The sequence below is a fragment of the Microbacterium sp. KSW4-4 genome (genome assembly GCF_023091185.1).
Classification (GTDB): Bacteria; Actinomycetota; Actinomycetes; order Actinomycetales; family Microbacteriaceae; genus Microbacterium; species Microbacterium paraoxydans.
This window is the reverse complement of sequence record NZ_JAHWXJ010000001.1, coordinates 448,811-558,557: the sequence shown is the minus strand read 5'-3', so window position 1 is coordinate 558,557 and position 109,747 is coordinate 448,811. Positions and strand designations below refer to the sequence as shown.

Annotated in this window: 113 protein-coding genes, 5 tRNA genes, 1 other RNA gene and 1 pseudogene (2 of these 120 cut by a window edge); 57 read left to right on the top strand and 63 right to left on the bottom strand. The window is 69.0% G+C overall.

The features are described 5' to 3' along the window. Positions 1 to 34, top strand: the end of a protein-coding gene (locus tag KZC57_RS02820) for a type B 50S ribosomal protein L31 (RefSeq protein WP_025103626.1). The gene continues 224 nt to the left of window position 1, outside the view; the window shows 34 of its 258 coding nt (coding positions 225-258); the start codon falls outside the window, past its left edge; its stop codon occupies positions 32 to 34. Between the two features lie 69 nt (positions 35 to 103). On the opposite strand, the gene KZC57_RS02815 is transcribed toward KZC57_RS02820, so the two are convergent. From KZC57_RS02815 to KZC57_RS02805, 3 genes are read right to left on the bottom strand one after another with little or no spacing between them, the layout of a single operon-like run. Further along, positions 104 to 388: a hypothetical protein gene (locus KZC57_RS02815; protein ID WP_126893090.1), complete on the bottom strand. Its 285-nt coding sequence runs from the start codon at positions 386 to 388 to the stop codon at positions 104 to 106. Positions 389 to 441: 53 nt separating this feature from the next. Continuing rightward, positions 442 to 1,698 (bottom strand): alpha/beta fold hydrolase, encoded by a 1,257-nt coding sequence (locus KZC57_RS02810; protein ID WP_199787643.1) that lies wholly within the window; start codon positions 1,696 to 1,698, stop codon positions 442 to 444. Then, positions 1,695 to 3,698, bottom strand: coding sequence for a DUF262 domain-containing protein (locus KZC57_RS02805; protein WP_105949926.1), 2,004 nt, complete (start codon positions 3,696 to 3,698; stop codon positions 1,695 to 1,697). Before KZC57_RS02805 ends, KZC57_RS02810 begins: the two co-directional genes overlap by 4 nt. Positions 3,699 to 3,874: 176 nt before the next feature. On the opposite strand from KZC57_RS02805, the gene KZC57_RS02800 reads away from it, so the two are divergent. Beyond that, positions 3,875 to 4,648 (top strand): hypothetical protein, encoded by a 774-nt coding sequence (locus KZC57_RS02800; RefSeq protein ID WP_025103622.1) that lies wholly within the window; start codon positions 3,875 to 3,877, stop codon positions 4,646 to 4,648. 284 nt (positions 4,649 to 4,932) lie between these two features. Beyond that, the gene (locus KZC57_RS02795) at positions 4,933 to 5,436 is read left to right on the top strand and encodes a DUF3145 domain-containing protein (protein ID WP_025103621.1); all 504 of its coding nucleotides are present in this window, start codon (positions 4,933 to 4,935) and stop codon (positions 5,434 to 5,436) included. Positions 5,437 to 5,575: 139 nt separating this feature from the next. On the opposite strand, the gene KZC57_RS02790 is transcribed toward KZC57_RS02795, so the two are convergent. After that, on the bottom strand, positions 5,576 to 6,979 hold the full coding sequence (locus tag KZC57_RS02790) for a PLP-dependent aminotransferase family protein (RefSeq protein ID WP_247640996.1): 1,404 nt from the start codon (positions 6,977 to 6,979) through the stop codon (positions 5,576 to 5,578). A 95-nt stretch (positions 6,980 to 7,074) separates the two neighbouring features. Here KZC57_RS02790 and KZC57_RS02785 point away from each other — a divergent pair, with 95 nt between their 5' ends. Then, positions 7,075 to 7,752: a YitT family protein gene (locus KZC57_RS02785; protein WP_247640995.1), complete on the top strand. Its 678-nt coding sequence runs from the start codon at positions 7,075 to 7,077 to the stop codon at positions 7,750 to 7,752. 86 nt (positions 7,753 to 7,838) lie between these two features. Here the strand turns inward: KZC57_RS02785 and KZC57_RS02780 are convergent, their stop codons facing one another. The 6 genes from KZC57_RS02780 to aceE all read right to left on the bottom strand — a co-directional run bounded on the left by KZC57_RS02780 (position 7,839) and on the right by aceE (position 15,463). After that, positions 7,839 to 9,077, bottom strand: a complete 1,239-nt coding sequence (locus KZC57_RS02780) for a beta-ketoacyl synthase (RefSeq protein ID WP_060921840.1) — start codon at positions 9,075 to 9,077, stop codon at positions 7,839 to 7,841. A gap of 97 nt (positions 9,078 to 9,174) precedes the next feature. Beyond that, positions 9,175 to 9,423: an acyl carrier protein gene (locus KZC57_RS02775; protein ID WP_017202249.1), complete on the bottom strand. Its 249-nt coding sequence runs from the start codon at positions 9,421 to 9,423 to the stop codon at positions 9,175 to 9,177. A gap of 69 nt (positions 9,424 to 9,492) precedes the next feature. Beyond that, entirely contained in the window at positions 9,493 to 10,494 is a 1,002-nt protein-coding gene (locus tag KZC57_RS02770) for a beta-ketoacyl-ACP synthase III (RefSeq protein WP_085607669.1), read from the bottom strand. Beyond that, the gene (locus KZC57_RS02765; RefSeq protein WP_247640994.1) at positions 10,491 to 11,411 is read right to left on the bottom strand and encodes an ACP S-malonyltransferase; all 921 of its coding nucleotides are present in this window, start codon (positions 11,409 to 11,411) and stop codon (positions 10,491 to 10,493) included. The genes KZC57_RS02770 and KZC57_RS02765 overlap by 4 nt, the downstream gene beginning before the upstream one ends. A gap of 97 nt (positions 11,412 to 11,508) precedes the next feature. Next, positions 11,509 to 12,705 (bottom strand): CdaR family transcriptional regulator, encoded by a 1,197-nt coding sequence (locus tag KZC57_RS02760; protein WP_025103615.1) that lies wholly within the window; start codon positions 12,703 to 12,705, stop codon positions 11,509 to 11,511. A 31-nt stretch (positions 12,706 to 12,736) separates the two neighbouring features. Further along, positions 12,737 to 15,463, bottom strand: coding sequence for a pyruvate dehydrogenase (acetyl-transferring), homodimeric type (gene aceE, locus KZC57_RS02755; RefSeq protein WP_247640993.1), 2,727 nt, complete (start codon positions 15,461 to 15,463; stop codon positions 12,737 to 12,739). A 153-nt stretch (positions 15,464 to 15,616) separates the two neighbouring features. Here aceE and KZC57_RS02750 point away from each other — a divergent pair. The 3 genes from KZC57_RS02750 (at position 15,617) to KZC57_RS02740 (ending at position 17,622) form a co-directional block, all read left to right on the top strand. After that, positions 15,617 to 15,689, top strand: a tRNA-Val gene (locus KZC57_RS02750). A gap of 27 nt (positions 15,690 to 15,716) precedes the next feature. After that, complete coding sequence (locus KZC57_RS02745; RefSeq protein WP_060921836.1) at positions 15,717 to 16,604, top strand: TIGR01777 family oxidoreductase; 888 nt, start codon at positions 15,717 to 15,719, stop codon at positions 16,602 to 16,604. Positions 16,605 to 16,668: 64 nt separating this feature from the next. Beyond that, a complete protein-coding gene (locus KZC57_RS02740; protein ID WP_105949920.1) occupies positions 16,669 to 17,622 on the top strand; it encodes an L-lactate dehydrogenase in 954 nt (317 codons plus the stop codon). A 33-nt stretch (positions 17,623 to 17,655) separates the two neighbouring features. On the opposite strand, the gene KZC57_RS02735 is transcribed toward KZC57_RS02740, so the two are convergent. Continuing rightward, positions 17,656 to 18,420 carry an SDR family oxidoreductase gene (locus KZC57_RS02735; RefSeq protein WP_144881180.1) on the bottom strand — a complete coding sequence of 255 codons (765 nt, stop codon included), beginning with the start codon at positions 18,418 to 18,420 and terminating at the stop codon, positions 17,656 to 17,658. Positions 18,421 to 18,520: 100 nt separating this feature from the next. On the opposite strand from KZC57_RS02735, the gene KZC57_RS02730 reads away from it, so the two are divergent. Then, a complete protein-coding gene (locus KZC57_RS02730) occupies positions 18,521 to 19,357 on the top strand; it encodes a helix-turn-helix transcriptional regulator (protein WP_060921833.1) in 837 nt (278 codons plus the stop codon). Between the two features lie 11 nt (positions 19,358 to 19,368). Here the strand turns inward: KZC57_RS02730 and KZC57_RS02725 are convergent, their stop codons facing one another. Further along, positions 19,369 to 20,208, bottom strand: coding sequence for an aldo/keto reductase (locus KZC57_RS02725; RefSeq protein ID WP_060921832.1), 840 nt, complete (start codon positions 20,206 to 20,208; stop codon positions 19,369 to 19,371). Positions 20,209 to 20,308: 100 nt separating this feature from the next. On the opposite strand from KZC57_RS02725, the gene KZC57_RS02720 reads away from it, so the two are divergent. The 4 genes from KZC57_RS02720 (at position 20,309) to rnpB (ending at position 23,571) form a co-directional block, all read left to right on the top strand. Continuing rightward, positions 20,309 to 20,692, top strand: a complete 384-nt coding sequence (locus KZC57_RS02720; RefSeq protein ID WP_060921831.1) for a YchJ family protein — start codon at positions 20,309 to 20,311, stop codon at positions 20,690 to 20,692. 37 nt (positions 20,693 to 20,729) lie between these two features. Further along, on the top strand, positions 20,730 to 21,467 hold the full coding sequence (locus KZC57_RS02715; protein WP_060921830.1) for a zinc ribbon domain-containing protein: 738 nt from the start codon (positions 20,730 to 20,732) through the stop codon (positions 21,465 to 21,467). Positions 21,468 to 21,489: 22 nt separating this feature from the next. Then, entirely contained in the window at positions 21,490 to 23,190 is a 1,701-nt protein-coding gene (locus KZC57_RS02710) for a bifunctional 3'-5' exonuclease/DNA polymerase (RefSeq protein WP_247640992.1), read from the top strand. Positions 23,191 to 23,214: 24 nt separating this feature from the next. Next, an RNA gene (gene rnpB, locus KZC57_RS02705) (RNase P RNA component class A) lies at positions 23,215 to 23,571 on the top strand. Between the two features lie 133 nt (positions 23,572 to 23,704). Here the strand turns inward: rnpB and ppgK are convergent. Next, positions 23,705 to 24,451 carry a polyphosphate--glucose phosphotransferase gene (gene ppgK / locus KZC57_RS02700; RefSeq protein ID WP_025103605.1) on the bottom strand — a complete coding sequence of 249 codons (747 nt, stop codon included), beginning with the start codon at positions 24,449 to 24,451 and terminating at the stop codon, positions 23,705 to 23,707. Between the two features lie 81 nt (positions 24,452 to 24,532). On the opposite strand from ppgK, the gene KZC57_RS02695 reads away from it, so the two are divergent. From KZC57_RS02695 to KZC57_RS02680, 4 genes are read left to right on the top strand one after another with little or no spacing between them, the layout of a single operon-like run. Further along, a complete protein-coding gene (locus tag KZC57_RS02695) occupies positions 24,533 to 24,772 on the top strand; it encodes a hypothetical protein (protein WP_025103604.1) in 240 nt (79 codons plus the stop codon). A gap of 2 nt (positions 24,773 to 24,774) precedes the next feature. Then, positions 24,775 to 26,112, top strand: coding sequence for a type I glutamate--ammonia ligase (gene glnA, locus KZC57_RS02690; RefSeq protein WP_025103603.1), 1,338 nt, complete (start codon positions 24,775 to 24,777; stop codon positions 26,110 to 26,112). 7 nt (positions 26,113 to 26,119) lie between these two features. After that, a complete protein-coding gene (locus KZC57_RS02685) occupies positions 26,120 to 29,095 on the top strand; it encodes a bifunctional [glutamine synthetase] adenylyltransferase/[glutamine synthetase]-adenylyl-L-tyrosine phosphorylase (RefSeq protein ID WP_247640991.1) in 2,976 nt (991 codons plus the stop codon). A 48-nt stretch (positions 29,096 to 29,143) separates the two neighbouring features. Then, entirely contained in the window at positions 29,144 to 30,064 is a 921-nt protein-coding gene (locus KZC57_RS02680; protein ID WP_060923238.1) for a diacylglycerol kinase family protein, read from the top strand. Here KZC57_RS02680 and KZC57_RS02675 read toward each other — a convergent pair whose 3' ends face one another. Both KZC57_RS02675 and KZC57_RS02670 read right to left on the bottom strand, forming a co-directional pair. Further along, positions 30,065 to 31,168 (bottom strand): AI-2E family transporter, encoded by a 1,104-nt coding sequence (locus KZC57_RS02675; RefSeq protein WP_374206595.1) that lies wholly within the window; start codon positions 31,166 to 31,168, stop codon positions 30,065 to 30,067. It lies immediately after the preceding gene. A 148-nt stretch (positions 31,169 to 31,316) separates the two neighbouring features. Beyond that, entirely contained in the window at positions 31,317 to 32,672 is a 1,356-nt protein-coding gene (locus tag KZC57_RS02670) for a serine/threonine-protein kinase (protein ID WP_247640990.1), read from the bottom strand. Positions 32,673 to 32,808: 136 nt separating this feature from the next. Between KZC57_RS02670 and KZC57_RS02665 the strand changes: the two genes are divergently transcribed. Beyond that, on the top strand, positions 32,809 to 33,201 hold the full coding sequence (locus KZC57_RS02665; protein WP_105949912.1) for a VOC family protein: 393 nt from the start codon (positions 32,809 to 32,811) through the stop codon (positions 33,199 to 33,201). A gap of 67 nt (positions 33,202 to 33,268) precedes the next feature. Here the strand turns inward: KZC57_RS02665 and KZC57_RS02660 are convergent, their stop codons facing one another. From KZC57_RS02660 to glnA (KZC57_RS02645), 4 genes are all read right to left on the bottom strand, one after another. After that, positions 33,269 to 33,751 carry a hypothetical protein gene (locus KZC57_RS02660; protein ID WP_247640989.1) on the bottom strand — a complete coding sequence of 161 codons (483 nt, stop codon included), beginning with the start codon at positions 33,749 to 33,751 and terminating at the stop codon, positions 33,269 to 33,271. Then, the gene (locus KZC57_RS02655; protein WP_105949909.1) at positions 33,748 to 35,034 is read right to left on the bottom strand and encodes a putative T7SS-secreted protein; all 1,287 of its coding nucleotides are present in this window, start codon (positions 35,032 to 35,034) and stop codon (positions 33,748 to 33,750) included. Before KZC57_RS02655 ends, KZC57_RS02660 begins: the two co-directional genes overlap by 4 nt. After that, positions 35,034 to 35,324 carry a hypothetical protein gene (locus tag KZC57_RS02650; protein ID WP_105949908.1) on the bottom strand — a complete coding sequence of 97 codons (291 nt, stop codon included), beginning with the start codon at positions 35,322 to 35,324 and terminating at the stop codon, positions 35,034 to 35,036. Before KZC57_RS02650 ends, KZC57_RS02655 begins: the two co-directional genes overlap by 1 nt. Positions 35,325 to 35,528: 204 nt before the next feature. Continuing rightward, positions 35,529 to 36,953, bottom strand: a complete 1,425-nt coding sequence (glnA, locus tag KZC57_RS02645) for a type I glutamate--ammonia ligase (protein WP_025103592.1) — start codon at positions 36,951 to 36,953, stop codon at positions 35,529 to 35,531. A gap of 147 nt (positions 36,954 to 37,100) precedes the next feature. Here glnA (KZC57_RS02645) and KZC57_RS02640 point away from each other — a divergent pair, with 147 nt between their 5' ends. Then, complete coding sequence (locus tag KZC57_RS02640) at positions 37,101 to 37,496, top strand: RDD family protein (RefSeq protein WP_025103591.1); 396 nt, start codon at positions 37,101 to 37,103, stop codon at positions 37,494 to 37,496. 3 nt (positions 37,497 to 37,499) lie between these two features. Here KZC57_RS02640 and KZC57_RS02635 read toward each other — a convergent pair whose 3' ends face one another. Then, a complete protein-coding gene (locus tag KZC57_RS02635; RefSeq protein WP_036292426.1) occupies positions 37,500 to 37,988 on the bottom strand; it encodes an ATP-dependent zinc protease in 489 nt (162 codons plus the stop codon). An 18-nt stretch (positions 37,989 to 38,006) separates the two neighbouring features. Between KZC57_RS02635 and KZC57_RS02630 the strand changes: the two genes are divergently transcribed. After that, positions 38,007 to 39,194 (top strand): RimK family alpha-L-glutamate ligase, encoded by a 1,188-nt coding sequence (locus KZC57_RS02630; RefSeq protein ID WP_060923121.1) that lies wholly within the window; start codon positions 38,007 to 38,009, stop codon positions 39,192 to 39,194. A gap of 57 nt (positions 39,195 to 39,251) precedes the next feature. On the opposite strand, the gene KZC57_RS02625 is transcribed toward KZC57_RS02630, so the two are convergent. Then, positions 39,252 to 39,962 carry a DUF4191 family protein gene (locus KZC57_RS02625; RefSeq protein ID WP_025103588.1) on the bottom strand — a complete coding sequence of 237 codons (711 nt, stop codon included), beginning with the start codon at positions 39,960 to 39,962 and terminating at the stop codon, positions 39,252 to 39,254. Between the two features lie 162 nt (positions 39,963 to 40,124). On the opposite strand from KZC57_RS02625, the gene KZC57_RS02620 reads away from it, so the two are divergent. Continuing rightward, the gene (locus KZC57_RS02620) at positions 40,125 to 41,540 is read left to right on the top strand and encodes a hypothetical protein (RefSeq protein WP_247640988.1); all 1,416 of its coding nucleotides are present in this window, start codon (positions 40,125 to 40,127) and stop codon (positions 41,538 to 41,540) included. Between the two features lie 15 nt (positions 41,541 to 41,555). On the opposite strand, the gene sucB is transcribed toward KZC57_RS02620, so the two are convergent. The 3 genes from sucB to KZC57_RS02605 form a co-directional block, all read right to left on the bottom strand. Next, the gene (gene sucB, locus KZC57_RS02615) at positions 41,556 to 43,325 is read right to left on the bottom strand and encodes a 2-oxoglutarate dehydrogenase, E2 component, dihydrolipoamide succinyltransferase (protein WP_247640987.1); all 1,770 of its coding nucleotides are present in this window, start codon (positions 43,323 to 43,325) and stop codon (positions 41,556 to 41,558) included. Between the two features lie 66 nt (positions 43,326 to 43,391). Beyond that, positions 43,392 to 44,765, bottom strand: a complete 1,374-nt coding sequence (gene lpdA / locus KZC57_RS02610) for a dihydrolipoyl dehydrogenase (RefSeq protein WP_247640986.1) — start codon at positions 44,763 to 44,765, stop codon at positions 43,392 to 43,394. A gap of 5 nt (positions 44,766 to 44,770) precedes the next feature. Beyond that, positions 44,771 to 46,249 carry a leucyl aminopeptidase gene (locus KZC57_RS02605; RefSeq protein ID WP_247640985.1) on the bottom strand — a complete coding sequence of 493 codons (1,479 nt, stop codon included), beginning with the start codon at positions 46,247 to 46,249 and terminating at the stop codon, positions 44,771 to 44,773. A 114-nt stretch (positions 46,250 to 46,363) separates the two neighbouring features. Here KZC57_RS02605 and KZC57_RS02600 point away from each other — a divergent pair, with 114 nt between their 5' ends. The 3 genes from KZC57_RS02600 (at position 46,364) to KZC57_RS02590 (ending at position 49,406) form a co-directional block, all read left to right on the top strand. Further along, complete coding sequence (locus KZC57_RS02600; protein ID WP_060921805.1) at positions 46,364 to 47,305, top strand: proteasome assembly chaperone family protein; 942 nt, start codon at positions 46,364 to 46,366, stop codon at positions 47,303 to 47,305. 215 nt (positions 47,306 to 47,520) lie between these two features. Then, a complete protein-coding gene (locus KZC57_RS02595) occupies positions 47,521 to 48,714 on the top strand; it encodes an RNA polymerase sigma factor (protein WP_370670652.1) in 1,194 nt (397 codons plus the stop codon). Further along, complete coding sequence (locus tag KZC57_RS02590) at positions 48,714 to 49,406, top strand: coenzyme F420-0:L-glutamate ligase (RefSeq protein WP_060921806.1); 693 nt, start codon at positions 48,714 to 48,716, stop codon at positions 49,404 to 49,406. Before KZC57_RS02595 ends, KZC57_RS02590 begins: the two co-directional genes overlap by 1 nt. A 98-nt stretch (positions 49,407 to 49,504) precedes the next feature. On the opposite strand, the gene KZC57_RS02585 is transcribed toward KZC57_RS02590, so the two are convergent. Beyond that, on the bottom strand, positions 49,505 to 50,521 hold the full coding sequence (locus tag KZC57_RS02585; protein WP_060921807.1) for a sugar-transfer associated ATP-grasp domain-containing protein: 1,017 nt from the start codon (positions 50,519 to 50,521) through the stop codon (positions 49,505 to 49,507). An 84-nt stretch (positions 50,522 to 50,605) separates the two neighbouring features. Between KZC57_RS02585 and KZC57_RS02580 the strand changes: the two genes are divergently transcribed. Beyond that, positions 50,606 to 51,310 (top strand): alanine racemase, encoded by a 705-nt coding sequence (locus KZC57_RS02580; RefSeq protein ID WP_231919622.1) that lies wholly within the window; start codon positions 50,606 to 50,608, stop codon positions 51,308 to 51,310. Positions 51,311 to 51,321: 11 nt separating this feature from the next. Then, complete coding sequence (locus KZC57_RS02575; RefSeq protein WP_247640984.1) at positions 51,322 to 52,359, top strand: alanine racemase; 1,038 nt, start codon at positions 51,322 to 51,324, stop codon at positions 52,357 to 52,359. A gap of 26 nt (positions 52,360 to 52,385) precedes the next feature. Here the strand turns inward: KZC57_RS02575 and KZC57_RS02570 are convergent, their stop codons facing one another. Beyond that, positions 52,386 to 52,604: a hypothetical protein gene (locus KZC57_RS02570; RefSeq protein WP_025103577.1), complete on the bottom strand. Its 219-nt coding sequence runs from the start codon at positions 52,602 to 52,604 to the stop codon at positions 52,386 to 52,388. A gap of 181 nt (positions 52,605 to 52,785) precedes the next feature. On the opposite strand from KZC57_RS02570, the gene KZC57_RS02565 reads away from it, so the two are divergent. After that, a complete protein-coding gene (locus KZC57_RS02565) occupies positions 52,786 to 54,897 on the top strand; it encodes a type IIA DNA topoisomerase subunit B (protein WP_374206594.1) in 2,112 nt (703 codons plus the stop codon). Between the two features lie 60 nt (positions 54,898 to 54,957). On the opposite strand, the gene KZC57_RS02560 is transcribed toward KZC57_RS02565, so the two are convergent. Then, a complete protein-coding gene (locus tag KZC57_RS02560) occupies positions 54,958 to 57,399 on the bottom strand; it encodes a DNA topoisomerase (ATP-hydrolyzing) subunit A (protein ID WP_144881160.1) in 2,442 nt (813 codons plus the stop codon). A 44-nt stretch (positions 57,400 to 57,443) separates the two neighbouring features. Here KZC57_RS02560 and KZC57_RS02555 point away from each other — a divergent pair, with 44 nt between their 5' ends. Next, positions 57,444 to 58,565, top strand: coding sequence for an alkaline phosphatase family protein (locus tag KZC57_RS02555; RefSeq protein ID WP_247640983.1), 1,122 nt, complete (start codon positions 57,444 to 57,446; stop codon positions 58,563 to 58,565). Positions 58,566 to 58,583: 18 nt separating this feature from the next. Here KZC57_RS02555 and sepH read toward each other — a convergent pair whose 3' ends face one another. After that, entirely contained in the window at positions 58,584 to 59,630 is a 1,047-nt protein-coding gene (sepH, locus tag KZC57_RS02550; RefSeq protein ID WP_060921809.1) for a septation protein SepH, read from the bottom strand. A 199-nt stretch (positions 59,631 to 59,829) separates the two neighbouring features. Between sepH and KZC57_RS02545 the strand changes: the two genes are divergently transcribed. Next, complete coding sequence (locus KZC57_RS02545) at positions 59,830 to 60,123, top strand: DUF4193 domain-containing protein (protein WP_060921810.1); 294 nt, start codon at positions 59,830 to 59,832, stop codon at positions 60,121 to 60,123. A gap of 75 nt (positions 60,124 to 60,198) precedes the next feature. On the opposite strand, the gene KZC57_RS02540 is transcribed toward KZC57_RS02545, so the two are convergent. After that, positions 60,199 to 60,663, bottom strand: coding sequence for a DUF3093 domain-containing protein (locus KZC57_RS02540; RefSeq protein ID WP_247640982.1), 465 nt, complete (start codon positions 60,661 to 60,663; stop codon positions 60,199 to 60,201). A 12-nt stretch (positions 60,664 to 60,675) separates the two neighbouring features. Between KZC57_RS02540 and dut the strand changes: the two genes are divergently transcribed. The 5 genes from dut (at position 60,676) to dxs (ending at position 67,545) form a co-directional block, all read left to right on the top strand. After that, a complete protein-coding gene (gene dut / locus KZC57_RS02535) occupies positions 60,676 to 61,146 on the top strand; it encodes a dUTP diphosphatase (RefSeq protein ID WP_247640981.1) in 471 nt (156 codons plus the stop codon). Beyond that, a complete protein-coding gene (locus KZC57_RS02530) occupies positions 61,143 to 61,730 on the top strand; it encodes a DUF3710 domain-containing protein (protein ID WP_060921813.1) in 588 nt (195 codons plus the stop codon). The genes dut and KZC57_RS02530 overlap by 4 nt, the downstream gene beginning before the upstream one ends. Beyond that, positions 61,727 to 62,461 (top strand): DUF3159 domain-containing protein, encoded by a 735-nt coding sequence (locus KZC57_RS02525; RefSeq protein ID WP_247640980.1) that lies wholly within the window; start codon positions 61,727 to 61,729, stop codon positions 62,459 to 62,461. The genes KZC57_RS02530 and KZC57_RS02525 overlap by 4 nt, the downstream gene beginning before the upstream one ends. Before the next feature lie 108 nt (positions 62,462 to 62,569). After that, a complete protein-coding gene (locus KZC57_RS02520) occupies positions 62,570 to 65,449 on the top strand; it encodes an aconitate hydratase (protein ID WP_247640979.1) in 2,880 nt (959 codons plus the stop codon). Between the two features lie 155 nt (positions 65,450 to 65,604). Further along, positions 65,605 to 67,545, top strand: coding sequence for a 1-deoxy-D-xylulose-5-phosphate synthase (dxs, locus tag KZC57_RS02515; protein WP_060921816.1), 1,941 nt, complete (start codon positions 65,605 to 65,607; stop codon positions 67,543 to 67,545). 29 nt (positions 67,546 to 67,574) lie between these two features. Here dxs and KZC57_RS02510 read toward each other — a convergent pair whose 3' ends face one another. Further along, positions 67,575 to 69,032 carry a glycerol-3-phosphate dehydrogenase/oxidase gene (locus KZC57_RS02510; RefSeq protein ID WP_247640978.1) on the bottom strand — a complete coding sequence of 486 codons (1,458 nt, stop codon included), beginning with the start codon at positions 69,030 to 69,032 and terminating at the stop codon, positions 67,575 to 67,577. Beyond that, positions 69,029 to 69,637 (bottom strand): TetR/AcrR family transcriptional regulator, encoded by a 609-nt coding sequence (locus tag KZC57_RS02505; protein WP_144881154.1) that lies wholly within the window; start codon positions 69,635 to 69,637, stop codon positions 69,029 to 69,031. The genes KZC57_RS02510 and KZC57_RS02505 overlap by 4 nt, the downstream gene beginning before the upstream one ends. 20 nt (positions 69,638 to 69,657) lie before the next feature. On the opposite strand from KZC57_RS02505, the gene KZC57_RS02500 reads away from it, so the two are divergent. Genes KZC57_RS02500 through KZC57_RS02490 form a run of 3 tightly spaced genes read left to right on the top strand, consistent with a single transcriptional unit; the run spans position 69,658 to position 73,859 of the window. After that, positions 69,658 to 71,289, top strand: a complete 1,632-nt coding sequence (locus KZC57_RS02500) for an FAD-binding oxidoreductase (RefSeq protein WP_247640977.1) — start codon at positions 69,658 to 69,660, stop codon at positions 71,287 to 71,289. 1 nt (position 71,290) lies between these two features. Next, positions 71,291 to 72,205 (top strand): YegS/Rv2252/BmrU family lipid kinase, encoded by a 915-nt coding sequence (locus KZC57_RS02495; RefSeq protein WP_247640976.1) that lies wholly within the window; start codon positions 71,291 to 71,293, stop codon positions 72,203 to 72,205. Beyond that, complete coding sequence (locus KZC57_RS02490) at positions 72,195 to 73,859, top strand: GMC oxidoreductase (protein WP_247640975.1); 1,665 nt, start codon at positions 72,195 to 72,197, stop codon at positions 73,857 to 73,859. The genes KZC57_RS02495 and KZC57_RS02490 overlap by 11 nt, the downstream gene beginning before the upstream one ends. Here KZC57_RS02490 and KZC57_RS02485 read toward each other — a convergent pair whose 3' ends face one another. The 4 genes from KZC57_RS02485 to KZC57_RS02470 all read right to left on the bottom strand — a co-directional run bounded on the left by KZC57_RS02485 (position 73,860) and on the right by KZC57_RS02470 (position 79,044). Next, entirely contained in the window at positions 73,860 to 76,001 is a 2,142-nt protein-coding gene (locus KZC57_RS02485) for a 3-hydroxyacyl-CoA dehydrogenase NAD-binding domain-containing protein (protein WP_247640974.1), read from the bottom strand. Beyond that, complete coding sequence (locus tag KZC57_RS02480) at positions 75,998 to 77,203, bottom strand: thiolase family protein (protein ID WP_060921823.1); 1,206 nt, start codon at positions 77,201 to 77,203, stop codon at positions 75,998 to 76,000. Before KZC57_RS02480 ends, KZC57_RS02485 begins: the two co-directional genes overlap by 4 nt. Positions 77,204 to 77,276: 73 nt before the next feature. Then, on the bottom strand, positions 77,277 to 78,470 hold the full coding sequence (locus KZC57_RS02475) for an HRDC domain-containing protein (RefSeq protein WP_247640973.1): 1,194 nt from the start codon (positions 78,468 to 78,470) through the stop codon (positions 77,277 to 77,279). Continuing rightward, the gene (locus tag KZC57_RS02470; protein WP_247640972.1) at positions 78,463 to 79,044 is read right to left on the bottom strand and encodes a DUF3000 domain-containing protein; all 582 of its coding nucleotides are present in this window, start codon (positions 79,042 to 79,044) and stop codon (positions 78,463 to 78,465) included. The genes KZC57_RS02475 and KZC57_RS02470 overlap by 8 nt, the downstream gene beginning before the upstream one ends. 25 nt (positions 79,045 to 79,069) lie before the next feature. On the opposite strand from KZC57_RS02470, the gene KZC57_RS02465 reads away from it, so the two are divergent. After that, the gene (locus tag KZC57_RS02465) at positions 79,070 to 80,227 is read left to right on the top strand and encodes a S9 family peptidase (RefSeq protein ID WP_247640971.1); all 1,158 of its coding nucleotides are present in this window, start codon (positions 79,070 to 79,072) and stop codon (positions 80,225 to 80,227) included. Here the strand turns inward: KZC57_RS02465 and KZC57_RS02460 are convergent. Next, entirely contained in the window at positions 80,211 to 80,642 is a 432-nt protein-coding gene (locus KZC57_RS02460; protein ID WP_060922077.1) for a SufE family protein, read from the bottom strand. The genes KZC57_RS02465 and KZC57_RS02460 overlap by 17 nt on opposite strands. 18 nt (positions 80,643 to 80,660) lie before the next feature. After that, complete coding sequence (locus KZC57_RS02455) at positions 80,661 to 81,554, bottom strand: sulfurtransferase (protein WP_060922078.1); 894 nt, start codon at positions 81,552 to 81,554, stop codon at positions 80,661 to 80,663. 144 nt (positions 81,555 to 81,698) lie between these two features. Between KZC57_RS02455 and zapE the strand changes: the two genes are divergently transcribed. From zapE to KZC57_RS02435, 4 genes are all read left to right on the top strand, one after another. Continuing rightward, on the top strand, positions 81,699 to 82,736 hold the full coding sequence (gene zapE / locus KZC57_RS02450; protein WP_060922079.1) for a cell division protein ZapE: 1,038 nt from the start codon (positions 81,699 to 81,701) through the stop codon (positions 82,734 to 82,736). Positions 82,737 to 82,870: 134 nt separating this feature from the next. After that, positions 82,871 to 84,109: an ammonium transporter gene (locus tag KZC57_RS02445; RefSeq protein ID WP_025103552.1), complete on the top strand. Its 1,239-nt coding sequence runs from the start codon at positions 82,871 to 82,873 to the stop codon at positions 84,107 to 84,109. A 19-nt stretch (positions 84,110 to 84,128) separates the two neighbouring features. After that, positions 84,129 to 84,728 carry a type II toxin-antitoxin system PemK/MazF family toxin gene (locus KZC57_RS02440; RefSeq protein WP_247640970.1) on the top strand — a complete coding sequence of 200 codons (600 nt, stop codon included), beginning with the start codon at positions 84,129 to 84,131 and terminating at the stop codon, positions 84,726 to 84,728. An 83-nt stretch (positions 84,729 to 84,811) separates the two neighbouring features. Next, positions 84,812 to 85,198, top strand: a complete 387-nt coding sequence (locus KZC57_RS02435) for an SPW repeat protein (RefSeq protein WP_126893133.1) — start codon at positions 84,812 to 84,814, stop codon at positions 85,196 to 85,198. A gap of 60 nt (positions 85,199 to 85,258) precedes the next feature. On the opposite strand, the gene KZC57_RS02430 is transcribed toward KZC57_RS02435, so the two are convergent. Both KZC57_RS02430 and KZC57_RS02425 read right to left on the bottom strand, forming a co-directional pair. After that, positions 85,259 to 85,432, bottom strand: a complete 174-nt coding sequence (locus KZC57_RS02430; RefSeq protein ID WP_153244978.1) for a hypothetical protein — start codon at positions 85,430 to 85,432, stop codon at positions 85,259 to 85,261. A gap of 111 nt (positions 85,433 to 85,543) precedes the next feature. After that, positions 85,544 to 85,969 (bottom strand): GIY-YIG nuclease family protein, encoded by a 426-nt coding sequence (locus tag KZC57_RS02425; protein WP_126893134.1) that lies wholly within the window; start codon positions 85,967 to 85,969, stop codon positions 85,544 to 85,546. Between the two features lie 103 nt (positions 85,970 to 86,072). Here KZC57_RS02425 and KZC57_RS02420 point away from each other — a divergent pair, with 103 nt between their 5' ends. After that, positions 86,073 to 87,038 (top strand): TIGR03885 family FMN-dependent LLM class oxidoreductase, encoded by a 966-nt coding sequence (locus tag KZC57_RS02420; protein ID WP_247640969.1) that lies wholly within the window; start codon positions 86,073 to 86,075, stop codon positions 87,036 to 87,038. Then, a complete protein-coding gene (locus KZC57_RS02415; RefSeq protein ID WP_247640968.1) occupies positions 87,035 to 88,699 on the top strand; it encodes an alpha-amylase family protein in 1,665 nt (554 codons plus the stop codon). Before KZC57_RS02420 ends, KZC57_RS02415 begins: the two co-directional genes overlap by 4 nt. A 53-nt stretch (positions 88,700 to 88,752) precedes the next feature. On the opposite strand, the gene KZC57_RS02410 is transcribed toward KZC57_RS02415, so the two are convergent. Then, positions 88,753 to 88,825 (bottom strand) — tRNA-Val (locus KZC57_RS02410). A 151-nt stretch (positions 88,826 to 88,976) separates the two neighbouring features. On the opposite strand from KZC57_RS02410, the gene KZC57_RS02405 reads away from it, so the two are divergent. From KZC57_RS02405 to KZC57_RS02380, 6 genes are all read left to right on the top strand, one after another. After that, a tRNA-Gly gene (locus KZC57_RS02405) sits at positions 88,977 to 89,049 on the top strand. 52 nt (positions 89,050 to 89,101) lie between these two features. After that, a tRNA-Cys gene (locus tag KZC57_RS02400) sits at positions 89,102 to 89,172 on the top strand. 27 nt (positions 89,173 to 89,199) lie between these two features. Then, a tRNA-Val gene (locus KZC57_RS02395) sits at positions 89,200 to 89,274 on the top strand. Between the two features lie 158 nt (positions 89,275 to 89,432). Continuing rightward, the gene (locus KZC57_RS02390; RefSeq protein ID WP_247640967.1) at positions 89,433 to 90,305 is read left to right on the top strand and encodes a hypothetical protein; all 873 of its coding nucleotides are present in this window, start codon (positions 89,433 to 89,435) and stop codon (positions 90,303 to 90,305) included. 130 nt (positions 90,306 to 90,435) lie between these two features. Next, positions 90,436 to 90,648: a hypothetical protein gene (locus tag KZC57_RS02385; protein ID WP_247640966.1), complete on the top strand. Its 213-nt coding sequence runs from the start codon at positions 90,436 to 90,438 to the stop codon at positions 90,646 to 90,648. 131 nt (positions 90,649 to 90,779) lie between these two features. Continuing rightward, positions 90,780 to 91,034, top strand: coding sequence for a hypothetical protein (locus tag KZC57_RS02380; RefSeq protein WP_247640965.1), 255 nt, complete (start codon positions 90,780 to 90,782; stop codon positions 91,032 to 91,034). Between the two features lie 163 nt (positions 91,035 to 91,197). Here KZC57_RS02380 and KZC57_RS02375 read toward each other — a convergent pair whose 3' ends face one another. Continuing rightward, positions 91,198 to 92,298, bottom strand: coding sequence for an acyl-CoA desaturase (locus tag KZC57_RS02375; RefSeq protein ID WP_247640964.1), 1,101 nt, complete (start codon positions 92,296 to 92,298; stop codon positions 91,198 to 91,200). Positions 92,299 to 92,322: 24 nt separating this feature from the next. Next, positions 92,323 to 92,916 carry a hypothetical protein gene (locus KZC57_RS02370; RefSeq protein WP_247640963.1) on the bottom strand — a complete coding sequence of 198 codons (594 nt, stop codon included), beginning with the start codon at positions 92,914 to 92,916 and terminating at the stop codon, positions 92,323 to 92,325. Positions 92,917 to 93,016: 100 nt separating this feature from the next. Here KZC57_RS02370 and KZC57_RS02365 point away from each other — a divergent pair, with 100 nt between their 5' ends. Together KZC57_RS02365 and KZC57_RS02360 are read left to right on the top strand one after the other, a co-directional pair. Then, positions 93,017 to 93,196 (top strand): hypothetical protein, encoded by a 180-nt coding sequence (locus tag KZC57_RS02365; protein ID WP_136036339.1) that lies wholly within the window; start codon positions 93,017 to 93,019, stop codon positions 93,194 to 93,196. Between the two features lie 88 nt (positions 93,197 to 93,284). Then, positions 93,285 to 93,608, top strand: coding sequence for a hypothetical protein (locus KZC57_RS02360; RefSeq protein WP_247640962.1), 324 nt, complete (start codon positions 93,285 to 93,287; stop codon positions 93,606 to 93,608). A 7-nt stretch (positions 93,609 to 93,615) separates the two neighbouring features. On the opposite strand, the gene KZC57_RS02355 is transcribed toward KZC57_RS02360, so the two are convergent. After that, a complete protein-coding gene (locus tag KZC57_RS02355; RefSeq protein WP_247640961.1) occupies positions 93,616 to 93,948 on the bottom strand; it encodes a hypothetical protein in 333 nt (110 codons plus the stop codon). A 156-nt stretch (positions 93,949 to 94,104) separates the two neighbouring features. On the opposite strand from KZC57_RS02355, the gene KZC57_RS02350 reads away from it, so the two are divergent. Together KZC57_RS02350 and KZC57_RS02345 are read left to right on the top strand one after the other, a co-directional pair. After that, the gene (locus KZC57_RS02350) at positions 94,105 to 94,380 is read left to right on the top strand and encodes a hypothetical protein (protein WP_247640960.1); all 276 of its coding nucleotides are present in this window, start codon (positions 94,105 to 94,107) and stop codon (positions 94,378 to 94,380) included. Positions 94,381 to 94,490: 110 nt separating this feature from the next. After that, positions 94,491 to 94,793: pseudogene (locus tag KZC57_RS02345) on the top strand (ATP-dependent DNA ligase); the annotation flags it as partial. Between the two features lie 236 nt (positions 94,794 to 95,029). On the opposite strand, the gene KZC57_RS02340 reads toward KZC57_RS02345, so the two are convergent. The 17 genes from KZC57_RS02340 to KZC57_RS02265 form a co-directional block, all read right to left on the bottom strand. Then, positions 95,030 to 95,185, bottom strand: a complete 156-nt coding sequence (locus tag KZC57_RS02340; RefSeq protein ID WP_247640959.1) for a hypothetical protein — start codon at positions 95,183 to 95,185, stop codon at positions 95,030 to 95,032. Beyond that, the gene (locus KZC57_RS02335) at positions 95,186 to 97,402 is read right to left on the bottom strand and encodes a tape measure protein (protein WP_247640958.1); all 2,217 of its coding nucleotides are present in this window, start codon (positions 97,400 to 97,402) and stop codon (positions 95,186 to 95,188) included. It abuts the gene before it with no gap. A 118-nt stretch (positions 97,403 to 97,520) separates the two neighbouring features. Further along, on the bottom strand, positions 97,521 to 97,754 hold the full coding sequence (locus KZC57_RS02330) for a hypothetical protein (RefSeq protein WP_247640957.1): 234 nt from the start codon (positions 97,752 to 97,754) through the stop codon (positions 97,521 to 97,523). Continuing rightward, positions 97,747 to 97,908: a hypothetical protein gene (locus tag KZC57_RS02325; RefSeq protein WP_187662274.1), complete on the bottom strand. Its 162-nt coding sequence runs from the start codon at positions 97,906 to 97,908 to the stop codon at positions 97,747 to 97,749. The genes KZC57_RS02330 and KZC57_RS02325 overlap by 8 nt, the downstream gene beginning before the upstream one ends. A gap of 442 nt (positions 97,909 to 98,350) precedes the next feature. Then, positions 98,351 to 98,611 carry a hypothetical protein gene (locus tag KZC57_RS02320; RefSeq protein ID WP_247640956.1) on the bottom strand — a complete coding sequence of 87 codons (261 nt, stop codon included), beginning with the start codon at positions 98,609 to 98,611 and terminating at the stop codon, positions 98,351 to 98,353. Then, positions 98,611 to 99,174, bottom strand: a complete 564-nt coding sequence (locus KZC57_RS02315) for a DUF4407 domain-containing protein (RefSeq protein ID WP_247640955.1) — start codon at positions 99,172 to 99,174, stop codon at positions 98,611 to 98,613. The genes KZC57_RS02320 and KZC57_RS02315 overlap by 1 nt, the downstream gene beginning before the upstream one ends. A gap of 11 nt (positions 99,175 to 99,185) precedes the next feature. Then, positions 99,186 to 99,407 carry a hypothetical protein gene (locus KZC57_RS02310; protein ID WP_247640954.1) on the bottom strand — a complete coding sequence of 74 codons (222 nt, stop codon included), beginning with the start codon at positions 99,405 to 99,407 and terminating at the stop codon, positions 99,186 to 99,188. Continuing rightward, the gene (locus tag KZC57_RS02305) at positions 99,404 to 99,709 is read right to left on the bottom strand and encodes a hypothetical protein (protein ID WP_247640953.1); all 306 of its coding nucleotides are present in this window, start codon (positions 99,707 to 99,709) and stop codon (positions 99,404 to 99,406) included. Before KZC57_RS02305 ends, KZC57_RS02310 begins: the two co-directional genes overlap by 4 nt. Before the next feature lie 115 nt (positions 99,710 to 99,824). Next, a complete protein-coding gene (locus tag KZC57_RS02300; RefSeq protein WP_247640952.1) occupies positions 99,825 to 100,868 on the bottom strand; it encodes an AAA family ATPase in 1,044 nt (347 codons plus the stop codon). Further along, positions 100,852 to 101,289 carry a hypothetical protein gene (locus KZC57_RS02295; protein ID WP_247640951.1) on the bottom strand — a complete coding sequence of 146 codons (438 nt, stop codon included), beginning with the start codon at positions 101,287 to 101,289 and terminating at the stop codon, positions 100,852 to 100,854. The genes KZC57_RS02300 and KZC57_RS02295 overlap by 17 nt, the downstream gene beginning before the upstream one ends. A gap of 41 nt (positions 101,290 to 101,330) precedes the next feature. After that, the gene (locus tag KZC57_RS02290) at positions 101,331 to 101,636 is read right to left on the bottom strand and encodes a hypothetical protein (RefSeq protein ID WP_247640950.1); all 306 of its coding nucleotides are present in this window, start codon (positions 101,634 to 101,636) and stop codon (positions 101,331 to 101,333) included. After that, complete coding sequence (locus tag KZC57_RS02285) at positions 101,633 to 101,839, bottom strand: helix-turn-helix domain-containing protein (protein ID WP_060922097.1); 207 nt, start codon at positions 101,837 to 101,839, stop codon at positions 101,633 to 101,635. Before KZC57_RS02285 ends, KZC57_RS02290 begins: the two co-directional genes overlap by 4 nt. 135 nt (positions 101,840 to 101,974) lie before the next feature. Beyond that, entirely contained in the window at positions 101,975 to 102,400 is a 426-nt protein-coding gene (locus KZC57_RS02280) for a hypothetical protein (protein WP_247640949.1), read from the bottom strand. Positions 102,401 to 102,464: 64 nt separating this feature from the next. Continuing rightward, positions 102,465 to 102,923, bottom strand: a complete 459-nt coding sequence (locus KZC57_RS02275) for a helix-turn-helix transcriptional regulator (protein ID WP_157546962.1) — start codon at positions 102,921 to 102,923, stop codon at positions 102,465 to 102,467. A 67-nt stretch (positions 102,924 to 102,990) separates the two neighbouring features. Beyond that, on the bottom strand, positions 102,991 to 103,227 hold the full coding sequence (locus tag KZC57_RS16565; protein WP_374206593.1) for a helix-turn-helix domain-containing protein: 237 nt from the start codon (positions 103,225 to 103,227) through the stop codon (positions 102,991 to 102,993). After that, positions 103,227 to 103,553: a hypothetical protein gene (locus tag KZC57_RS02270; protein WP_247640948.1), complete on the bottom strand. Its 327-nt coding sequence runs from the start codon at positions 103,551 to 103,553 to the stop codon at positions 103,227 to 103,229. The genes KZC57_RS16565 and KZC57_RS02270 overlap by 1 nt, the downstream gene beginning before the upstream one ends. A gap of 131 nt (positions 103,554 to 103,684) precedes the next feature. After that, a complete protein-coding gene (locus tag KZC57_RS02265; RefSeq protein ID WP_247640947.1) occupies positions 103,685 to 104,848 on the bottom strand; it encodes a site-specific integrase in 1,164 nt (387 codons plus the stop codon). Positions 104,849 to 105,213: 365 nt separating this feature from the next. Between KZC57_RS02265 and KZC57_RS02260 the strand changes: the two genes are divergently transcribed. Further along, positions 105,214 to 105,534, top strand: a complete 321-nt coding sequence (locus KZC57_RS02260) for a hypothetical protein (protein ID WP_231919620.1) — start codon at positions 105,214 to 105,216, stop codon at positions 105,532 to 105,534. A gap of 172 nt (positions 105,535 to 105,706) precedes the next feature. Continuing rightward, positions 105,707 to 106,036 carry an ATP-dependent DNA ligase gene (locus KZC57_RS02255; protein WP_247640946.1) on the top strand — a complete coding sequence of 110 codons (330 nt, stop codon included), beginning with the start codon at positions 105,707 to 105,709 and terminating at the stop codon, positions 106,034 to 106,036. A gap of 77 nt (positions 106,037 to 106,113) precedes the next feature. Here KZC57_RS02255 and KZC57_RS02250 read toward each other — a convergent pair whose 3' ends face one another. After that, a complete protein-coding gene (locus KZC57_RS02250) occupies positions 106,114 to 106,587 on the bottom strand; it encodes a DUF4383 domain-containing protein (protein WP_105949880.1) in 474 nt (157 codons plus the stop codon). A 187-nt stretch (positions 106,588 to 106,774) separates the two neighbouring features. On the opposite strand from KZC57_RS02250, the gene KZC57_RS02245 reads away from it, so the two are divergent. Both KZC57_RS02245 and KZC57_RS02240 read left to right on the top strand, forming a co-directional pair. Further along, positions 106,775 to 107,275 carry a DUF6098 family protein gene (locus KZC57_RS02245; RefSeq protein ID WP_247640945.1) on the top strand — a complete coding sequence of 167 codons (501 nt, stop codon included), beginning with the start codon at positions 106,775 to 106,777 and terminating at the stop codon, positions 107,273 to 107,275. Next, positions 107,272 to 108,024 (top strand): MBL fold metallo-hydrolase, encoded by a 753-nt coding sequence (locus tag KZC57_RS02240; RefSeq protein WP_247640944.1) that lies wholly within the window; start codon positions 107,272 to 107,274, stop codon positions 108,022 to 108,024. The genes KZC57_RS02245 and KZC57_RS02240 overlap by 4 nt, the downstream gene beginning before the upstream one ends. A 10-nt stretch (positions 108,025 to 108,034) precedes the next feature. Here KZC57_RS02240 and KZC57_RS02235 read toward each other — a convergent pair whose 3' ends face one another. Together KZC57_RS02235 and KZC57_RS02230 are read right to left on the bottom strand one after the other, a co-directional pair. Continuing rightward, positions 108,035 to 109,261: a Dyp-type peroxidase gene (locus KZC57_RS02235; protein WP_247640943.1), complete on the bottom strand. Its 1,227-nt coding sequence runs from the start codon at positions 109,259 to 109,261 to the stop codon at positions 108,035 to 108,037. Then, positions 109,261 to 109,747 carry the 3' portion of a copper chaperone PCu(A)C gene (locus KZC57_RS02230; RefSeq protein WP_247640942.1) on the bottom strand. Its footprint extends 47 nt past the window's final position, so the window shows 487 of its 534 coding nt (coding positions 48-534); the start codon falls outside the window, past its right edge; its stop codon occupies positions 109,261 to 109,263. Before KZC57_RS02230 ends, KZC57_RS02235 begins: the two co-directional genes overlap by 1 nt.

Sequence of the window (109,747 nt, the reverse complement as noted above, 5' to 3'; positions counted from 1 at the left end):
GCGCTTCAAGGGCTTCGGCGGCTCCTCCAAGTAAGACCGCCCACGAAGGCCCCGTACTCCTCGGAGTGCGGGGCCTTCGTCATGCGCGGGGTGGGCGAGTCGCTCAGACGTCGATGACGATGCGTCCGCGCTCGATGCGGCCCGGCGGATCTCCGGGGGTCGGCGCCGGGGCCGTGCGCCGGGTCTGCCGGTCTCGCTCCTGGCCGGCCTCGTGCGCGGTGGGGGACCACACCGCGTCGAAGACGCCGACCAGCCCTCCGGACCCGGCCTGCTCGTACTTCTCCTCGACGGGACGACGGGAGAGGGAATGCCGGATGCCCACGAAGAACAGCACCGGCCCCGTGCCGAGCACGAGGACGATCGTGGTCCACCCGAGCAGATGCTCCATGGCCCCAGGATAGATCGCGGAGCGCGGCGGTGACATCCGTCGCGCGGCGGAGGTCAGCGGAGGCGGCGTCCGTGGGCGAGGTCGATCAACCGCTCCAGCACGGGCCCCGTCCGCAGGCCGTTGTGCTCATGCTCGCTCGTCACCCACGGGGTCACACCGGGGAGGAGGCGGGCGGTCTCCAACGAGAACTCCAGGGGCACATACACGTCGTTCACGTACACGGCGGCGGCGCCCGTCGCCCCGGAGGCGGCGAGGGCGGCGGTGTCGTAGATCCGCGGCCAGGGGTGCTCCGCCAGGATGGACGTCACCTCGCGCCAGGGCTGCAGCGCCGGGACGGTGTCGGCCCACTCGCGGCGGATGTGCTCGCCCGTGAAGAGGGTCGGATCGTCGCGGAAGTCCGTCGGCTCGACGCGCTCGGCGGACCACCGCGTGGTGTGCCCGTTCGCATAGCTCGACTCATGGAACGCGTAGTACAGCGGGTTGCGGCCGCCGAAGGGCATGGCGTGCTGGAGGTCGTGCCGGAAGGCGTTGGACGCGGGATCCCGCTCCAGCAAGGACCAGACCGTCTGCCAGCCGTCGTCGGTGCCGAGCGCGGAGCCGACGGAGCGCAGGCGCGAAGGCGACACGACCTCGCCGTCGGGAAGGACGAGCTCACCGGCGTCCGCGAGATCGACCAGGCGTCGCATGACGTCGCGGTGCTCCGGGAAGCGCCGGTAGTACCGCTCGGAGGCCGTGCGCATCTTGTCGAAGCAGAGCGCGTACACCTCGTCCGGATCGCGCTCGACCGTGCTGAGACCGCCGGTGATGAAGACGTCGTCGAGGGAATCCGCGTGGGTGGACAGGTAGGCCAGCGTCGTGAAGCCGCCGAACGACTGACCGAGGACGCTCCAGGTCGATGCCCCCAGATGCTCCCGCAGTGCCTCGCAGTCGCGCACGATGGCATCCGCACGCAGGTGCGTCAGGTGCTCGGCGACGGCTTCGGCGCCCTGCGCGAGGTCGCCGTCGCCGACGGGGGAGGAGAGGCCGGTGCCGCGCTGGTCCAGGAGCACGAGCCGATAGTGCGCGAGGGCCTGATCCAGCCACGCCGGTGCCGTGGAGGCGTGGAAGGGGCGCGGCGCCTCGTGGCCCGGCCCGCCCTGCAGGAAGACCAGATAGGGGAGGGCCTCGCCGCCCTCGCGTGCCACCACGCGGGCGAACACGTCGATCGTGCGCGTATCTGCCGGGTCGTCCCACACGAGGGGGACCGTGAGCGTGTGGTCCTCGAGCACAAGGTCGAGCAGGCGGCGGCGGATGACAGTGGTCATGGTCACATCACATTCCCGATGTAGGAGTACTTCACGAAGACCTCGGCGGCGATGCCGGACTCGTCGAGGACTCCCTGGACGGCCGTCATCATGTAGTTCGAGTCCCAACCCATGTAAAGGAAGTGCGTGTCGTCGAGGTCGTCCCACTGCCCCTTCCACGCCTTGTCGCGGTAGATCGGTCCGCCGTGGGTCGCGCAGTAGGCCAGAGCGGCCTCGGTCGTGTCGGTCCAAGCCCGACGGAACACGCGATTGAACAGGTGCTTGACGTCGTACACCTCCCACCGCTCGCCGCGGTATTCCACGTAGTCGAACTCGCGCTCCCACCCCGCGGGCCAGCCGCGGCGGCGGACGGCGTCGAGGATCGGGGTGAGGCCGTCGTCGTCGATCTCGGGCAGTGCGGGTCGTGCCCACACGCGGACGAGGTCGGCCGTCAGCGCCACCGTGCGTGCGGTGATGGCCGCCGTGCCCCAGGATTCCTGTGCGGCGAGGGCGCGGGTTGCCGGCACCGCGCTGCGGGCGTAGGCCTCATCGCGTTTGGCGGGGAAGGAAGCGCCGAACACCCGCTCCGTCAGCCCCTGCTCCAGGAGCGTGAGGTTGCCGAGGGTGGGTGCGAGGGCACGGTGGCTGTTCTGCTCGTCCTCGGAGTACTCGCTCCAGGGACGCACGCCGTCGCCGGACCAGGCGTCGCCGGGCACGGCGGGCACGATGTGCTCGACGTCGAAGCCGTCCACGTCGTCGACGCCCTCGAGCCGGCCGAGCACGTAGGCCGGATACGGCAGCTCGCTGTATTTGAGCACGGCGCTGACCCGCTCGTCGGAGGGGGTGATCCGCGCGATGGCACGGGCGAGGGCGTCGTGTCCGTCGCGACGGGCACGACAGAGCCGGGCGATGAGTCGCTCGGCAGGGAGATTCACGAGCGCGCGGCGCAGGAACATCGCCTGCAGCCACTCGAGCGTCTCGATGAGCTGGGCTCGGTCGATCAGCCCGCGCGCGTGATCGCTGTAGGCGCTCATGATCAGCGGGTACGAGGAGCGTCCGAACGTGTTCACGTACCCCAGCTGCCGCGCGATCTCCGGGTCCTGCTCCTTCGTCGGATCGAGGAGGATGCCGTAGATCTCCGCATAGTGCCGCCACGTTTCGGCGTCGGCCTGGAGGTGGGCGACGTCGACGCGCGGGAACGACTGGCGGAAGGCGCTGTACACGCCGTGCTCTCCGTTCGCCGCCACCTCCCGCCCCGTCACGAGTACGAGATAGTGGCGCCAGAACGCGCCGATCGCCTCGCCCGTGTGCTGCTCGATCGGCAGCCAGAACCGGGCTTCCACGTCCAGCTGCTCGGCATGGTTCAGGCCCATGAGGATGTAGTTGTGGATCAGCTCGTGATCCCGCAGCGGCTCGCCGGTGGAGTTCAGGCTCTCGAAGATCTGCTGCGCGTTGGCCTGGGCGCCGAGCGTGATCGAGACGTGCTCCAGTCGCTGCAGCCCCTGCCAGATGAACGGCACCTCGTCGGCATGGATCTGGCTGCGGAAGAATGCGTAGTTGTCGTCGAAGCGCGACTCCCGGTCGAGGTCGTCGCGGCGATCGAGCACGACCGACTCGTAGAGATCGGCCCAGGCGTCGTGCGGACGGAGCTTCGTGCGCTCGGGATCGTCGGGGCGGACCAGCACGCGGGCCAGGTCGGCGGCGAGCTCCGGATCGCGGTCGCGCACCGAGTGATGCAGCGCGGCGACGAGGAGCATGAGCGTGGTGAGGCGCTGCTGCCCGTCGATGAGGATGAGGTCGGCGTCCGGACCGGAGCCGTCCTCGGCGGAGAGGATCGATCCGATGAAGTGGCGATGCGCGTCGTCTTCGGCGGCCACCGCCCTGACGTCGGAGAGGAGCCGCTCGCAGCCGCCGATGTCCCAGCGGTACTGCCGCTGGTAGACGGGGACGACGATCGTCGTGCGTCCCGCCGCGAGCCATTCGATCGTGTTGACTGCCGTCGCCTCGACGTTGGTCGCGGTGCTCATGCTGGTGTCTCGTCCTCCCGTAGCGACAGGCGCCACGGACGCGCCGGGTGCCCCGCCCAGTCTATTCGCTTATCCACGGCGACCCTCCGGGGGAGGGCCAGGTCCCGCTGTTAGCCTTGCCTTATCAGGGCCTGTTAAAACGTGCTGGCCCCCGATGAAAGGAACATGACTCGATCATGGGATACATCAAGTCCGCAGCGCTGGAGGAGAAGGGCTTCGTCGTCCTCGACAGCTACGACCAGGAGGCCGACCCCAAGGAGTGGCTCGACATCGAGTACGTCGACTGGAAGTCCTCGGGCGACACCCGGTTCGCGCCCCTCGCCAGCGCCTTCGGCGACATCGAGTGCAACGGCTTCTGGAACCACAAGCCGCCGCGCACCGACAAGGACGGCGTCTGGATCGACGAGCAGACCGCCAAGGCCCCGAACCTCACGCGCCGTGCGCAGGAGCCCGGCGCGAACGTCGGCCGCTGCCGCGTCATCGAGCTGCAGCCGACACCGTACGGCGACTGCCTCTACAACCTCCACCAGGACGACAACAACCGCCTGAACCCGGACGGCACCGGCTGGGTCGTGCGCGGGTTCTTCAACCTGACGGACGACAAGGACAGCTACTTCGTCCTGCGTGAGAACCGCACGGACCCCAGCATCGAGTACCGCATCGCCCTCCCGGCCGGTGCGCAGCTCATCGTCGACACCCAGCGTCTGTGGCACGCGGCCACCCACAACGGCACCGACCCGCGCTACTGCCTCATCACCTCGTGGACCTCCGGTCCCGAGCTCGACGCCTACATCGAGAAGTACCACGGCACCGACGACGTCCCGAACGTCGAGGTCCCGCAGGACGTGCTCGAGTTCGGCTACGCCGAGCAGGCCCGCAAGGACGCCGCTCGCGCGGCCTACTACGCGGCGAAGGGCCAGCAGGTCAAGCAGGCCATGAGCGAGGCCTGAGCCTCCCCATACCGGGTCGCTGAGCGTTCCCGTACTGGGTCGCTGAGCGTTCCCGTACTGGGTCGCTGAGCGTTCCCGTACTGGGTCGCTGAGCGTTCCCGTACTGGGTCGCTGAGCTCGTCGAAGCGCCCGAAGGCCCCGGTCCGCGGACCGGGGCCTTCGTCGTCGAATCACATGCTTGTGATTTCGCGGGAACTCGGCGAGAATGGGCGCACAACCGCATACTTTCGCCACTTCGTGGTTCAGGTCGTAGGGGAAGACGCACCTGATGAAACGGAGAGATCATGGCGACGGCTTACGCACGCGGAGTGGTTTTCATCCACTCGGCGCCTCGCGCGCTCTGCCCGCACCTGGAATGGGCGGTGGGTCGCGCTATCGGGCGTGCGGTGAACTTCGACTGGACCGAGCAGCCCGTGCTGACCGGCGCGCGCCGCGCCGAGTTCTATTGGGACGGTCCCGTCGGTACCGGTGCTGCCCTCGCGACCGCGATCCGGGGCTGGGAGCACCTCCGGTTCGAGGTGACCGAGGATCCCACGCCGCGCAGTGACGGCGGTCGGTGGCTGCACACGCCCGACCTCGGCATCCACTACGCCCAGACCGATGCCGCCGGCAACATCGTCATCGGCGAGGACCGCATCCGCTACGCGATGGAGATCGCCGCGGGCAACGCCGTCGAGCTGCAGCGCGAGCTCGACATCGCCCTGGGCTCCGCCTGGGACGAGGAGCTGGAGCCCTTCCGCCACGCCAGCGACGACGCGCGCGTCGTCTGGCTCCACAAGGTCGGCTGACCGACCGGCGATACCGGGAGCGCGGAGGCGTGAGTATCGGATGCCGGTGAGTGATCCCGGAGGCTGAGAAGACGAATCCCCGCTCCGCTCGACGAAGACCCCGCCCCGGCAGACTGGGCGGGGTCTTCGTCTGCGCAGATCAGATCACGGCCGCGTGCGCGAGGTCGTCGACGGTGTTCACACCACCGCCGCGCACGTCCGCCCAGGCCTGCGCCAGGCGCGTCATCGCCTCCGCCGCGCGCTCGGGCGGGAGCGTGATCGGGACCCGGAGTCGCCGCTCCAACACCCCGCCGGTCGTGAAGCGCGGCCCGGGTGGCAGGATGAGTCCCCGTTCGCGTGCGGCGAGCGAGAGGGTCGTCGACAGGGGAGCGCCGAGATCGATCCAGGCGGAGAGCCCGCCGGGTGTCTCCGGCATCCGCATCCCCGGGATCCCGGCGATTCCCGTGGCCACGGCTTCCCGCCCGGCAGTGAGACGTCGCCGGACGTGCTGGCTCAGTGCCGAGACGTCGTCGAGCAACTCCACGGCGATGCACTGCTCGAGGAGGGCGGTGCCGAGCTCGAACGAGGGACGGACGGCCAGGAGCCGGGCGATGACCGAGCGCTCGGCGCGGATCCAGCCGATGCGCATGCCTCCCCACGCGATCTTCGACATCGATCCCACCGTGATCACGTTCGGGCCATCGGCCGCCATCGGCGCCGGTGCCCATCCTCGGTCGATGTCGAGCTCTGCCGTCGTCTCGTCGACGATCAGGTGCGTGCCGGTGTTGCGGGCCGTCGTCGCGATCCGAGACCGCTCCTCCTGCGGCAGCGTCGCTCCGGTGGGGTTGTGGAAGTCGGGGATGAGGTACGCGACGTGCGGGCGTGCCGTCAGCAGGGTGTCGGTGAGGTGCCGGGTGTCCCAGCCGTCGGTGTCGACCGGCGTCGGGAGCAGCCGGTAGCCGTGCCGGTGCAGAGCCTCGAGCGCGTGCGGGAAGGTCGGCTGCTCCACGAGGGCGCGTTCGCCCCGGCGGCCGATCGCCGTGAGGATGAGGTTGACGGCGTTGAGGGCGCCGGAGGTGATCATGATCTCGTCGGCCGAGGTCGCCGCGCCACGTTCGGTGAACCGGCGGGCCACGGCTTCTCGGAGCTCGGGAAGGCCCTGCAGCGAGTAGCCGCTCGTGCCCCGCAGCGCCGCCAGCCGGGGGAGGGACCGCACGGTCGCGTCGTACAGGCCCGGTGTGGAATCCATCGAGGCGATCGAGAGGTCGATCGCCTCGTCGTCCCGGTCGGGCGCGGGCGCGGACGGGCCATGCGGCAGAGCCACTCTGGTGCTTCCGCCGTGTCGCCGGTTCACGTAGCCCCCGGCTTCGAGAACGCCGTAGGCGCGGGTGATGGTCGAGCGTGACCGCCGCAGCTCGAGCGCGAGGGCGCGCTCGCTCGGCAACCGCTCGCCGACGGTGAGGCGTCCATCGAGGATGAGGGCCCTGATGCGGTCGGCCAGGCCCGACGCCGAGGCGTCGTCGATGTCCTGCGTACCGAGCTGGGTGACGAGACGGGAGGCCATGCCTCCAGCCTGCCGCAAAGTGGCCTTCCATGTGCAGACCACTTTTCGCTCAGTGGTCGGCCTCGTGACGCCTTCGCACGGGCCACGATGGAGAGATGCTCTTCCGTGCCGTCTTCCTGCCGTTCACCGCGACCAGCCGTCGAGACCTGGTCGAGCGGCTGGTGCAGCTCGTGGGCGGGCTCTTCCTCTACGGCGTCGCCCTAGGCTTCATGGTGCGAGGCGGCATCGGCGTCGCGCCCTGGGACGTGCTCTCGTTGGGTGTCGCGCGCTGGACGGGACTCGGGTACGGAGTCGTCACGGTGCTGATCTCGATCGTCGTCCTGCTGCTGTGGATCCCGCTCCGTCAACGGGTGGGCCTCGGCACCCTGCTCAACGCGCTGCTCATCGGCCCATTCGCCGATCTCACGCTCCTCGTGCTGCCGGCACCGGGGTCAGTCTGGCTGGGGGCGCCCATGTTCGCCTTCGGTCTCGTGCTGCTGGCGTTCGCCACCGGTCTCTACATCGCGGCGGACTTCGGCCCCGGACCGCGCGACGGACTCATGACGGGGCTCGTCCGGGTGACCCGATGGCCGGTCTGGCTGGCGCGGACGGTCATCGAGGGGTCCGTGCTGCTCGTCGGCTTCCTCCTCGGCGGTCCGGTGGGCGTCGGCACCGTGCTGTTCGCGTTCGGCGTCGGCCCGTTGATCGGATGGTTCCTCCCGCGGATCGAGCGCCGCCGTCGGGAGCGTTCGCAGCGCCTTGCCGTCCGGGCGAGCGCGCCCCTGGGTCCCTGAGCCTGTCGAAGGGCCAGAGCGGACCGCGTACGACGAAGGCCCCCGGGATCGGATCCCGGGGGCCTTCGTCGTGAATGCGGAGGCGGTCAGTCGACGCCGCCGAGCACGAGCACCGCGTTGTGTCCGCCGAAGCCGAACGAGTTGCTGATGGCGATCTGCGGGCCGTCGCCGAGCGGAGCCGCCTCTCCGGACAGACGGAACGGCACCTCCGGGTCGGGTTCGGTCATGTTGATCGTCGGCGGGGCTACGCGGTCCCGCAGCGCGAGGAGGGAGAAGATCGCCTCCAGCGCGCCGGTCCCGCCCAGGAGGTGTCCGGTCGACGCCTTGGTCGCCGAAACCGGGATCTCGTCGATCCGGTCGCCGAAGACGTTCTTCAGCGCGACGTACTCGTTGGGGTCGCCGACCGGCGTCGAGGTCGCGTGGGCATTGATGTGCGTCACCTGATCGGGGGTGATGCCGGCCTCCTCGAGTGCCTGGACGACGGCGCGGGCCGCACCCTTGCCCTCGGGGTCGTTGCCGGTGATGTGGTACGCGTCGGCGGTCACTCCACCGCCGAGGACGTAGCCGTAGATCTTCGCGCCGCGGGCCTTGGCGTGCTCCTCGGTCTCGAGGATGAGGGCCGCGGCACCCTCGCCCATCACGAAGCCGTCGCGGTCGATCGCGCCGGGTCGGGAGGCGTGGGCAGGGTCGTCGTTGCGGCGCGACAGCGCCTGCGCGGACGCGAACGCGGCCATCGTGATCGGGTGGATCGCCGACTCGGTGCCGCCGGCGATGACGACGTCGGCCAGCCCCTCCTGCAGGTGGTGGAAGGCGTGGATGATCGACTCGGTGCTGGAGGCGCACGCGCTGACGACGGTCTGTGCGTAGGCGCGGGCCTCGAACTGCAGCGACAGGTTGCCGGCGGCCGCGTTCGGCATCAGCATCGGCACGGTCAGCGGCATGACCCGGCGGGGGCCCTTCTCGCGCAGCGTGTCCCAGGCGTCGAGCAGCGTCCAGAGGCCGCCGATCCCCGTCGCGAAGTCGACGCCGAGGCGCTCGGGAGCGACCTCGGGCGAGCCCGCGTCCGCCCAGGCTTCGCGAGCCGCGATGAGGGCGAACTGCGAAGAGGGGTCGAGACGCTTCGCCTCGTGGCGGGGCAGCACCTCTTCCGGGCGGACGCTCGCGGAGGCGGCGAACGTGACGGGCAGGTCGTACTCCTGCACCCAGTCGTGCTCGATCGTGCGGGCGCCGGAGGCACCGGCGAGAAGGTTGTCCCAGTTCTCCGGGGCCGTCCCGCCGATGGCGGAGGTGGCGCCGATGCCGGTGACGACGATGCGCTTGGTCATGAGGTGTGGTTCCTTGTCGAAACGAGTTCGTGCGGGGGATGGGCAGGGCGGGAGGATGCCACGCCCCGCCAGGGGCGAGGGTGGCATCCTGCCGGGATTACTCCTGGCCCGCGACGATGAAGTTGACGGCGTCGCCGACGGTCTTCAGGTTCTTGACCTCGTCGTCGGGGATGGTGACGCCGAACTTCTCCTCGGCGTTGACGACGATCGTCATCATCGAGATCGAGTCGATGTCGAGGTCGTCCGTGAACGACTTCTCCAGGGCGACCTCGCTGGCGTTGATGCCGGTCTCGTCGGTGATCAGCTCTGCGAGGCCGGCGAGGACCTCATCGTTGGTGAAAGCCATGGTGGTCTTCCTCTTTCTTACGGGTTGTATTCGGAACCGTGGAACAGTCTAGGGAAGGTCGACGCGTCTTCAGGGGAGGACGACGACCTGGGCCGCGAACACGAGGCCGGCGCCGAAGCCGATCTGCAGGGCGAGGCCGCCGGAGAGTTCCGGGTGCTCGGCCATGAGGCGGTGGCTGGCGAGCGGGATCGAGGCGGCAGACGTGTTACCGGTGGTCTCGATGTCGCGGGCGATGACGGTGGTCTCCGGCAGACCGAGCTGCTTGGCGAACTCGTCGATGATGCGCATGTTGGCCTGATGCGGGATGAAGGCGGCGAGGTCGGAGGCCTCGATCCCGGCCTTGTCCAGTGCCTCGCGGGCGACCTTGGCCATCTCCCACACGGCCCAGCGGAAGACCGTCGGGCCCTCCTGACGGAGTGTCGGCCACGGCACCACGCCGTCGCGGAAGTCCGTGAGGGTGCCGTTCATGCCGACGGCGTCGGCCTTGGAACCGTCGCTGCCCCAGACCGCGGGGGCGATGCCCGGCGTGTCGCTCGGGCCGATGAGAGCGGCGCCGGCGCCGTCGCCGAGGAGGAACGAGATGCTGCGGTCGGTCGGGTCGACGACGTCGGAGAGCTTCTCCGTGCCGATCACGAGGGCGTGGCGCGCGGCCCCGGCCTTGATGAGGGCGTCGGCCTGCGCCACGGCGTAGGCGTAGCCCGCGCAGGCCGCGTTGATGTCGTAGGCCGCGGCCGGGTTGGCCCCGACGCGGTCCGCGACGATCGCGGAGACGGACGGCGTCTGCTTCGGGTTGCTGATGGTCGCGACGATCACGAGGTCGACCTGGTCGGCGGGAACCCCCGACTTCTCGATGGCCTCGGCTGCCGCCGCGGTCGCGAGGTCGATGGCGTCCGTCCCCTTGTCGGCCCGGGCGCGCGTGACGATGCCGGTGCGCTGACGGATCCACTCGTCGCTGGAGTCGATCGGCCCGATGAGGTCTTCGTTGGGCACCGCGTTCTCGCCGCGAGCCGCGCCGAACGCGTAGATGCGGGTGTAGGCGGGTCCGGCGATCTGGGCGAGGGAGGCGGTCATGCGGCTTCTCCGTTCAGCAGCGCGACGGCGGCTTCGAGGTCTTCGGGGGTCTTCACGGCGACCGTCGGCACGCCGCGCAGGCCGCGCTTGGCGAGACCGATGAGGGCGCCCGCGGGGGCGAGCTCGATGACGCCGGTCACCCCGGCGTCGGCGAAGGAGGTCATGCAGAGGTCCCACCGGACGGGGGAGGAGACCTGATCGACGAGGTAGTCGAGCGCCGTCGCTCCGTCGGTCACGACCGAGCCGTCGCGGTTGGTCCAGAGCGTGATCTCGGGGTCGGACGGCTGCACGTCGGCGACCGCGTCGCGGAGCGCCGAGACGGCGGTGGCCATGTAGTCGGTGTGGAACGCTCCGGCGACCTGGAGCGGCACCACGCGGGTGCCCTTGACCGGCTCCTCGGCGAGAGCTGCCAGGGCCGGGAGAGGACCGGCGACGACGATCTGCCCGCCGCCGTTGAAGTTCGCCGGCGCGAGGCCGAGCTCGGCGAGGCGGGCGAGGAGCGTCTCCTCATCGCCGCCGAGGACCGCGCTCATCCCCGTCGGGGTCTGGGCGGCGGCATCGGCCATCGCCCGCCCCCGGATGCCGACGAGGCGCATGCCCGTCGCGGCGTCCAGCACGCCGCTGCCGACGAGCGCCGCGATCTCCCCGACGGAGTGCCCGGCGATGCCGTCGGCGCGGCGACCGGCAGCGGCCACGAGGGCGTCACCGGCGACGAGGGAGGCGGCCACGATCAGCGGCTGGGCGACCCGGGTGTCGCGGATGGTGTCCGCGTCCGACTCGGTGCCGTGCGTGCGGAGATCGACCTGCGCGGCCTCGGAGTAGGCGGCGAGACGCTCCTCCACTCCGTCGAGCTCGAGCCAGGGGGCGAGGAATCCGGGGGTCTGCGAGCCCTGTCCAGGGCAGACGACGACAATCACCCACCCAGTCTGCCAACGATCGCGGCAGAACGGTGGATGATCCATCACAAGATTGCGCGGAACCCTTGTGTGTGGCGCACAGAATGCACCGGGTGGGTCAGCGCGGAGGGCGGCGCAGCGGCGGACGGCGGCGTACCTGCTCCGCGGCCCCGATGGAGCCGAGGATGAGCGCCGTCTGCAGGATGAGCGCCTCGCGGGGCCCGGTCGCGTCCCACCCGATGACCTCGCTCACCCGCTTCAGGCGGTAGCGGACGGTGTTCGGATGCACGAAGAGCTCGCGGGCCGTCGCTTCGAGGGAACGGCCGTTGTCGAGATAGCTCCAGAGCGTCGTGACGAGGTCGGTCGAGTGTGCCTGCAGCGGGCGGTAGATGCGCTCGATGAGGGTCTGCTTCGCGAGAGGGTCGCCGGCGAGGGCGCGCTCTGGGAGCAGGTCGTCGGCTTCGACGGGCCGCGGTGCGCTCCGCCAGGCGCGGGCCACCGCGAATCCGGCCAGCGCCGCACGCGCGCTCTGGCTGGCGTCGACGAGGGCAGCGACAGCCGGCCCCAGCACGACGAACCCCGGGCCGAACGACGGCTCCAGACGGGCCGCGATCTCCTGGAACCCGAGCTCCTCGTCCTCGCCCTCCTGACCCTCGACGCGCGCGCGTCCGAGCACGAGCACGAGGCGCGAGCCCTGCACGCCGATCAGGACGTCGACCGCGAGCTTCCGCGCCGTGCGACGCACGAGGTCGACGTCGAACTGCGGAGGCGTGGTGCCCACGAGGACCGCGACCTCTCCGTGGCCGTGCCACCCGAGAGCGGCGATCCGGCTGGGAAGCTCCTCGTCGGCCTCGCCCGTGAGGATCGAGTCGACGACGAGCGCCTCGAGCCGCGCGTCCCAGAGGCCGCGGGCCTCGGCGGCGCGCGCGTAGACGTCGGCGGCGGCGAAGGCCACGTCCCGCGAGTAGAGCAGGATGGCCTCGCGAAGGTGCTCGCCCTTGCCCGCCACCCGTTCCTCGGTCACCTCGACCGTGACGCGGATGAGCTGGAGGGTCTGCTGCAGACTCACGCTCCGCAGCAGCTCACGGGGAGCGGCGGCGAAGATGTCCGCGGCGATCCACGGGGTGGACGTCGGGTCGTCGTACCACTGGATGAACGAGGTGATGCCCGCCTGCGCCACCAGCCCGACCGCGGAGCGGCGGGCCGGTGGCATGTCGGCGTACCAGGGGAGGGTGTCCTCCAGCCGCTTGATCGTCACCGTGGCGATGTCGCCGGAGATCCGGCGCAGCCAGGTGAGCGTGGCGGCCTTGTCCATGCCGGCGGCGGAGGCAGCTGTCACCGAGGGCTCAGCTTTCGCCGCCTGCGTTGCCGCTCGTGCCGGCGTTCACGTCGTGCAGGCGGTACTTCTCGATGGCCTGGGCGGAGAGGCCGCGCTCGACCTTGCCCTCCTCGGCCAGCGCCTGCAGCGTGCGCACGACGATCGACGGTCCGTCGATCTTGAAGAAGCGGCGGGCCGCGGCACGGGTGTCCGAGAAGCCGAAGCCGTCGGCGCCGAGCGTGGCGAAGCGGTTCGGGACCCACGGGCGGATCTGGTCCTGCACGGCGTGCATGAAGTCACTGACCGCGACGACGGGACCCTCGGCGCCCTGGAGCTTCTGCGTGAGGTACGCGGTGCGCGGCTCCTGGTCCGGGTGGAGGAAGTTGTGCTCGTCGGCGGCGAGGCCGTCGCGGCGCAGCTCGGTCCACGAGGTGACCGACCACACGTCGGCGACGACACCCCAGTCCTTCTTCAGCAGCTCCTGGGCCTCGAGCGCCCACGGCAGGCCGACGCCGGAGGCGAAGAGCTGGGCGCGGGGGCCGTCGCCCTCGCCGACGGAGACGCGGTGGATGCCGCGGACGATGCCGTCCACATCCACGTCGGCCGGCTCCGCGGGCTGGACCATCGGCTCGTTGTACACCGTGAGGTAGTACATGACGTTCGGGTCTTCGTGCTGCCCGCCGTACATGCGCTCGAGACCGGAGCGCATGATGTGCGCGATCTCATAGCCGTACGCCGGGTCGTAGGAGACCGTCGCCGGGTTGGTCGAGGAGAGCAGGTGCGAGTGCCCGTCGGCGTGCTGGAGGCCCTCACCCGTGAGGGTGGTGCGCCCGGCGGTGGCGCCGATGATGAAGCCGCGGGCCATCTGGTCGCCGGCGGCCCACTGGGCGTCGCCGGTGCGCTGGAAGCCGAACATCGAGTAGAAGATGTAGATCGGGATGAGCGGCTCGCCGTGCGTCGCGTACGACGTGCCCGCGGCGGTGAATGCCGCGAGAGCACCGGCCTCGTTGATGCCGACGTGGACGATCTGTCCCTGCGGGCTCTCCTTGTAGGCGAGCAGCAGCTCCCGGTCGACCGACGTGTAGTGCTGGCCGTTGGGGTTGTAGATCTTCGCGGTCGGGAAGTACGCGTCCATGCCGAACGTGCGCGCCTCGTCGGGGATGATCGGCACGATGCGGTGGCCGAACTCCTTCGAGCGCAGCAGGTCCTTCAACAGGCGGACGAACGCCATGGTCGTGGCGATCTCCTGCGTGCCGGAGCCCTTCTTCGGCAGCGCGTAGGCGTTCTCCTCGGGAAGGGAGAGGCCGACGTGCGTCGAGCGGCGCTCCGGGAGGAAGCCGCCGAGGGCCTTGCGGCGCTCGAGCATGTACTGGATCGTCTCTTCCTGCGGTCCCGGGTTGTAGTACGGGGGCAGGTACGGGTTCTCCTCGAGCTGCGCGTCCGTGATCGGGATGTGCATCGCGTCGCGGAACGTCTTGAGGTTGTCCAGCGTCATCTTCTTCATCTGGTGGGTCGCGTTGCGGCCCTCGAACTGCGGGCCGAGCCCGTAGCCCTTGACGGTCTTCGCGAGGATGACGGTCGGCTTGCCCTTGTGCTCGGTCGCGGCCTTGAACGCGGCGTACACCTTGCGGTAGTCGTGGCCACCCCGCTTGAGGTTCCAGATGTCGTCGTCGGAGTAGTCCTTGACGAGCGCGGCGGCGCGCTCGTCGCGGCCGAAGAAGTGCTCGCGGATGTAGGCCCCGGACTCGGCCTTGTACGTCTGGTAGTCGCCGTCGGGCGTGACGTTCATGAGGTTGAGCAGTGCACCCTCGGTGTCGCGGGCGAGCAGGTCGTCCCACTCACGGCCCCAGACCACCTTGATGACGTTCCAGCCCGCGCCGCGGAAGAACGACTCGAGCTCCTGGACGATCTTGCCGTTGCCGCGCACCGGGCCGTCGAGACGCTGCAGGTTGCAGTTGACGACGAAGGTGAGGTTGTCGAGGCCCTCGTTCGCGGCGACCTGGAGCTGGCCGCGGCTCTCGACCTCGTCCATCTCGCCGTCGCCGAGGAACGCCCAGACGTGCGACTGCGAGGTGTCCTTGATCCCGCGGTTCTCGAGGTACTTGTTCGACATCGCCTGGTAGATGGCGTTGATCGGGCCGAGACCCATGGACACCGTCGGGAACTGCCAGTACTCCGGCATCAGGCGCGGGTGCGGGTACGACGGGATGCCGTTCGGCGCGTGCGACTTCTCCTGGCGGAAGCCGTCGAGCTGGTCCTCGGTGAGGCGACCCTCGAGGAAGGAGCGGGCGTAGGTGCCGGGGGAGGCGTGGCCCTGGATGAAGATCTGGTCGGCGCCACCGGGGTGGTCCGCGCCCTTGAAGAAGTGGTTGAAGCCCACCTCGTACAGCGCCGCGGAGGACGCGTAGGTGGAGATGTGACCGCCGACGCCGATCCCGGGGCGCTGGGCGCGGTGCACCGTGATGGCGGCGTTCCAACGGATCCAGGCGCGGTAACGCCGCTCGATCTCCTCGTCGCCGGGGAACTCGGGCTCGTTCTCCGGGGCGATGGTGTTGATGTAGTCGGTGGTCGGAACCATCGGCACGTTCAGGTGCAGTTCCTTGGAGCGCTTGAGCAGGCTGAGCATGATCTCGCGCCCGCGGCCGTGGCCCTTGGCGTCCACCAGCTCGTCGAGCGACTGCTGCCACTCACCGGTCTCTTCCGGATCGCTGTCGAGGGGGCCCTGAGAGTACGGATCCTGGTCGTGGACGGTCACGGGGGAACCTTTCGTCAAGCTGGCAGGTCATGCCAAGGAAACGGGAAGCGACACGGGCAGCCTTGTCGGCCGTGCACAACGCGCGCCGACCTCAGCCTATCCCTCTTCCACGACACGGGTGCGCATCCGCACCCGGATAGACTGAGCGCACCAGGGCCTTTAGCTCAGCTGGTAGAGCGCCACGTTTACACCGTGGATGTCGTCGGTTCGATCCCGGCAGGGCCCACCCGTAACGTTTGCAGCGGGGAGCGCAATGACGCGACGCATCGTCATCAGCGGGGCATCAGGCCTCATCGGTTCTGCTCTCGCCGCCTCCCTGCGGGCGGACGGCATCGAGGTGAGCACCCTCGTGCGACGTCCCCCGCAGGCGGAGGGCGAGATCGAGTGGGCTCCGGGGGAGGCGTCCCTGGATCCCGACGTACTCGCCGGGGCGGAGGCCGTCGTCGCCCTCGGGGGTGCGAGCGTCGGCCGGCTGCCGTGGACGCGTGGGTACCGTCGCCAGCTCGTCGAATCGCGGCTCGACGCGACGAACACGCTCACCACCGCTCTGCGCGCCCTGCGCACCGACGCGCCCGCCTTCCTCTCCGCCTCCGCCGTGGGCTACTACGGGTCGGCGCCCGGCGAGGTGCTCACCGAGCACTCCGGCCCCGGGAGCACCTTCCTCGCCGACCTCACGGTGCGCTGGGAGACCGCGGCGCGGCGGGCCGAGGACCACACGCGGGTCGCCCTGCTGCGGACGGCACCCGTCATCCACCGCCGGGGTGTGCTCCGGCCGATGATCACGCTGACGAAGCTCGGCGTCGCCGGCCCGCTGGGGCCGGGTACGCAGATCTGGCCGTGGATCTCCTTGGACGACGAGGTGCGCGGTATCCGCCATGTCCTCGATGAGAAGCTCGCGGGGCCGGTCAACCTCACCGGGCCCACCCGGGCGTCCGCGAACGACATCGGTCGCGCGCTCGCGCAGCGGATGCACCGGCCGTTCTGGGTGCCCGCCCCCCGGTGGGCCCTGCGCCTCGCTCTCGGCGACGCCGCCGAATCCTTGCTGCTCCCGGATGCCGATGTGCGGCCCGAGGCGCTGCAGCAGTCCGGCTTCCGGTTCACCCATCGCACAGCAGCCGAAGCGGTCGCCGCCGCGATCTGACGAGCCCGCGATTCTCCCGGCGACACCCCTGCCGTCGCGGCGCTCGCGCTGTCAGGATGGGCGCATGGAGATCATCGAGAACTCGAAGCTCACCGTCGTCGGCGCCGGAAGCGTCGGATCGAGCGTCGCCTACGCGGCTCTGATCCGCGGCTCGGCCCGCCACGTCGCCCTCTACGACATCGCGACCGAGAAGGTCGAGGCGGAGGTGCTGGACCTCGCGCACGGGACGCAGTTCACGGGCAGCAGCGACATCATCGGGGGCAGCGACATCTCGGTGGCGGCCGGTTCCCATGTCGTGGTCATCACGGCGGGAGCGAAGCAGAACCCGGGACAGACGCGCACCGAGCTCGCGGGCGTGAACGCCGGCATCATCCGGCGCATGATGCCGGAGCTGCTGTCCGTCGCGCCGAACGCGGTCTACGTCATCGTCACGAACCCGTGCGATGTGCTCACCGTCATCGCTCAGCAGGAGACGGGCCTGCCCTCGGAGCGCATCTTCGCCTCCGGAACGGTCCTCGACACCTCCCGGCTGCGCTGGAAGCTGGGGGAGCGGGCGGGAGTGTCCACGGCGAGTGTGCACGCCCATATCATCGGGGAGCACGGCGACACCGAGTTCCCGCTCTGGTCGCGGGCGACGATCGGCACGGTCCCGATCCTCGACTGGGAGACGCCGGAGCACCCGCGCTTCACACTTGAGGAGCTGGACGAGATCGCCGTCGACGTCCGGGACGCCGCCTACAAGGTGATCCAGGGGAAGGGCGCCACGAACTACGCGATCGGGCTCTCCAGCGCGCGCATCGTGGAGGCGATCCTCCGGGACGAGCATGCGGTGATGCCCGTGAGCACGGTTCTCCGCGACTTCCACGGGATCGACGGCGTCGCCCTGTCCGTGCCGTCGATCGTCAGCGCCGCCGGGGCCGTGCCGATCCGCACGACGGCGTTCTCGGATCGGGAGCTCGACCTGCTGCGGCAGTCCGCCGACGCGCTCACCGCGGTCGCCGCATCCCTGCAGGAGTGACGCCGGTGGGGCGGCGGTCCGCCCCACCGGGGTTCACCGGCCGTGCGGATCCGTGCGGTTGAGGACCGTGACGACCTCGTCGTAGTCGCCCCGCGCCTCGCCGTAGCGGAGGAACTTCACCCGCTCGACCTGGATCTCGGTCGCGTCGGGCTGGGTCTCGATGAGCGTCATGACCTCGTCGACGAACGCGTCGAGCGGCAGAGCGGCCTCGTTCTCCGCATGCCCGGGCATGAGGTCCGTGCGCACGGCGGGCGGCTCGAGCTCCTGCACCGCGACGGTCGTGCCCGCGAGCTGCAGCCGCAGCGACTCGCTGAGCATGTGGATCGCCGCCTTGCTCGCGTTGTACGTGGGCGTGACCTTCAGGGGCGCGAAGGCGAGACCGGAGGAGACGGTCATGATGGTCGCCGACGGCTGGGCCCGCAGGTGCTCGATGAAGGCGGCGATGAGACGGATCGGGCCGAGGATGTTCGTCGTGACGGTCTCCTCCGCGGTGGACAGGAAGCCGGCCGGCGTGGTCCAGTCCTCCGTGCGCATGATGCCTGCCATCGTGATCAGCACGTTCAGCGTCGGATGTGCGGCGAGGACCGCGGCCGCGGCCTCGTCGATGCTCGCCGGGTCCGCGGTGTCGATGCGGACGGTGTGGAGCCCGGGATGCGCGGCAGCGATCGCTGTCAGCCGGTCCTCGCGGCGTCCCCCGACGATCACGGTGTTGCCGCGCTCCTGCAGTCGTAGCGCCAGTGCCAGACCGATCCCGCTCGTCGCGCCGGGGATGAAGATGGTGTTTCCGGTGATGTCCATGACCTCAGCCTCGGCGCTGTACCGGCCCCGTTCCAGAGACGGCTGATCGGGGGATCGGCGGTCCCTGGATCCCGTCCCGCGTCCGGGGGATACTGCACGGATGGATCGCGATGCCCTGGCCGACTTCCTCCTGCGCCGTCGGGAGGCGCTCCGCCCCGCCGATGTGGGTCTGCCTGAGGGGCCGCGTCGCCGGACGGCCGGGCTGCGCCGGGAGGAGGTCGCGCAGCTGGCGACCATGTCGACGGACTACTACACGCGGCTGGAGCAGCGCCGGGGCCCGCAGCCGAGCCCCCAGATCCTCGCCGCCCTCGCCCGCGCGCTGCGGCTGTCCTCGGACGAGCGTGACTACCTCTACCGGCTCAGCGGGCTCAGCGCTCCCGATCGGGCGGTGATCACCGACTACGTCCGTCCCGGAATCCTCCGGGTGCTCGACCGTCTGCACGACACCCCGGCGTTCGTGGTCTCGGCACTCGACGAGGTGCTGGTGCAGAACGACGCCTCGCGCGCGCTGATCGGAGACGCGAGCGGGCTGACCGGGCTCGACCGGAGCGGCATCCACCGCTGGTTCGCGCGCCCGGGGGAGGAACGGCGGCGATACCGGGAAGTCGATCACCCCCGGCAGTCACGGGCGCTGGTGGCGGCGTTGCGCGCGGCGTACGGGACGATGGGCGCGCGGTCGCGGGCGGGGGAGATCGTGGCGGATCTGTCGGAACGGAGCCCCGAGTTCGTGCAGCTCTGGGCGGCTCACGAGGTCGCCCGTCGCTTCGAGCAGCACAAGGTGATCGTTCATCCGGAGCTGGGGGAGATCGAGGTGGACTGTCAGGCGCTGTTCACGGAGGACGAGTCGCAGGCGCTCATCGTCCTCACGGCGCAGCCCGGGAGCGAGGCGGCTGAAAAGCTGGAGTTCCTGCGCGTACTCGGCACGCAGAGCGTCTGAGCCTTCGCGGCTCAGGACTCCTCGTGCACGGCGGGATCGCCGTCGAACAGGCGCCCGTCCGCGCGTCCGAGTGCGGTGATCGCGGCGACCTCCGCGTCGTCGAGCACGACCGCGGCGGCGGCGAGGTTCGCGGCCTGGTGCTCTGCGGACGACGCCTTCGGGATCGCGACCGTCTCCCTGGCCACGTGCCAGGCGAGGACGGTCTGCGCGGGCGTGATGTCGTGAGCGGTGGCCACCTCGCGGACGACATCCTCGTCGAGGAGGGCCTGCGCACGCCCCAGCGGGCTCCAGGCCTCGGTGAGGATGCCGCGCTCCCGGTGATAGGCCAGCTGCTCCTCCTGCGGGAAGTACGGGTGCACCTCGATCTGGTTCACGACCGGCCGGACCCCGGTCTCCCGTTCGATGCGCTCGAGATGCTCGGGGAGGAAGTTCGAGACGCCGATCTGGCGGACGACGCCGCGCGACTGGGCGTCCACGAGAGCCGCCCATGCCTCGACGTACTCGTCCTGGCTCGGGTTCGGCCAGTGGATGAGGTGCAGGTCGGTCGCGTCGAGGCCGAGGCGGGATCGGCTCTCCTCGATGCTGGCGGTCGCCGTCGCGCGGGCATGGTGCCGTCCGGGGAGCTTCGTCGTCACGATGACCTCGGAGCGGGGGACGCCGGAGGCCGCGACGCCGCGCCCGACGGAGCCCTCGTTCTCATAGTTGAACGCCGAGTCCACGAGTCGGTAACCCGCACGGAGCGCCTGGGCGACCGCCTCCGCCCCGGCGTCACCGTTCAGCCGATACGTGCCAAGACCGAGGGCCGGCAGGGCGAAGCCGTTGTGGGCGCGGAAGGTGGGGACAGTGGTCATCGATGCTCCTGGCGTTGGCGTGCCTCCAGCGTAGGGCGAGTTGGCGCATCACGGCCCTCCGCGCGATGCTGGCAGGCATGACCCTGATCGTCGCGCTCCCATGACGGCGTCCTTCCGCTGCCCCTGCGCCTCGGGGGATACGTTCGCCGCCTGCTGCGGACCGCTCCTCGACGGGGCATCCGCGCCGACCGCCGAGCGACTGATGCGCTCGCGCTACACGGCTTTCGTGCGGGAGGACGGGGCGTACCTGCTCCGTACCTGGCACCCGGAGACGCGACCGGAGACGATCGCCTTCGAGGACGACCTCGAGTGGCGTCGGCTGGTGATCGTGGATCGCGTGGCCGGCGGCCCGTTCGACACGGAGGGCGTGGTCGAGTTCGAGGCCTTCTGGCGGCAGGGCGGCACGCGTGGATCGTTGCACGAGCGCAGCCGCTTCGTCCGCGAGAACCGGACGTGGCTCTACGTGGACGGCGACATCCGATGATGCGGCGCTCGGCCCGGCAGCGACTAGATTTGAGAGCGTGAACGCCACCCCGGAGAACCAGCGCACCCTGCTCGACATCGCGGACCTCGACCGGCGCATCGCGCAGGCGGAGCGTGCCCGCACGCAGCCGAGTCAGGCGGGCCGGATCGCCGAGCTCGTCGCCATCCGTCAGGAGCAGCTCCGCGAGCTCACGGTCCTGACCGGCGCCAGGGACGACGCCCGCACCGAGCTCTCGCGGCTGGAATCGGATGTCGCGCTGGCGGAGCAGCGGCGCGACCGCGACGCCCAGCGCCTCGCGGCGGCCACCAACCCGAAGGAGGCGCAGGCCCTGGAGCACGAGCTCGCCAGCCTCGCCAAGCGTCTGAGTGACCTGGAGGACGCGGAACTCGACGTCATGGGCCGGGTCGAGGAAGCCGACGCCGCCGTGGCCGCGCAGCAGGCGCTGCTGGATGCGACGACCGCGGAGGGCAGCGCGCTCACCGCCCAGGGCAAGGCCGATGTCGCTGCGGCGGCCGAGCTCGGCGCCCAGCTCGCCCGGGACCGGGAGGCCGTCGCCGCCACCGTTCCCGCTCCTCTGCTCGCGGAGTACGATCGTCGCGCCGCGAACAGCGCCGGAGCTGCGCTCCTCACCCGCGGAACCTGTGAAGGCTGCCGCATGATGCTCCCCGGCACCGATCTCAACGAGATCCGTCGCGCGCCCGAGGACGAGGTCGTCTCGTGCCCCGAGTGCGGCTGCATCCTCGTGCGCACCGAGGAGTCGGGACTCTCTTCATGAGCGCATCCGGCCTGCACCGCCCGTGACGGCGCCGGCGTCGGGCCCGGAGCGACGCCTCGCGCTGGTCGGCCTCGGTGCGGGGGAGTACGCCGCGATCGAGCTCGACGAACACGACGAGGAGCAGCAGCGCACGCTCCTGCCCGCGGCGGAACTCGCCGGATGGGTGGCCGCGGTCGAAGCCGCCGACGCCCCGCGGTGGATCATCCGCAGCGCGGCCGAGATCTACGCGCTGCTCCTGAGCGAAGGCGTCAGGATCACGCGCAGCCATGATCTCGTGCTCTGCCACGCGATCCTGCGCGACACGGCCATGGCGTCCACGCCGCTGGCACCCGCGGCGGCGTGGGAACGCCGCGACCCGGTCGACACCACCCCCTCCCTGTTCGACGTCCTCGACGAGGAGTCCGGCGAGGACGCGATCGCCGCGGCACTCGAGCAGTACCGCGCACAGCGGACCGTGATGGCGGAGGCGGCCGACGGGCGCCTGACGCTGCTGTGCGCCGCGGAGTCGGCCGGCGGGCTGATCGCGGAGGAGATGCGCGTCGCGGGGCTCCCGTGGGACGCCGGGGTGCACGACGCGATCCTCACCGAGACCCTGGGCGCTCGTCCGGCCGCGGGCGGGCTGCCCCGACGGATGGTGGAGCGCGGCGATGAGGTGCGGGCCCTGCTCGACGACCCCACGCTGCACCTGGACAGCCAGCCGAAGCTGCTGCGGGCGCTGCACCGCGTGGGCGTGTCGGTGGAGTCCACGAGCAAGTGGGAGCTGTCCGCCCACGAGCACCCGGTGATCGAACCCCTCCTCGCCTACAAGAAGCTGTCGCGACTGCTCAGCGCGAACGGCTGGAGCTGGCTGTCGGAGTGGGTGCAGGATGGCCGTTTCCGTCCGGTGTACATCCCCGGAGGCGTCGTGACCGGACGGTGGGCGTCGGCCGGCGGCGGTGCCCTCCAACTGCCACGCAACCTCCGCCCCGCGGTGCGTGCGGATCCGGGCTGGGCCCTCGTCGTCGCGGACGTCGCCCAGCTGGAGCCGCGGATGCTCGCGGCCATGGCGTCCGATGAGGCGATGGCGGCCGCGGCGCGCGGCGGCGACCTCTACGCGGGGGTCGTCGCGTCGGGTGCCGTCGCGACCCGCGAGGAGGCGAAGTACGCGGTGCTTGGTGCGATGTACGGCGCCACCAGCGGCGACAGCGGGCGACTCGTTCCCCGGCTGCGGAAGGTGTACCCGCGTGCGATGGCGCTCGTCGACGACGCGGCGCGTGTCGGGGAGGATGGCGGCATCGTCTCGACCTGGCTCGGTCGCTCCTCGCCGCGTCCGTCCACGGAGTGGATGCGGCTGCAGGCCGATGCCACGGGCGCCGACGCCGATCCCGCCGTGGTCTCCCACGCACGCCGCCGCGCACGGGAGTGGGGGCGCTTCACCCGGAACTTCGTCGTCCAGGGCACCGCGGCGGAGTGGTCGCTCATCTGGCTCGCCGAGATCCGTCACCGCCTGGCACAGCTCCCCGAGGTCTTCGGCGCGGCCGAGGCATCGGGGCCGTTCGCCCGGGAACCGCACCTGGCGTTCTTCCTGCACGACGAGGTGATCCTGCACACTCCGCAGGAGCACGCGGAGGCCGCGGCCGACGCCGTCCGCGAGGCCGCTGCCGTCGCCACCACCCGCCTGTTCGGCACCTTCCCGATCGATGTTCCGCTCGACCTGCGCATCGCGGACTCCGCAGAGAAGTGAGGCCCCGTAGACTGGAGGGGCGAATGGGTCGACTGGACGGTCGCGTGGCGGGCAACCGCACCGAGGAACGTCCGGGCTCCACAGGGCAGGGCGGTGGGTAACACCCACCCGGAGTGATCCGCGAGACAGTGCCACAGAGAGCAGACCGCCCCGCGAGGGGTAAGGGTGAAAGGGTGGTGTAAGAGACCACCGGGGGTCGTGGTGACACGGCCCGCCAGGTAAACCTCGCCCGGAGCAAGGTCAGACAGAGGATGATGACGCGGCCCGCCGAGTCCTCGGGTAGACCGCTGGAGCGGCACGGCAACGTGTCGCCGAGAGAGATGGCCGTCGAAGGGGCGAAGAACCCCGGAACAGAACCCGGCGTACAGGTCGGCCCATTCGCCTCGAACGCCGAAGGCCCCGATGACTCCCGTCATCGGGGCCTTCTCTCGTTTGGGTCCCTGAGCCTGTCGAAGGGCCCTGAGCGTCCCGTTGGTCCCTGAGCCTGTCGAAGGTCCCTGAGCTTGTCGAAGGGTCAGTCGCCGGCGAGCGAGGCCGCGCCGATGATGCCGGAGTTGTTGCGGTGGATCGCCGGGACGATCGGCGTCTTCAGGTCGAGCAGGGGCAGGAAGTCGCCCGCGTTCTTCGACACGCCGCCGCCGACCACGAAGAGGTCGGGGCTGAACAGGAACTCGATGTGGGAGTAGAACGCCTGCAGGCGCTCGGCCCACTCCTCCCAGCTCAGGCCCTCGCGCTCGCGCGCCGAGGTGGCCGCGTAGGTCTCGACGGACTCGTACTCGCGGAAGTTCAGGTGGCCGAGCTCCGTGTTCGGGAGCAGCACGCCGTCGTACAGGAACGCGGAGCCGATCCCGGTGCCGAGTGTGGTCAGGAGCGTGAAGCCGAGCACATCGCGGGCGGCTCCGTGGCGAGCCTCCGCGACGCCCGCGGCGTCGGCGTCGTTCACGAAGACGATGTTGCGGCCGAGGCCGTCGCGGAAGAAGCGCTCGGCGTCGAAGTCGATCCACTCCTTCGAGACGTTCGCCGCGGAGAGGGTCTTGCCGCGCTTGACGATCGCGGGGAACGCCACGCCGAGCGGCAGGGTCGACTCGTGCACGTCGAGCGTCTTCAGGACCGTCTGCACCGCGACGAGGACGTCTTCCGGTGCCGCGCCGGCCGGAGTGGGCACGCGCACCCGATCCGAGGCCATGGTGCCGTGTTCGAGGTCGACGATTCCCGCTTTGATGCCCGTGCCGCCGATGTCGACGCCGATCGCTTTTGCCATGGCCGATAGCTTAGCGACCACGGTGCACGCCAGTAGGATCGATGACATCACCCCAACCGCTCGCGGGAAGAAGGAGCAGCCATGACCGACGGCGATCACAAGTACTGGTACAACTCCGTCACGGGCGAGGTCGAGTTCGGCATGCTGTCGCCGTCCATCGACCGCATCGGTCCGTTCGACACCGAGGCCGAGGCGCGCCGCGCCCCCGAGGTGCTCAAGGAGCGGTCGCGCGCCTGGGCCGAGGAAGAGGCCGCGGAGCAGGGCTGGGACGCGAAGCCGTCCAGTGGCTTCGGCGCAGAGAAGGGCCAGGGCGCAGAGTAGCCATGGACAAGCAGAGGGACTTCGTCCTCCGGACGATCGAGGAGCGCGGCGTCAAGTTCGTGCGCCTGTGGTTCACCGACGTGATCGGCACGCTCAAGTCCGTCGCCATCGCGCCGGCCGAGGTCGAGGGCGCCTTCGCCGAGGGCATCGGGTTCGACGGCTCCGCGATCGAGGGGCTGACCCGCACGTACGAGTCCGATCTGCTCGCCCAGCCCGACCCGACGACCTTCCAGACGCTGCCGTGGCGCGGGGAGATCGACCCGACCGCGCGCATGTTCTGCGACCTCACCACGCCCGACGGACAGCCCGCGGTGGCCGATCCCCGTCACGTGCTGAAGCGGACGCTCGCGAAGGCCGCCGATGCGGGTTTCACGTTCTACACGCACCCGGAGATCGAGTTCTACCTGCTCAAGTCGTCGTCGTTCGGTCCTGAGGGGCCCGTCCCCGTCGACTCCGCCGGCTACTTCGACAACGTCCCCGGGGGTACGGCGCACGACTTCCGTCGCCGTTCGGTCCGCATGCTGGAAGACCTCGGCATCTCCGTGGAGTTCAGCCACCACGAGGGCGGCCCCGGCCAGAACGAGATCGATCTGCGCTACGCCGACGCCCTCACCACCGCGGACAACGTGATGACCTTCCGCACGGTCATCAAGGAGGTCGCGATCGAGCAGGGCGTGTACGCCACGTTCATGCCGAAGCCGCTCAGCGGCCAGCCCGGCAGCGGCATGCACACGCACATGTCGCTGTTCGAGGGCGATCAGAACGCGTTCTACGAGGAGGGTGCGAAGTACCAGCTCTCCAAGACCGGACGCCACTTCATCGCGGGCCTGCTCAAGCACGCCAACGAGATCTCCGCCGTGACGAACCAGTTCGTCAACTCGTACAAGAGGCTCTGGGGCGGCGACGAGGCGCCGAGCTTCATCACGTGGGGCCACAACAACCGGTCCGCGCTGGTCCGCGTCCCGATGTACAAGCCGAACAAGGGGCAGTCGTCGCGCGTCGAGTACCGCGCGCTCGATTCCGCGGCGAACCCCTACCTCGCGTACGCGCTCATGCTCGCCGCCGGTCTCAAGGGCATCGAGGAGGAATACGAGCTTCCGCCGGAGGCGGAGGACAACGTCTGGGCGCTGAGCGACGCCGAGCGCCGGGCGCTGGGCTACTCCGCCCTGCCCGCCAGCCTCGACCACGCCCTGGAGTACATGGAGGCCTCCGAGCTCGTCGCGGAGACGCTGGGGGAGCAGGTGTTCAACTACGTGCTGCTCAACAAGCGCAAGGAGTGGGAGGCGTACCGCGGCCAGGTCACGCCGCTGGAGCTGAAGAACAACCTCGAGCTCCTCTGAGCGCGGCATGGCTCGCCCCGACGCCTCCGTCTCGCTCTCGGCCCTCGCCCGGCTCGGGTTCGCTGAGCTGAGCGAGGCTGCGGCGTCGCTGGCGGAGCTCGAGAGCCTGCTCGGCGTGCCGCGCGCGATGCTGCTCGAGGCGGCCGTCGCGGCGGACCCGGATGCGGCCGTTCGCGGGATGCTGCGGGTCGCTCGACGAGACCCTGCCCCGTTGCGGGTGCTCGCGGACGAGGAGGAGACGCGCCGGCGCGTCTGGCGCGTCTTCGGTGCCTCCGTAGGACTGGCGGAGTTCTTCCTGCGGCATCCCGACGAGCTGGACGTGCTGGCGGCACCGATCGACGTGCTCCCCGCGGCGGACGTGTGGCGCGATCGCCTCCTCGCTGCCGTCGGGGCGGAGGACGGGTTCGCGGACTCGGCGGACGACGGGACGGTCGTGGCGCTCCGCGTCGCGTATCGGCGGAACCTCGCGGAGATCGCCGCCTTCGATCTCGGCCACTCGCGCCCCGAAGAGGTCGTCGCCGCGGTGGCCGCTTCCCTCGCGGATCTCGCCGGCGCCGCCCTTGAGGCCTCGCTCGCGATCGCCCGCACCCGCCAGGCGCCGTCCGCCGGTCGCGATGTCGTCGCTGCCACTCAGCTGGCCGTGATCGGCATGGGGAAGGCCGGCGCGAGGGAGCTCAACTACGTCAGCGACGTCGACGTCATCTTCGTCGGCGGCACCACGGATGAGGAGGTGCTGTCCGAGCCGCAGGCGATCGATATCGCCACGCGTCTGGCCAGGGACACCATGCGCCACCTCAGCGCCATCGAGGTCGAGCCGCCGCTCTGGGAGGTCGACGCGGCGCTGCGCCCGGAGGGCAAGCAGGGGGCGCTCGTGCGTTCCCTCGCGTCGCACGTCGCGTACTACGACCGGTGGGCGAAGAGCTGGGAGTTCCAGGCGCTGCTGAAGGCTCGTCCGCTGGCCGGCGATCCCGACCTGGGCGCCGCCTACATCGATGCGGTGCAGCCGCGCGTGTGGTCGAGTGCCGCCAGAGAGGAGTTCGTCGAGAGCGTCCAGCGTATGCGCGAGCGGGTCATGGAGCACATCGACCCGGAGGACGCCCCGTACCAGCTCAAGCTCGGCGCGGGCGGGCTGCGCGACATCGAGTTCACGGTGCAGCTGCTGCAGCTCGTGCACGGTCTCACCGACGAGTCGCTGCGCACGCGTGGCACGCTGGAGAGCCTGGACGCCCTGGTCGCCGGCGGCTACATCGGGCGGGCGGATGCGGGGACCTTCGCGGACGACTATCGGGTGCTGCGCCTCATGGAGCACCGTCTGCAGCTGCGCGACCTCAGCCGCACCCACCTCATGCCCAAGACGCCGGCAGGCCTGCGCATCCTGGCGCGCAGCACGAAGCTGGCGGAGACGGGGGAGGGCGTCTGGGCGCGGTGGGAGAGCGTCCGTCGCGAGGTGCGCGACATCCATACCCGCCTCTTCTACCGCCCGCTGCTGAGCGCCGTGGCCGGACTGCCCGAGGAGGAGCGCACCCTCTCCGCGGAGCAGGCTCACGACCGGCTCGCCGCGATCGGGTTCCGCGACCCGGCGGGAGCGCTGCGCCACATCGGCGCGCTGACACGCGGACTCAGCCGCAAGGCGACGATCCAGCGGCACCTCATGCCCGTCATGGTGCGCTGGTTCGCGGACGGCAGCGATCCTGACTACGGCCTCCTCGCGTTCCGCCGCATCAGCGAGCGGCTGGGGGACACCTCGTGGTTCCTGCGCATGCTGCGGGACTCCTCCGGCGCGGCGGAGAGCCTCACCCGACTGCTGTCGTCGTCGCGGTACATCGGCGAGCTGCTGGAGTGGATCCCGGAATCGGTGGCGTGGCTGGACAGCGCCGAGCGGCTGCGTCCGCGGAGCGCGCAGGCGCTCGACGACGAGGCCCGAGCGATCCAGACGCGCCATGAGACGGTCGCCGACGCGTTGCGGGCCGTCCGGGCCCTGCGGCGTCGCGAACTCCTGCGCACTGCGATGGCGGCCGTCCTCGACGTCGTCACCATCGAGGAGGTAGCCACCGCGCTCACCGACATCACGGACGCGACGATCCAGGCGGGCCTCCGCGCCGTCGTCCGCGAGGTCGTGCCGCCTGAGGACGCAGCGCTCGACTTCGCGGTCATCGGCATGGGGCGGTTCGGCGGCGCAGAGCTCGGCTTCGGGTCCGATGCCGACGTCCTGTACGTGTACGACGCGAACGGCGTCGACCCCGGCAGAGCGGAGAAGCTCGCGACGAGGATCGTGGCGGGACTCCGTGAGCACCTCACCGATCATCGCCTCCCTCTCGACCTCGACGCGGGTCTGCGGCCCGAGGGGCGCAACGGTCCGATCGTGCGGTCCCTCGACGCCTACGCGGCCTACTACCGCCGCTGGTCGCTGTCGTGGGAGGCGCAAGCGCTGCTGCGGGCGCGTGGTGTCGCGGGGAGCACGAAGCTCATCGGGCGGTTCATGGAGCTCGCGGACAGCATCCGGTACCCGGAGGCGGTCGATCTTCAGGGCCTCCGGGAGATCAAGCGGATCAAGGCGCGCGTGGAGGGGGAGCGGCTGCCGCAGGGCACCGACCCGCGTCGTCACCTCAAGCTCGGGCCGGGGACTCTCAGCGACGTGGAGTGGCTCGTGCAGCTCCTCCAGCTGCAGCATGCGACCGACGTTCCGGGTCTCCGGACCACGTCCACGCTGCACGCGCTCGACGCCGCGGTCGGAGCCGGGCTCGTCGAGGAGGACGACGCCGAGCGCCTGCGGGCCGCCTGGCTGCTTTCGAGCCGTCTCCGTTCGGGCATCACGCTGCTCACGGGGCAGACGAGCGACGTCCTCCCCGCTGACCGCCGTCAGCTGGATGCCCTGGCCCGTCTGCTCGGCTATCCACCCCGGTCCGCGACACCGCTCGAGGAGGACTATCTGGCGGTTACGCGGCGCGCCCGGCGGACCTTCGAGCAGCTCTTCTACGGCTAGACGGCCGGTCGAGTTGCACGATCGTCCTCCGTCGCTCAGAGTGAGCGTATGACCTCTCCTCGCATCGGCGTGATCTGGAACCCGACGAAGTCCGACCGGGATGTCCTCGGGGAAGCGGTGACCCTCGCGTTCGGCGAGGAAGCCGATGTGCGCTGGGGGGAGACCACTCCGGACGACCCCGGTCGCGGCGTCGCGGCGAAGGCCGTGGAGGAGGGCTGCGCCCTCGTCATCGCAGTCGGCGGCGATGGCACGATCCGCGCCGTCGCGGAAGCTCTGGTCGGCACCGATGTCGCCCTCGGCATCGTGCCGCAGGGCACCGGCAATCTCCTGGCGCGCAACCTCGGCGTGCCGCTCGAGGGCGTGCTGCCGGCGCTCGAGCACATCCGCGACTCGGAGCCCCACCGCATCGACCTCGGCTGGGTGGAGTTCGACGGCGAGGAGCACGCCTTCTCCGTCATGGTCGGCTTCGGGGTCGACGCGCAGATGCTCGTGGAGACCAACGACGACCTCAAGGATCGCGCCGGCTGGCTCGCCTACGTGGAGGCGATGGGGCGGGCACTCGCCGGCACCGAGATGACGGACATCACGCTGCAGCTCGACGACCACGAGCCGGAGGAGGTGCGCGGGCACACGCTGCTCGTCGGCAACTGCGGCATGCTCCAGGGCGGCATCCGCCTGTTGCCGGACGCCGTCCTCGACGACGGCCTCCTCGACATGCTGCTCATCAGCTCCGACGGCGCGCTGCAGTGGCTCGACACCGTCCGCTCGGTCGTCTGGGACAACGGGATCCGTCGCATGATCGGGAACGTCGATCAGGCGGTCAGCACCGACTCCACGACCCATGTCTCGGCGGAGCGGATCCGGGTGCAGCTCGCCGCGCCGCAGATGTTCGAGATCGACGGCGAGGAGGTCGGCGAGATCGACGCCTTCACCGTCCGTGTGCAGCCGGGCGCCGTCCTCGTCCGCTGATCAGGCGACGGTCACCGCGGGCGGCGTCTTCTTCCTGTCCTGGTTGGGGAAGACGACCTTCTGCACGATGATGATGATGCTCGCGGCCACCGGGATCGCGACGAGCGCACCCAGGATCCCGCCGAGCGCGCCACCGGCCACTGCGGCGATGACGACCAGCGCGCCCGGGACGTCAACGGCCTTGTTCATGATCCGCGGAGAGAGTACGTACGCCTCGATCTGCATGTATATCAGGTAGTAGATGATCGCGATCAGCGCGGTCGTCGGCGAGACGAACAGGCAGATGAGCGAGATGATGATCGACGCCGAGAGGGTTCCGACGAGCGGGATCATCGATCCGATGAAGGCGATCAGTGCGAGCAGCGCCGGCACCGGCGCTCCGATGATGGTGAGGAAGATGAGGCTCAGGATGCCGTTGGTGAGCGCGAGGCTCGCCTGACCGATGACGTAGCGCCCGACGGCACTCGAGACGTCCTCCAGGAGCTCGCTGAACGTGTCGCGCTGGTACGCCGGGACGAACCGGGCAGCCACCCGCTTCATGCTGCGCAGCGACGCCATGAAGTACAGCGTGAGGATCACAACGATCGTGATGCCCGTCAGGCCGCCGGCGATCCCGGCGCCCACGGCGAAGACACCGCCGCTGATGTCGAGGAAGTTGTCCGGGTTCTGCACGAAGCCGAGTACACCGTCGACCGCGTCCTTGATCGTGCCGCCGAACTGTCCGCTGACGTCCTGGAACCAGGCGCTGTTCGTGAAGTCCTTGATCATCTTCGGACCGTCTTTGATCAGGTTCCCGATCTGCTCCACGAGGGTGGGGACGATGGCGAGGATGATCCCGGCGAAGGCGAGGAGGACGCCGATCACGACCACGGCGACCGCCGCGGGACGGGGGAGCTTACGCTCGATGAACCGCACGATCGGATCGAGGCCGAGCGCCAGGAAGAGCGCGACGCCGATGTAGACCAGCACGGTGGCGAGCTGGCCGACGATGCCGCCGATCATGAGCGCGACGAGAACCCCGAGGGCACCGAGGAGACCGAACATGAACGGGTTCGCCCTGGCGCCGGCGACCACGCTCGACGGCGACCGTCGCTGCGCGGACACGCTGGGTGCCTGATCCGGCGGTGCGATCAACTTCCTGCGACGCATGGTCCCCTCCCTCTGTCGATACTCGACACTCGATCATCCTCCACCCGGTCCCGCGCGCTGCTCAGCGACACCCGCCGGCCCGGCGGGCGTCGGAAGCGTCGGATCAGTGGCTGCTATTGCCCTTGCCGTTGTTGCGGTCGCGGCCGGGGCTCTTGCCTCGGTTCTCCTGCGCCTGCGGTGCGGCGTTCTCGGGCAGGCTATCCTCGGCGACCGACTCGGTGACCGGTGCCGTCCGTGTCACCGGGGTCGCGGCCACCGGCTCCACGGCGACGGTCTCTGATTGCTCCGAGTCGACGACGGCGTCCGCGGGAGTCGGCTCGACCGGCGGGAGGTCCTCGACGATCCTCGAGGCACCGTCGGAGACGGCACCCGAACTGGCGAGGGCCTGCTCGCCGTGTCCGAGCAGTGCTGCGGAGGCGGTGGTCACCGCGCCGAGTACGACCACCGCAGCGATGAGCAGGGACTCGCGACGACGGCGCGTGCGCCGGGCCGGGGACGCGGCGGGGTGCGCCGAGGCGGCGCGACGGCGGGCGCGGGCCTCGGCGCGGGTGCGGGGGAGGGTGCCTGCCGTCGGCGCGGGAAGCGGCACGGTGACGTCCGTGGCGACCTCCTCGGTCGAAGGGAGGTCGATCAGCCGGCGAAGTTCGCTCTCGACCTCCAGAGCGTGCGGCCGTGCGTCGGGGTCGATCGCCGTCATCGCGCTGAGCAGAGCGGCCCACTCCGATCCCAGTTCCGCCGGGATCTCCGGCGCGATGTGGAGACGGGCGAGGGCGGATTCGACGCTGAGGGTGGGAGCGAAGCCGGGCTTACCGGTGAGCGCCTCCAACAGGACGAGCCCGAGCGCGTAGACGTCGACCGCGGGACGGATGTCGCCGTTGCGCAACTGCTCCGGTGCCATGTAGGTCAGCGTCCCGAGGACGATGCCGGGAGTGGTGACGCGGGACATGTCGATGGCGCAGGCGATCCCGAAGTCGGCCAGCTTCGCGCTCCAGCGGCCGTTCGTGTCGAGGGGCGGCGTGAGGAGGACATTCGAGGGCTTGATGTCGCGGTGCACGATGCCGGCGCTGTGCACGGCGTGGAGGGCGGAGGCGATGTCCGCCCCGATCGTGGCGATCTCCCGCGGTGGGACCGTCGCGCGGGCCATGCGCTTGCTCAGCGTCGGTCCCGGCACGTACTCCATCACGAGGTACTTCGGTCGTCCGGGCTCGAGGTGCGCGTCGAGGAGTGTGACCAGGCCCGGGTGGTTGAGGCCCGCGAGGAGCGCCTTCTCCGAATGCACCCGCTCCACGGACACGACGGCATCGTCTGACTCGCGGAACATCTTCACCGCGACGGTGCGTTCGAGGGCGATGTCCTCCGCGCGATACACGGTCGCCATCCCGCCCATGCCGACAGCCTCCGCCAGGCGGTAGCGGCCGTCCAGAAGCGCGGCGGTGGGCGGGGCTTCCTGGGTGATCACGGCGTCCTCCACTGGCGGGACCGGGTATCCCGACGATGTATTCACCGTATCCGCGCAAAAAAAGCGACGCGTTGGGGTTGACGTAGAGCCCGACACCTGCAATGGCGGATCCACGGGGAGCTGAGAGACTGGACGGATGGCAGGGATTCACCACGTGGAGGTCTGGGTCGCCGACCTCGTGTCGTCGCGAGCGGAGTGGGGGTGGCTGCTCGGTGCGGTGGGTTTCGTCCGCGCTGGTGCATGGCCCGAGGGCGAGTCCTGGGAGGCGGGTGGCGCGTATGTCACCCTCACGACATCCCCGAACCTCAGCAGCAGTGAACACGATCGTCGTGCCCCGGGCGTGAACCATCTCGCCTTCGCTGCGGGCCCGCGGGACCGTGTGGACGCGATCATGGCAGCGGCGCCAGAACACGGCTGGCGGCCTTTGTACGCGGAGCGCTACCCGCACGCGGGCGGGCCGGATCACTACGCCGGATGGCTGGAGAACTCCGCGGGCTTCAAGGCCGAGATCGTCGCCGACGAGTTCTGACGCGGGCCATGCCCGGAGCACCGTTACCGCCAGAGGCGGGCGGCGGTGCTGGCGGTCTCCAAGACTCTTATCGTTCCTCCGACAGCTCCTGGCTGAGGTCGAGCTCGCGGAGGACGTACGGCTGAGCGACGGCGTCGGTGAGGTAGTAGGTGTAGAAGATGACCGCGGCTTCGTTGGCGGTGAACACCTCGTTCGAGAGCACGCGCACCGCACGGGTCTGACTGATCGGGATCAGCGTCGTCCCGTCGGCAGGCTCGGGACGACCGACCGTGTACAGGCGGGTCTGACCGTCAGGCCCTGCCAACCGGACCTCCACGGTCATCTGATCGGCTGAACCCGCCGCCTGCATGAAGGATCCACCAGGCTTGGAGTCGAACCCCACGATGCTCGTCGGGTCGCTGCCCCGCCAGATGATGTAGGTGAATGTCTCCAGGCCGTCCAGTGCTTCGAGCCTCAGCCGAAGAGTATCCGGGACCGGACGAAAGACCTCTTCAATCCACCCTTCCTGGCCGCGTGGGGTTCTCTCTGCGAACGGTCCGTAGCTGCTCATGGTTCCCTTCTCACAATCACCCTAGAAATCTCGATACTCTCACCATTGAGCCGCCCTCTCGCGACGGCCCCATCGTTCACTTGCGCGTCGAACTGGCGCTGTGTGCTCCCCGGCCGGAAATACGCGTCATAAGCACCACCGGACTTGACCTCGATGGCTGTGAACGTCCCGTCAGGGTTTCGGACGAGGCCGTCATAGTATCGGCCGTCCTGTGGCGCGCCGTCGTAGCCCACCTTGGCTTTGATACGGATCACTTCCACTTGCTCCTCAGCGGCGAACTTGTCGAGTCCGATCTTCTCTTTGTCGACCCACGGCTTTTCCTCCTGACCGTTTGCGTATTTGCCCTCGTAGTCTCGTCCATCCCCGCGATCGACACCCTTGCGGGAGTCGGCGGCTCTGTCGGTTTCGCGGAACCACCGCCCGGTTGCATCCCCGATGAGTCCCGCACCGACGCCGGCGACGCCGAGGCCTGCGGCGGCGATGGCGGGTGCGCCGGCGAGTGCGCCGGCTCCGGTGATGGTCAGACCTCCGCCACCGACAGCGAGTGCCGCGCCTCCGATGAAGGTCGCAGCCCCGCCGAGGAGTTCGAGGATGATGTCCGGGTGCTCCCACAGCGTCTGCGCGGAGACGGCGAGCATGTCCGTCGTGGCCTGGAACGGCTGCACGACAGCAAGGGTGAACACCGCCTCGGTGACGGCATGCTGGGCTGCGGTCGCGGCCTCAGCCTCGGTGAGCGGCATGCGCGCGGCCTCTGCAGCCTGCTCCAATCGGACAGCGCAGTCCCGGGCGAAGACCTCCAGCGTCGCCCGGGCGGTGAACAGCACCTCTCTGGCCTGTTCATGCGCCGGACCGGACGGGTCGACGAACGGCACCTCCACGTCCGGGTGCCGTAGACCCTGCCCGACCCGAAGCTCGCGGACGTACGCGCGGTGCGCGGCTAACGCCGTGGCGGCCTGCTGCTCGGCCTCGTCCCACAGGGTGATGGCGCGCGCGGCTTCCTCCTGCGCCCACTCCAGCGCATCCGCCCAGGTGAACAGGGCGTGAGCGCCCTCGCGGAGCCCGTCGCCGGCGTTCGACCAGTGCAGCAGCTGACGGTCGAAGCGCGCCAAGTACGCGTCGTAGGCCTCGCCGGTCCAGGTGCCCTCATCGTCGAGCGTCGCGAGCTTGTCGTGCACCCGTGCTGCAGCCGAGCCGTGTGCCTTCCACGCCTCGGCTGTCTGCCGGACCTCGCCGGGGGAGCCGGGAATGAGGGCGGCGGCGGAGCGGGTCTGCCCGAGCTCCATCACTCTTCCCAGATCATCGCGTCGACCTCGGCCTTCGCGGCATCCGTCCCCTCGTCGAAGATCCGGGCCGTCGTCGCCAAACGTTCGGTGAAAGCGTCGGAGTCCGTCACCCGGGCCGCGAGGCCCGCAGACCAGGCTTCGGCGAACCGCTCAGAGGCCGCGACCACCCACTCGTGGCCGGCGCTCGTCGGCGGGGTGAGGTCGGTCGCCCCGACGTCTGAGATGATGCGTCGCGTCTTCGCCGCCATCGTCCGCAACACGTCCGTGTCGACCTCGTAGTCCTGCGACATGCCGCCCTCTTCCTGCGAGCCCCCCCGGCTGCGGGATCGAGCATAGGCGAAGACGTGGTCAGAGGATAGCGAAATGTCTGTGTATGCGTAGGAAGTAACCTCGGATGAGTACGGAGGGATAAGGCTGCCGTCATCGCCCGGCCCTGGACAGCGAAAGAGCCCGCCCCCGGATGGGGACGGACTCTTTCGCGATCTGCGTTCGGCTCAGACTCCGAAGTACAGCTCGTACTCGAACGGGTGCGGGCGCTGAGCGATCGGCAGGATCTCGTTCTCGTACTTGTAGGAGATCCAGGTCTCGATGAGCTCCTCGGTGAACACGCCGCCCTCGAGGAGGAACTGGTGGTCGGCGCGGAGCGCCTCGAGCGAGTCCAGCAGGGAGTTCGGCACCTGCGGGATGTTCTTGGCCTCCTCGGGCGGGAGCTCGTAGAGGTCCTTGTCGACGGGCTCGTGCGGCTCGATGCGGTTCTTGATGCCGTCGAGGCCCGCCATGAGCTGCGCGGCGAAGGCGAGGTACGGGTTGCCCGAGGCGTCGGGGGCGCGGAACTCGATGCGCTTGGCCTTCGGGTTCGAGCCCGTGATCGGGATGCGGATCGCGGCGGAGCGGTTGCCGGCCGAGTAGACCAGATTGACCGGAGCCTCGAAGCCCTTGACCAGACGGTGGTAGCTGTTCAGCGTCGGGTTGGTGAAGGCGAGCAGGGCCGGCGCGTGCGCCAGGATGCCGCCGATGTACCACCGCGCGATGTCGCTGAGCTGACCGTAGCCGGCCTCGTCGTAGAACAGCGGCTTGCCGTCGTTCCACAGCGACTGGTGGGTGTGCATACCCGAGCCGTTGTCGCCGTACAGCGGCTTCGGCATGAAGGTGGCGACCTTGCCCCACTCCTCGGCGGTGTTCTTGACGATGTACTTGAACTTCAGGATGTCGTCGGCCGCGTGCACCATGGTGTCGAAGCGGTAGTTGATCTCCTGCTGGCCGGCCGTGCCCACCTCGTGGTGGGAGCGCTCGAGGATGAAGCCCGCATCGATGAGCTTGAGGGTGATGTCGTCGCGCAGGTCGGCCGTCTTGTCGACCGGGCTGACGGGGAAGTAGCCGCCCTTGTAGGGGGTCTTGTTGGCGAGGTTCCCGCCCTCCTCCTCGCGGCCGGTGTTCCACGCGGCCTCCTCGGAGTCGACCTTGTAGAAGCTCTCGCCGGCGGTCACGGAGTAGCGCACGTCGTCGAAGATGTAGAACTCGGCCTCGGGAGCGAAGAACGCGGTGTCGGCGATGCCGGTGGAGGTGAGGTACTTCTCCGCCTTCTTCGCGACCTGACGCGGGTCCTTCGAGTAGATCTCGCCGGTGCGCGGGTTGTAGATGTCGAAGATCATCACGAGGGTGCTCGCCTCGCGGAAGGGGTCGATGTACGCCGTCGTCACATCCGGGATGAGCTGCATGTCCGACTCGTGGATGCTGGCGAAGCCGCGGATGGAGGAGCCGTCGAACAGCTGTCCGTCCGTGAAGAAGGCCTCGTCGACCGTCGCCGCAGGGATGTTGAAGTGCTGCTGCACACCAGGGAGGTCGGTGAAACGGATGTCAAGGAATTTGACGTCGTTCTCCTTGATGTAGGCCAGTACCTCGGACGAATCTTTGAACATGTACGACTCCTGTGATGCGGATCGATGGCTTCGGGGCCACTTTGCACAGTACGGACGGGGGATTTCTCCACGGTATCCGCTTTGTTTCGTCCGTGTTACAGCGTGAGCAGGATCGGAGGGCATCCACAGCCTCGGTAGGCTGGAGGGGTGACGGATGCTGTGAACACGTACCCCGGTGAGCGACTCGGACTCCCGGAGTCCGGACCGGGAAGCATCGGCCGCCCCGGTCGCCGGATCGGCGCCCTCGCGATCGACTGGACGGCAGCCGTCATCCTCTCCGTCGCGTTCTTCCAGTACGACCCGTTCGCCACGCTGCTCATCTTCGGCGTCGTGCAGATCCTCTTCATCCCGACCGCGGGCGGCAGCCCCGGGCACCGCATCCTCGGCATGCGCGTCGTCCGTCTCGACGGCGGCTGGGTCGGCCTATGGCGCCCGATCGTACGCACGCTGCTGCTGCTGATCGTGATTCCGGCCGTGGTGTGGGACCCGGATCAGCGCGGTCTGCACGACAAGGCCGTGGGAACGGTCCTCATCCGCGCCTGACGCTCAGGCGCGGCCGCGGTTGCGCCGGCGTGCCTCACGGGGTGCGCGGCCGCCGAGGAAGGAACGCGCCGGATCGACGACGTAACCGCGACGCAGCGCTTCGCGGCCGATCAACATGCGGAAACCCATCTCGTCCCGGTTGCTCAACGTGACCTCGGCCATCACCTCGCGGTCGACGAGCCGGATCATCAGCTGCACGACGAGACGCTCCTGCGCGTGTCCGGACGAGCTCCGGACGGCTCGGCGGTCGTGGATGGGGGACTCCACGACGACCGCGTCCTCCTGGCTGTCCTGCCAGGGCTTCACGCGGAAACGCACCCACGCCTCGCCGTCGCGCTCGAACTCCTGGATGTCGAACGCGTGCAGGGACGAGGTGCGGGCGCCGGTGTCGATCTTGGCTTTGATCCAGTCGACGCCGAGATCGGGCAGGCTCACCCACTCGCGCCACCCCGTAAGGGTGTTTGAATGGGTAGACCTACTCACCTGATACATCCTGGCAGGAAATCCCCCGTGAAGATCGCAGTGCTGTCCCGTGCGCCGCAGGCGTACTCCACCCAACGCCTCCGCGCGGCCGCACTGCAGCGGGGCCACAACGTGAAGGTGCTCAACACGCTGCGCTTCGCGATCGACCTGACCTCCGATGAGCCCGACCTGCACTACCGGGGCCGGCAGCTCAGCGACTACGACGCGATCCTGCCCCGCATCGGCAACTCGATCACGTATTTCGGCACCGCCGTGGTGCGGCAGTTCGAGCAGATGGACGTCTACACCCCCAACACGGCGAACGGCATCTCCAGCGCGCGCGACAAGCTGCGGGCGAACCAGATCCTCTCCCGGCACAACATCGCTATGCCTCCGACGGCCTTCGTGCGCAACCGCGCCGACGTGCGACCGGCGATCGAGCGCGTCGGGGGTGCTCCCGTGGTGATCAAGCTGCTCGAGGGCACCCAGGGCATCGGCGTCATCCTCGCGCCTCAGGTGAAGGTGGCCGAGGCCATCATCGAGACGCTCCACTCCACCAAGCAGAACGTGCTCATCCAGAAGTTCATCGCCGAGAGCCGGGGGCGCGACATCCGCGCGCTCGTCGTCGGGGACCGCGTGGTCGCGGCGATGCGGCGCTCGGCGGCCGGAGACGAGTTCCGCTCGAACGTGCACCGTGGCGGCTCGGTCGAGGCGATCGAGCTCGACCCGGTCTACGAGCGGGCCGCCGTGCGATCGGCCCAGATCATGGGACTCCGCGTCGCCGGCGTGGACATGCTGGAGGGGGACGAGGGACCCCTGGTGATGGAGGTCAACTCCTCCCCGGGCCTGCAGGGCATCGAGACCGCGACCAAGCTCGACGTCGCGGGCGCGATCATCGACTACATCGCCGGTCAGGTGGCCTTCCCGGAGATCGACGTGCGGCAGCGCCTCACGGTCTCCACGGGATACGGCGTCGCCGAGCTCATGGTCCACGGCGCCGCCGACCTCGTCGGCAAGACGCTGGGGGAGGCGGGTCTGTGGGAACGCGACATCACCGTCCTCACGCTGCACCGCGGGGTGAGCGTGATCCCGAACCCGCGCAAGCACGTGGTCCTCGAACCCGACGACCGCCTGTTCTGCTTCGGCAAGCTCGATGAGATGCGCTCCATGATCCCCGAGCGTCGTCGCCGCCGGGCGAAGGTGCGCCGTCTCCCCAAACAGCCGCTCTCGGAATAAGAGAAGCGCGGCCGCCCTCGGTGAGGACGGCCGCGCTTCGCGGTTCGGGGGAGCGGGTCAGCGCGGACGCTGCGCCCGCACCTTCGTCGGGTCGATCCCCTTCGGGATGGGAAGCGACGACAGCGACTGCGAGACCGAGTCGATGCGGCGGATGACGGCCGCCATCGTGGCCTTGTCGATGGCCTTCGGGAGCTTCTTGATGGTCTTCGCGAGGTCGGCGATGGGGACCTCGTCCTCGCCGTGCCCGACGTAGAGCACCGTGATCGGCACGCCATGGGCGACGCGCTGCGCCCGGCTGCGCTCCTCGTTCACCAGCCGCGTGAGACGTCCGCGGGCGCCTTCGCCGACGACGACGATGCCGCCGCGGCCGACCGTCCGGTACACGGCCTCCTGCGTCTTCGGGTTGATGCCCACCGGGGTCTCGGAAGCCTGCCACTGGCGACCCAGGCTGGTGCTGAGCACGTGACCCGTCGCACCGGGCATGCCGTCGATCTTCGTGTACATGGCCGAGGTCGAGAGCCTGGTCATGAGGAAGAGGGCGCCGAGCACGCCGAGCATGAGGCCGGTGATCGCCCAGAGGACGAGCGTCCACACCTGGAACGGCGGGATCAGGTAGCCGGCCAGGAGACCGAGGAGCACGCCGCCGATGAGGATCGCGGCCTGCGCCCAGGGGAGCCAGGGGTAGGCCTCGCGCGTGAACCGGAAGAGGGACTTGATCTGGGAGAAGAACCCAGGACGCTTCTCGGGTTCGGGAGCACGCTTTGCCATGGAGACCAGCCTACCGAGTCCGAGCGCCTTGCGATGCCGCCGTTCGCGTGCAGCGGAGAGCAGAGGGTGACCGTTCCTGCACAATTCGGACCGCGACCGGATCCCCTCCCGGCGGCACCGAACAGCCACGGCGGGTCCGGCGGGTCGGGTGGGATGGACCACATGACACCAGCGCGTGAGACTCCGTTGCAGGAACCGGCCGTGCTCGCCCAGGCGCACCGCACGATCCGTCTCCTCGACCGCTCCGAAGGGCCCTTCCACGGTGCGCTCGTGACCTCACCGGACGGGCCGCTCGTGCGCGCCGACGCTGAGAGCTTCGCCGGCTGGGCGGGCTGGCGATACGCGGGCTCTCAGCACATCGCGGCTCCGGTCGACATCGCCCGACGGCTGGACGGGCATGACGTGTTGCTTCCCTGGTGCACGGAGCGGCTGGAGTCATACCTGGACCGACGGCTCCGGACACAGGGTGGGCTGCCGCCCGGGGAGATCGGCACGGTGGTCGTGAGTCTGCTGCGCGGACTGGCGGAGCTGGGTCCGGCGCCGGCTGTCGAGGCGCAGGGAACATGGTGGCTCACCGAGGGTGGCCGGCCGCTCTTCGTGGTCGGGCCCGGCCAGGAGGCGGCGTCTGCCGTCTCCGAGATCGTGGGCCGGCTGCGCGCGGAGTGTACGGACAAAATGCTGGCCCGGGCTCTCGACCGCGCCCGGGATCGAATCGGCACGGCCGCGGCACAGCGCAGGGTGCCACGGCGGCTGCTCGAGGAGGTGGAGAGCGAGCTCCTGGAGATGGCGGCGCCGCGACCTTTGGAAGAGGCGGCCGAAGACCGGGCAGGCCCTGCCGTGGAGACGGGGGTGGCCGGGGCGCTGCGGCGCGTCCGGGTCGAGCCGGTTGCCCGTGCGCGGCTGCGGCACCGCCGGGCACGGGTGGAAGGAGCGGGCGGACCGCGCTCGACACGGATCGTTGCCGACATTCTCGTTCTGCGTGACCGCCTCGTCGGCAGGACGCGAGCCCTCATCGGCCAGCAGGCCGGCAGGCCGCGCCGGGCCGCACCGGAGCGGGGGACCGGATCCCGACGGCCACGGGTTCTCGCCGTGGCGGGTGCCGGCGCGGTGGTGGTGCTGTTTGCCGGCTTGCTGTGGCCTAACGAGCGAGATGATCCGACGGTCGGGCCCCCGGAGAGCCGGCCCTCGGCCTCGCCGCATCGAGCGGGGGGCGACTCTGCGGACGTAGACTCCCCGGGCCCCTCGGCGCGCACAACGGTGGCGCCGACGGGCGACGATCCGGTGCTCGCCCTGCCGGGGCTCGTGGCCCAGATCGAGGAGTGCGAAGCTCAGGAGGACCGGGTGTGCGCTTCCGCGGTCGCGGCGAGCCCGTCGGAGGTCATCCCGCTCGTCTCCGGAGCCGCCGACGTCCAGGACGCCGCTCTCATCGATCGGTATGGAGATATCGCCGTGCTGGAAGTGCCGTCATCGTCCGCTGACGAGGAGGGGACGGAGGGTGCGATCACTCTCGTCCTCGCGCGCATAGAAGAGAAATGGCTGGTCCGCGACGCATATCGCGTCGCGGACCAGCCGAGGTGAGACGAAGCCGTCGAGTCAGGCGCCGAGCTGACCGCTGAACTGCGCGGCCTCCAGGCGAGCCTTGACAGCGCCGAGGAAGCGGGCCGCGTCGGCACCGTCGATGATGCGGTGGTCGTACGACAGGGCCAGGTACACATAGGAGCGCACCGCGATCGCGTCCGTGCCGCCGACCTTGACCAGGCCAGGGCGCTTGACGACCGTGCCGGTGCCGAGGATCGCCGACTGCGGCAGGAACACCACGGGGGTGTCGAACAGCGCGCCGCGCGAACCGGTGTTGGTCAGCGTGAACGTGCCGCCCGCGAGCTCGTCGGGCTTCAGCTTGTTGTCACGCGTGCGCGCCGCGAGGTCCGCGATCTCGTGGGCGATCTCGGCGATGTTCTTCGACGCCGCGTCGCGGAGCACCGGCGTGAGCAGACCGCGCTCGGTGTCGACCGCGATCGAGACGTTCTCGGAGGCCGGGTAGACGATCTGCTCGCCGTCGACCGTCGCGTTGATGATCGGGAAGGCCTGCAGGGCCTCCGCCGCCGCCAGCGCGAAGAACGGCAGGAAGGAGAGCTTGTCGCCCGTCTTCTCGAGGAAGGACGCCTTGACGCTGTCGCGGTACTCGGCGAGAGCGGTGACGTCGACCTCGACCACGGTGGTGAGCTGAGCGGTCTGCTGCATCGACTCGACCGCGCGCTTGGCGAGGACCTTGCGCAGGCGCGACATCGGCTGAGTGGTCCCGCGCAGCGGCGACACCTCGAGGGGTGCCGGAGCCGGTGCCGCGGCGGCGGCCGGTGCGGCGGTCGCCGTCTCGGCCGCCTTGAGGACGTCCTCCTTGCGGATACGACCTCCGACGCCGGTGCCCTTGACCGTGGCGAGGTCGACACCCTGCTGCGCAGCCAGACGGCGGACGAGCGGGGTCACGTACAGGTTGTCGCTCTCGGTCGGCAGCGACAGCTTGGGAGCCTCGGCCTGCGCGGGCTGTGCCGGAGCAGCGGGCTGTGCGGGAGCAGCGGGCTGGGCCGGCGCGGTGGGAGCCGCGGCCTGCGGGGCAGGAGCAGCCGGAGCCTCGGGCTGTGCAGCCGGAGTCTCGGCCTGCGGAGCCGGCGCGGCGGGAGCCTCGGCCTGCGGCGCGGCGGGAGCCTCGGCCTGAGCCGCGGGAGCAGCACCGGAACCGACACGTGCCAGCACGGCGCCCACCTCGACGGTCTCGTCCTCGCCGGCGACGATCTCCTGCAGCACGCCGGCGACCGGCGATGGGATCTCGGTGTCGACCTTGTCGGTGGAGATCTCGAGGAGCGCCTCGTCGACCTCGACCGAGTCGCCGACCTGCTTGAGCCAGCGGGTGACCGTGCCCTCGGTGACGCTCTCGCCGAGCTCGGGGAGCACGATGTCGGTCGCGTCGCCGGACGGAGCCGCAGGGGCGGCCTCGGCGGGAGAGGACTCGGCGGGAGCCTGCTGCTCCGCTGCGGGAGCCGCCTCGGGCTCCGGAGCGGCGGGGGCGGCGGCTTCGGCCGGAGCGGCCTCGGCGGCGGCAGGGGCATCGCCGGCAGGGGCCGCGCCGCTGCCGTCACCGATGCGGGCCAGCAGAGCACCGACCTCGACGGTCTCGTCCTCGGCGACGAGGATCTCCTCGATGACGCCGGTGACGGGAGAGGGGATCTCGGTGTCGACCTTGTCGGTCGAGATCTCGAGCAGGCCCTCGTCCGCCTGGACGGTGTCTCCCACCTGCTTGAGCCAGCGGGTGACCGTACCCTCTGTGACGCTCTCACCGAGAGCGGGGAGGACCACGGATGTGCTCATGACTGAGTCTCCTTCAGAAGTTGTATGACGCTTGTCTAGCTTAGTGACTCGGGCACCGGTTGGTGCTCAGAGGGCGTGCAGGGGCTTTCCGGCCAGCGCGAGGAAGGCTTCGCCGAGGGCCTCGCTCTGGGTCGGGTGGGCGTGGATGAGCGGCGCGATGTCCTCCGGGTGGGCTTCCCACGCGACCGCGAGCTGCCCCTCGGTGATGAGCTCGCCGACGCGGTCGCCGAGGAGATGCACGCCGAGGACGGGACCGTCCTTGAGGCGGACGACCTTGACGAGGCCGCCCGTGCCGATGATCTCGCTCTTCCCGTTACCCGCGAGGTTGTACTCGTAGGAGTGGACGGCGTCGGCGCCATGTGCCGCGATCGCCGCCTCTTCGGTGAGACCGACCGAGGCGACCTCGGGGCTGGAGTAGGTCACCTTGGGGATCTGCACGTCAGGGACGTTCACGGGGGTGAGGCCCGCGATGCGCTCGGCGACCGCGATGCCCTGCTGGAACCCGCGGTGGGCGAGCTGGAGACCCGGGACGATGTCGCCGACCGCCCACACGCCGGGGACGCCGGTGCGGAGCTCGTCGTCCACCGTCACGAACCCCCGGTCAAGGCGCACGCCGGCCTCCTCGAATCCCAGGTCGGCGGTGGCGGGGCCGCGGCCGACGGCGACGAGGAGGTAGTCGGCGGTGAGCTCCTTGCCGTCCTCCAGGGTGACGGTCACGGACGAGTCGTCCTGCGTGGCGGTCTGGAAGCGCACGCCGAGCGAGTACTGGATGCCACGCCGGCGGAACGCGCGTTCGAGGCCCTTGCTCATCGCGATGTCCTCGTTCGGGACGAGGTGGGGCAGGGCCTCCACGATGGTGACCTCGGCGCCGAAGGAGCGCCATACGCTCGCGAACTCGACGCCGATCACGCCGCCGCCCAGGATGAGCACGCGCTCGGGGATGACGTCCAGGGCGAGGGCCTGCTCGCTGGTCAGGATCCGTCCGCCGATCTCGAGCCCCGGCAGCGAGCGGCTGTAGGAGCCCGTGGCGAGGATCACGTCGGTGCCGACGTAGACGTCGTCGCCCACGCTGATGCTCCGGTCCGTGTTCAGGCGGCCGAGCCCGGGGACCGTCGTGATCCCGCGCGCCTTGACGAGCCCCTCGAGGCCTTTGTACTTCTTGGCGACGATGCCCTCGCTGTACGTGCGCACCCCGGCGACGTCGATCCCGCCGAACGAGGCTGTGACTCCCACGGAGGAGGCGTCGCGCACGTGGTCCGCCACCTCGGCGGCGTGCAGCAGCGCCTTGGTGGGGATGCACCCGCGGTGGAGGCATGTGCCTCCCACCTTGTCCTTCTCGATCAGTGCGACGGACTTGCCGAGCTCGCTCGCTCGCAGTGCCGCGGCGTACCCGCCGCTGCCGCCGCCCAGGACGACGATGTCGAAGGTGTGGGTTGTCATGGGTGTCATGCCTCCGGGTGGGATGCTGCTTCGGCGAAGGCGATGATCGATCGGACCATCGCCCCCGTGGGGCCCTTCTCGGTGAAGCCGTAGGGGGCGCCGGCGTGTTCACCGGAGCCCGCGATGTCGAGGTGCACCCAGGGGATGCGCGGCGCGTCGTCCGCGTCCGAGGTGCGGCCGACGAAGCGTCGCAGGAAGAGGCCGGCGAAGGACGCGCCGCCCATCCGATCTCCCATGTTGGCGTTGATCATGTCGGCGATGGGGGAGTCCAGCGTCTCCTCCATGTAGGCGGGCAGGGGCATGTGCCACGCCGGCTCTCCAGTGCGCGCAGCGGCGGCGAGGAACTCCGCGACCGTCTCGTCGTCGCCGAAGACACCCGTGTGGCGGTGGCCGAGGGCCGCGACGATCGCGCCGGTCAGGGTCGCGACGTCGATTATGACGTCGGGGTTCTCCCGGCTCGCGGCGACCAGGCCGTCGGCGAGGACGAGGCGCCCTTCCGCGTCGGTGTTCAGCACCTCGACGGTGGTGCCGTCGAGGATGCGGATGACGTCGCCGGGGCGGAGGGCGCGGCCGGACGGCATGTTGTCGGTGATGCAGAGCCAGGCGGTCACGTGCACGGGAAGTCGCAGGGCTGCGATGGCGCGGAGCGCGGCGAGAGAGGTGGCGGCGCCCGCCATGTCGAACTTCATGCCGACCATCGACGCGGCCGGCTTCAGGGAGAGCCCACCGGTGTCGAACGTGATCCCCTTGCCGACGAGGGCGATGTGGCGCTGCGCGTCCGCCGGCGCGTAGTCGAGGCGGACGAGACGCGGTGGGCGGTCGGAGCCCTGGCCGACGCCGAGGATGCCGCCGAAACCCTGTTCCGCGAGAGCGGTCTCGTCGAGGATCTGCACGGTGACGTCGAGGTCGCCGACGCTGTCGGCGGCGCTCTGCGCGAGCTGTGCGGGGCTCTGCCACTCCGCGGGCACGTTCACGAGGTCCTTGATGAGGGCGACAGCCTCGCCCGTGGCCTGGGCGCGAGCGACGGTCGCGTCGTCGAGCGGGGCGTGGACGACGACCGCCGTCGCCCGCTTCTTCCTGCCGTTCTCGGCGCGGTAGTCATCGAAGCGGTAGCCACCGAGGACGGCGCCCTCCGCCGCGGCGGCCGCGTGCGCCTCGAGCCCGGAGGCGAGGCCGAGCGCGACGGTGTCGAAGCCGGTGAGGGAGCGAAGAGCCGTGCCGGCGGCGCTCCGCGCCGACGCGTCGTCGATGGTAGAGCCGACGCCGACGACCGCGAAGGGGAGGGTCGTCACCTCGGGGGCGTAGACCCGCGCGAACGCTCCGGCGGCGCCGGTGAAGCCGATGCCCGCCAGGACGTCGGCGAGACCGGGGTGAGCCGCCAGCGACTCGGCCGACTCGGAGAGATCGGGGACGACGAGCACTGCGGCATCGGCAGCGCTTCCGGGGAACTGATCGGTGGTGTGCGAGAGCACGGGAAGCGTCATGCTCTCCATCCTAGGATCTCCGCACCGGGGTCGTCGGTCCGGCGGCCGGGGTGTGTTCGCTCTCAGCGAGACACGTCAGAGCCCGGCTCCGGGTGCGGCTCGTAGCATGGAGACATGCCCTTCTCCGGAGAGATCCACGAACGCGTCGCGAACGCCCCCGCGGTGCCCCACGGCCTGCCTCTCGTGATGCTGCTCACCGGTTTCACCGACGCCGGCAGTGCGGTGTCCGGGCTCATCGATCACCTGCGGGAGACGACGTCGCCGCAGCCGCTCGCGATCTTCGACAACGATGTGCTCCTCGACTACCGCGCGCGCCGCCCGGTCATCTCGTTCGACCAGGACCACCTCGCCGAGTTCCGCCCGCCGCGCCTCGAGCTCTCCCTCGCCACGGATGCGCTGGGACGCCCGTTCCTGCTGCTCACGGGGTATGAGCCCGACTTCGCGTGGAACGCCTTCGCGGAGACCGTTCTGGATCTCGCTGCGGAGTTCGAGGCCTCGGGACTGCACTGGGTCCACTCCATCGCCATGCCCGTGCCGCACACGCGTCCCATCGGGACGACGGTGAGCGGTAATCGGCGCGATCTCGTGGTGTCACACTCCGTGTGGCGTCCGCGCACGCAGGTGCCCGCCACCGCCGGCCACCTGCTCGAGTTCCGGTTCGCGGAGCGGGGTGAACGCGTCGTCGGCTTCGTGCTGCTGGTGCCGCATTACCTCGCCGAGACGGAGAATCCGGAGGCGGTCAGCGCGGCGGCAGAGAAGCTCATGGCGTCGACCGGTCTCGTGCTCATGCTCGACGCGGTGCAGGAGCGGCGCGCGGACTACATCGCCCGGGTCGACGAGCAGGTCGCGGCGAACGACGAGCTGCAGCAGATGGTGCACAACCTCGAACGTCGTTACGACGCCTACATGGCCGGTCGCGACCCCGAAGACGACTCGTACGACGAGGGCGGGTTCAGCGAACGCGACCTGCCCAGCGCCGATGAACTCGCGGCCGAGCTCGAGCGCTACCTCGCCTCGCGTCCGTCCGGCGACGAGGACAAGCCGGGGCGCGGCTGAATCTCTCGCAGCGGATCGCCCTCGAATGCGTCCTCATCGCCATACGTGTGCGATACTAGGAGTCCGACCCGTTGTCAATCAGTGTTTTCGAGCGCTGGACTTGACAAGGGTCTTACTAGTGTCCGAAATGTCCCGGGGTCTCCCAGCGGCCCCGTGAAAGGCGAAACGTGACTCCTGCCACGACGAAGAACACGCGGACGAAGAAGGCCGATCAGATCACCGCGGATCCCGAGGTCGAGGACGTCGAAGCGACCGAAGCGGCTCCCGCGCCCAAGCGCGCCGCGGCCAAGCGCGCCCCCGCGAAGAAGAAGAAGTCGGACGACGTCGTCGAGGAAGACGACGCCGCTGCGGCCGAGGGCTCCGAAGACGCCGCGGGCGACGAGGAGGAGGACGACGCGAAGCCGGCCTTCACCGAGCCGCTGCCGACCGGTGCGATCGTCATCTCCTCCAAGGACGACGAAGAGGTCCCGGTCTACTCGACCCAGATCACCGGCGCGACGGCCGACCCGGTCAAGGACTACCTGAAGCAGATCGGAAAGGTCGCGCTGCTGAACGCGGCCGAAGAGGTCGAGCTCGCGATGCGCATCGAGGCGGGTCTGTTCGCGGAGGAGAAGCTCTCCGCGATGTCTCCCGCCGAGAAGACGAGCCAGCTCGGGCTCGACCTGCAGTGGGTCGCCCGTGACGGTCAGCGCGCGAAGAGCCATCTCCTCGGCGCGAACCTCCGTCTCGTCGTCTCCCTCGCCAAGCGCTACACCGGACGCGGGATGCAGTTCCTGGACCTGATCCAGGAGGGCAACCTCGGCCTGATCCGCGCCGTCGAGAAGTTCGACTACACCAAGGGCTTCAAGTTCTCGACCTATGCCACCTGGTGGATCCGTCAGGCGATCACGCGTGCCATGGCCGACCAGGCCCGCACGATCCGCATCCCGGTGCACATGGTCGAGGTCATCAACAAGCTCGCCCGCGTGCAGCGCCAGATGCTCCAGGACCTCGGTCGCGAGCCCACCCCGGAGGAGCTGAGCCGCGAGCTCGACATGACCCCCGAGAAGGTCGTGGAGGTACAGAAGTACGGCCGCGAGCCGATCTCCCTGCACACGCCGCTCGGCGAAGATGGCGACAGCGAGTTCGGCGACCTCATCGAGGACACCGAGGCCGTGGTCCCCGCCGATGCCGTGGGCTTCACGATGCTGCAGCGTCAGCTCGAGCAGCTCCTCGACTCGCTCTCCGAGCGCGAGGCCGGCGTGATCCGGATGCGCTTCGGCCTGGGCGACGGTCAGCCGAAGACGCTCGACCAGATCGGTGACACGTTCGGGGTGACGCGTGAGCGCATCCGCCAGATCGAGTCCAAGACGATGGCCAAGCTGCGCCACCCGAGCCGCTCGCAGTCGCTGCGGGACTACCTCGAGTGATGCAGGCGAACGAGGGCAAGGCGCTCGAGACGAGCGTCGACGGAAAGAGCTACGCGCGGATCCCGCTGCGCACCCGTGTCGTGATGCCGGACGACGATCTCGACGCCATCATCACGGAGTACGCCAAAGATGCCGTCCAGCCGGGTGACCTCCTCTTCGTGACCGAGAAGATCGTCGCGATCACGCAGGGGCGGTCCTACCGCCTGGACGAGATCAAGCCGCGGAAGCTCGCGCTGTTCCTGTCGAAGTACGTCACGCGCACGCCGTACGGCATCGGTCTCGGCATGCCGGAGACGATGGAGATGGCGCTGCGTGAGTGCGGTACGCCGCGCATCCTCTTCGCGGCGGCCGTCTCGGCGATCACCAAGGCGTTCGGGCGCAAGGGCGACTTCTACCGCATCGCGGGGGACAAGGCGCGCGCGATCGACGGACCGACGAAGCACACCATCCCTCCGTACAACGAGGCTGTGGTGCTCGGGCCGAAGGATCCGGACCGGGTCGCGGCGCACCTGAAGACGCTGATCGGCGGTCAGGCGGAGGTGGCCGTGGTCGACATCAACGATCTCGGCGGCAACATCCTCGGCTCCACGCTGGACAAGGCGGGGGAGCTGCGGCTGGTGAAGATCCTCGGTGACAACCCGCTGGGGCAGGGCCTCGAGTCCACCCCGCTCGGCATCGTCCGCGCGGTCTGAGCGGGTCGAACCACCCCTTTACATACGAACCGGCCCCTTGCGTTTGAACGCAAGGGGCCGGTTCGTTCGTAAGGGGCCGGGTCGACGCTTCGACAGGCTCAGAAGCCGATGACCTCGCGATACCGCGGCTTGTGCCCGGTACGGATGCCGGTGACGCTGGGCTTGTTCTCGTACACGCCTGCTCCCCAGTTGCCCTCGACGAGCACGGGGCCGTCAGGGGTCACGACGACGTCCCAGCCGACGTACTGCACCTGCGGCACGACGCGGGCGACCTGATCGATGAACGCCCGCACCTCGTCCATATAGGGCAGCTGGAAGTCGGCGATACGGAACCCGGAGTCCGGGTGCGTCTCGTGGACGTGGCCGTGCGAGTCGTAGCCGGCCCCCACCGCGTGCCCGTTCTCGTCGAGCATCGTGTAGAAGCCGCCGAAGGTCATCTGGTCGCTCACCGCGCCGCGTCCGAACTTCTGCGCCATCGCGAGGATGTGCGCCTTCTCGCCATCGAAGAACGCGGTGATGCGCGTGGTGTTCACGGTCCCGGGGCACACGGCTGCGAGGTCGTCGTGCTGGCGGATGACCTGTTCGATCAGCAGCTCGCCGCGATCGAGGAGGCCGCGGTGGAACTCGGTCCAGTCCGTGATGTCGGCCGCGTGATACCGGTGCACACCGGTCCCGGCCTGGCCGACCGGCTCCTTCGTGACGATCGTGCCGAGGCGCTCCGTCAGGGCGCGGACCTCGTCGGCGTTCCCCTCCTCGACCACCATCCACTCACGGTGCAGGTGCGCGGAGAACTTGCGGTTGAACTCGATCTTGTCCTGGAAGATCCAGCGGAAGTCGGGGTGGTCGTACTTCTGCGAGAGCTGGTTGGACACGGGGTGCGTCATGTACGTCTCACGCTCGGCCCGGTTCAGCATCGCGAAGTCGTAGTCGATGTAGTCCTGGAAGCCGACGTTGTGACGGGCCGCCGACCAGAGCATGTCGGCGACGATCGTGGGCACGGGCCGGTGATGCTGGGCCGAGGCCTCCTTGGCGCGTTCGAACACCGAACCGACGTCGATGCGGCGGGCACGGCCGAGGAGGTAGCGGATGCGGGGCGCGAGAGAAAGACGAGACATGAAGCTCCGGGTCTAGGGATCGACGTCCCAGTCTACGCGGGGAGCCCCCAGGCTCCTGGGAGCGCGGAAGCTAGGCTGGAGCACGTGTGTGACACGAGTTCGAGTGCGCTTCCGCAGGCGATGATCTCGCGTTCGGCCCTCGCTGCCGGCGCATCCGCGGCGATCCAGGCGGGAGGTCGCCGGGCCGATTTGCGGCGCGATGCGTGGGGTCACGGTCTGCTCGCCGTCGCCCAGGCGGTGACCGCGGCAGGAGCGGAGGAGGTCCTCGTCGACTCCCCCGGAGAGGTCGAGGCGCTCCGTCTCGAAGGCATCACCGCCACGATCACCGGAGAGCCGGACGTCGATCCCGCTCTCCTCTACGGGCTGCCGTCCGCGGAGGGCCTCCCGACGACGCCTCCGGTCATGCGCCTGGTCGGCCGTGTCATGTCCACCAAGCGCCTGCGGGCGGGAGAGGCCGTCTCGTACGGCTACACCTTCCGGGCGGCGGCGGACACCACGGTCGCGCTCGTGACGGGCGGCTACGCTCAGGGCATCGTGCGGGCCCTGGGCAACCACGCGGACGTGGAGATCGACGGCGCGCTGCACCCCATCGTCGGGCGTGTCGCGATGGACGTCTGCGTCATCGACCTCCAGGGGGCTCCCGCGGAGGTGGGCGACGCGGTGACCTACTTCGGAGGGACCGGACCCGCCTCCGGCGCCATCGCGCGCTGGGCGGAGCTCACTCGGATGACCCCGGCTGAGCTCGTCGCGGTCCCGGGAGCGCACGCCGTGCGCGGATGGGAGGCATGATGGGAGGCCCGATGCGCCCCGAACTGCGTCTGGACAGCGCCGTCTTCCGCGCGAACATCGCGGCGGTCCGTGACCGCCTCGGCGACTCCACGCTGATGCTGGTCCTCAAGGACGATGCCTACGGCCACGGGCTCCGCTGGGCGGTCGAGACGGGCCTCGAGGCCGGGGTGACGTCGTTCGGCAGCTATGACGTGCGCGGAGGCGTCGAGGTCCGGCGCATCGCGGGCGGAGAGGTGACGGTGTTCGCCTGGGCGACCTCGACGGATGAGGAGATCGACGAGGCGCTCCTGCAGGACATCGAGCTCGGCGTCGGCACGGTCGAATATCTCCGGCGCATCGCCGCCCGGGCGGAGGTCCTCGGCGTGCGCGCACGGATCCACCTCAAGATCGACACCGGGCTGCACCGCAACGGCGTGCGCCCGGAGGACTGGGCGGCCGCGGTCGCCGAAGCCCGAGACGCCGAGCGGTCCGGCGCCCTCGCGCTCGTCGGCGTCTGGAGCCACATCGCCGAGGCGAGCGATGCCGAGGACGACGAGGCGCAGGCCGTGTTCCTCGACGCCGTCCGGCAGGCCGGCCTGACCGGGCCGCAGCCGGCGTCTGTGCACCTCACGGCCTCGGCCGCGTCCTGGTGGCGACCCGAGCTGCGCGGGACCGTGTCGCGGATCGGCGCGTTCTGCTACGGCATCCGCTCGGCGGACGGCCCGGACCTCGACGGGATCCGTCCCGCGGCGCGTCTCGTCGCGCCGGTCGTGCGGGTGGAGGGCGAGAACGCGATCGTCGCTGTCGGGAGCCTGGACGGCGTCCCCTCCACGCTGACCGGGATGACGGTGGGCACCCCCGCCGGCTCGCGTGCCGTGTCGACCATCGATGTCGCCACGATGACGGTCGACGGCTGGCCGGGGATGGCGGTCGGCGACGAGGTGACGATCTTCGGCCCCGGCGCACACGGGGAGGAGACAGCAACGACCCTCGCCGAGCGGATCGATACGGTGGGCGAGGAGATGCTCACCCGCCTCGGTCCGCGGATTCGGCGGAGGGTCGTGGACTGAACCGGCCCGGCCGGGTCAGGCGCTGATCAGACCGTCTCGATGAGACGGGCGGTCTCGTCGTGCCAGCTCGTGGCCACGCTGCGCAGCTTCTCTTCGTACTTGCGGCCGTGGTGGGCGCAGAAGAGCAGCTCGGAACCGTTGACCTCGGCGGCGATGTAGGCCTGCGCTCCACACGAGTCGCAGCGGTCCATCGCGGTCAGGCGGTACTCGACAGCGGAGGTCTCACGTTCGGTCGTTGCATTCATCTCGGGGCCTCCTCGGGTGTCGGCGTCCTTGTTGGTCGTGCTCAATACAACCACGCTGCACCTGGGGGCATGCCCGGTCGACGGCGTGTTTCGCTCAGCGCGTACGCGCGCACCCGCGAAGGCGGCGCCCCGGGGAGTGTCTGCGAGGGGCGGCTCCCTCCCGCGAATAGACTCGGAGATTGTGAATGCCGAGTACTCCGCCCATCATCTCCAGGTGCTCGAAGGACTCGAAGCGGTCCGCAAGCGCCCCGGCATGTACATCGGCTCTAACGGTTCGCCCGGGCTCATGCACTGCCTCTGGGAGATCATCGACAACTCCGTGGACGAGGCCGTCGCCGGCAACGGTTCCCGGATCGACGTCATCCTCCACGACGACGGCAGCGTCGAGGTGCACGACCGCGGTCGCGGCATCCCCGTCGACGTCGAGCCCCGGACCGGTCTGACCGGCGTCGAGGTCGTGTACACGAAGCTGCACGCCGGAGGGAAGTTCGGCGGTGGCTCCTATGCGGCATCGGGCGGTCTGCACGGCGTCGGCGCCTCGGTCGTGAACGCGCTCTCCGAGCGCCTCGACGTCGAGGTCGACCGCGGCGGCAAGACCTACGCGATGTCCTTCCACCGCGGTGAGCCCGGCATCTTCCAGGACTCGGGGGAGAAGCGGCCCGATGCGCCGTTCACCCCGTTCGAGGAGAACAGCGAGCTGCGCGTCGTCGGCAAGGCGCCGCGCGGCGTCACCGGCACGCGGGTGCGGTACTGGGCCGACCGCCAGATCTTCACCAAGGACGCCGCGTTCCAGCTCGCCGAGCTCGAGACGCGGGCGCGTCAGACGGCCTTCCTGGTCCCCGGGCTCGAGATCGTGGTGCGCGACGAGCGCGCCGCGAGCGCCGGGGCGGGGGAGGACGGTGCGCCGACCGGCCCCGTGGAGACCTCGTACCTCTACGAGGGCGGCATCTCCGAGTTCGTGGACTACCTCGCGGTCGACCCGCCGGTGACCGACACCTGGCGCATCCAGGGGGAGGGCACGTTCACCGAGACCGTCCCGGTCCTGCAGCCGGACGGGCACATGGTGGCGACCGAGGTCGAGCGCGTCTGCGCCGTCGACATCGCCCTGCGCTGGGGCACCGGCTACGACACCCGCATCCGCTCCTTCGTGAACATCATCTCCACGCCGAAGGGCGGCACGCATCAGCAGGGCTTCGAGCAGGAGCTGCTGAAGGTGCTCCGCAGCCAGGTCGAGCAGAACGCCCGCCGGCTCAAGGTCGGCAACGACAAGCTCGAGAAGGACGACGTCCTCGCCGGCCTCACCGCGGTCATCACGGTCAACGTGCCGGAGCCGCAGTTCGAGGGTCAGACGAAGGAGGTGCTCGGCACGCCCGCCGTGCGCCAGATCGTGGCCCAGGTGATGCGCAAGGACCTGCAGCAGCGTTTCACCTCCACCAAGCGCGACGACAAGAGCCAGGCCACGCAGCTGCTCGACAAGATCGTCTCCGAGATGAAGGCCCGCGTGTCGGCACGCGCCCACAAGGAGACGCAGCGCCGGAAGAACGCGCTCGAGTCGTCCACCCTGCCGACCAAGCTCGTCGACTGCCGGACGAACGACGTGGAGCGCAGCGAGCTCTTCATCGTCGAGGGCGACTCGGCCCTCGGCACGGCGAAGAACGCGCGCAACAGCGAGTTCCAGGCGCTGCTGCCGATCCGCGGGAAGATCCTCAACGTGCAGAAGGCGTCGGTCGGCGACATGCTGTCCAACGCCGAGTGCGCGTCCATCATCCAGGTGATCGGGGCCGGCTCCGGTCGGACCTTCGACATCGACGCCGCGCGCTACGGGAAGATCATCCTCATGAGCGACGCCGACGTCGACGGCGCGCACATCCGCACTCTGCTGCTCACGCTCTTCTTCCGCTACATGCGGCCCCTCATCGAGAACGGACGGGTGTTCGCCGCCGTGCCGCCGCTGCATCGGATCATCGTCATCAATCCGGGATCCAAGCCGAACGAGACGATCTACACCTACAGCGAGCAGGAGCTGCACGCGCTGCTCGCGAAGCTCCGTAAGGCCGGCAAGCGCTGGCACGAGCCGATCCAGCGCTACAAGGGTCTCGGCGAGATGGACGCCGAGCAGCTCGCGAACACGACGATGGACCGCTCCGGTCGTCTGCTCCGCCGCGTCCGGATGGAGGACGCCGAGGCGGCGGGCCGCGTCTTCGAACTCCTCATGGGCAACGAGGTCGCCCCGCGGCGGGAGTTCATCATCGACTCCGCCGACCAGCTCTCCCGCGAGTCCATCGACGCCTGAGTGCAGAGGTCACGAAGAAGGGGACCCGGCGTGGCCGGGTCCCCTTCTTCGTGGAACGGATCAGACGAGCGTGCGGCCGATGCTGCCGATGACGCCGTCGATCGGCTGACCGGAGGCGTCGCGTCGTGCCCCCACGTCCGGGAGCTTGCGCACCGCGCCGGTGGGGTCGACGGCCAGTGCCGGACTCGGGCCGACCCAGGCGACGGTGAGGCGGTCCTCGCCCTTCAGGAAGGCGTGGGCGCGGACGCCGCCAGTCGCGCGGCCCTTCGACGGGTACTCCGTGAAGGCCGAGACCTTCGCGCGGCCGGGATCGGTGCCTGGCAGGATGCTCTCCGCACCGGACACCGTGGCGACGACGGCCTCCGTGTCCGGGCGGACGGCGCCGAAGAAGAGGACAGAGGCGCCGGAGCCGAGCTTGATGCCCGCCATGCCGCCCGCAGGGGCGCCCTGGGGGCGGACCGTCGAAGCCGAGAACCGGAGGAGCTGCGCGTCGGTGGTGAGGAACACGAGGTCGGCGTCATCCGCAGCGTCGGCCGCACCGACCACGGCGTCGCCGGCCTTGAGGCCGATGACCTCCAGGTCGGGCCGCACGGGCAGGGTCGACGGCACGATGCGCTTCACGATGCCCTGAGCGGTGCCGAGGGCGACGGGGGTCTCGCTGTCGAAACGGACGAACCCGAGGATGCGCTCGCCCTTGGTCGTGATCCCGAGGTAGTCGCGCAGCGGAGTCCCCGCGGCGAGCTGCACCGAGGTGCCGGGCACCGAGGGCAGGTCGACGGGGGAGAAGCGGACGACGCGTCCCGTGCTGGTGAGTGCCCCGACCTCGCCCCGGACCGTCGTCTCGACCGTCGCGAGGATGGCGTCGTGCTTGCTCCGCCGGGCCGGGGCGGTGAGCTCCTGTCCTTCGCCGAGGTCCACGCGCACGGCGCGGCCCGTCGTCGACAGGACCACGGTGGTCGGAGCATCGGCGATCTGCAGATCCACCGCGCCCTTCGTCGCGCGGGGCTTCGGCGGGGCGGCGTTCATCAGCAGCGTGCGGCGCGGCGTGCCGTAGGCCTCCGCCACGGCGTCCAGCTCCCGGGCGACGGCGGCGCGCAGCAGCGCCGGGCTGGCGAGCAGTTCGCGCAGCGACGCGATCTCCGCGAGGAGGGCGTCCCGCTCCGCTTCGAGCTCGATGCGGGAGAACTTGGTCAGGCGGCGCAGTCGCAGTTCGAGGATGTACTCGGCCTGCGGCTCGCTGAGGTCGAACACCGACCGGAGTCGGGTGCGGGCCTGCTCCGTGTCGTCCGAGGAGCGGATGACCTGGATGACCTCGTCGATGTCGAGGATCGCGATGAGGAGCCCCTCCACCAGGTGCAGGCGCTCCTCCCGGCGCGCGAGCCGGTACCGGCTGCGGCGGGTGATGACCTCGATGCGGTGCCCCACGTAGACGCTGAGCATCTCCTTGAGCCCGAGCGTGCGGGGCTGACCGTCGACGAGGGCGACGTTGTTGATGCTGAAGGAGTCCTCCAGCGGAGTGAGCCGGTACAGCTGCTCCAGGACGGCGTTCGGGTCGAATCCGGTCTTGATCCCGATCGCGACGCGCAGGCCGTGGTTCCGGTCGGTGAGGTCGGTGACGTCGCTGATGCCCTGCAGCTTCTTCGCCTGCACCGCGTCGCGGATCTTCTCGATGAGACGCTCCGGGCCGACCATGTAGGGCAGCTCCGACACGATGATGCCCGTGCGCCGGGGGCCCAGCGGCTCGATCGACGTCCGCCCGCGGACCTTGAGGGCACCGCGCCCGGTCGTATAGGCGTCCTTCACGCCATCGAGCCCCATGAGGATCCCGCCCGACGGGAAGTCGGGACCGGGGACGTACTCCATGAGGTCCTCGGTGGTGGCGTCCGGGTTCTCGAGCAGGTGGGTCGCCGCGGCGACGACCTCGATGAGGTTGTGCGGCGCCATGTTGGTCGCCATGCCCACCGCGATGCCGCTGGCACCGTTGACGAGCAGGTTGGGGAACGCCGCGGGCAGCACGGCCGGCTGCTGGAACTGGCCGTCGTAGTTCGGGATGAAGTCGACGACGTCCTCGTCGAGGTTCTCGGTGAGCGACAGCGCGGGTGCGGCGAGGCGCGCCTCGGTGTACCGGGCGGCGGCGGGGCCGTCGTCCAAGGAGCCGAAGTTGCCGTGACCGTCGACGAGCGGCACCCGGAGGGCCCACTCCTGCGCGAGGCGGACGAGCGCGTCGTAGATGGCCGAGTCGCCGTGGGGGTGCAGCTTTCCCATGACCTCGCCCACGACGCGGGCGCTCTTCACATGACCGCGGTCCGGGCGCAGGCCCATCTCGGCCATCTGGAACAGGATGCGGCGCTGCACCGGCTTGAGGCCGTCTCTGGCGTCGGGGAGTGCCCGCGAGTAGATGACGGAGTACGCGTACTCCAGGAAGGATCCCTGCATCTCGTGAGAGAGATCGATGTCCTGGATGCGTTCCTCGACGGGCTCGGGCGGCGGGGTTTTCGGCATGGACTTCCTGAGGGCGTACGGGAGCCTGTGTCAGACTGGCTCGGATGTCCTTCATGCTACCGTCCGTGCCGCCCGGCGCCCGGAGCGTCGTCGGGGTGGCGGACGACCTGTGCGCCGCTCTCCGAGGCGAATCCGCCACGCTGCCGAGCGCCGATTCGGCCGTGCTCGTGGTGATCGACGGCCTCGGGGCGATCAGCCTCAGGGGCCACGCCGGTCATGCCCGGTCGCTCACCGCATCCATGACCAAGAAGGACGTCGCCCAGACGGTGTTCCCGACGACGACGGCGGCGGCGCTGACCAGTCTCACCACGGGTGCCTGGCCGGGGGAGCACGGCCTCGTCGGGTACCGGGTCAGGGATCCGGAACGGGACGTGCTCGTGAACCAGCTCAGCGGGTGGGAGACGGACGGCCTGGATCCCCTCACCTGGCAGGGGACGCCCACCGTGTTCGAGCGCGCGGCGTCGGTCGGACAGGAGACGTTCGCCGTCGGACTCGCGACCTACGCGCACAGCGGCTTCACGCGGGCGACGTTGCGGGGAGCGACCTTCGTGTCTGCCGCGACGCCGGAGGAGCGGGTCGAGGTCGCCTACACGCTGGCCGCGGAGCATCCGGGCTCGCTGGTGTACTGCTACCTCCCCGAGGTCGACAAGGCGGGGCACAAGCACGGTGTCGCGTCCGCCGAGTGGGTGGCCGCGTTGGAGCGGATCGACGGGGCGCTGTCGCTCCGCGTCCCCCCGCGGGTCGGCGTGGTCGTGACCTCGGATCACGGGATGGTCGATGTGCCGTTCCACCGTCAGGTAGTGCTCGAGGAGTCGCATCTCGCGGGAATCCGTCACGTGGGCGGAGAACCCCGCATGCTGCACCTCTACCCTGAGCCGGACGCCGATGCCGCTCTGGTTGCGACGCGGCTTCGCCGCGACCTCGAGGGCGCGGCCGATGTCGTCACCCGCGCGGAGGCGGTGGAGGCCGGGCTCTTCGGTCCGGTCGTGCGAGACGAGGTCCTGGATCGCGTCGGCGACGTCCTGGTCATCGCCACGGGAGTCCGGGCACTCTACGACGGCACTGCCGACGACCAGCGCAATCGCGGCATGGTGGGGCAGCACGGGGCGCTCACGCCGGATGAGACGCGGGTTCCCTTCCTGCGGTTCGGATCGTTCGCCTCCTGAGGCTCGACCGGGAACCGATCACTCGTCGGTGCGCGCTCCGAAGACGATCTCGTCCCACGACGGCATCGCGTTCCGGCGGCGCCGACGCCCGCTGCCGTCGCTGTCCCCGGAAGCAGGCTGACGCGGCGCGGGCTCGGGGGCCTCGGGCTCGTCGTCCGGCTCCTCCAGGGCGGCGAACAGAGCGATGGGGTCGGACTCTTCCGGAGTCTCCTCGATCTCGTGCTCGATCGGCGACGGTTCCCGCTGGCCGCGACGGCGGCGCAGGGCTTCGAGGAGGTCGGCGGTCTCCGGACTCGTCGAGGCGGAGTCGGGTGCGCGGTTGATCGCGGCGTCCTGGACCGCCGGCGCCGACCGCTCGGGCTGCGCCGGCTCGTCGGCCTCTGCAACCGGAGCCGGGACCAGACGAGGACCGAAGGCACCGGAGTCGAAGCGGCTGTCGTCCTTGTAGGGGGAAGCGGCACGGTCCGCCTCCACCGCCCGCAGGCGCGGGATGAGGCCCTCCGGGAGCGAACCCTGGCGGGAGAGCTGTGTGGCGTCGGCGTTCAGGGGGGAGAGGGCGCTGCGCCGCGGATCGAAGCTCCAGCGGGCGTCATGCTCGACGTCGTTGGCGGAGAACTCCAGCTTGATGATCCAACCGGACTCCTCCTTCCAGCTGGCCCAGCGTTCGGACGACGCGGCCACCTCGGCGAGCTTGGCGCGGATCGCGGCTCCGAAGGTGGGCTGCGCATCCGGCTCGACCTCGCTGCCGATGAGGACGGGCACGGCGAGCGCCTGGCCGATGATGTGCTCGCGCTCGGCGAGGACGGGGCCCTCGAACCGGGCGACGTCGTCGACGCTGATCCCGAGGAGCTCCGCGACCTCCGCGGCGGTGAGACCGGCGCGGATCTGCGCCTGGATGTCGCGTGGACTCGCAGCGAGCTTCTGGGCGGCCGGCTCGGCCTGGCGCGTCGCGCGGCGGATCTCCCGCTGCAGCACGGCGTCGATGGGCAGCGCGAACCGCTCGCCCGCCTCGGTAGCGAGGACGAGCACTCCTGCCTCTGTGCCGACGATGGTGACGTTTTCCATGCGAATGCCCCTCTGATGGGTGTGCGTTCATGGTGTCACGCCGGGCTGGCCGGAACGGGGAATACGGCGGGCGTGCCGTGAGTTTGCCCTGTCGCATGGGAGGGCATTTGCGAAACGCCCGCCGGTCATGCAAACTATGGCCGCCGATTACCCGACGGCGCACCCGCCCACTCGCACCATGAAAGTGGAGATTCACCGCATGGCAACCGATTACGACGCTCCCCGAAAGAGTGAAGACGACTCCGAGTCGATCGAAGCCCTCAAGGAGCGTGTGCCGGACAAGCTGTCCGGCACGACCGGAGACGAGGACTCCGACAACCCGTCGAGCTTCGACCTCCCTGGCGCGGACCTCTCCGACCTCGAGCTGGATGTCGTCGTGCTGCCCGCGCAGCAGGACGAGTTCACCTGCATGAGCTGCTTCCTCGTCAAGCACCGCTCGCAGCTCGACCACGAGGGACCCGATGGCCCCATCTGCAAGGAGTGCGCTGCCTGAGCAGCCCTCTGAGCGACGCCCCACGCGCCCCCGACCATCCAGGTCAGGGGCGCGCTGTCGTTTCTCCGGGGGCGGTCAGCCCCGCGCCGCGCGGATGGCCGCGGCGAGCCGATCGGGCGTCCTGGTCGAGATCGTCCACGCGATGACGGGGTCTGCCTCGTCGATGTTCGGCACCACGACGACACCGTCGATGCCGCCTCGGATGAGGTGCCACCCGCGAGCCGGGAGCTCCGGTCCTCGTGCGGCGCGTGCCTCGTCGCCGGTCAACGCCATCGGCTCGCCGAGATAGCGCACGTCGATGTGAGCAGGCCCGGCGCGGAGTACGTCGTCCTGCACCGAGACGACCGGAGCCAGGGCGATGGCCGCCACCACGAGCAGCGCGGACACCGCTCCGCCGAGCAGCAGCGCGAAGGTCGAGCCGACCGGCACGAAGATGAGGGACACCATCGGTCCCGCCAGGGCGATCGTGACCAGCAGCCACAGGCTGGGGGCCAGGCGTTCGTGGTAGCGGGGACGTGCGTCCGTTGCGGGGTTCTGCATTAGCCTCATGGGGTGACCGATTCCGTTAATGTCCCCATTATCGCCGCAGTGGTCCCCGGCTATGCGCATCCGGGCGACGCCGGAGCCGATCTCGTGGCCGCCGAGGCCGTACGGCTCGAGCCGGGGGAGCGGGCTCTCGTGCCCACGGGAGTGCGTATCGCGCTGCCGGACGGCTATGCGGCCTTCGTGGTGCCCCGGAGCGGTCTCGCGGCGAAGCACGGCATCTCGATCGTGAACTCGCCCGGCACCGTCGACGCCGGCTACCGGGGCGAGATCAAGGTCAGTCTGATCAACACGGACATCCACAGCGCGTACGATGTCGCCGTCGGCGATCGCATCGCACAGCTCATCGTGATGCCCGTCACCCGCGCCCGGTTCCTCCCGGTCGACGAGCTTCCGGACAGCGTCCGCGGCGCCGGCGGATTCGGCTCGACCGGCTACCAGGCACAGACTCCCGAGAACGAAGCAGGACAGGCGAAATGACCGACAGCAACGACACTCCTTCCAAGTCGGCGCCCGAAAACCGCGCCACCGAGGGCCCGTTCGACGACTCCGAGGCGAACCCCGTCCGCCCGTACATCGACCTCGGCGGGATCAAGATCCTGCCGCGCGAGGGACTGAACCTGCGGCTCGAGGTCGAGGAGCAGAGCAAGCGCATCGTGGCGGTCGGGCTCGACTACGCCGAGTCGTCGCTCCAGGTGCAGCCGTTCGCGGCTCCGCGGAGCGGCGGTCTCTGGGATGAGACGCGGGTCCAGCTCCGCGACCAGGTGAAGGCGCAGGGCGGTCGCGTCGAGGAGCGGGAGGGTCCGCTCGGCAAGGAGCTCCTCGCCGAGGTCCCCGCCACGGCCAGCGAGGGCTCCGGCCTGCGTCTGGCGCGCTTCATCGGCATCGACGGCCCGCGCTGGTTCCTCCGCGGCGTGATCGGCGGAGCGGCGGCGTCCGACCCCGAGGCCGCGGCGAAGGTCGAGGACCTCTTCCGCTCGATCGTCGTCGTCCGCGGGGGAGCGCCCATGCCGCCGCGCGACCTCATTCCCCTGAAGATGCCGGCGACGCCGGGCTCCGCGTGACCACGCCGGACGCCGAGGAGCCACGCACGCAGAGCGCGTCGGAGATCCTCGGAGCAGCACTCGGCGGCGCCGCGCGCAAGGCCGGGCTCGACCCATCGGAGAGCGCGAGCACGCACAAGGTGGTCTGGTCGGCCATGGGCGGCTGGCGCGGGATCCTGGAGTCGGTGCTGCCGAGCCTCGCGTTCGTGATCCTGTTCACCCTTCGGCCTGAGCCCCTGCTGCTGCCCCTCGGAGTGTCCGTCGGTCTGGCCGCCGTGTTCACCGTCGTCCGGCTGGTGCAGAAGTCGCCGCCGTCGGCCGCCCTCGGCGGACTGATCGCGGCCGTGGCCGCCGCCGGTCTGGCGCTGTGGACGGGCCGCGGCGAGGACAACTTCGTTCCCGGCCTCATCACCAACGCGGTCTACGGCTCGGTGATCCTCGTCTCGGCTCTCATCGGCTGGTCGGTCATCGGTCTCGCGGTCGGCTTCCTCATGGGGGAGGGCACCGCCTGGCGCTCGGACCGACGCAAACGACGCGCGTTCTTCTGGCTCGGCATCGCCTGGGCGGCGCTGTTCTTCGCGCGGCTGATCGTGCAGTTCCCGCTGTACCTGGCAGGTGACGTCACCGCTCTCGGGACCCTCAAGCTCGTGATGGGGCTGCCGTTGTTCGCGCCCCTGATCGCCGTGACATGGCTGGTCGTCCGCGCGCTCTATCCCCGCGCGTCGTCGCACGACGACCCCGCGGCGGCGTGATAGATTTATCTCGACATCAAGATAAATCACGGGCTTTCGCCGGTGACCTGCGCGGAGCAGACTGGTTAGGTCCCCCTTGCTAGCCGCGCGGCCGCACCGGCGAGCAAGATGGAGGCGCCTGTCGCTCCCATCCGAATAGAAGGAGACGGATTCGTGTCCACGGTGAACAGCTTCGGTGCCAAGAGCACCCTGACGGTCGGCAGCACCGACTACGAGATCTTCCGCATCGACACGGTGCCCGGTTTCGACAAGCTCCCCTTCAGCCTCAAGGTCCTCCTGGAGAACCTGCTCCGCACCGAGGACGGCGCGAACGTCACGAAGGCGCAGATCGAGGCGCTCGGGTCGTGGGACGCCAACGCGGAGCCCAACACCGAGATCCAGTTCACGCCGGCGCGTGTGGTCATGCAGGACTTCACCGGTGTGCCCTGCATCGTCGACCTCGCCACCATGCGGGAGGCCGTGACGGCGCTCGGCGGCGACCCGAACAAGATCAACCCGCTCTCGCCGGCCGAGATGGTCATCGACCACTCCGTCATCGCCGACCTGTTCGGCACCGAGAACGCCCTCGAGCGCAACGTCGAGATCGAGTACGAGCGGAACGGCGAGCGGTACCAGTTCCTGCGCTGGGGCCAGACCGCGTTCCAGGACTTCAAGGTCGTGCCCCCCGGCACCGGCATCGTCCACCAGGTGAACATCGAGCACCTGGCGAAGGTCATCTACGACCGCACCAACGGCGGCGTCCTCCAGGCCTACCCCGACACCTGTGTCGGCACCGACTCGCACACCACGATGGTCAACGGACTGGGCGTGCTCGGCTGGGGCGTCGGCGGCATCGAGGCCGAGGCCGCGATGCTCGGCCAGCCCGTGTCGATGCTCATCCCGCGCGTCGTCGGCTTCAAGCTCTCGGGTGAGATCCCCGCCGGCGTGACCGCGACCGACGTGGTGCTGACCATCACCGACATGCTGCGCAAGCACGGCGTCGTCGGCAAGTTCGTCGAGTTCTACGGCGAGGGCGTCGCCTCGGTGCCGCTCGCGAACCGCGCGACGATCGGCAACATGTCGCCCGAGTTCGGCTCGACCGCCGCGATCTTCCCGATCGACGACGTCACCCTCGACTACCTGCGCCTCACCGGCCGCAGCGACGAGGCCGTCGCGCTCGTGGAGGCCTACGCCAAGGAGCAGAAGCTCTGGCACGACGCCTCCCACGAGCCGGTCTTCAGCGAGTACATGGAGCTCGACCTCGGCACGGTCGTCCCGTCCATCGCCGGCCCGAAGCGCCCGCAGGACCGCATCCTCCTCTCCGAGGCGAAGACGCAGTTCGAGCAGGACATCCTGAACTACGCCACGGCGTCGACCAGCGACGACATCGTCGACCTCGAGTCCAAGCACTCCTTCCCGGCGTCCGACCCCGGTCAGGTCCCCGGCGAGGAGGAGCCGACCACGCGTCCCGTGCACATCAGCAGCGGCGCCCCGGCCAACGTGTCGAACCCGGTCCCGGTCACGACTCCCGAGGGCGAGAAGTACATCCTCGACAACGGCGCCGTCACCCTGGCGGCCATCACGTCGTGCACCAACACGTCCAACCCGTCGGTGATGATCGCCGCCGGCCTCCTCGCCCGCAAGGCGCGGGAGAAGGGCCTCAAGCAGAAGCCCTGGGTGAAGACCACGCTCGGCCCCGGCTCGAAGGTCGTCACCGACTACTACGAGAAGTCGGGTCTGGACAAGGACCTCGAGGGCCTCGGCTTCTACACGGTCGGCTACGGCTGCACCATCTGCATCGGAAACTCCGGGCCGCTCATCGAAGAGGTCTCCGAGGCGATCAACTCGCACGACCTCGCGGTCACGGCCGTCCTCTCGGGCAACCGCAACTTCGAGGGCCGCATCAGCCCGGACGTGAAGATGAACTACCTGGCCAGCCCGCCGCTGGTCATCGCGTACGCCCTCGCCGGCTCGATGCACTTCGACTTCGAGACCGACGCGCTCGGCAAGGACGCGGACGGCAACGACGTGTTCCTCAAGGACATCTGGCCGTCGCCGGACGAGGTCCAGGAGATCGTCGACTCGTCGATCTCGCGCGACCAGTTCATCAAGCAGTACGCCACCGTGTTCGACGGTGACGAGCGCTGGCGCAACCTGCCCACGCCGGACGACGACACGTTCCAGTGGGACGAGAAGTCGACGTACGTGCGCAAGGCCCCGTACTTCGACGGCATGACGATGGAGCTCACCCCGGTGAAGGACATCGAAGGTGCGCGCGTCATGGCGACGCTCGGCGACTCGGTCACCACCGACCACATCTCGCCGGCCGGCAACATCAAGCCGGGTACCCCCGCGGCCCAGTACCTCACGGAGCACGGCGTCGACCGCAAGGACTTCAACTCCTTCGGCTCACGCCGCGGCAACCACGAGGTCATGATCCGCGGTACCTTCGCGAACATCCGCCTGAAGAACCTCATGGTCTCGGCCGTGAACGACGGGCAGGTCGTCGAGGGCGGCTACACCCGCGACTTCACGCAGCCGGGCGGCCCGCAGTCGTACATCTACGACGCGTGCATGAACTACGCCGAGCAGGGCACCCCGCTCGTCGTCTTCGGCGGCAAGGAGTACGGCTCCGGCTCGTCCCGTGACTGGGCGGCCAAGGGCACGAGCCTCCTGGGCGTCAAGGCCGTGATCACGGAGAGCTTCGAGCGTATCCACCGCTCCAACCTCATCGGCATGGGCGTCGTCCCGCTGCAGTTCCCCGCCGGCGAGAGCTGGGAGTCGCTGGGTCTCGACGGCACCGAGATCGTCTCGATCACGGGACTCGAGGAGCTCAACAACGGCGTCACCCCGAAGACGGTCAAGGTCACCGCCACCCCGAGCGAGCACTCGCCCGAGGGCAAGCAGCCGGTGGAGTTCGACGCGGTCGTCCGCATCGACACCCCCGGTGAGGCGGACTACTACCGCAACGGCGGCATCCTGCAGTACGTGCTGCGCTCGCTCGTCTGAGCCGCGACGACGAAGGGGCCCGTGTCCACGGACACGGGCCCCTTCGGCGTGTCAAGGGTCTCCCGCCCTCGGGGGATTCCCGGCTCCAAGCGGTAGGATCGGGAAGACGTCCGCACCCGTTCGGACGCTCTGCCGAGGCCTGTGAGGAGGCGCAGATGCCCATTCTTCCGAGCATCTCTGGACCGCGTGATCTTGATCGACTCTCGCCGGAGCAACTGGAAGAACTCGCTGCGGAGATCCGGGCTTTCCTCGTCGAGAACGTCTCGCAGACGGGCGGTCACCTCGGTCCGAACCTCGGCGTCGTCGAGCTGACGATCGCCCTGCACCGCGTGTTCTCGTCTCCGGACGATCCTTTCATCTTCGACACCGGCCACCAGTCCTACGTCCACAAGATCCTCACCGGCCGTCAGGACTTCTCGAAGCTCCGCGTCCGGGAGGGTCTCGCCGGTTACCCGCAGCGTGCGGAGAGCCCCCACGACGTCGTCGAGTCGTCCCACGCCTCCAGCTCGCTGAGCTGGGCCGATGGTGTGTCCCGGGCGCTCACCGCGACGGGTCGCGCGGACCGACACGTCGTCGCGGTCGTCGGCGACGGGGCGCTGACCGGCGGCATGACGTGGGAGGCGCTGAACAACATCTCCGACGACAACGACCGCAACCTCGTGATCGTCGTCAACGACAACGGCCGCTCCTACGCGCCGACCATCGGCGGCATGTCCCGCTTCCTCAACCGGGTCCGCACCGCGGCGGCCTACAAGGACCTCCATCACAAGTCCGATCGCCTGTTCCGCGCGTTCGGGCCGGTGGGCCGCGCGGTGTTCCGCGGCGTGCGGGGCGGCACTCACGGCTTCCTCTCCCGGTTCACGAACAACGAGGCGCTGTACTCCAACCTCGACATCAAGTACCTCGGTCCGGTCGACGGTCACGACCTTCCGGCCCTGCTGGAGACCCTGGAACTGGCGAAGTCGTACGGCGCTCCGGTCATCGTGCACGCGATCACCGAGAAGGGCCGCGGCTACCAGCCGGCCCGTGACGATGAGGCCGACCAGTTCCACGCGGTCGGAAAGATCGACCCGACGACGGGGGAGACGCTGTCCTCGGGCGGCCGCGGGTGGACCGACGTCTTCTCCGACGCCCTCGTGAAGGTCGGGGAACGCCGCTCGGACGTGATCGCCATCACTGCGGCGATGCTCCGGCCCACCGGTCTCGCCCCCTTCGCGGAGCGCTTCCCCGACCGTGTCTACGACGTCGGCATCGCCGAGCAGCACGCGGTGGCTTCGGCCGCCGGACTCGCCTACGGCGGCCTGCACCCGGTCGTCGCCGTGTACGCCACGTTCATGGGACGTGCGTTCGACCAGGTGCTCATGGACGTCGCGCTGCACCGCGCGGGCGTCACCTTCGTGCTCGATCGGGCCGGCGTCACGGGTCCCGACGGTCCCAGCCACCACGGCATGTGGGATCTCGCCATGCTGCAGATCGTCCCGCATATCCGCATCGCCGCACCCCGTGACGGTGCACGACTGACCGAGGCGCTGGACGAAGCGGTCGCCGTCGAGGACGCTCCGACCGTCATCCGCTTCCCGAAGGGCGACGTCTCCGCCGATCTGCCGGCGCTCGAGCGCCTCTCGGACGGCGTGGACGTGCTGGCGCGCGGCGAGGGCGAAGACGTCCTCATCGTCGCCATCGGCCCCTTCGCCTCCCTGGCCGTCGACGTGGCGGAGCGGCTGCGCGCCCAGGGCATCGGCGCCACCGTGATCGACCCGCGGTGGGCGATCCCGGTGCAGCCCTCGGTCGTCGAGCTCGCGGCGAGGCATCGCCTGGTGATCACGCTGGAGGACGGCATCCGCGTGGGCGGCATCGGCACGCGCGTGCGGCAGGTGCTCCGCGAGGCGGGCATCGACACGGCGGTGGACGAGCTGGGTCTTCCCGATGAGTTCATCGACCACGCCTCGCGTGATCAGATCCTCGCCGACGCCGGGCTCACGGCCTCGAAGATCGCCCAGGACGTCGTGGCACAGGTGCTGGGCACCCGCATCCCGAAGGCCCGCCACGCCGGCGAGACCGGCGCAATCGAGCTCCCGCTCCACGAGCGCCACTGACGCGTTTCCCGAGCAGGACTCCCCGTCGGTCAGCCGAGGTCGGCCACCGTCTCGGCGACGATCTGTTCCACTACGGTAAGGGCGCGGGCGCGCTCGTCGGGGATGAGTCCGATCCGCGTGCGGCGGTCCAGCACATCGGCTGCCGTGAGCGCGCCCTGGAATCGGACGGCGTGCTCGACGGCGGCGCGGGAGAGAGTGGTGCCCTCGGCGATGCCGTCCTGCGAGCCGTCACCCGGTGCGGGATCGTCGATCAGGCGCAGCGTCGCGGTGCTGCTGGGACCGGCCAGGAGGCCTCGCTGCTGCACCGCCAGGTCCACGGTATCTTCCGCCATCCGGCGGTAGGTCGTCAGCTTGCCGCCGAGGACGGAGATGATGCCGGACTCGGAGGCGCGCACGAGGTGACGACGGGAGACGTCCGCGGTCTCGGCCGCTCCGGTGTCTACGAGCGGGCGGAGGCCGGCGAAGGCCCCACGGACGCGGTCCCGCGCCACTGGCACCGCGAGCAGGCGGTTCAGCGTCTCCAGGAGGAAGCTGATCTCGGCCTCGGTGGGCTCGGCGACGGAGGGGATAGGGCCCGGCGCGTCGACATCGGTGAGACCGACGATGAGACGCCCGCCGCGCTGTGGCAGGGCGAACACGTAGCGGCTGATGGAACCTTCCAGCGGGATGGTCAGCGCAGCGGCCGGATCGCCGAGATCCGCGGCGTCCAGGACGATGTGGGTGCCGCGGCTCGGGCGCAGAGTGAGGCCGTCGTCGAGGGTCGCCGCCCACACCCCGGTGGCGTTGACGACCGCCCGTGCCCGGATATCGATGCGTTCCCCGGTGAGCATGTCCGTCGCCGTGGCCCCGTCGGCGTGCAGCCGCTCGGCGCGCACTCGCGTGAGGATCCGCGCGCCGAGACCGGCAGCCGTGCGGGCGACAGCCACGACGAGGGCGGCGTCATCGGACAGCTGGCCGTCGTATGTGACCATGCCGCCGCGCAGTCCGCGGGGGTTCAGGGCGGGGAACAGGCGCAGGGCCCTCGCCGTCCCGACGGGGTGCGGCCCCGGGAGGGTCTTCGCGCTCGTGCGCGCCTGCAGGCGGAGGAGGTCCCCCATGGCCATCCCCGCCGCCCCGGCCCCCCGCTGGCGGCCGCTGACACCGGGGGCGAACGGGAGCAGCTGTCCGAGCGGACGGATGAGGTGGGGTGCGATCACCGACATCAGCAGATGCCGCTCCCGCGCACTCTCGCGCGCCGTCGCCACGTCGCCCGTCGCGAGGTACCGCAGGCCGCCGTGGACGAGCTTCGAGCTGAATCGGCTTGTCCCGAAGGCGAGGTCCTCCGCCTCGATGAGGGTCACACGGAGACCGCGCGACGCGGCGTCCAGGGCCACGCCCGTCCCGGTGATCCCGCCACCGACCACGAGGAGGTCGCACGTGTCGTCGGCCGCGGCCGCGAGCTCGCTTCGGCGGCGCGCCGCGTGGAGAGCGGTCGAGGCTGAGGTCATGGCCGCAGGTGGCCGTCCAGCGCGGCGCGGAGCTCGCGTTCCCAGGCCTGCTCGTCGATGAGGTCGGCCACCGTGCCGTGCGACAGCACGGCGGACTGGGCGATCAGCAGGAGCATGACGGCGATCTCGCCGGGTTCGCCCGCGCGCACCGAACCCTGGGCCTGTGCCGCTGCGATCGCGTCGGCCAGCCACCGGAGGATGAGCCGCTGGCTGGAGCCCACCCGGTGCAGCGTGTAGCGCGTGAACGCCTCGGGTTCCTCCTCGAGGAGACGGCCGTACACCGGGTCAGCCCGGAAGAGGGAGGTGAACTGCAGCACATCGGCGACGAGCGCATCCCGGGACTCGACCTTCGCCGGGAACTCCTGGAGGAGGTCCGCGACCCGCCGCAGGAGCGCGGACCGGACGACGTCGTCGGCGTCGCGCCAGGTTCGGTAGATGGTGGGACGGCTGAGGCCGGAGCGCCGGGCGAGTGCGGCGATGGTCACACCGTGGACACCGCTGCGGACGAGCAGGTCGTCCGCCGCGTCGAGGACTCGGCGTTGCGTGGCATCCCAGGCGGGAGTGAAGGCTTCCGAGGGAACATCCGAAGGTTGACGTTCTTCCATGATGTGTCACACTGTAACCCATGGAGCAGCGGAACGGCAGAGGAGCCGACAGGCCCGAGATGCGCTGGAACGGCTGGGGCGACCCGGAAAGGGCGAAGGACCTCCCTCTCGCGGTCCGGGGCCTGCTGCCCCTGCTGCTGGGCCGTGTTCCCCGCCCGCCGCATCCGCCCGCGCTGGACGACGTGCGAGTACGGCCCTCCCGGCTGACGGTCGATGATCTCGACGCGCTGGTGGCCGCGGTCGGTCCCGACGCAGTCGATGCCACGACGTCGATGCGCCTTCGGCATGCCGGGGGGCGCTCCACGCCCGATCTCCTGCGGCGGCGGGCTGTCGAGCAGGACGCCCCCGATGCCGTCGTGTTCCCCGCGGACCACGACGCCGTCCGCGCCTGCCTCGCGCTGGCGGGGGAGCGCGGGATCGCCGTGATCCCCTTCGGCGGGGGAACGAGCGTCGTCGGGGCGCTGGACCCGGAGACCGGCCGACATCGTGCGGTGCTCAGCCTGGACCTGCGCCGGCTTTCCGGGCTGCTCCGGCTCGACGAAGTGAGCGGCGAGGCGACCCTCGCAGCAGGCACGACCGGACCCGAGGCCGAAGCGCTGCTGTCGGCGCACGGGTTCGAGCTGGGGCACTTCCCGCAGAGCTTCCGGTATGCGACCATCGGCGGTTTCGCCGCCGCTCGGTCGTCCGGACAGAACTCGGCGGGCAACGGGCGCTTCGACGCGATGGTGACCGGGATCCGCGTCGCGACGCCCACGGGGGATCTCGACCTCGGCCGCGCGCCGGGATCGGCGGCCGGGCCGGATCTCCTCCGCCTCTTCCTGGGCTCCGAGGGGATCTTCGGCGTGATCACGGAGGTCCGCGTCCGCGTGCACCCGGTACCGACGGCGCGGATCTTCGAGTCGTGGACCTTTCCGGACTTCGACCGCGGCGCCGATGCGCTCCGCCGGGTCGTCCAGCAGGGGGCCGGCCCCACGGTCATCCGGCTCTCGGATGAAGCCGAGACCGCCGTGAGCCTCGCCCAGGTCGGCCGGATCGGGAAGGCTCTTGCGAAGGGGGCGAGCGTCGTGACGGTGTTCGAGGGCGACGACGCCGCGGCACGCCGGGACCGGACCGCGGAGATCCTCGCCGCGGCGGGTGGACGGTCTGCGGGCACCGGCGACGCGGAGGAATGGGCGGCGGGACGCTTCGACGGTCCATACCTGCGTGACGCACTGCTCGATGCCGGGGTGTTCTGCGAGACGCTGGAGACCGCGACCACCTGGTCGAACCTGCGCACTCTGAAGGAAGCGGTCGAGGGGGCGCTGCGGGACGGCTTCGACGCGGCGGACGCCCGCTCGTACGTCATGTGTCATGTCTCGCACGTGTACCCGACCGGCGCGTCCCTCTACTTCACGGTGCTCGCCGGGCTGCGACAGGATCCGCTCGGCGCCTGGACCGTCGTGAAGGGCAGGGTGAACGACGCGATCCTCGCGAACGGCGGGACGATCAGCCATCATCACGCCGTGGGTCGCGATCACGCCCCCTGGCTCGCGCAGGAGATCGGGGACACCGGCGTGCGGATCCTCACCGCCGTGAAGCGGGAACTCGATCCTCGCGGCATCATGAACCCGGGCGCCGTCCTCGTCGACGGCGGGCACAGGGCGACCGTCTGACATGGGTCACATCGCGGTGCTGTCGAACCCGCTGTCCGGCAAGGGCCGCGGACAGCGTGTCGCGCAGGAGACGCTCGATCATCTGCGGCAGCGGGGCGCGGTCGTCCGCGTCTATGTCGGAGAGTCGGCTGCGGACACGAGGCGACTGGCCGGGGCCGCGCTGGACGCGGCACCCGACGGACTCGTCGTGGTCGGCGGCGACGGCACCCTCTCCGGCATCCTCGAGCTCGTGTGCGCCGCGGGCGTCCCGGTCACGGTGGTCCCCGCCGGCACGGGGAACGACCTGGCGCGCGCACTCGGGCTGCCGCGCGCGGACGTGGCGGAGGCGGTCGAGCTCGCGCTGACCGGCGTGCCCCGTGCCATCGACATCGGCGAGGTGCGGACTGCGACGGGCACCTCGCTGTTCCTCACCGTGGCGGCTCTGGGTTTCGACGCCCGGGTGAGCGATCGCACCAACCGTCTCCGCTGGCCCTCCGGCGCGCTGCGCTACTACCTCGCGCTGCTGATCGAGCTCATCCGGCTGCGTCCCATCGATTTCACGATCCGTGCCGATGACGGCCCGATGACCCCGGCCCGCGGCACCCTCGTGGCGGTCGGGAACACGGCCAGCTACGGCGGGGGGATGCCGGTCTGCGTGGGCGCGGCCCCGGACGACGGCGCCCTCGACGTCGTCGCCGTGGGCCCCCTCGGCCGCCTCCGGCTGCTGCGCCTGTTCCCCCTCCTCCTGCGCGGGACGCACCTCGCGCGGCCCGAGGTGCAGCACCTCCGCGCCCGCACCGTCACGGTCTCCGCTCCGGGCCTCGTGGCCTACGCGGACGGCGAGCGCGTGGGGGAGGATTCCTGCACGATCTCGGTCCGGGCGGGGGCACTGACCGTCATGACCCGGGCGGAGCGGAGGGACGCGCATGTTCGATGAGGACGTCGTCATCGTCGGGTCGGGCTTCGGCGGCTCCGTCGCGGCCCTCCGGCTCACGGAGAAGGGCTACCGCGTGCGTGTGTTCGAGGCCGGGCGGCGCTTCGCCGACGAGGACTTCGCGAAGACGAGCTGGGACGTCCGTCGCTACCTCTGGGCACCGGCGCTCGGGTGCTTCGGGGTGCAGCGCATCCACCGGCTCCCGCACGTCATGATCCTCGCGGGGGCGGGCGTGGGCGGTGGGTCGCTCAACTACGCGAATACGCTGTACGAACCGGGCGCGGCATTCTTCGCCGACTCCCAGTGGGCGTCGATCCGAGACTGGCGGGCGGCCTTGGCCCCGCACTACGCCATGGCCAAGCGCATGCTCGGCGTGGTGGAGCGCTATCCGCACGAGGGTCCTGTGGAGCGGATCATGGCGGGAGCCGCGGAGGACCTCGGGGTGGGTGCGACCTTTCGCCGAGCCCCGGTCGGCGTGTGGTTCGGGCAGCCGGGGCAGCGGGTCGCCGATCCGTTCTTCGGCGGCGAGGGTCCGGAGCGCACGGGCTGCACGCTCTGTGGGAACTGCATGGTCGGCTGCCGCGTCGGCGCGAAGAACACCCTCGTGAAGAACTACCTCGCCCTGGCCGAGCGCCGCGGGGCGGTCATCGAGCCGCTGCGCACCGTCACCGAGGTGCGTGAGCTGCCGGACGGCGGCTTCTCCGTCACGACACGACGGAGTGGTGCCTGGTTCCGGCGGCGTGAGCAGACCGTCACCGCGCGAGAGGTCGTGCTGGCGGCGGGGACCTGGGGCACCCAGCAGCTCCTCCATCGGATGAAGGCGTCTGGCGCGCTCCCGCGGATCTCCGACGCCGTGGGCCGGCTCACCCGGACGAACTCGGAGGCGTTGGACGGCGCCGTCGCGGTTCGCGTGCCGGAGCGGGTGGAGCTGGCGCGGGGCGTGGCGATCACCACCTCTTTCCACGTGGACGACCGCACCCATGTCGAGAACGTCCGCTACGGTCCGGGATCGAACCTGATGGGCGCTCTCGCCACCGTGCTGGTCCCCGGTGACCGCGCCCTGCCGGGTCGCCTCGTCGCGCTCGCGGGGCAGGTGCTGCGCCGTCCCGCGCGGGCCCTCCGCCTCGCCTCCCTCCGGCGCTGGAGCGAGCGGGGGATCATCGCGCTCGTCATGCAGACCGCCGACAACTCGCTCACGCTGTCGCTGCGGCGGCGCTTCGGGCGCGTGCAGCTCACGAGCGCCCAGGGGCACGGCGCACCGAACCCCAGCCACCTCCCCGAGGCGCATCGTGCCGCCCGTGCCATCGCTGCTCGCCTGCAGCGCGAGGGCGGAGTGCCCACCGAGCCGCGCGGCTCCTGGCCGGAGGTCTTCGGGATCCCGCTCACCGCGCACTTCCTCGGCGGGGCGGTGATCTCCGGCTCGCCGGAGGAGGGGGTCGTGGACGAGTATCAGCGCGTCTGGGGACACCCGGGGCTGCACGTCGTCGATGGAGCCGCCGTACCCGCGAATCCGGGGGTGAACCCGTCCCTGACCATCACCGCCCTCGCGGAGCACGCCCTGTCGCACTGGCCACGACGCGGCGAGCCGGATACTCGGCCGGCATCGGGGACGACGCAGGGGGCCGCGCCCATGGCGCGACCCCCTGCGGAGAGCTGATCAGCGGTTCTCGATACCGCGGATCTGCGGCGTGTGGAACGAGCCGCCGAACGCGCGCTCGGAGGCTCCCTCGCGGTCGAGGTACGGCGACGCCCCACCATCGATGAACGGCCAGCCGGCGCCGAGGATGAGGCACAGGTCGATGTCCTCGACCTCCGGCACCACGCCCTCGTCGAGCATCAGCTTGATCTCGGTCGCGAGTCCGTCCTGCACGCGCTGCAGGATCGTGGCCGCCGACGCCGGGCTCTTGCCGACGGCGGGCGCCAGGACCTTCTCGGCCTGCTTCGTCCAGCCGACCACCCGGCCGCCCTTGTCCTTCTCGACGACCTGGTCGAGCTCGGCCAGGGCATGGAAGTTCTCGTTGGCGTAGAACCGGTCGGGGAACGCGCGCACCATGGTGTCCTGCACGTGCGCGGCGACCTTCCAGCCGACGAGGTCGATGAGCTGGAAGGGGCCCATCGGGAGGCCGAGCGGCGCGAACGCCTTCTCGACGTCGGCGATCGGGGTGCCCTCGTAGACGGCGCGCGCCGCCTCGCCCATGACCTTCGCGAGCAGACGGTTCACCACGAAGCCCGGGGCATCGGCGGTGAGCACCGCGTTCTTGCCGAGGTTCTTGGCGACGACGAACGCCGTCGACAGGGCGGTGTCGGCGGTCGTCGGCGTCTTCACGATCTCGATCAGCGGCATGACCGCGACCGGGTTGAAGAAGTGGAAGCCGACGAGCCGCTCCGGGTGGGCGAGCTTCGCGCCGATCTCCTCGACCGAGAGCGACGAGGTGTTCGTGGCGAGCACCGCGTCCTCCGCGATGATCTTCTCGATCTCGCCGAAGACCTGCTGCTTGACGCCGACCTCTTCGAAGACCGCCTCGATGACGAAGTCGCAGTCCGCGTAGAGGCTCTTGTCGGTGGTGCCCGTGACGAGACCGCGCAGCTTGTTCGCGGTGTCCGCGTCCACCCGGCCCTTGGCCTCCAGCTTGCCGATCTCCTCGTGGATGTAGGCGACGCCCTTGTCGACGCGCGCCTGGTCGAGGTCGGTGATCAGCACGGGCACCTGGAGCTTGCGCACGAACAGCAGCGCGAACTGGCTGGCCATGAGACCCGCACCGATGATGCCGACCTTGGTGACCTTCTTCGCGAGCTCCTTGTCGGGGGCGCCGACCGGACGCTTCGCGCGCTTCTGCACGAGGTCGAAGGCGTACATCGACGCGGCGAACTGATCGCCGGTCACCAGTTCCGCCAGAGCCTCGTCCTCGCGGGCGAAGCCCTCCGCCTTGGTGCCGCTCTTCGCCTTGTCGAGCAGCTCGAGAGCCGCGTAGGGCGACTTCGGCACGGTGCCGATCTTGGACTCCAGCATGCCGCGCGCCATCTTGATGGCGATCGGCCACTTGGTGAGCCGCTCGATCTTGCCCGGCTCGTTCTTGCGCACGACCTTCTTGCCGCCGAGGACCGCGTCCGCCCAGGCGAGCGAGTTCTCGAGGTAGGTCGCAGCGGGGAAGATGGCGTCGAAGATGCCGAGGTCGAAGGCCTGCTGCGGCTTCAGCATGCGGTTCTGCTTGAGCGGGTTGGAGATGACCACCTCGAGGGCGTTCTCGATGCCGATGAGGTTCGGCAGCAGGTAGGCGCCGCCCCACCCGGGGATGATGCCGAGGAAGACCTCGGGCAGCGCCACGGCCGCGGCCGAGGCGTCGACCGTGCGGAACGTGGAGTTCAGGGCGATCTCCAGGCCGCCGCCGAGCGCGAGGCCGTTCACGAACGCGAACGACGGCACGCCGAGCTCGCTCAGCTTCCCGAGGACCTTGTGACCGAGCTGGGCGATCAGACGCGCGTTGTCGCGCGAGCCGACCTTGCTGATGTCCGAGAGGTCGGCGCCGGCGGCCATGATGTACTGCTTGCCGGTGATGCCGACCGCCTGGATCTCGCCGGCCGCCGCGCGGGCCTTGAGGCCGTCCAGCGTCGCGCCGAGTTCGGTGAGGGTGGCAGGACCCAGGGTGTTCGGACGGGTGTGGTCACGACCGTTGTCCAGCGTGATCAGGGCGAGGACCTTGCCCGACGCGAGGCGGATGTCGCGCACGGGGGAGTGCGTGACGACCTCTCCCTCGGTGAGCGCCTGGATGGGCGAGAAGTCGACGTCGTCGTAGCTCACTTCTTCTTCTTTCCGTCGTAGTGCGGGTTCTCCCAGATGACCGAGCCGCCCTGGCCGAGACCGACGCACATCGCCGTCAGGCCGTATCGCACGTCGGGGCGCTCCGCGAACTGCGCCGCGAGCTGGATCATGAGGCGGACGCCGGAAGCGGCCAGCGGGTGGCCGACCGCGATCGCGCCGCCCCACGGATTCACCCGGGGGTCGTCGTCGTCGATGCCGAAGTGGTCGAGGAGGGAGATCACCTGGATGGCGAACGCCTCATTGAGCTCGAAGAGTCCGATGTCGGAGATGTCCAGACCGGCCTTCTTGAGCGCCTTCTCGGTCGACGGGATCGGGCCGATACCCATGATCTCGGGCTGCACACCGGCGAACGCGAACGAGACCATCCGCATCTTCGGCGCGAGTCCAAGCTCCTTGACCGCGCTGCCGCCGGCGAGCAGCGACATCGTCGCGCCGTCGGTGAGCGGCGAGGAGGTTCCGGCGGTCACGCGACCGTGCGGGCGGAAGGGAGTCTTGAGGCCGGCGAGGTCCTCCATCGTGGTCTGCGGACGGCGGCCCTCATCCTCGGTGGCGAGGCCCCAGGCACCGTCGGCACCCTTGATCGCGACGGACACGAGGTCCGGCTGGATCTTGCCGGCGTCGTACGCCGCCTGCACCTTCTGCTGGCTGCGCATGCCGTAGCGGTCGGAGCGCTCCTTGGTGAGGTGCGGGAAGCGGTCGAAGATGCGCTCCGCGGTGACGCCCATGTTGAGGGCGCCAGGGTCGACCATCTTCTCCGCCACGAAACGCGGGTTGGGGTCGGCGTTCGCGCCGATCGGGTGGTGACCCATGTGCTCGACGCCGCCTGCGAGGGCGAGGTCGTACATGCCCACGCCGATCGAGGCGCCCATGGTCGTCACGCTCGTCATCGCGCCGGCGCACATGCGCTCCACCGCGAGTCCGGGGACGGTCTGGGGGAGTCCGGCGAGGATCGCCACCGACCGCCCGAGGGTGAGCCCCTGGTCGCCGGTCTGGCTCGTCGCGGCGATGGCGACATCGTCGATGCGGTCCGCCGGCACGGCCGCGTTGCGCTCCATCAGGCCGATGGTCGCCTTCACGGCGAGGTCATCCGCGCGGGTGTTCCAGTACATGCCCTTTTCGCCGGCGCGCCCGAAGGGGGTGCGCACTCCATCGACGAAGAAGACGTCCGAGATCTCGGCCACTCTGCCTCCAAGTTAGTGCGGTGGCCTCAGTCTATGAACGGCCGGAAACCGGGAGGAATCGGTTGGATCGAACCTACGAAGCGGTCGCGGACGTGGTGTCCGGCGATTGCGCCGCCTCTACAAAGGCGTCGGCGATCTTCTGTGCAGTCTGTTCAACCTGCCAGGGGCGGGCCCCGAGCGCGGACAGCGCGGCGCCGATCTCTTCCGCCGTCGTGCCCGGGCCGTCCCACGCGACCCGGCGCAGGTACTCGGGCGTGAGGAGGTTCTCGGTGGGCATACCCAGCTCCTCCGCGACGGCCTCGACGGCGGGACGGGCGGCCTTCAGGCGGGCGTCCGCCTCCGGGTTGCGGTCGCCCCAGGCGCGGGGCGGCGGGAGCGCGTCGCTGGGCACACGCTCGCGCGGCAGCGTCTCGGCGGCACGGCCGTCGACGATCGCCTGCCACCAGCGGTCGAGCTGGGTGCGGCTCGCGCGACCCTGGAACTCCTTGACTCCTGCGAGAGCCTGCTTGGAGGCGGGGTTGGCGAGGACGGCGGCGACGAGGGAGCGGTCGGGCACGAGGCGCCCGGGCGAGATGTCCTGCTGCTGCGCGTACATCTCGCGCGCCTCCCACAGGGCGCGGGCGACGGCGAGGTTACGGGCGCCGCGCACCTGGTGGAGCCCGCTCAGCCGCCGCCAGGGGTCTTCGCGCGGGGCCTTCGGGGCGCGCGCCAGGGTGGCGGCGAACTCCTGCGCGGCGAACGCGGTCTTGCCCTGTTCTTCGAGCTCGGCGACGAGGGCGTCACGGACGTCGACGAGGTGCAGCACGTCCAGCGCGGCATAGTCCAGCCAGGAGTCGGGCAGCGGACGGGTCGACCAGTCGGCTGCTGAGTGCTCCTTCTTCAGGATGATGCCGAGCGTGTCCTCGACGACGGCGGCCAGACCCACCCGGTCGTGACCGAGCAGGCGGGACGCGAGCTCGGTGTCGAAGATCTCCTTCGGCTCCAGGTGCAGCTCGCGCAGCGACGGGAGGTCCTGGCTGGCCGCGTGGAGCACCCACTCGACGTCGCCGATGGCCTCCTGCAGGGGAGCGAAGTCGCCGATCGCGGGCGGGTCGAACAGGAACACCCCGGCCTCGCGCCGGAACACCTGGACCAGATAGGCCCGCTGCGAGTAGCGGAAGCCGGACGCCCGCTCCACGTCGACGGCGACCGGGCCGGTGCCTGCGGCGAGCGCAGCACAGGCGGCGCGGAACTCCTCGGTTTCGGAGATCACGGAGTATTCAGTCACGTACAGCCTTTCGCGCGCCGATCACGGCGATGCCCTCGGAACCCGGCGGAAGCCCCGCCAGCATTCCGACCAGCTCGGCCCATGCTTCGACGTGCGGTCGGAACGGGCCCTCCGGAGTCCAGGACGCCCGCAATTCTATCTGTGCACCGTCTCCCTCGTCGGCGAGGCCGCCGAATCCCTTCGACAGCGTCTTCGTCGACGTGCCGGACGGGGAGTGGTAGATCGCGTCTCGAGAATCCAGCGCGTCGACGAGCCACGACCAGGTGACGTCGGCGAGCAGGGGGTCTGTGCCGATCTCGGTCTCCAGCGGAGCCTGGGCGAAGATCACGATGCGCCAGGCGCCGCCCCAGGCATCCGGTTCGTCGGGATCGTGCAGGAGGATGAACCGTCCGGTCCCGTATACGGAGTCGCCGTCCTCGCCCGGGCGGACGTCGGCGGACAGGGCGATCGCGAAGGGCGCCAGATTCTGCGGGGTGGGAATCTCACGGACCGCGATGTCGTCACGGAACGTGGTCGCGCGCAGTTCGGCGACGGCGGCGTCGAAGGGCGTCCCGGCCCCGGGGTGTGCGGTCACGGCAACAGGCTAGAGTCGGAAGGCGATGAAGAGTCTCAGGCACGCCGTTGCGATCGTTGTCCCCGCGCTCCTCGCCCTGGGCGCCACCGTCGGCGTCCTCGTGATCGCGGCGGCGCGTCGGGTCGTCATCCCGTTGCGAAGCCGCGTCCAGGACACGGAGATCCTCGCGATCGACACCGGGGCCCAGACGATCGAGCTCCGCCGCACCCTCGACACCGAGCTGCCGGGGCGTTACGGCCTCTTCACCACGGGCACCTACGGCTACGTCAAGCTCGGCGCGGTGCTCAGCGCGGACAGCACGACCGTGCGGCGCAAGCTCCTCACGAAGATCGAACCCGGAGCCCGGGTGGACCGCGGAGCCTCGTTCAGCGGCAGCTACTACACGTCGCCGAGCGAGTTGCACCTGCGATGGGAGAACGTGCTCATCGGCTCTCCGGCCGGACCGTGTCCCGCGTGGTTCTTCCCCGGGGACTCCTCGACCTGGGTCATCCAGGTGCACGGTCGCGGCACGACGCGGGCGGAATGCCTCCGTGCCGTGCCGGTGCTGCATGCGGCGGGGCTGCCCACGCTCGTCGTGTCGTACCGCAACGACGGCGAGGCGCCGCGGACCAAGGCGGGCGCCTACGCCCTCGGGGCGTCGGAGTGGCGGGACGTGGACGCCGGGATCGCCTACGCGTTGCGTCACGGCGCGGAGCGGGTCGTGCTGATGGGCTGGTCCATGGGCGGCGCCGTGTCGTTGCAGGCCGCGGTCAACTCCGGCTATCGCGACCGCATCGCGGGCATCATTCTGGAGTCGCCGGTCGTGGATTGGCGCACCGTGCTGCGCTTCCAGGCTCGGGTCGCCCGGGTGCGTGAACCCCTTCCCGCCCTCGCGATGGGGGCGCTGCAGCTGCCGCTCACGGCGAAGCTCAGCGGCGCGGACGAACCCATCCTGTTCGACCGCCTGGATATGGTCGCCCGTGCCGACGAACTGCACGCGCCGATCCTCATCCTGCACAGCGACGACGACGGCTTCGTCCCCGCGGACGCCTCACACGCCCTGCAGGAGGCGCGGCCGGAACTCGTCACCATGCCGCGCTTCACGGTCGCGAGGCACACCAAGCTCTGGAACTACGACGAGAAGGGCTGGACCACCGCGATCACGGAGTGGCTTGCGGCGCAGGGGCTCAGCGCTTCTGCCTGACCTGGTTCTTGGCGCGCATCAGCATGCCGGTCATGCCGCCGATCCGCAGCGGTGACACCGCCTTCGTGAGCCCGATCGACTGCGGGTAGTCCTCGGGGATCGCCAGGACCTCGTCCGCCGTCAGTCCGGTGAGGCCCTGCACCAGGATGCTCGCGAACCCCCGGGTCGTCGGCGCCTCTTCCGGAGCCGTGGCGTGCATGGTCACGACGTCGTCGTGGACTTCGACGTAGATGTAGACCGGCGATTGACACTCCGCGACGCGCTCGCACATCTCCGGATGCGCCGCCACCTCGTCGGAGACGGCGGGCAGCTCGTCCGCATACTCCAGGAGTAGCAGCAGGCGGTCCGATTCCGGGGTCTCCAGGAATCCGTCGCGGATCTCGGCGAGAGTGTCAGGCAGGGCGGAGGCGTTCATCCCCGCCATTCTCCCACCTCAGACGGTCCCGGGCTCTGTGCCCGTCACGATCGGGACGCGCACGGCGCTGCCCCACTCCGTCCACGAGCCGTCGTAGTTGCGGACATTCTCGAAGCCGAGGAGGTGCTTGAGCACGAACCAGGTGTGGCTCGAGCGCTCCCCGATGCGGCAGTAGGCCACGACGTCATCGCCGTCCTGCAGCCCCGCGCCGTCGCGGTAGATGGCGTCGAGCTCGGCACGGCTCTTGAAGCCGCCGTCCTCGGCGACGGCCTTCGCCCACGGCACGCTCTGCGCGGTGGGGATGTGGCCGGCCCGCAGCGTCCCCTCCTCCGGGTAGGCGGGAGCCGTGGTCCGCTCGCCGCTGTACTCCTCCGGCGAGCGCACGTCGATGAGCGGATTGCCGAGGTGGGCGAGCACGTCCTCCTTGTATGCGCGGATGACCGAGTCGTCGCGCTCCACCACCGGGTACTCCGTGGCAGGACGGTTCGTCGCCTCCCGGGTCAGCTCGCGGCCCTCCGCGATCCAGCGGTCACGACCGCCGTCGAGGAGGCGCACGTCCTCGTGGCCGAAGAGCGAGAACACCCACAGTGCGTAGGCGGCCCACCAGTTGTTCTTGTCGCCGTAGATCACGACCGTGTCGTCGCGGGCGATGCCCTTGCGGCTGAGCAGCTCGGCGAAGCCCTCACCGTCGACGTAGTCCCGCACCACCGGGTCGTTGAGCTCGGTGTGCCAGTCCACCTTCACCGCTCCGGGAATGTGGCCCGTCTCGTAGAGGAGGACGTCCTCGTCCGACTCGACGACCACGAGGCCGGGCTCTCCCAGGTGGGCGGCGAGCCACTCGGTCGTCACCAGGCGGCCGGGCTCGGCGTACTCGGCGAACTTGGGGGAGGAGGAGTCGAACTCGATGGCCATGGGGTCTCCGTAGCGGTGAGCGGGCGAGCGGGCGGTGCGGACGGCGTAGTGTGGATCCGTCCCTTCGACGATAGATCCTCCGCGCGCCCCCGGGACCCGATCCGTATGACTTCGACACAGGCCGTTGCCTGATTCAGGACCGTGATGACCGACCCGACCACCCGCACCGGAACCGTCCACCTCACCGAGCGCACACCGACGGTCAGCGGACCCGAGATGCTCGCGAGCCTCGTGCCGCCGCCGCAGTTCGACGACGCCACGTTCGACAGCTATCGGGCGGACCCCGCCTACCCGTCACAGGAGGAGGCGAAGCAGACGCTGCTCCGCTTCGCAGGACGCGGTGCTCCCGTCAAGCGCGGCGGTCTGTTCAGCCGGGCCAAGAAGGAGCCGGAGCTCAAGCCCGGCGTCTACCTCGACGGCGGCTTCGGCGTGGGCAAGACCCATCTGCTCGCCTCGATCTACCACGCGATGCCGGCTCGACGGAAGTACTTCGGCTCGTTCATCGAGTACACCGCCCTGGTGGGTGCCCTCGGCTACAAGAACACCGTCGACCTCCTCAAGGGCGCCGATCTGCTCTGCATCGACGAGTTCGAGCTCGACGACCCGGGCGACACCATGGTCATGACGCGCCTGCTGGGGGAGCTCGTGCCCACCGGCACCCGGCTCGCGGCCACGTCCAACACGCCGCCGAACGCGCTCGGCGAGGGGCGCTTCGCCGCGCAGGACTTCCTCCGCGAGATCCACGCGATGTCGGACAGCTTCCAGACCCTGCGCATCGACGGCGTCGACTTCCGGCAGCGCGCGATCGACGGTCACGCCGTGGCGCTGGACGATGCCGCCTACAGCGCCGCCGTAGACGCCGCCGCGGCGGACGGCGCCGTCTCTGACGACACGTTCGACGACCTCATCCGGCACTTGGCGCAGGTGCACCCCTCGCGCTACATCCGGCTCATCGACGGCCTGCACCGGGTGGGGCTGCGGGGCGTGCGCCAGCTCACCGACCAGTCCGAGGCCCTGCGGTTCGTCGCCTTCGTCGACCGCGTCTACGACGCCCAGATCCCGATCCTCGCGACGGGCCTCGGGCTCGACGCCGTGTTCTCCGACGAGATGCTGGCCGGCGGCTACCGCAAGAAGTACCTGCGCGCCATCTCCCGGCTCAACGCGCTCACGCATTCTGCGTAAGCCCGCAGGCCCGCGTAACGCGATGTTCACACCCGGAGCCGGGCTGTAACCGCGGGGAAACAAACCTCACGCATGGGCGAAATCGCCCGTGGTCAAACTGAAGCTCTCAACTACTTCGGATGTGAGGTTTTCCTATGGATGCTCCCGGCAACATCTCGTGGGCGATCACCGCGACGGCACTGGTGCTGCTCATGACGCCCGGCGTCGCGTTCTTCTACGGCGGTCTCGTCAAGGCGAAGAGCGTCGTCAGCATGATGATGATGAGCTTCGGCTCGATCGGACTCGTCGCCGTGCTGTGGATTCTCTTCGGCTTCTCGATGAGCGCCGTGGACAGCCCGACGGCTTTCGCGGGCAACCCGTTCGCGGACATCGGCCTGTCCAGCCTCGCCTCGGGTGAGGGATCGAACGTCGCCCTCCTCAGCGTCGCGTACGGCGCCACCTTCGCGATCATCACCGTCGCCCTCATCTCCGGGGCGATCGCCGATCGGGCGAAGTTCGGCAGCTGGCTGATCTTCGCGGGCGTCTTCGCCACGGTCGGCTACTTCCCGGTCGCCGCCTGGGTCTGGGGCGGTGGCTGGATCATGAACCTCGGCACCACCCTGTTCGGCGAGGACAGCGGCATCGGCGTGATCGACTACGCCGGCGGCACCGCGGTGCACATCAACGCGGGCGCCGCGGCGCTGGCCCTCGCCCTGGTGCTCGGCAAGCGCATCGGTTTCCAGAAGGGCATCCTCAAGCCGCACAACGTGCCGCTGACGCTGCTGGGCGCCGCCCTGCTGTGGTTCGGCTGGTTCGGCTTCAACGCCGGTGCGGAGTGGCTCGCCGAGGACATGGGCGGCGTCGGCCTCATCGGCCTGAACACCCTGGGCGCGACGGCGGCCGCGATCCTCGGCTGGATCCTCATCGAGCGCATCAAGGACGGCAAGCCCACCTCGGTCGGCGCCGCATCCGGTGCGGTGGCGGGTCTCGTGGCGATCACCCCGGCGTGCGCCAACCTCACCCCCGGGTGGTCCCTCCTGCTCGGCGCGGTCGCCGGCATCGTCTGCGCCCTCGCGGTGGAGCTGAAGTTCCGCCTCGGGTTCGACGACTCGCTCGACGTGGTCGGCATCCACCTCGTCGGCGGTCTCATCGGCACCGTGTACCTCGGCTTCTTCGCCACCGGCACCGGCCTCTTCGTCGGCGGCGACGCCCGTCAGCTCGCCGTCCAGGTGATCGCCGCCGCCGGCGTGCTGATCTACTCCTTCGTGGTCGCCTGGGTGATCGGCTTCGTGATCCAGAAGACGATCGGGTTCCGCATCACGAACGAGGACGAGATCGCCGGTGTCGACCAGGTCGTCCACGGCGAGGAGGGCTACGCTCTCGCGAACGCGTGACGACGGTTAGGGTGACCGTGTGGGCACGACCAGCAACGGCATCCTGAAGACACTCGCGGATCTCCTGCGCCGAGCAGTGGGCTCCCCCCGGGCGTCGCGGACCTCTCCCGGTCCGCGGCGCCCGGACGCGCGTCTGCGGACGGCCGAGGAGCGGGAGCGGCGGTCCGCGACGGCATCGGATACCGGCATCGAGCCGGGACGCGCCCGCGGGACCGAGACCGTGCGGCTCGATGCCGGGCGCATGCCGGCCGTCCGCGTGTCCTACGCGCCGCAGCGGGACGGGGCCCCGGATGCGGGCGAGGTCGTCTGGACCTGGGTGCCGTACGAGGAGAACGACGGCCGAGGCAAGGACCGACCGGTGCTGGTGATCGGGCGGCAGTCCTCCGAGCGGGTGTACGCGGTGCGGATGACCAGCCGGCCGCGCGACGGCGACCGCGACTACCTCTCGATCGGGAGCGGGGAGTGGGACGGGCAGGGCCGCGAGTCGTGGGTCGACATCGAACAGCTCTACAGCGTCCACGAGCGTGGTCTCCGCCGGGAGGCAGCGGCCCTGGACCGTACCCGGTACGCCCGGGTCGCCGCGGCGCTCCAGCGGCGATACGGATGGGCGCAGAGCTGAGGCGGATGCCGCGTTCCCATCCGATGGGGGCAGGGCTCCGAACCTTCCTGTGAGTCGCCGCCGGCGGCACCCAAGGAGGAATCATGCGTTTCATCCCGACCAAGGTCCATGGAGTTCTCGACTACGTCGTCGGAGTCGCTCTGATCGCCGCGCCCTGGCTCTTCGGCTTCGCCGGCATGGGCGGAGCCCCCGTCGTCATCCCGATCGTCCTCGGCGTCGGCCTCATCGTCTACAGCCTCTTCACGAAGTACGAGTGGGGTCCGTTCGGTCTGATCCCCATGCCCGTGCACCTCGTCTTCGACATCGTCGCGAGCCTGTTCCTCGCCCTGTCGCCGTGGCTGTTCGGCTTCGCGGGCGAGGCGCTGAACGTCTGGCTCCCGCACGTCGTCGTCGGTGCCGCCGTCATCGTCGTCGTGCTGTTCTCCCAGCCGCAGCCGCAGAGCACCCGCGGACGCGCCGCGACCGCCTGACGCCGGACACGACGAGGGGCGACCGGATGCCGATCCGGTCGCCCCTCGTCGCCGCGAGGACTACTCCTCGTCGTCGGCCTCGGCCTGATGCTCCTGCTGCTGCTCGGTGTCGACCTGGGCGGGAGGCAGATCCTGCAGGAACTGGCGGTCGCTGTTCGGGTCGCCGCTCCCGTCGCCGGCGAGCGGATCCTGCGCGCTGACGTCGTCGGCGGGGATGTTCTCTCGTCCGTTCATGTCCGGTCCTCTCACGCGGGGCGCCGGGTGCGCCCGTTCATCTGCGAGTCTGCCTGCCGTCCGCGAAGGACGGGATCCCCTGGTGCGATCCGGCGCGTGGTGATAGGCGGCTCAGCCCCGGAGAGCGGCGCTGAGCCAGCGGGCGTACTGGTGCCAGGGGTCACCGTCCTGCTGCAAGCGGGCGATGTGAGCGCGGATCTCGGGCGTCAGGGTGAACCACTCGCCGCCTTCGCGCGCGGAGGCGAACTCGCGGTGACGCTGCTGTTCGCGCACCCGGTCGCCCCGTTCGAAGGCGAGGAGCTCGTCATGACGGATGCTCGCGAGTCTGCGCCGTGGCTGCCTGCTCGTGCCGATCTTCACCCTGCGGTCGTACCGGAGGTAGTACACGACGTCGATCCGCGGGAACGGCAGGTCGGGGTCGGGGGAGTCTCCGTAGCGCCAGCCGCAGAGCGCGCAGTGCCAGGCATCGTCCGTCCGCAGCCCGGTGAGACCGCCGCAGAGCGGGCAGGGTCCGGGAAGAAGGCGGGGTTTCGGCACCGGTGCAGCCTACGTCCGCCCTCGGACATCGGCCGTACCTGCCAGTACCCGGCGCTTCTGTCAACCACTGCCGTGGGGCGTCGTCGCTTGCCAGACTCGGCCTATGGTCTTCATCGGATTCCACGCCTCCCATGAGCAGATCCCGCCCAGCGCCTTGCTCGACGCGGTCGTCAGCGCGGAGTGGGCCGGCTTCGACGGGGCGATGTGCTCCGATCACCTGGCCCCGTGGCTGCCCGAGCAGGGGGAGTCGGGATTCGCGTTCAGCTGGATCGCCGCGGCGCTGGCCCGCACCCGCTTCCCGATCGGCATGGTCAACGCGCCGGGACAGCGGTACCACCCCGCGATCGTCGCGCAGGCCTTCGGAACGCTGGAGGAGATGTTCCCCGGACGGTTCTGGGCCGCGCTCGGCAGCGGGGAAGCCATGAACGAGCACGTGACCGGCGACATCTGGCCGGCCAAGGACGTCCGGAACGCGCGGTTGGGCGAGAGCGTGGACGTGATCCGCCGGCTGCTGGCCGGAGAGGAGGTCGACCACGACGGTCTCGTGCGCGTGCACCGCGCCCGGGTCTGGACCCGGCCGGCGCAGCCGCCACCCCTCTTCGCCACCGCGGTCAGCGCGGAGACCGCGGAGTGGGCGGCCGGGTGGGCGGACGGGCTCGCGACCGTCGCCCAGGAGCCGTCCGCGCTCCGGGGGGTGGTCGAGGCCTACCGCTCCGCCGGGGGACAGGGGCCGTGCATCCTGCAGACCCACGTGAGCTGGGGCACCGACGACGCCGAGGCGTACGCGACCGCGAAGGAGCAGTGGCGGCAGGGCGTCGTCACCCCGCCGCTCGCGTGGAACATCGAACAGCCGGAGGACTTCGAGGCTGCCGCCGGCGAGGTCGACGAGACAGCCCTGCGACGAGCGGTCCTCGTCGATCATGACGCCCGTTCCCTCGCGGGACGACTGGCGGAGCTCGTGGGCATCGGCTTCGACCGGATCTACCTGCACCACGTCGGTCGGGAGCAGACCGGATTCCTGAAGGCGGCCGCCGCCGAGATCCTGCCCGCCCTGAGGGAGCGCACATGAAGATCACCGATACGAGCGACCTCTGGTGGAAGACAGCCGTCGTCTACTGCCTCGATGTGGAGACCTTCCTGGACTCGGACGGCGACGGTGTCGGCGACCTCCGCGGTCTCGCGCAGCGGATCGACTACCTGTCGCAGCTGGGCGTGACGTGCCTGTGGCTCATGCCGTTCTATCCCTCTCCCGACCTCGACGACGGCTACGACGTCAGCGACTTCTACGGCGTGGACCCTCGTCTGGGCACCCACGGCGACCTCGTGGAGGTGATCCGCACGGCCCGCGACCGCGGCATCCGGGTGATCGTCGACCTCGTCGTCAACCACACCTCCGACCGCCACCCGTGGTTCCGCGCGGCGCTCCGGAGTGTCGACTCGCCCTATCGCGACTACTACGTGTGGCGCGACGAGGCGCCGCCGAAGGGCCAGAAGAACACGGTGTTCCCCGGGCAGGCCGACGGGATTTGGACGAAGGACGAGAAGTCGGGGCAGTGGTACCAGCACAGCTTCTACGAGCACCAGCCCGACCTCAACATCGCCAATCCCGTGGTCAGGGATGAGATCGCGAAGGTGATCGGATTCTGGCTGCAGCTCGGCATCTCGGGTTTCCGGGTGGACGCCGTGCCGTTCCTCCTCGAAGTCCCGAAGACGGCCGACCTCCCCGACCCGCACGAGCTGCTGCGGGACATGCGACGCTTCCTCCAGCGTCGGTCCAGCGAGGCGATCCTGCTCGGCGAGGTCAATCTCCCGTACGAGGAGCAGCGGGCGTACTTCGGGGGCGCGGACGGCGATGAGCTGACCATGCAGTTCGACTTCGTGGCGATGCAGGCGCTCTATCTGTCGCTCGCCCGCCGCGATCCCGCGCCGCTCGTCGAGGCGCTCACGGCCCGCCCGGTTCTCGGGCCGGAGGTGCAGTGGGCGAACTTCCTCCGGAACCACGACGAGCTCACCCTCGACAAGCTGAGCGACGCCGAGCGCCAGGAGGTCTTCGAGGCCTTCGCCCCGGACGAGCGGCAGCGGGTGTTCGGGCGCGGGATCACCCGACGGCTGCCGCCGATGCTGGAAGGCGATCCCCGGAGGATCCGGATGGCCTACAGCCTTCTCTTCACCCTCCCCGGGACGCCGGTGCTGTTCTACGGCGAGGAGATCGGGATGGGCGAGAACATCGCCATCGAGGGGCGGCAGGCCGTACGCACCCCGATGCAGTGGTCGGCGGATCGCAATGGCGGCTTCTCCGACGCCCGCCCCTCGCGTCTGGTGGCGCCGCTTCCCACGGACGGCTATGCCCCGGCGCACGTGAACGCCGCCGCGCAGCTCGAGGGCAGGGGATCGTTGCTGCACTTCGTCCGCGACCTGATCGCGCGCTACCGGGTGTCGCCCGAGCTCGGGTGGGGCACGTTCGGCGTCATCGACCAGCCGCAGGAGGCGCTGCTGGTGCACTCCCTGGAGGCGGATGTGGGATGCACGATCGCCGTCCACAACTTCGCGGAACGGCCGGCGACGACGCGGTTCCGGCTGGGGGAGGAGCCCGCGGGCACGACCCTGGTCGACCTCCTCGACGCGCGGCGCGTGCCCCTCGACGAGGACGGCGGGGTGGAGCTGGAGCTTCCTGCCTACGGCTACCGGTGGCTGCGGGTCTCGCGCCCGGGGGACGGCAGGGTCCTGTGACGATCCGAAAACGCCGAAGGCCCCGGGTGACCGGGGCCTTCGGAGGGATTCTGTGGGCGATACCGGACTCGAACCGATGACCTCTTCCGTGTGAAGGAAGCGCGCTACCAACTGCGCCAATCGCCCATACCCGCGGGGTACGTCAACCGATACTACCCGACCCGCGAGTGCCCCGATGACCAGTCGGGGAGACACGCGCGAGATTCGCCACGGGTTTGGCGGAGCGCGGATCATCGGCTAATGTTTCATAAGTGCCCGGGACAACCGGGAACAAAATGCGGATGTAGCGCAGTTGGTAGCGCACAACCTTGCCAAGGTTGGGGTCGCGAGTTCGAGTCTCGTCATCCGCTCGAGTGCAGTAGATCTTCTCGAAGATCGGCGGCACGTGGGGTCAATCCACACGGTGGCGTGGCCGAGCGGCTAGGCACCGGCCTGCAAAGCCGTTTACACGGGTTCGAATCCCGTCGCCACCTCACGGGAAAACTGAATAGCCCCAACGGGCGCGATTGGCGCAGCGGTAGCGCGCTTCCCTGACACGGAAGAGGTCACTGGTTCGATCCCAGTATCGCGCACCACGAAACCCCCGGTTTTCCGGGGGTTTTTTGTTGCCCTGGCACCCGCGGGCAACATCTGGGCAACATGATCCGGCAATAGTGCGGCCCGAAAACTTCTTGGTTACAACTGTGTCTCGACGGCGGAGACACACGATGCTCCGCCCAGACAGGGGCAGACCATGAAGAACGAAGCACCGACTGTTGCTCACGGTCCGAGCGGAGAGACAGCTGAGTACGTGTTCGTGACGCCAGAGCTCGCGGTGAGCTGGCTCGCGCTGAACATCGACAACAACCGCAACGTACGCAAGAGCCGCATCAACGGCTACGTGCGGGACATCCAGAGCGACCGATGGGTCATCACCGGGGAAGCGATCAAGTTCGACTCCGCGGGCCGTCTGGTGGACGGCCAGAACCGGTGCCAGGCGATCGTCGCAGCGGGCAAGGGAGCCTGGGTGCTCGTGGTTCGAGGCATCAGCGAGGATGCCCTCGTCGTGCTGGACTCTGGTTCGTCGCGGAACGCTGGGGACATGCTCGTCATCACCGGCCTGGCGGATCGCGCGGATGCGAAGGATGTCGGGGCGATTGCTCGTCTCTACGCGGCCTATCAGGCCGGCGATGTGAAGCACGCAGCATCCAACCTGGGCGGCAGTACGGGCATCACCAAGTCGGAGCTCGCGGAGGCCGTGCTCGCGATCCCAGATATCGATTTCGCTGCCCGTCACGCACGTGGCATGTACCGGTACCTACGCTTGCCCGTCAGCGCCCTCGGAGTCGCGTTCCTCGAGTTCTCAAAGCTCGATGTCGACGACACAGCCGAGTTCTTCAACCGTATCCGTGACGGTATTCAGAACGGTCCGGGAGACCCCTTCCTGACACTCTCGCGTCGGATTTCCAACGATCTGCAAGCCGGAGCGTCGCGCCGGATCGTTCCGGGTCAGGCGCTCTTTTACCTGTTCCGCACCTGGAATGCCTTCCGCGAGGGGGAGCAGCTCGTGAAGCTGCAGATTGGCTCGCCGCAGGCCGGTTTCACTCCGATTCCGGTCCCGAAATGACGCGGTGGGCCGTATGGGCGCTCATCGCGTCCTTGAGTCTCGACTACAGAAGATTGGCTCGCCCTAAGCCCAAGGGTGTACATAGTGTGTTCGCCCTTGTCTTCGCGATAGCGTGTGGTTGGAGGCGACGATGAAGACCTACGCAGTCACTGCGGAGCGCGACGGTAAGTTCTGGTTCATCCGCATACCCGAGCTGGACGGTGTGACGCAGGCTCGTACCGACGCAGAAATCTCGGTGATGGCACGCGACTACATTGCCGTCACGCTGGATGTCCCCGCTGACTCGTTTGACCTCAAGATCACCCGGCTCCCGCAAGACGGGGATCGGAACTACAGCAACTAGCTCCGACAACACTGAAATACGCGGATCGCGCGCACGATCGCCACCGGAAGGCAACCCCCGATCGCAACCAACATCACGCACCTAGCCTCGAAGCGAGCGAGCGGATAGCACGCACCAGCATCGAGGTGACCATGACGCAAAGCACGACGATCAGGTTCGACGACGAGACATACACGCTTTCACCAGGTAGCGATCTGGCGAACCTAATGGAGCGAATCGAGGGCGCCACCCACAGCGACGCCGCGTTCGTGACATTCGCGACCGCAGGGAACCTGGTCAGCGTGCTCGTCGGCTCCCATACCAGGGTCACGGTCTGCGTCGACCCGACCGCCCAGACGGGAGCTATGGGGATACTGCCCGACGACTGGGCGGACTGGAGCCTGTAGACCGAGACCCCTTCACAGGAGAAGGGCTCTCACGCGGCGGGCGAATCGCAACCGCGGGGCAAGAGCCCCTCAACCGGAGCCTTCACAAGGGTTCTCCCCAGAGTCCCGAGCTGCGCTCTGCTGGCAACACTACCCGCAATCAGGTCAGCCCATAACCCACACCTCACGCGACGTCAGCAGTTGATCCGATCGAGGCTCTCGCCTCGACGAGGGGGCAGGCGAAGGCGTCCCTGTCGCCTAGCCCGACGCGGTTGATGTAGGCAACAACGATGGCGTATGACCGAAACAGGCTTACCCGGGTGTAGGGCACTCCTTGTGCGCGACAGTAATCCTCGATGAGGGGCGCTGCGCGACGGAGATGAGGGCGGGGCATGGAGGGGAAAAGATGATGCTCGATCTGATAGTTCAATCCCCCCATCGCGGTATCGAGCAGCCTGCTACCGTGAACGTTCCGACTCATCATCACCTGGCGACGAAGAAAGTCGAGCCTCAGATCGCGTGGCACCACCGGCATGCCCTTGTGGTTCGGCGCGAACGACACGCCCATGTAGAAGCCGAATAGCCCGAGTTGCACGACGAGGAACGTGAAAGCGATCCCCGGCGAAAGAACCAAGAAGACAACGACCAGATAGCCACCGATACGGACCGCGAGGAACACGATCTCCACCCATCGACGATCCAGGTGCCCTCGAGTGAACACCCGACGGACTCCAGACGCGTGAAGCGAAACTCCCTCCAGAAGAAGGATCGGGAAGAAGAACCACCCTTGATGTGCGCGCAGCCACCGCAACGGCCCACGCTGGAACTTCTTGGCGCTCTCGTCAGTGACGGCGATGACCGGAAGCTCGATGTCCGGGTCGACACCGAGCTTGTTTGGATTGCCGTGGTGCCTGGTGTGCTTGTGCTGCCACCAGCCGTAGCTCATGCCCACAAGCAAGTCACCGAGGACGAGACTCACCCAGTCGTTCCACCGGCCTGAGACGAAGATCTGCCGGTGCGCCGCGTCATGACCCAGGAACGCGATCTGAGTGAAAAGGACCGCGAATCCTGCGGCCACGAACAGCTGCCACCAGGTGTCTCCCAACCACACGAAGAGAAAGAGACCCAGGGCGACCGCAAGAGGGGCCGCAACCAACTTGATCCAGTAGTACCCGTATCGTCGGCGGAGCAGACCAGCGTCACGCACCTGCTGCGCGAGAGCCGTGAACGAACTCGCGGCACGGTCGCGCGGGCGAGTTCGGATGATTGAAGCGGCGTCATCCATGATGACCTCCCAGCGGTGGAGCCCCTACTTCAGGGGTGCCCCACCCTCCTCTTCCCAGTCGCTCGCCCGGGATGCGTCGTCGCTGTACGCGGTGTGGGCTCCCGCGGCGAACACCACCGACTCGGCGAGCGATGCCACGAGCGCGACCCGTTCATGCTCGCGCGCCGAGGCCTTTTCGAGCCCCAGCGCGGACACGAGTCGTTCCGCGACGAGACGCCGGTTGATTTCTACCAACCGTTCCGCGATGACTGCGGCAAGGCCGTCTCGCAACTCGGGCAGATTGGTGTTGGCGATCTCCAGTCGGCGATCAGAGACTTTCAACTCCACCGTCGGATATCCACGGGCGGAAAGAAAATCGCGCATCGGCACCCCGTGGATGGCGGCGACTTCGTCGCGATCGGCCTGACGCGTGAACACCGCTTCGACGGTGTAGCGGTCCGGGGCATCATCCGTCATGAGCGTCGCCGGCAGCGAACTGAGCATGACCGCTGTGAGCCCCAGCGGCTCTACGTTCTTCAATTGTGCGTTCATCTTCAAACGGTACGCCCCGAAGATGTACGCGCACACAGCTTCGCGCGCGGACCGGCGCGGCGAGAAATTCCTCGCGAAGGCTTGCACCGATCCGGACCCTACCGATGTCAATCGGTAGGGCGTGTGTATTCACCTACAAGGCAAGACACCGAAGTAGGCATATCTATCCCGAGTCGATGCGCGTAGCGTGAGCGACATGTGGACAGTCCTCGTTATCTTGCTCATCGTGTGGGCCGTCTTGGCGGTTGTCGGCTTCGCCATCAAGGGTCTCCTTTGGCTAGCCATCATCGGAATCATCCTGTTCCTCGGGACGCTCATCTTCGGCTTCGTGCGGAATCGCAGCCACAAGACGCGATCCGAGCCCTGACCCGTCGTACGACTCGCTGCGGACGAAGGGCAGCTTTGACCCGTCAACACAGAATCTGTTCTCGGCCGGAGGAAGGACACCACCGGCCATGGGGAACCCGGGGGCAAGGCTCTCCGCCTACCGCGACTGGCAGATGCAGCAGCAGTCCATCATCGACGCCGCCAAGCGTGGCCCCCTGCAGTCCCGCACACCGCGTGAGCTCGGTGCACGCGAGCAGCCGATGACGATCTACCCGCAGCCGCGCCGCGTGCGCGCGTGGGTCCGGTTCGGACCCGAAGCCGTCCAGGTCGACGCGAAGCTCGTGCGCTCGACTCCCCTCGCGGCCGGCATCGAATTCCGCGTCGGCGAACAGACGTATCGGTGTTGGGTGTGGGGCAACGCCGTGCAGCTCGATGATGCTGCGAATGCCTAATGCGGGATCAGGCCGGTGACGCAGTATTGGTTCCAGCGGGCTCGTCCAGCACTTCGTCGACCACACAAATTCCGCCGGAAGAGCTAGCTTCGATCATCAGTGCCTGGAGCCACTTGGCGTTGAGCTCGGGGGTCTCGGGTTCGTCGAACGTGAAACGCAGCGGGATCGACGGGTGAATCCAGATCGTGGAGCGACCGGGAGCATCGCCCTCTGGGTGCTTCCAGGAAAGGGTGAAGCTCTCGTTGCGGCGCATCTTGGTCGCGATCGCAACCTTGAGGTGCGCAAGAGCTCGGTCTTCGATGTGGATCTCGCTGCTGTCGCCGTACTGGATCGTTCCCATGGGTTCACCCCACGGGGCAACGGTCTACGCATGTTGGTTTCAGACATGAGGCAGATGCGCAATGCCCCATAACGCGGGGCGAGTCGTGCGTAGTCTGAGCGGAGCACACGCGTGCGTGTCCCGATGAGCCGGCTACAAACGATGCACAAGATTGTCATGACCCCCACCACACGAATCAGCATCGACGGAGAGACGTTCATCTTGGCGGAGGACTGCGACGTCGGTGATCTGATGGGCCGCATCGAGTCGGCCTCGAACGGGGAGTCCGGGTTCGTGACTTTCGCTTCACGGTTCGAGACGCTGAGCGTGCTCATCACCCGTTATACGAGAGTCGTGGTCAGTGTCGAGCACTCTGTTGGGGAGGCGCCTGGTTCTGAGACCGGTGCCGCTCAGGACTGGTACGACGACTATCCGGGAGACAACTGGGTCTGATCTCGCCGTTATCTCTTGCCATTCTGCGGGGGGAGGTAGACGAAAGTGGGGTGACCGTCCGTGCTGTTAGGTGGGATTGTGGGTATGACCACGAGCGATAGGAACCCGTGATGGGCAAGTTCATATATGACGGCGGACCGAAGACTGAGATCGAGGACCGTGCGCTCACGCACATCCAGCTCGTCATGACGGCGAAGCTCCGACGTGGTGAGCCGTTTGCGTTCACGTGGAAGGACGATTCGAGCATCGGGGGTGGCCGCACGACGGTGTGGGTCCACGCTGGTTCGTCTCTTGTTTTCAAGTACGCGGGCAGCCGTCAGCCTGCAATCAACCGCGCATGGGTTGACGCTCTTGCCTTCACGGCCAACGCGCCCACGGGCCTGTACCTTGTGCCTGAACCCGCGGTCACTGGGGTCGGGCATAACTCAAGAAAAGGGGAACTCATGAGTCGACAGTCGGAACTCGCGCTCGAGGCGGAGCACGCGAAGGACGAAGAACTCGGATACGAGGAGCACGAACAGCTCGCTGACGAACCGCGCTGATGCATCTCGCAACCAGGTAACACCCCCACCCGACACTAGTTGGGTGGGGGTGTTCGGCTTCCGGGGTTAGCTAACGCGCGAACCGCGAGACCGGACCGGCACGGCCGCTACTCGCCGATCCAGGCGAACAGTTTGTCGACGGGTGGGCGTAGCGTTCGTCCGCGAGCGGATTGCAGGTAGTAGTTCCACATGATCCACGCGATTTCACGGTCGCGATAGTGGGTGAGGAAGCGCTCGAGGAGCGCCGGGTCTGTCTTCACCACCTAGTTCCTCCATCCGTTCTCCAGCGCCACCCTCGATAGGGCCGACTGCTGGACAATCTGCTCCTGGATCATGCCCCTCATCGGCCGCCCATCCACCAGCATCGTGAACGTCGCACCGGCCAACGACACCTCGGACGACTGGCCACCATGCGCGGAACCCAGCAGGTTGGTCAGGCTCGAGAACGAGATCTCCGGGCGGAACGACTCCGCACCAACGGCGAACTGCTCCATCAACGACTGGCCACCATCGAACACGGCCGCCCAGCCCTGACCCGAGAACGGGCCACGGAGAGCGGGCGAATGTGGGAAGAACCCTTGCGCCCAGCTCAGCACGCCGCCGATCGCGTCACCCACGTTGCGGATCATCGAACGGATACCGTCAATGAATCCCTGCAACAGGGCGCGCCCCGAACTAACTAGCCATGACCCAGCACCCGCGAACAGGTTCTGAATGTGCTGCGGCAGGGCGGTGAAGATCGTCACGACACGGCTCACACCACTACTGAAAGTTGACGTCAGCGTCGCCCAGATCCGAGAAGCGGTGCCACCGATGTTCGTTGCCGCCGAGCTGAAGAACGACGTGACCTGCGACCACGCGGCGTTCCATGTAGCCGCCACCTGCGACACCAACCCCATCAAGAAGTTCAGCGCCGGCGCCAACCACTCATTGATCCCACGGGCCATATCGATGATCGGACCCTGAGTGCCCTCAATCTGCCGACCCCACTCATCCATCGTTGTGTTGCCGTTCAAGAACAGCAGCAGATTCACGACGAACGCCGTCAACTCCGCCAACCCCTGAATCAACGGCACAAGCACCGGGATGAGCATTTGAAGCGCCTGCGTGAGGATCGGCAGGATGTCCACGGCCAGTTCGATCAGCGGGGGCAGTAGCGGAAGCAACGCCACCAGCAGCTCTACCAGCGGCGGGGCCAGTTGTGAGATCGCGTCCACCAGGACGTCGGCGAGCAGCGGCACCACCTCAGCGAGTTGGTCACCGAGCCGCGCGAGCAAGTCGGCTACGACCGGCCCGACCGTGGTTCCCAGCTCTTGCAACACCGCGCCGAGAGGCTTGAACGTCTCCCCAAGTCCAAGAAGTGAGGACTGCAAGGCGTCGGATTCGATAACCAGGCCGGCGATCAGGCCGATCACGGCGCCCACGGGTCCAGAGACCACCGGGAGGAACCGGCCGATGATCGGCAGAGCCGCCACCATCGGAGCCATCGCGCCGGCAAGCGCCGTGAAGACCGGAGTGAGCCCCTCCATCCCAGAGAACGTGCCCTTGAGCTCCGAGAACCCCGACACCATCCGATCGAGAGTGTTCGACACCGAATCGGAGAACTGGAAGTCGATCCCGTCGAGCGTCCACTGCAACTTCTCCACGACCGGCTGCACCCGAGCGGTGATGCCGTCCGCGATCGTCGTCAACTCACCGAAGAAGTCCCTAGCGAGCCCCAGAGCAGGGCCAGCGAACGCCTCCCCGAGCCGGCTCAGCGCGGCACCGAGGTTGGCGAGCGACCCGCGAGTCGTATTCCCAGACTCAAGAGCCGCACCACCGATATTGTCCTCGATCGCCTTGCGGAACGTGGCAGCGTCGATCTCACCCCGAGACACCATCTTCTGAAGCTCATCCGCAGTGACCCCATACTCCTTCTGAAGCCACTGCATGATCGGGATGCCCCGCTCCGTCAACCGGTTCAGGTTCTCCATCCCCGCGTAACCCTTAGAGGTCACCTGGTTGATGATGTCGCCCATCTCACCCATCGACGTGCCAGCGATCGTCGCCGCATCCGCCGTCAACCGCAGATACCGCTCCAACTCCTGACCCGGCTTGATACCCGCAGCAACCGCAGAAGCCGCAGTCGTCGCCGCAGCATCCAAACCAAACGCCGTACCCTTCACCGAAGCAAGAGCGTCCTGCATGATCGCCTCAACGGCCTTAGTGTCATGCCCGAGACCCTTGAGCTTCGCCGTCGCATCCTCGATGTTCAGAGCACGCGAAATACCCCCACCGAGCGCGATCGCACCGACCGTTCCGGCAAGCAACCCCACGCCGCCGACGATCTTCCCCACACCGCTCCGCAAAGACGCGAAGAAGCCTGTGGAACGCTTCTCCGCGGCCGAGAATGACTGCTGCGCTTCTTTGTCCACCGCCTTCGAAAAACCCGTCCCAGAGGGGAGCAGGCTCACATAGGCAACCCCGATTTCCTGTGCCACTACGGCACCTCCAAACAGCCCGAAGGCCACGCAGGAGGTAGGCGACTTCCCTCCGTGTTGAATTACGAAGGGCGCCCCGACCAATGAGGTCGAGACGCCCTGTCCGGCTCAATCGCCGCTACTGCTTCGTTTCCTGCAAGAACGTTCGCAGGACCCCCTGGACAGCCAGCCGATGCCGCTTATCCCGTGCAACGATCGAATCGACCGTCGCCGCCATCACCCCAGGCAACAGCGCAAGCACACGAGCAAACCGCTCCAAGGGGATCTCCCTCTGAAGAACCGACTCCCGCTCAGACGGCTCCGCCAGGATCACCATCGCCGACACCCGCCGCGCCAAATCCAGATCATCCACGCGAGTCACCCCCAAGCCGACGAGCCATCCGATCAACGGGATGCTCCGGCGACGACGGCTTCACCACGCCCTTCACGAACACGACCAACAGGCCGATGATCACAATCGACACCGCAATCGCGCCAATCCACGAAACAATTTCCCAAGGGTTCATCGCTCCAACTCCTTCTCATCAAAACTCGCGAGGCGGGTAGTCCCTCCCGCCCCCTTCACGGCCATCCCTATAGGTCAGGGCCCTTTCACACACGGATCTTTCTCATGCCGGCGGGAGCCGGATGACCAGCCGCCGCCGTCCAAAAGCCCGTCGATACTCGACGGTCACCAGCCCTCGATCAGCGAGCCGCAACGCCGCGCGCCTTGTGTTTGCCCCACCATCACCCGGGAGCAGACCCATACCTACGCGGAGACCGGCGAGCTGCTCGAGCAGATCCCGCTGAACACACCCCAGGCCCCGGCTCATACGGACTCCGATCTAAGTGATGTACATACGTGGAAAAAACGGCGGGGAGAGATCGGCCCTATACCTTCGGGAGGGCCGCTGAGGGGAGGGGGAGGGGGAGGTGGCCAGGGTCGTATCTCCTGGCCACCTCTGTTTCTCACCAGACGCGTGCTTGCCGCGGCTGCTGGCCTCGATTGAGGATGTGCTTTGGCTTCGCGTTGGGCACGTTCTCCTCGGTGAACTCACCTGTGATGGTGATGCTGATCGGTGTGCCCGGTGTGACTGCGATGAGGGTGTTGTCGTCGGGTGACAGCCACCCGCCTCGACCCGCCGCGGTCCGCATCGCGGCCTCGCCCAGCTCCCGGGCTTCGTCGTCGGGGAGTGTGTAGCTGTGTTCCCCGATGCGTACGGTGCCCATCAGTAGGACGAGGGTCCGCGGCCGATGGAGTATGCCATCTCCCGGGCAAGTACCTGGGTGATGTCGTCCCGGAACCGGGTGAGGTTCCTGATGTCACGGAGTGCTTCCCCTGCCGCGGGGTAGGACTCCGAGGCTGCGTCGATCACAAGCCCCCATCCCATCTCGTTCGCGCGGCGGATGATGGCGTAGGCGAGGGACTTGTCCTGTGTGCGTGCGGCCCGCGTAAAGGCTCGGAGGGCGTCGTTCTGGTCCTTGAGACCGTCTGCACGTTCCTCGGCGTCTCGCATTGCGAGAATGTCGGAGCCGTTGTCACCGAGCCGGGTGTGCAGGTTGCGTTCGAGGGACTCGAGCTTCGTGTTGATGGCGGCACTTTCCTTGGCGCGGAGAACGTCGAGTGCGCCCTGTACCTCCTTGTGAGAGTCCTGGAGTACGGCTTCCTTGCCTGCGGGCGAGAGGTTCGGGTTTGTCTTGGCGGCTTCCCGGTCTGCCTGGTACTTCCGGATCTCGGAGGCGGCTGCGTCGCGGAGGGTGTTGATTTCGGTGTTGAGGGTGTCGAGTGCCATGGTTGTTCTCCTTAATTGCGGTTCTGATTCGTTGCAGCATCCGCGATGTCTGTTGCGATGCGGATTGCGTCTGATGTGGGGATCACGAGTTTCGGGAGCCGGCCGACGATGATCGCGATCCCTGGTTCTGTTGCGCCGGTCGGGTTTTGGAGGACGGCCGGGGTGACTGCTGCTTCGTGGCCGTCGTTGATGTTCTGTTGGTATCTGTGTGGTGCCGAGTAGAAGCGGGTCATGTCTCGTCCTGGGGGACGTAGAGTCCCTCGGATGCTCGGTGCATGCCCTCGGGTGAGTACAGGGCGGGTTCGAGGCGTTCGAGACCGGAAGGGTTACGGAATCCCGTTGCGGGGGCGTCCTCGTCGGTGTTCATTGGTTTCTCCTTTCGAAGCGCGGCGGTCCAGTCGCGCGCTGGCTGTCGATGCCCGGAAGCCTCGAGCTGGCGGTAGTAGTGAGAGAGTTCACGAGCGAAGGCAATGGGGTCGTCCCAGGCGTTGCTGAGTGCTCGGAAGTTGAGTGGCTTCGGGGCTGCTGCGCCCATCAATCGCTCCTCTCGTTGAGCCACGGACATGTGGCGTCGTGTTGGATCTGCAGGATGGTGACGCTGGGGGAGACCTCGATCACTCGTGAGGTCGCTAGGCAATCGGGGCAGAGGCTCATGCCGGATCTCCAGATGTGTCCGCCGTATCCGAGTGTCCGAATTGCAGGTCTAGTACCGATTCGGACACTCGGATAGGACGGACAGGTCCGTACACTCCGAACCCGAGCCGTTCCGCTCTACCCGCGTCGGCAGCTCGGCGAAGATATCGGCCAACGTCGTCGGGGTTCATGTTGGTGATGGTCGCCACGTCCTTCGGCTTCACGCCTTCAGGGAAGCGTGCGAGAGTCTCGAGGATTTCGCCCATGCGGTCACCGACTCCTGTTGTTGCTCGCGCCGTTTGTGCGGAGTGCGCGGCGTCCGCCAAACTGCCGCCAGCAAGAGTCCAGGTGCCGACCCCCTCGAGGGAGATCCGGTACTCGCCTTCCGCCGCGTCGCGAGACGTGACTCGCAGAGTGGCGTCCTTTGAGAGACGTTCACGGGAGAGGACGACGATGGTGTCGGCCGAGCCAGCAAGTCCCTGTGTTCCGGACACAGCGTCGAGGAAGTCGACGCTGTCGGCCTTGCGAGTGTGGTGGACGACGACGATCGCTGCGCCGGGTGCTGAGTCGGCTATGGCTTTGAGCATTCCGCCGACTCGGTAGTCGCGCTCGTACGACGACTCTCCACTTACCGCGGGGGGCATCGCCTTGCCGAGGGTGTCGAGAATCACGACGGGCTCGTGGTCGCTCCACTGGTCCACGAACGCCTGTAACGTCTCGAAGATGTCGTTGCGGCCGATCTTGGTGATGAAGGTGAGCGTGTCGGCGATCTGCTCTGGCGCGAGCGCCTTGATCCGAGACTGCAACCGTCTGGGGCCATCCTCGAGTGCTGCGTAGAGCACGGGTCGCGCCTTCCCGGTCGGGATGCATCCGAGTGCCGGCGTGCCGGAGGAAACGGCCAGGCCCAGGCCGAGAACCAGCCAAGACTTGCCGAACTTCGGCGGCGCAACGAGCAGGCAGAACCCTTCGGGGATCACGCCGTCGACGACATATCGAACGGGCGGGAAGTACTGGTCCATCAGCCAGTCGGCGGTGAAGGAGTTGTCAAGCAGCGTGGTCACGGGCGGCCCCCTGGTCTTCAGTTGTTGCGAGTGTTACGGGCTCGCGGACGGTGTCGAGATTGGCGAGGTAGATGCGCCAGGTTTCGTCGAGAATGTCGTCCACGTCCGGACGATTGGCTAGTTCTGCCGCGTCGTCTAGACGCTGCAGCAGATAGTCCTTGCGTTCCTCATCGCCGAATGCGCGGAGCCATAGACGATCTGCTTCGAGTCGGGCAGCGCCGAGCTCGCCCTGCATTTGACTGCGCCCGTCCATCACGCCGAGGTTGTATAGCGAAAAGAGGGGAGCAGGCAGGGCCGCGAGTGACAGTTCGTCGTTCGCCAGTGCCGTAACCCACGCGTCGATAGTTGTCGAAGCTGTTTCGCTGATTCGACGCGCGGTGAAGCGATCCGGGGTAGAATGGACTGTATATCCAGCCGCCACAGCAGGATTCCCGAGAGCCCCGTTCGCGGGGCTTTCGCCATTCAATGGGCGCTTCTTTCGCGGTCGACGTTCTGAGCTGCCCTTGCACCGGTCGGGTCAGCGATGCCGGTTGCGGTGTAGAGCTCGAATCCGGCCCAACTCAGCTTCTCGAGTGAACGCGCTACATACGTATTGATAACGCCGCGCACATTGCCGTTGGCGCGGTGCATGGCTCGAATGAGCTTGCTCATCTTCGCGGGGGGATACGCAACACTGTTGGCTTCGAAGACGCGCGCTGCGTAGCGAATGAGTTCTTCGACCGTTTCGTGCTTCCCGGTCGTTGCGGTTGATTCAGGGTGCTGGTTCATGCCGCGTCACCCCCGAGGTACTGGAGTGGGCGGCCGGCCGCTTCGATGCTGGCCAAGTTGACCCTGATGAGTCGTGGGCCGAAGCGCTTGGCCTCGATCTCGCCCCGGGTGATCATGCGGCGAATGGTGTCAGGGGAGACCTTGAACTCGTTGGCGCCGTCGTCGATCGTTCCCCAGCGTGGCGCGAGTGCGTCGGTGGGCATAAAAATACCTCCAGGCAGAGTGATTAATCCTCTGCTTGGAGGCCGCTTGCACAAGGGTGGAGCCTGACCGTAAAGGTGGGTTCTCGTTGCCCCGTGCACTCCAATTCTAGCACGGCTCCTGCGACTGTGTGCGCGTTACTGCGTAATTGACTTGCTATGGATCAGGTGGATCAGGGGTATTTCGTGGATCCTTAGTTGTGCGAGGGTGGTGAAGCTCACGTACAGGGTCGAAGGCTTAGCCACGACCCGGCGCAACCCGCATGTCGGACAGCCCAAGTTCCAACGCACGCGGAACCCCGGGCGGTAGAAGATCTCTGGGTCATGACCCTCAATACGTATCCACTCATCACCGTCGAGCCACTGTGCAACATCCTGGGGGACATCAATAGCGTGGGGGAGTGATGGGGAGTAGTAGTGCCCGGTGAAGACGGTCCAGATGATTGATCCCTCGTATTCATCGGGATGGAAAGACGCGATCGGCGTCCTGTCATGTTCGCCCGCACTCGTTCCGTCGCAGTATACGGAGACGTACGGCGTTTCGGGCCGGGAGTAAAGCGTCATTCGAGCTCCTTGCTTCGCTTACTACCTAAGCAGGCGCGCGGGACATTCCGGCGCGCCTGCTCAGTCACGGAATGATCTTGTCGGACTCCATCACCGGCTTGAGAATGAACGGGTCGCGGATTGGGTAGCGGCGGCCGATCGTGTACGCGAGGTCGTGGAGTGCCCACATGAGTGCTAGCTGCTTGCGGTTGGAGGTCCAGAATCGGTTGTCATCTCGGAACATGTTCTGGTCGATGGCAAGCACGATGAAGTCAGGGTCGTCGCAACCAACCCAGAGAGACGCTGCGATGCGACGCCCCACGGCTTGTGTCTGCTCGTCCTCGTCGGGTTCGACCGCGTCTGTCGTAGGACAGGACTTGGCGCGTTGTTCCGCTTCATTGAAAACCCAGGAGACGTCTAGGCCGAGTGCCCCACACATGCGGACTACTTGGTCGACCGGGATGGATGGCCCCGTTGGTCTCAACCGAACGCTCACTTGCGCTTGAGACATCCCGGCGGCGGAGGCGAGGTCTTTCTGAAGCATGTGCTTCTCCCGCATCGCCTCCCGGATGACGGCGACGATGTGATCATCAACTCGGGAACGCGGTCTCCTAGCAGGCATCAGTTATGTCCTCTCGCCACCCGCGCTCGACGCGCCGGACCATAGCCGCGAACTTTCCAGCCTGCGTCTGGTTCCACGCATACAGAGGCCAACGCCTCGAGAGCGTCTTGCCTGTTGCGTGCCGCCACCGGACGACTGTTCGGCTGGATACTCCGCAGATCTCTGCGATAGCTCGAGCCGATAGCCCTTCTCGTTCGAGAGCGTCGAACGACTCGTGCACGGCCATCAGACGTCCCGATCGGCGAGTTCTGCGGTGACGCTGTGGGGCCGCGTGAGGCGCGTCGACAGCGCCTTGGTAAACCGCTCATACTCCGCGGCTGCCTGGGTGAATACGTCGGCGATGTTCTCGAACGTGTTGGTAGCTTCACCAGGTTCGATCCAGATCTCTCCGGCGTCGAACACGCACTCGATTCGTGGCCGTCCGTTTACGACTTCCAGCAGGAACGTCTCGCTCACATCGCCGGCCGCGATGGTCATGTGCTTCTCGTGGGTGTTGGCCGCGTGCTCGATGATCTCCGGGTCGGTGTGGTCGAGTTCGCACCAGCGGTACACGGGGCACGGGGGAGTGTCCGTAGTTGCGGATACAGTTGCATTGGTCATTGCGACTCCAGTTGTTTGACCTTGCCCTCGTCGAGTTGCCGCTCGGCGGGGGCTTTTCGTATGGCGACGGGTATCGCCACGACTTATGCGAGTTCGCTCATGCGCCTCGCGAGTTCTTCGTCCCTGCCTGCAGTGTGCTGGTAGCGCATCGCGGCCGCCACTGTCGAGTGCCCTAGGCGCGCCTGCAACTCCTTGAGGGTGGCGCCTGCGAGGGCGGCTCTGGTTGCCCCGTAGTGCCGCAGCGCGTGCCAAGGCATGTCGCCTCTGCCGGCGGCTCTGCGGGCGGGATCCCAGTGCTTGTAGAAGGCTGACTGGGCGAGGTGGCCGCTGCCGTCCGCGGATGGGAACAAAAGGCTGTCGGCAGACCGCCCAACGTGCTCTTCCAAGTGGGACTCGACGATCTCGTTGACGTGTGGTGGAAGGACGATGGTCCGTACGCCGGCTTCCGATTTGGTGCGCCCAACCACGAATCCTTGGCCGGGAACGTGGGCAACTGCACGCGACACGTTGACGACGATCGAGCCGGCCCCCTCGTCTTCGTCGAGTACCTCGATGTCACGCCGCCTAAGCTCCGTGAGTTCGCCGTAGCGCAGCCCGGCCCACGCAGCGAGGATGACAGCGGCTTGGAACTTTGGGGTGATCGCGTCCACGATGGTTTGCAGTTCGGACGCCGTAGGCGGCTCGACCTTCTTCCCCGTCGACGCAGACGCAGCGCCGCGTATCTGACATGGATTCGTCTTGATCCGGCCATCAGCAACCGCGGTGGTGAGGATCGCTTTGAGGAGCTCGTATGCTCGGGCGGCCTGAGTCTTCGTTCCGGACGCAATGAGCGAGGAGTACCAGGCGCGCACCTGGTCGGGGGTGATCGCGGAAAGGCGTGAGCCTGCGAAGGGGGAGAGGGCGCCTGCAAGGAGCCGTCGGTACTCGGCTAGTGTCCGCGGGCGCAGGTGTTCGCCGTTCCGATTGGTGCGGGTAGCAACCCAATCCTCGGCGTATTCAGCGAATGAAGTGCCGCGGCCCTTGCCCGCCTGTTCTGCGCGCACCGTTTCGAACTCGGACCATGTTCCGTCGAGTATCCGTGCCTGCTGAACGGCTAGCCACCCGCGCGCGTCGGTGATCCCGTCAAATGTCTGCGGTGCGTTGTGACGCCGACCGTCCGGGCCGACATACGAGGCCTGATAGCGGCCAGAGGAGCGCTGCCTGATGGCGCCGAAAGATTCGCGCCTCTTTCGTCTTGTGCTGGCCATACGGTCCTCCCTGGGCAACAACGGGCAATATCTAGTGCGTGGCTGTGCGTCTTCGTGCGTCCCAGTGACCTTAACACGGCTCAGTCACATCCGCACCATATCGAGGGTAAACCGCGAGATGGTGGGGGTTGGCCCAGTGTCACGCATACTGTTTCGATCCCAGTATCGCGCACCACCTGAAACCCCCGGTTCTGCCGGGGGTTTTTTCTTGCCCGCGCGCGACGTCGCAGATCTGCGCGAGGTCGCAGCCTCACGGCAGAGCCCTGCGACCTCGGCGCGAATTTCCGAGTCGGCGCCGCCGGGATCGAGTTCGAAGATGTGTTCGAATATCGGTATCCTGGAAGAGGCCGGAGGAAGGAGCCGGTGTGGGGAACTCGGGTCGCGCGCTCTCCGCGTACAACGACATGCGGTCGCAGCATCAGGCCATCGAGGCCGCCGCACGCCGCGGCCCCCTGCAGTCCCTGTCCGATCGCGAGCTCGCCTTGCGCGAATCCGCCATCACCGTCTATCCGCACGCGCTCCAGCGGCGGGTGCGGGCGTGGGTGCGGTTCGGCCCGGAGGCGATCCGCGTGGAGGCCAAGGTCGTCCGCTCCACTCCGCTCGCGGCGGGCATCGAGTTCCGTGCCGGCGAGCGCACCTACCGCTGCTGGGTCTGGGGGAACGCCGTGCAGCCGGTGGAGGCATAACCGGGGAGTGGACACCGCTCGCACGAACTGTTCGTTTCCTGTCCGCACAACGGTGTCTTCGTCTTCCCGGGTGCGGTGCCGGTGACAGGGTGGACGGACATCACCACCGGCGGTCGACGATCGCACCTCCGTGGGACGAGATCTCGTGGCGATCATCTCAGGAAGGGCGGACATGGGCAGATTCATCTACGACGGAAGCACCAAGGTCGAGGTCGAGGACCGCGCGCTGCGGCATCTGCAGCTGGTGATGACCGCGAAGCTGCGGCGGGGCGAGCCCTTCCCGTACACCTGGAAGGAGGACGCCAGCATCGGGGGCGGACGGATCACCGTCTGGCTCCACGCCGGGAGCTCCATGGTGTTCAAGTACGTCGGCAGCCGCCAGCCGGAGATCAACCGGGCCTGGGTCGACGCGCTGGCGTATACGGCAAACTCGCCCGGTGGTCTGTATCTCGTGCCGGAGCCCGCCGGGAGCGCCGTCACCGGCAACCTGGACCTGTCGTAGGGCACGGGACGGCGACAGACGGGACGCCCCCTCCGCGAGGCGAGGAGGAGGCGTCCCGTCTGGGGGTGCACCGAGCGTCAGACGCGCGCGGTGCCGGCGCCGTTCCGCGGGACGCGCGGCTCTCGACTGACGAAGATGCCCAGCAGCACCATGCCGATCGCGAGACCGAGGTGGAGCCAGTTGTCGGCGTTGTTCACCGGCAGGAAGTTCAGCTGCTCGTTGCCGACCGCGATGAGGCCGTACAGCCAGACGACGAGGTACGCGAGCCCGCCGATGATGAGGTAGAGGCGGGAGGCGCGCGGCGAGGCGGCGAGCGCGATGCCCGCGACGGCGAACAGCAGGTGCACGACGTTGTGCAGGACCGAGACCTGGAAGAGGCCGAGGAGCAGGGCCTCCGATGCTGCTCCGGCACCGTGCAGGTGTTCGGCCGAGTGGGTCAGGCCCGGGATGAAGCCGGCGATGCCGACGATGAGGAAGACGATGCCGACGATCAGCGCCGTCTTCTGGATCGGTGTCTCGGCGTAGCGGGTGGTGTGGGTGGTGTCGCTCATGATCCCTCCAAGGTGGGTGCGGTTGCCCGAAGGTAGAACCCCGGGGTACGGGCTGAGAGGGCATTGACGCGGCGGAAGCGGCGCGGTAGCTTCCCCCGCGTCCGCGAGCGCTCCGGCGATGATGCGCTCGATGCCCGGATTGTCAATCCCCCTCGGCGTCGTCACGGCCGCTTCTTACGCTCGGGCCATGACCGATGCTGCTCTCGACCGCACCTGCGGGCCCGTCTCTGCTCCCGATCGCGACGCGGCGACCGGGCTGCGACGCATCGACCATCTGGCGCAGCTGGCCGCCGTCGTCCGCGCATGCCCCGGCCTGCACGTCCGCTACTCGGAGGGGCCGGATGCGGATGCACGCCGTTCCAGCGTCGACACCGAGAGCGGACTCGAGCTTCCCGGCCTCTCCGTCAATCCCTTGGATGCCGAGCGCTGGTGGACGCGTCCGCTGGAGGACTGGCTCGCGCGCCAGCTCTGTCAGTACCGACACCTCGCCGAGAAGGATCCGCAGCGCATCGCCTGGGTCCTGCGAGGCGAGCACTGCGGCCGGGGGCCCGACTGCGAGCCGCTGCTGCGACAGGTGGAGCCCATCGCCGTGATCGGCGCACACGTGCTGCTCGAGGCCAGGGAGCGGTACGAGCGCAACTTCGATGCGGGTCGCGGACCCGCCGACGACGAGGAGGACCGGGGATGAGCAGAGGGCGGCAATGGACGGAGGTCGTTCCCGGCTTCTTCGGCATCAGCGTGGCGGACGTCAACTGCTACCTCGTGCAGACCGCGGACGGGCTGACGCTGTTCGATGCGGGACTGCCGCGCAGCCGGGGCGAACTGCGCGACCTGCTCAGCCACCTCGGGGCGACGGAGTCCGACATCGATGCGGTCGTCCTGACGCACGGGCATTTCGACCACGTCGGTGTCGCGTGCGCGTTGCACGAGGAAGGGGTCTCCGTGTTCGTCCACCCTCGCGACGCACAACTGGCCCGTCATCCCTACAGCTACCGTCCGGCCTCACCGCGCGTCCCCTACGTGCTCACCCATCCGCGGGGGATCCCGACCATCACCCGGATGGCACTCGCCGGAGCCCTGAACGTCCGCGGCGTCGAGGCGCAGCCGCGCGTGAGACACGAGCATCCGATCGACGCCCCTGGGACCCCGATCGCGCTGTGGACTCCCGGGCACACGGAAGGGCACTGCGCATACCTGTTGGAGGAGTCCGGGGTGCTCATCGCCGGCGACGCCCTCGTGACGCTCGACCCGTACACCGGCGAGACCGGACCCCAGATCGTCGCCAGGGCGGCCACGGCCGACACCGCGGAGGCGATGGAGTCGCTGGACACCCTGGCGCGCACGAGCGCGCGGGTCGTCCTGACGGGCCACGGAGAGCCCGTCCTGGACGGTGTGGGGCCCGCGGTCGCCGCCGCCCGGCGACGCGGACCCCACTGAGTCCTCGACCTCAGTCGAGCAGCGTCTCCCCGATGTAGCCGCCCTCCGCGCACCCCGGGGGCACCGCGAACACGGCGGATCCGATCGGGACCGTCCACTCGTTGAGCAGGTCGAGCTCGTCGAGCCGTTGCTGCATCGGGACGAACTGCCGCGCGACGTCGGCCTGGAACGCGGCGAAGAGCAGCCCGGATTCGGAGACGCCGTCTCCGGCCGGGCGCTCGTCGTAGTTGTACGCCCGTCGGAAGATGCGCTCCGTCCCGTCCCCGCGTGCGCGCCGGATGTGCGCGAACGCCGGGATGACGGGGAACCCGATGGCCGTCGTCGCGTCGAAGTCCGGCTCGTCGAACTCCGACGTCCCCGTGAGCGGCGCACCGTCGCGGAGCGTCCGCCCCACCGAGGCCTCGCGGCCTCCGCGATCCAGGCGGTCCCAGGTGTCGAGGTCCATGCGGATGCGGCGCAGGACCATGCCGGTGCCGCCGGCCAGCCAGCCGTCCCCACTCCACACCACCTGGTCGAAGTCCGCGGTCCCCGGCTGCGGATTGCTCGTGCCGTCGACCTGGCCGAAGAGGTTGCGCATGGTCGTGCCCGGTCGCTCAGTGCCGTGTGCCCGGCGGAAGCCCTGCTGGATCCATCGGACGGTCGCGAAGCCGCGCGCGTCCTTCAGGAGCATGCGCTGCGCGTGCGCGACGGTCAGGGGGTCGTCGGCGGCGATCTGCAGGAGCAGGTCTCCGTCCGAGAACTCCGGCTGCAGGCGGTCAACGCGGAAGGCGGGAAGCGGAGCGAGCCACGCGGGGGTATTGCCGCCCGCTCGTGCCACGAGCGCCGGGCCGAAGCCGAACGTGACGGTCAACCGGGCAGGGGCGACGGCGAGCTCCGGCTCGGAGTCCGCGAGCGCCGATCGTCCCTGGGTGAGCCGCGCCGCATCGTCCGTGAGGATCCGCAGGAGCCGGCGGAGCGCGTCGCGGTCGACCTCCGGCCGGAGGTCGAGCGCCACGAATGAGCCGTGCGCCTGGGCAGGGGTGTCGATCCCGGCCTGATGAACACCGTGGAACGGGACGGTGAGGGAGCCGTTGAGCGGTGCGGGGGCCGCGGGAGCCTCCGTGTCCGCCCGCGTGAGGGCGAGGTCGGCCCCGACCGCGACGGCGGCGCCGACACCGGCGACAGCCCCTCCGAGGAGGAACTGCCGCCGGGTCGAGCCGGTGCGGCCGGTGCGCGCGCCCGAGACGCGCGCGGACATCAGTGGTCCATGCCCTCGTGGTCGTCGGCGCCGTCGTAGTTCTCGTTCGCGCCGGAGTAGTCCTTCACCGGCGCGGCGAACTCGAACGTCGAGTCGTCCGACAGGGTGACGGTGAACGCGACCTCGTCACCGGCTTCCAGAGGCTCGGAGAGGTCCATCATCATGATGTGATTACCCCCGGGCTCGAGGGCGAGGCTGCCGCCGGCGGGGACGACGAAGCCCCCGGCGATCTCCCGCATGACCATCTCCCCGGCCTCGTTCTCCACGGTCTCGTGGAGCTCGATCATCGGCGAGGCGGCGGAGGTGACCGATGTCACCGTCACGTCCTCCTCGCCCTCGTTGACGAGCACGCCGAAAGCCGCGGACATGCCTTCGTCGGCCGCCTTGACCCAGGCGTCGTCGATCCGGAGATCGTCACCGGCGGGGGTGCTGGTCGGGGTCTCGGTTTCTGTGGGCGCGGTGCACCCGGTGAGCGCGACCAGCGAG

Coding starts and splice junctions, on each gene's coding strand:
- KZC57_RS02815 (WP_126893090.1), bottom strand. CDS start 388: ATGGAGCATCTGCTCGGGTGGACCACGATCGTCCTCGTGCTCGGCACG.
- KZC57_RS02805 (WP_105949926.1), bottom strand. CDS start 3,698: ATGAGCACCGCGACCAACGTCGAGGCGACGGCAGTCAACACGATCGAA.
- KZC57_RS02800 (WP_025103622.1), top strand. CDS start 3,875: ATGGGATACATCAAGTCCGCAGCGCTGGAGGAGAAGGGCTTCGTCGTC.
- KZC57_RS02795 (WP_025103621.1), top strand. CDS start 4,933: ATGGCGACGGCTTACGCACGCGGAGTGGTTTTCATCCACTCGGCGCCT.
- KZC57_RS02790 (WP_247640996.1), bottom strand. CDS start 6,979: ATGGCCTCCCGTCTCGTCACCCAGCTCGGTACGCAGGACATCGACGAC.
- KZC57_RS02785 (WP_247640995.1), top strand. CDS start 7,075: ATGCTCTTCCGTGCCGTCTTCCTGCCGTTCACCGCGACCAGCCGTCGA.
- KZC57_RS02780 (WP_060921840.1), bottom strand. CDS start 9,077: ATGACCAAGCGCATCGTCGTCACCGGCATCGGCGCCACCTCCGCCATC.
- KZC57_RS02775 (WP_017202249.1), bottom strand. CDS start 9,423: ATGGCTTTCACCAACGATGAGGTCCTCGCCGGCCTCGCAGAGCTGATC.
- KZC57_RS02770 (WP_085607669.1), bottom strand. CDS start 10,494: ATGACCGCCTCCCTCGCCCAGATCGCCGGACCCGCCTACACCCGCATC.
- KZC57_RS02760 (WP_025103615.1), bottom strand. CDS start 12,705: ATGGACAAGGCCGCCACGCTCACCTGGCTGCGCCGGATCTCCGGCGAC.
- KZC57_RS02745 (WP_060921836.1), top strand. CDS start 15,717: ATGACGCGACGCATCGTCATCAGCGGGGCATCAGGCCTCATCGGTTCT.
- KZC57_RS02740 (WP_105949920.1), top strand. CDS start 16,669: ATGGAGATCATCGAGAACTCGAAGCTCACCGTCGTCGGCGCCGGAAGC.
- KZC57_RS02735 (WP_144881180.1), bottom strand. CDS start 18,420: ATGGACATCACCGGAAACACCATCTTCATCCCCGGCGCGACGAGCGGG.
- KZC57_RS02730 (WP_060921833.1), top strand. CDS start 18,521: ATGGATCGCGATGCCCTGGCCGACTTCCTCCTGCGCCGTCGGGAGGCG.
- KZC57_RS02725 (WP_060921832.1), bottom strand. CDS start 20,208: ATGACCACTGTCCCCACCTTCCGCGCCCACAACGGCTTCGCCCTGCCG.
- KZC57_RS02720 (WP_060921831.1), top strand. CDS start 20,309: ATGACGGCGTCCTTCCGCTGCCCCTGCGCCTCGGGGGATACGTTCGCC.
- ppgK (WP_025103605.1), bottom strand. CDS start 24,451: ATGGCAAAAGCGATCGGCGTCGACATCGGCGGCACGGGCATCAAAGCG.
- KZC57_RS02695 (WP_025103604.1), top strand. CDS start 24,533: ATGACCGACGGCGATCACAAGTACTGGTACAACTCCGTCACGGGCGAG.
- glnA (WP_025103603.1), top strand. CDS start 24,775: ATGGACAAGCAGAGGGACTTCGTCCTCCGGACGATCGAGGAGCGCGGC.
- KZC57_RS02685 (WP_247640991.1), top strand. CDS start 26,120: ATGGCTCGCCCCGACGCCTCCGTCTCGCTCTCGGCCCTCGCCCGGCTC.
- KZC57_RS02680 (WP_060923238.1), top strand. CDS start 29,144: ATGACCTCTCCTCGCATCGGCGTGATCTGGAACCCGACGAAGTCCGAC.
- KZC57_RS02665 (WP_105949912.1), top strand. CDS start 32,809: ATGGCAGGGATTCACCACGTGGAGGTCTGGGTCGCCGACCTCGTGTCG.
- KZC57_RS02660 (WP_247640989.1), bottom strand. CDS start 33,751: ATGAGCAGCTACGGACCGTTCGCAGAGAGAACCCCACGCGGCCAGGAA.
- KZC57_RS02655 (WP_105949909.1), bottom strand. CDS start 35,034: ATGGAGCTCGGGCAGACCCGCTCCGCCGCCGCCCTCATTCCCGGCTCC.
- KZC57_RS02650 (WP_105949908.1), bottom strand. CDS start 35,324: ATGTCGCAGGACTACGAGGTCGACACGGACGTGTTGCGGACGATGGCG.
- glnA (WP_025103592.1), bottom strand. CDS start 36,953: ATGTTCAAAGATTCGTCCGAGGTACTGGCCTACATCAAGGAGAACGAC.
- KZC57_RS02635 (WP_036292426.1), bottom strand. CDS start 37,988: ATGTATCAGGTGAGTAGGTCTACCCATTCAAACACCCTTACGGGGTGG.
- KZC57_RS02625 (WP_025103588.1), bottom strand. CDS start 39,962: ATGGCAAAGCGTGCTCCCGAACCCGAGAAGCGTCCTGGGTTCTTCTCC.
- KZC57_RS02620 (WP_247640988.1), top strand. CDS start 40,125: ATGACACCAGCGCGTGAGACTCCGTTGCAGGAACCGGCCGTGCTCGCC.
- sucB (WP_247640987.1), bottom strand. CDS start 43,325: ATGAGCACATCCGTGGTCCTCCCCGCTCTCGGTGAGAGCGTCACAGAG.
- lpdA (WP_247640986.1), bottom strand. CDS start 44,765: ATGACAACCCACACCTTCGACATCGTCGTCCTGGGCGGCGGCAGCGGC.
- KZC57_RS02605 (WP_247640985.1), bottom strand. CDS start 46,249: ATGACGCTTCCCGTGCTCTCGCACACCACCGATCAGTTCCCCGGAAGC.
- KZC57_RS02600 (WP_060921805.1), top strand. CDS start 46,364: ATGCCCTTCTCCGGAGAGATCCACGAACGCGTCGCGAACGCCCCCGCG.
- KZC57_RS02590 (WP_060921806.1), top strand. CDS start 48,714: ATGCAGGCGAACGAGGGCAAGGCGCTCGAGACGAGCGTCGACGGAAAG.
- KZC57_RS02585 (WP_060921807.1), bottom strand. CDS start 50,521: ATGTCTCGTCTTTCTCTCGCGCCCCGCATCCGCTACCTCCTCGGCCGT.
- KZC57_RS02575 (WP_247640984.1), top strand. CDS start 51,322: ATGCGCCCCGAACTGCGTCTGGACAGCGCCGTCTTCCGCGCGAACATC.
- KZC57_RS02570 (WP_025103577.1), bottom strand. CDS start 52,604: ATGAATGCAACGACCGAACGTGAGACCTCCGCTGTCGAGTACCGCCTG.
- KZC57_RS02560 (WP_144881160.1), bottom strand. CDS start 57,399: ATGCCGAAAACCCCGCCGCCCGAGCCCGTCGAGGAACGCATCCAGGAC.
- KZC57_RS02555 (WP_247640983.1), top strand. CDS start 57,444: ATGTCCTTCATGCTACCGTCCGTGCCGCCCGGCGCCCGGAGCGTCGTC.
- sepH (WP_060921809.1), bottom strand. CDS start 59,630: ATGGAAAACGTCACCATCGTCGGCACAGAGGCAGGAGTGCTCGTCCTC.
- KZC57_RS02545 (WP_060921810.1), top strand. CDS start 59,830: ATGGCAACCGATTACGACGCTCCCCGAAAGAGTGAAGACGACTCCGAG.
- KZC57_RS02540 (WP_247640982.1), bottom strand. CDS start 60,663: ATGCAGAACCCCGCAACGGACGCACGTCCCCGCTACCACGAACGCCTG.
- KZC57_RS02530 (WP_060921813.1), top strand. CDS start 61,143: ATGACCGACAGCAACGACACTCCTTCCAAGTCGGCGCCCGAAAACCGC.
- KZC57_RS02520 (WP_247640979.1), top strand. CDS start 62,570: ATGGAGGCGCCTGTCGCTCCCATCCGAATAGAAGGAGACGGATTCGTG.
- dxs (WP_060921816.1), top strand. CDS start 65,605: ATGCCCATTCTTCCGAGCATCTCTGGACCGCGTGATCTTGATCGACTC.
- KZC57_RS02510 (WP_247640978.1), bottom strand. CDS start 69,032: ATGACCTCAGCCTCGACCGCTCTCCACGCGGCGCGCCGCCGAAGCGAG.
- KZC57_RS02505 (WP_144881154.1), bottom strand. CDS start 69,637: ATGGAAGAACGTCAACCTTCGGATGTTCCCTCGGAAGCCTTCACTCCC.
- KZC57_RS02500 (WP_247640977.1), top strand. CDS start 69,658: ATGGAGCAGCGGAACGGCAGAGGAGCCGACAGGCCCGAGATGCGCTGG.
- KZC57_RS02495 (WP_247640976.1), top strand. CDS start 71,291: ATGGGTCACATCGCGGTGCTGTCGAACCCGCTGTCCGGCAAGGGCCGC.
- KZC57_RS02490 (WP_247640975.1), top strand. CDS start 72,195: ATGTTCGATGAGGACGTCGTCATCGTCGGGTCGGGCTTCGGCGGCTCC.
- KZC57_RS02465 (WP_247640971.1), top strand. CDS start 79,070: ATGAAGAGTCTCAGGCACGCCGTTGCGATCGTTGTCCCCGCGCTCCTC.
- KZC57_RS02460 (WP_060922077.1), bottom strand. CDS start 80,642: ATGAACGCCTCCGCCCTGCCTGACACTCTCGCCGAGATCCGCGACGGA.
- KZC57_RS02455 (WP_060922078.1), bottom strand. CDS start 81,554: ATGGCCATCGAGTTCGACTCCTCCTCCCCCAAGTTCGCCGAGTACGCC.
- zapE (WP_060922079.1), top strand. CDS start 81,699: ATGACCGACCCGACCACCCGCACCGGAACCGTCCACCTCACCGAGCGC.
- KZC57_RS02445 (WP_025103552.1), top strand. CDS start 82,871: ATGGATGCTCCCGGCAACATCTCGTGGGCGATCACCGCGACGGCACTG.
- KZC57_RS02435 (WP_126893133.1), top strand. CDS start 84,812: ATGCGTTTCATCCCGACCAAGGTCCATGGAGTTCTCGACTACGTCGTC.
- KZC57_RS02430 (WP_153244978.1), bottom strand. CDS start 85,432: ATGAACGGACGAGAGAACATCCCCGCCGACGACGTCAGCGCGCAGGAT.
- KZC57_RS02420 (WP_247640969.1), top strand. CDS start 86,073: ATGGTCTTCATCGGATTCCACGCCTCCCATGAGCAGATCCCGCCCAGC.
- KZC57_RS02415 (WP_247640968.1), top strand. CDS start 87,035: ATGAAGATCACCGATACGAGCGACCTCTGGTGGAAGACAGCCGTCGTC.
- KZC57_RS02390 (WP_247640967.1), top strand. CDS start 89,433: ATGAAGAACGAAGCACCGACTGTTGCTCACGGTCCGAGCGGAGAGACA.
- KZC57_RS02385 (WP_247640966.1), top strand. CDS start 90,436: ATGAAGACCTACGCAGTCACTGCGGAGCGCGACGGTAAGTTCTGGTTC.
- KZC57_RS02380 (WP_247640965.1), top strand. CDS start 90,780: ATGACGCAAAGCACGACGATCAGGTTCGACGACGAGACATACACGCTT.
- KZC57_RS02375 (WP_247640964.1), bottom strand. CDS start 92,298: ATGGATGACGCCGCTTCAATCATCCGAACTCGCCCGCGCGACCGTGCC.
- KZC57_RS02360 (WP_247640962.1), top strand. CDS start 93,285: ATGGGGAACCCGGGGGCAAGGCTCTCCGCCTACCGCGACTGGCAGATG.
- KZC57_RS02355 (WP_247640961.1), bottom strand. CDS start 93,948: ATGGGAACGATCCAGTACGGCGACAGCAGCGAGATCCACATCGAAGAC.
- KZC57_RS02350 (WP_247640960.1), top strand. CDS start 94,105: ATGACCCCCACCACACGAATCAGCATCGACGGAGAGACGTTCATCTTG.
- KZC57_RS02325 (WP_187662274.1), bottom strand. CDS start 97,908: ATGAACCCTTGGGAAATTGTTTCGTGGATTGGCGCGATTGCGGTGTCG.
- KZC57_RS02320 (WP_247640956.1), bottom strand. CDS start 98,611: ATGGGCACCGTACGCATCGGGGAACACAGCTACACACTCCCCGACGAC.
- KZC57_RS02315 (WP_247640955.1), bottom strand. CDS start 99,174: ATGGCACTCGACACCCTCAACACCGAAATCAACACCCTCCGCGACGCA.
- KZC57_RS02310 (WP_247640954.1), bottom strand. CDS start 99,407: ATGACCCGCTTCTACTCGGCACCACACAGATACCAACAGAACATCAAC.
- KZC57_RS02305 (WP_247640953.1), bottom strand. CDS start 99,709: ATGGGCGCAGCAGCCCCGAAGCCACTCAACTTCCGAGCACTCAGCAAC.
- KZC57_RS02290 (WP_247640950.1), bottom strand. CDS start 101,636: ATGAACCAGCACCCTGAATCAACCGCAACGACCGGGAAGCACGAAACG.
- KZC57_RS02285 (WP_060922097.1), bottom strand. CDS start 101,839: ATGCCCACCGACGCACTCGCGCCACGCTGGGGAACGATCGACGACGGC.
- KZC57_RS02280 (WP_247640949.1), bottom strand. CDS start 102,400: ATGACGCTTTACTCCCGGCCCGAAACGCCGTACGTCTCCGTATACTGC.
- KZC57_RS02275 (WP_157546962.1), bottom strand. CDS start 102,923: ATGCTTCAGAAAGACCTCGCCTCCGCCGCCGGGATGTCTCAAGCGCAA.
- KZC57_RS16565 (WP_374206593.1), bottom strand. CDS start 103,227: ATGGCCGTGCACGAGTCGTTCGACGCTCTCGAACGAGAAGGGCTATCG.
- KZC57_RS02265 (WP_247640947.1), bottom strand. CDS start 104,848: ATGGCCAGCACAAGACGAAAGAGGCGCGAATCTTTCGGCGCCATCAGG.
- KZC57_RS02255 (WP_247640946.1), top strand. CDS start 105,707: ATGGGCAGATTCATCTACGACGGAAGCACCAAGGTCGAGGTCGAGGAC.
- KZC57_RS02250 (WP_105949880.1), bottom strand. CDS start 106,587: ATGAGCGACACCACCCACACCACCCGCTACGCCGAGACACCGATCCAG.
- KZC57_RS02245 (WP_247640945.1), top strand. CDS start 106,775: ATGACCGATGCTGCTCTCGACCGCACCTGCGGGCCCGTCTCTGCTCCC.
- KZC57_RS02240 (WP_247640944.1), top strand. CDS start 107,272: ATGAGCAGAGGGCGGCAATGGACGGAGGTCGTTCCCGGCTTCTTCGGC.
- KZC57_RS02235 (WP_247640943.1), bottom strand. CDS start 109,261: ATGTCCGCGCGCGTCTCGGGCGCGCGCACCGGCCGCACCGGCTCGACC.